The sequence below is a fragment of the candidate division KSB1 bacterium genome (assembly GCA_034506335.1).
Lineage (GTDB): Bacteria > Zhuqueibacterota > Zhuqueibacteria > JANLFK01 > Oleimicrobiaceae > Oleimicrobium.
The window spans coordinates 46,233-130,350 of sequence record JAPDPR010000004.1; the positions used below are offsets into that span (position 1 = coordinate 46,233).

Sequence of the window (84,118 nt, forward strand, 5' to 3'; positions counted from 1 at the left end):
AAGGGGCTGCGGCTGGTGTACGAGGCGCCGCTGCTTCGCCACTTTACCGCCCGCTTGGAGGAGGTGTCGTGATCCGCGCTGTGCTGTTTGACTTTGACGGCGTCATCGGCGACACCATGTCGTGGCATCTGCGGGCCTGGAAAGAAGTTCTCGCCACGGTGGGCATCACGCTCGTGCCGGAAATGGTTTTGAAAAACGAAGGGAGGCCGGCGGGGGAAATTGCAAAGATCATCGCAGACGCCGTGGGCGTCCCTATGACCCGAGAGCAGGCGGAAGAAATTGCCCGCCGCAAGAATGAGCGCTTTAGGGAGCTCCACCGGGCCACCGCAGCGCGTGGCTCTGTTGAGCTGGTGGAGGAGCTCAAGAGCAGGCGCGTGAAGGTAGCCTTGGTCACCGGTACCGAGAGGGCCAATGTGCACGCGGTGCTGCCGGCGGAGCTGGTGGCCATGTTCGACGCTATTGTGGCTGCGGGCGACGCCCACCGCGGGAAGCCACACCCGGACCCTTATCTGCTTGCGGCCCGGCGTGTGGGCGTGGACCCTGTGCACTGTTTGGTGGTGGAGAACGCGCCGTCAGGCATCCGTGCAGCGCGAGAGGCGGGTATGAAGTGCGTGGCCCTGCGGACGACACTGCCCGACCAGTACCTGCAGGGCGCGGACCTCATCGTCGATGACTTGCCTGCTTTGCTTGCGCTCCTTGACGGTCTGCACGTGGGGGTAACCCCTGGGCGAAAAAGGGCTTGATTTTCCAGGGTCGTTTCGCTACATTTCCCGGCGCAGCGAAACTAAATGGGAGGTCGCCTCGAGTCTATCCTTGTGACAGTTTTCCAGTTCAGTGCAGCGGATGATTACCTTGCGGGAGGGGTGTGGGGTCGGACGACGACTCGGAGGGCGACTTTGCGATTGGCAGCAGCGACCGGGTGCCAAGCGTTTGAGTGCCCGGTCTTTTTGTATGAGAAAGAACGATGAGGTGGTACGGAACCCTGGCAGCCGGTGTCCTATGGGTCGGGCTGGCCTGCAGCCCTGAGTCACCGAGCCGTTCGGATGCCCACGCCCCGCGTCTCCTCGAACTGAGGGTCCCCGAGGTATTCAACCGTTCCCAGTGGTACCTTGTGCAGGCGCTGGTGAGCGACCCACAGGGTGTGGAGGATGTGCGTTTCGTGCTGCTCACGCGCTACGCTCAGGCAACTGTGGCAGGCACCGACACCCTGTGGGACGATGGAGGGTTCCTGCGCCCCGGCGATGGGGACGAGATCGCCAGGGATGGCGTCTTTTCCCAGCGCGTACGGTATTCGTCCCCGCAGAGCGGGATAGAGAAGATCTCTTTAGAATTCCGCGCTGTCGACCAGGGCGGCCACTGGTCCGAGCCGGTGGTCAAAACGGCGGTCTTGCGGGCTAACGCCGCGCCGCAGATCGTGGACCTCTTCGTGCCGGACAGCTTGCCCAGCGGCTTCCCAGGGACCCGACTCATTTACGCGGATGTGGTGGATTCGCAGGGGGTGGCGGACGTGAGCAGAGTTGCCTTCCGAGCTCTGCGCGGAGGCGCCTGGGCCTTTGAGGGAGAGCTCCTGGACGATGGCAGTCAAGGGGATGAGCACGCGGGCGACGGGCGCTTCAGCTTGGGTCTGGAGGCATCCTTCGCCGCAGGCAAGATAGGCAACTATGAGCTGGTTTTCGTGGCAAGCGATTTGGGCGGGGCACAAAGTCCGGAGGTGCGCGCCTGGCTGTTCATTGCCAACGAACCGCCGGTGCTGAGCCATGTCAGCGTCCCAGACTCGGTGGAAAAACCCGCACGCGGTGCCCTCCTTGTCCGCATCACCGCCCAAGTTGATGATCCCCAGTCATTGGTCGACATTAAGCGTGTCGGGTTCACCTCTCGCAAGCCGGACTCCACATTTGCCAACGCCGGGCAGCCAATCCCCATGGTTGACAACGGCGTCGCTTTTGATCCCTCTGTGGCCTATGCTTACGGCGACGAGGTGGCAGGCGATGGTACCTACACCTTCACGCTGGTGGTGTATGCCGACCAGGATGCCCGGCAATGGGACCCGCAAGGGAATCCCATTCAGCAGGGGTGGTACACATTCACCTTCATAGCGGAGGATAAAGTTGGCAACGTCAGTGAGGCGGTTAGCCGTTCGTTCAAGGTTCGGTAGAGCAACGAGGGCCATCCTGTGCTTGGCAGGCCTCCTCGCGCTCCTGCTCGGGCTGCACTCGTTGGGTTGGGCACAGGCGGGGCGGATTAGCAGCTACCGCTTCGACCAGCCACCGCCAGAGCCGCGCCTCGCGAGCAACGCCGTCACCGATATCGTGGTGGCGGGAACCCAAGTGTGGGTGGGTACCGGTGGCGGACTCAGCGTTAGTGACGACGGAGGCAAGACCTGGCGCTCGTATGGTGCGGCGCATGGCTTGGGCAAGGGAGGCATCTCGGCCCTTGTGGTGCGCGGTGATACCATCTGGACCGCCACGGCATTCGATACGGTGATTACCAACATCGGCGCGCTTCCTGCAGGTGGAGGGTTGTCGTACAGCACCGATGGCGGCCGCACGTGGCAGTGGGTGCCGCAACCTGGCCCCACACCGGTGCAGAACGTCACCTATGACATCGCCCTTACTGACAGCGCGGTCTGGATCGCCAGCTGGGGTGGCGGGTTGCGCCGCTCCCGGGACATGGGGCAAACCTGGGAGGTGGTGACGCCGGACACGTTCCTTTTCGACCCGTTCGGAAATCTCAATCATCGGGCATTCGCCGTCATCGCCGTCGAGGAAACCCTCTGGGTGGGCACGGCCAAAGGGATTAACAAGTCCATCGATGGGGGGCGCACCTGGGTGAACATGAACCACCACAATCAGGACCACCCGATCTCCGGCAACTTTGTGGTGGCCCTTGCGCACCAGCGCCTTGGTAGCAAATCCCTCCTGTGGGCCGCCACAATCGAGGCGGAGGACCCCGGGGAATTTCGTGCGGTTTCCGTGTCGGAGGATGGAGGGAAATCCTGGCGCCCCGTGCTGCGCGGGGAATTTGTGCACAACTTCGGTTTTGACCCCGTGATCGGCACCGTTTATGCAGTGTCGGACAATGGCCTGTGGAAATCGGTGGCAGTTGACTCGTTTCTCGTCTTTCCCCCTATTCGGGACAGTCAGAGTGGGGAGCGGATCCTCACCAGCCAGTTCTACTGCGTGGCCGTTGACCTGGCGAACTTTCTTTGGGTGGGCACGGCAGACGGCCTTGCGAAGACCGACAATAATGGCTACACGTGGGCGGTCTTCCGCGCTTTTGTGCCAACTGGCACGGGTGGAACACCCCGTACGTATGCCTATCCCAACCCTTTTTCTCCCATGCGGCACAACCAACTTGGAGGCGATGGGTACGTGCGTTTCCAGTACAACACCACTCGGCCGACGCGCGTGACCATTCGCGTGTACGACTTTGCTCTGGAGCTGGTGGCTACCGTGGTTGAGGGGAAAGCACGTCCTGCCGGCGATTTCAGCGAGGCGTGGAATGGACGCAACGACCGCGGCGACGTTGTGGCCAACGGCGTCTATTTCTACCGGCTCGACTTGGAGGGCGAGGGCAGCTTCTGGGGCAAGGTGATGATTCTGAACTGAGCGGAGGCGTGATGAAGGTTCGATTGCTGGCGGCGCTAGTGGCCTTGGGATGGGGTGTGGCCAGTGCGGCAGAGGGCTCGGGTGGCTATGCCGGGGCTTTTCTCCGCATGGGGCTGGCCCCGCGTGCCCAGGCCATGGGTGACGCCTACGTAGCCGTTCCCCAGGGGGCATACGTTGGGCTATACAATCCCGCAGGGGTAGCGCTCCTCCCGGGGCCAGAGTTTGCGGTGGCTGCCGGAGCTCTGACCTTGGATCGGTCGCTCTTTGTGGTTGGCTTCTCGCTGCCGGTTCGACCCAAGGGCCACGGCGCCATGGATGGTGGTGTAGGATTTACGTGGATTCATGCCGGTGTAGACAATATCGACGGTCGTGACAGTGACGGCGTGCCCATTGGCACCTTTTCCAACTCGGAGAATGCGTTCGCCCTGACATTCGCGGTAAGACCACACAGGGTGCTCACGGTGGGCCTTACCGGGGCGATTCTGTACAATCGGCTGCCAGGTGTCACACGGGAAAATGGCGCGCTCACCAGCTCGGGTGTTGGCCTCACCGCGGGTGCCATGCTCACACCGTGGCGGGGGTTGACGGTGGGCGTGGCGTTGCACAATATCAACGCCAAATACACCTGGAACACTGAGAAGGTCTACGAACGCGGGACCGCAGTGACGGACCGGTTTCCCGTCTCCCTGCGGATGGGTGCCTCGTATCGCTTGGGCGAGGACAAAATGCTCGCCAGCGTGGAACTGGAGCAAAATGAAAAGCTCGGCACCCTGTATCGGCTGGGAATAGAGGCGGCAATTGCCAAGCAGTTAGCGCTGCGTGGCGGCCTCAACAACGGTCGCCTGCGGGTGGGTGTTGGATTCATCTTTCCAGTCCTTGGTCATCGCGCCGGGTTGGACTATGCCTATCTCGCGAGCGTGGAAGGCCTGGGCGCCGACCACATGTTCGGATGGGTCTTTTACTTGTGAGACGAGGAGGGCGCTCATGCGACGCGGGCTGTGCGTGCTGCTCCTGGTGAGTGTTGCTCATGGCGGCCAACCGGGCAGTACCGGCTTTGCAGTGCTCAAGCTGACAACCGGTGCGCGGGCGATGGGCATGGCTGGCGCAGGCGGTGTGACTGCCTCGGACGCGAGTGCTGTGTACTCGAACCCCGCAGCCCTCACTACGCTCCGCGGGAGCGAGGTGTATCTGAGCCACAATGAATGGCTGCTGGGTACAGACCACGACGCCGTGGCAGTTGCGGTAGTTGGTGCAAAGCAGGCTTGGGGGGTAAGTGTGGCTCACTTGGCAGTGGGGGACATCGAGTTGCGCACCGGCCCTTCAACCGAGCCGCTGGCGTTGGTCTCCGCCCACGAAGTAGTGGTCGGCCTGAGCTACGCGAGGCGCTGGCATCCCCGGGTGCAGTTGGGCGCCACGGCAAAATACGTGTACAGCAAAATCTATCTCGATACCGCCAGTGGGGGAGCCGTGGACCTGGGTGCGCGGTACGAAACAGGTCTGGCGGGTATGGTCTGCGGTGTGGCGCTGCGAAACCTTGGGGGAACAGGTAGGCTTCGCGATGAGCGGATTGCGTTACCATTTCAGCTCCAGGCTGGGGTGGCGTTACCGATGAGCCTCGACGCTTGGGATACACAGTTCCTCCTCGCCTCTGACCTCGTGGCCGAGCGCGGTCAAACGCTACGCATGCTCGTGGGGCTGGAAGGAGTGGTGCGCGGAATCGCAGCATTGCGTGTAGGCTATGCTGGCGGGTATGCGACGCATGGATTGTCTGCTGGGCTCGGCCTGCGCAGTGGCCGATATCGCATAGATTACGCGTATACGCCATTCAAGGACCAACTGGGCGCCACCCAGCAGCTCTCCTTGTCCATAGGTCTTGGGAAGCGATAAGGACGGAGGTGGCATGGCTAAGTATCGCATCGCGTGGTTGCCAGGAGACGGTATCGGTCGAGATGTCATGGACGCCGCGCGCATCGTGCTGGACAAGCTCCAGTTTGACGCTGAGTACATCCCCGGCGACATTGGCTGGGAGTTTTGGTGCAAGGAAGGTAATCCGCTTCCTGACCGCACCATCAAACTGCTCAAGGAAACCGACTGCTGCCTGTTCGGAGCGATAACGTCCAAGCCGAAAGAGGAGGCAGAAAAGGAGCTGAGCCCTGAGCTGCAGGGCAAGGGGCTCGTCTACTCCAGCCCGATTGTGCGCTTGCGGCAGGAGTTCAATCTCCGCACCAATTTGCGCCCGTGCCGCGCCTATGAGGGCAATCCCTTGAACTACCGGGAAGGGATTGACCTCGTGGTGTTCCGCGAAAACACCGAAGATCTCTACGCCGGGGTGGAATTCCACCCAGTGCCTCGGGCGGTGCGCAGCGTACTGGAGGAATATCATCCCAAGATGCGGCGCTTCGCCGGCGTCCCCGACGAGGATATGGCAATCTCGCTGCGTATCGTGACCCGCCAGGCCAGCCGGAATATCGTCCGCGATGCGTTCGAATACGCGCGCAAGCACGGCTATAAGAGCGTGACCGTGGTGGAAAAACCCAATGTGGTTCGCGAGACCTCCGGGCTGATGATCCGCGAAGCGCGCAACGTGGCCCAAGAGTATCCGGATATTCAGCTGTGGGAAGCCAATATCGACGCGATGTGCATGTGGCTGCTGAAGAACCCGCTTGACTACGGAGTACTGGTCACTTCCAACATGTTCGGCGATATCATTTCCGACCTCTGCGCCCAGCTTGTGGGGGGCATGGGCTTTGCGAGTAGCGGCAACATCGGCGACAACTATGCCATCTTTGAACCGACCCACGGTTCTGCCCCTAAGTACGCCGGGCAGTACAAGGTGAATCCCATGGCGATGCTTTTGGCCGTAAAGCTCATGTTCGACTGGTTAGATGAGACGGAGATGGCGCAGCGCCTGGAAGGGGCTATCGCTCAAGTGATCAAAGAGGGGAAGGTGCGCACGTATGACATGGGCGGCAACGCGAGCACGTTGGATATGGCGCGCGCCGTAGCTAGCAAGTTATGAGCCTAGGGGACCATTTCCAAAAACGGACAGTGTCGAGCATCGACGAGGGACAGAGTGAAGACAATTAACTTGGCATTGGGTGTTCACAGCCATCAGCCTGTGGGCAACTTCGACTTTGTGTTCCAGGAGGGATTCGACAAAGCCTATCGACCTTTCTTGGAAACATTAGCTCGGCACCCGCGCGTCAAAGTTGCGCTCCACTACACCGGCATCCTTTTGGAGTGGATCGCCACACGCTACCCCGACTTTGTGGCCCTCCTTCGCGAGCTGGTGGCGCGGGGACAGGTGGAGATGATGACCGGCGGCTATTACGAGCCGATAATGATTGCTATTCTCGATGAGGATAAAATTGGGCAGGTGCAAAAGCTGACCAAGTACGTGAGCGAGCTCACCGGGTATAAACCCACAGGTATGTGGCTGGCCGAACGCATCTGGGAACCTCATCTGCCCACACCCCTGCGCCGGGCGGGGATCAGGTACACGGTCGTGGACGATGCGCACTTTAAGTACGCAGGACTGCGCGAGGAGGAGTTGCTGGGCTATCACCTTACGGAAAACGAGGGCGACGAGCTTGCCATCTTCCCCATTAGCGAACGCCTGCGGTACACCATTCCCTTCCAGGAGCCGGAGGTGACGATTGAGTACCTCCGATCTTTGGCCACGGAAGATGGCAGTCGGCTTGTGGTCTTCGCCGATGATGGGGAGAAATTTGGCATCTGGCCTGGAACCCACACTCACTGTTACCAAAACGGCTGGCTGGAGCGCTTTTTCGCCGCCCTGGAGGAGAATGCCGAGTGGATTACAATCCTCCATTTCTCCGAGGCGCTTGAGCGACTTCGTCCGGCTGGTCGTGTCTACTTGCCCACTGCCTCGTACCGGGAGATGATGGAATGGGCCTTGCCAGCCCGCGCGATTCATGAATACGAAGAGTTTGAACAGGCCCTGAAGCAGGCCGGGCTTTTGGAGCGGTACAAGATTTTCGTGCGCGGTGGCTTTTGGCGCAATTTTCTGGCAAAGTATCCCGAGGCCAACCACATGCACAAGCGCATGCTCCGGGTCAGTCGTCGGGTGAAGCGGCTGGCGGAGCGCCACCGCGGGCGAGCGGTCACCGAGGCGCGCGACCACCTGTGGGCGGCGCAGTGCAATTGCCCTTACTGGCATGGGGTGTTCGGAGGGCTGTACTTGAACAACCTGCGAGCGGCCATCTACCGGGAGCTCATAACTGCAGAGAGGCTCCTTGACCTGGTGGAACGCGGAAAGGGCGCCACATGGCTTGATGTGCAGGTCACTGACTTTGACGCAGACGGAGCCAACGAGGTCATTATCGAGACCGATCGGCTCAACCTTTATCTCGCCCCGGAGCACGGTGGGGTGCTCACGGAGCTTGACTTTAAGCCAAAGGCGATCAACCTGTTGGACACTTTAGCGCGCCGAGAGGAGGGTTACCATCGGAGGCTGGCCGCACTGGCGGCAAGCTCCCCGCAGCCTGCCGAAAGCGGAGGCGTGGCCAGTATTCATGACCTCGTGTTAGTCAAGGAGCAAGGGCTCGAGAGGCGATTGCACTACGACCGCTACGAGCATAAAGCCCTTGTGGACCACTTTTTGGCTGAGAATACCACGCTGGAAGAGCTGGCCAGCGCTCAGTATGCAGAGTGCGGCGACTTTGTCAGGGCGCCCTATGAATTCGCCCTAGGCCGGAGGCGTGGGGCAGTAGAGGTTCTGCTGCGACGCACGGGCACGGTAGAGGTGCAGGGGCAACCGCGCGCCATTGAACTCAGCAAGAAGATTGTGGTACGCCAGGGGAGTGACAAACTCTTGGCCGTGTACGAGCTGCGCAACAGAGAGTCGCGCGCCCTCCGCCTGCGGTTCGCTCCGGAATTCAACCTGGCCCTCCAAGCGGGACACGCGCCGGACCGCTACTTCCTTTTCGATGGGGTCAAACCGGCCGAGAGCCACCTCGCCAGCGTGGGGGAGGTGGAGCAGGTGCAAGAGGTGGCGGCCGTTGACGAGTGGCAGGGGCTGCGCGTGCGCCTGACGCTTGACAACCCCAGCACGGTTTGGCGTTTTCCGGTGGAAACCATCTCCCAGTCCGAGGGCGGGTTCGAGCGCGTGTATCAGAGCTCGGCGGTGCTCCCTGTGTGGGAGATTGTCCTGGGGGCGGGGAAGAGTTGGCGCACCCAGGTAGAGATAGCCTGCGAGGAACTTCGGCGGTGAACCTGGACTGGCGGCTGAAGAAGAAAGGTGTTGTTGCTCTTTCCGCTCTGCTCCTGGCGATCGGAGCCTGGTATTTTCAAGGCAAAGCCGCAGGTTCCGGAGCCGCGCTTCCTGACCAGGTGCGGCGCTTCGCTGAGGTGCTCAACGCGGTGCGCCGTCATTACGTGGAGGAGGTGGAGCCGGCGCGGCTGGTTGACGCCGCCATCCGTGGGATGCTCCGGGAGCTGGATCCGCACACGAGCTACTTGCCGGCCTCGTTGGCGGCAGACAGCGAGGAGCGCCAAAATGGCTACTATGAGGGCACTGGCATCGAATTCACCGTGCTCAACCAGATACCGGTGGTTGTGGCCGCTCAGGCGGGAAGCCCTGCGGACCGTGCCGGCATTCGCCCAGGGGATCGCATCCTGCGTATTGATGGCGAGTCTTTGCTTGGTCTGGACGCCAGTGAGGTACAAGCCCGGCTCAGAGGCACGCGGGGCAGCACCGTCTCGCTGGTTCTGAGGAGGGCTGGGGTTGCAGAGCCCATTCGCGTGCAGCTGCAACGGGAGCGCATCCCCTTAGTCAGCGTGGTCTGCGCGTTCATGGCAGACAAGCGCACGGGGTACGTGAGGTTGGGGAGGTTTTGGCGCGCGGCTGCGCGCGAGCTGGACCGCGCCCTGGGCGAGCTGCGGCAACAGGGGATGACCCAGCTGGTGCTGGACCTGCGCTCCAATCCAGGAGGCTACCTTGAGCAGGCATGCGAGGTCGCCGACCTTTTTATTGCCGGAGGCAGGACCATCGTCTACACCCGTGGGCGGCTGCGTGCTCCTCGCGATCAGCTTTGCTCCTCCGACCCCACCCCTTATGCTGACGTGCCCCTGGTCGTGCTGGTGGACGGCGGTACCGCCAGCGCTGCCGAAGTGGTCGCGGGCGCGCTGCAGGATTGGGATAGAGCCCTGCTCGTGGGTGAGCGCACGTTTGGCAAGGCATCGGTCCAGGACGAGGTGCGCCTCAGCGACGGGGCGATATTGCAGATCACCGTGGCTCGGTACTACACCCCCAGCGGGAGGTTGATCCAGCGTTCTCCTAAGGATTACGGCCTGGACACAAGCAACTCCGAGGGGCACCACGAGCAGACTCAACTGACGCGCCCCGTGTTCCGTACCATGGGCGGACGCCCAGTGTACGGGGGTGGAGGCATCGTGCCGGACGTGGAGCTTGCCGCCCGCCCCATCTCTGCGTTCACCCTTCGTGCCATGAACCAGAACCTCTTCTTTGAATATGGGGCCGAATATGCGGCGCGCCACCAGGCGCTGGCGCGGAGCTTCCAGGCGTTCAAAGAACGCTTTGTTGTGGACGAACAGATGCTGGCAGAGTTCCGACGGTTGGCGGCGCGCAGGAACATCCTCGTGGACGAAAGTGCAGCAAAGGCCGACCGGGAGCTGTGGCGGCAGACGATTAAGAGTGAGATTGCCCGACATCTGTGGGGCAATGCGCGCTTCTACGAGATTCTCGTCGCGCAGGACGAACAGGTGCGGGCGGCCTTGGAGCGATTCGACCAGGCGCGTCATCTGCTTCTGGTGAGCGGAGGCGGAGCCCGAGCAAGGGATTGAACGCAGGGAGGCCGCATCCCACGCCCAAGGGTGCCTCGAAGGGCGCTATCGCTTTACCCCGCTCTCCGCGACTCGCCCGAATCGCCAATGGTGCGAAAAAACTGTTGACATTTACGCAAAAATTCGTTATACTTAAGGGCGTCTGTAGGGCCGTCCGTTGCAGGCTTCTAACTTGTTGAAGAGGAGAAGGTAGTATGGTCGAACTGTATCTTCGTGGCGGCGTGTTCATGTGGCCAATTCTGGCGCTGCTGATCTTGGGCCTGGCTATCAGCTTGGAGCGACTGTGGACACTCTCACGGGCCTCAGTAAAGACGCGCAAGTTCCTCGCGCAAGTCCGCGAGGCTCTTCGTACCGGCGGCGTGAAGAGCGCACTGGAGCTCTGCGAGAAAACCCGCGGTCCAGTGGCTGCCATTTTCCATGCAGGGCTGTTGCGGGCAGACCGGGGTATCGACCAGGTGGAGAAGGCCATTGTCAACGCTGGTTCTATCGAGATGGCATTCTTGGAACGAGGGTTGGTGTGGCTGGCTACGGTAGTGAGCGTGGCCCCGATGCTCGGATTCCTCGGCACCGTGTGGGGCATGGTGATCGCATTTGACTCCATTGCCAAGGCAAACGACATCTCGCCCACCATCGTTGCTGACGGTATTTCCCAAGCGCTGCTCACCACCGTGTTTGGGCTAATCGTGGCCATTATCATGCAGGCCGCCCATAACTTCTTCGTCTCCCGCATTGACCGCCTTGTCATCGACATGGAGGAAAGCTCGGTCGACTTTATTGACACATTGGTGGAGATGGAGAAGAGCAAGTAGGGCGGAGAGAGGAAACCCCCATGTTTGTGGAACGCAAGAAAGAGCGCAAGCTCGAGATCCCACAGGCCTCTTTGCCCGACATCGTGTTCTTGTTGCTGACGTTTTTCCTGCTGACAACCACGATTGACGTGGACAAGGGCATCGGTCTGGCACTCCCGCCGAAGGGCGAGACCAAGGAAGTGCGAAAGGAGAACATCGCCAATCTCCTGATCAACGCCAGCGGGCAGGTCATGTTGGACAAGCAGCCGATCGAGATCAGAATGATCCGCGAGGCGATCAAGATGCGGTTGGCTGAGCGGCCACAGCTGATTGTATCGGTCAAGACCGATCGTCGTACCCCGTACGAGGTCTTTATTGCCGTCCTGGACCAGGTGAAGCAAGCTAAAGCGCCGCGCATCTCCATCGCCGAACCTGAATCGTAAGGCGAGCGTCAACGGGAACGATCCGCAGGGTGAAGGAGTTAAAGAAGTGAAATTCCAGAAGAAAGAGAAGGCCTCTGCCGCGATACCCACGGCCTCGCTGCCCGATATCATCTTCATGTTGCTGATGTTCTTCCTGGTAGCGACGGTCTTCAAGGAGTATCGTGGATTGCCGGTGGTGCTTCCGAAGGCGAAGCAGATCGAGAAGCTCCCTGGCAAGCGCGACGTGGCCTACGTATGGGTTGATCGGCTTCAGCGCATCTCCATTGACGACAAGCTGGTGGATGTACGTGAGATCTCCGGCATCATGTACAAGAAGCGCACTGACCCTCTCCATCCGCTAAAGGTCGTCTCGTTGCGCGTGGACAAGGATGCGGAGATGGGTGTGGTCATCGACATCCAAGAGGAGCTGCGCAAGGCCGACGCCCTCAATGTTAACTATTCGGCAAAACCTGCCGGAGAGTGAGGTGATGGAGCCATGCTGAGGAGGAAAGATCCGAAGGCGGACCTCAAGCTGCAGTACCGGAAAGTCTTTCAGCTTTCCATGGTGCTGGCGTTGGTCCTCCTGATCGGGATGTTCCAGGCCTCCAAGCGGTACGAGATTCGCACCCAGAGGGTGGAGAGCATCGACTTTAAGATGCAGGTCGATGAGATTCCGCCCACTGAGCAGATGGACCGGCCGCCGGCGCCGAGTCGCCCGGCTGTGCCCATCGAGAGCGAGAGCGAGGACATCCCTGAGGATGAGACCATCTCCACCACGGAAATGGACTTTTCGGAGTTGCCGCCCCCACCTCCGCCCCCAGAGCAAGTGGACGAGTCGGCCCAGATTTTTGTGGCCTGGGACGAACCTCCCGAACCAATTGGTGGGTTTGAGGCCATCCAAAGAGCGCTGAAGTACCCCGAGATCGCACGCAAGGCCGGCGTGGAAGGGAGGGTCTACGTGATCGCCGTGATTAGCGACAAGGGCGAGGTGATTAAGGCGTGGGCCCAGAACTCTTTGGGCAACAATGGGTGCGATGAGGCGGCAATCGCAGCGGTCAAGGCAGTGAAGTGGAAACCGGCCAAGCAGCGCGACAAACCGGTGACGGTCCAGATCGGCATTCCTGTGATCTTCAAGCTGAAGTAGCCTGAACGGAAAACGGCGTAGGGTATGAAGGCGGTGTTGGGGCACCGCCTTCTTCTTTGGCAGGCGAGGCGATACCAAGGAGGGCGGAGCCAAGTGAGTGTGGCGCGGCGGTCGGGGAGACCTGAGCGAGGGGAAACACCAGGGCCTCCTCCCAAACGATTCTCGCGGGCTCGCACGGCGTTTGTCCTTTGCGGGGTAGCGGTCCTCGTCACCACCATCGCCTGCTTGAACCCGTTTGCTCCTGTTCTGCACCAGGACCCGGGGGATGAGTTGATTATCACGGAGCAGAAGACGCCTGAAGAAGTGCTGCAAAACTTCCGTTATGCCTACACCTTCAAGGACTCGCTCCTCTACGCCAACCTCCTTGACAGCTCCTTTGTCTTCGTATTCTTCGACCCCAACCAGGGGACCTCGGGGCTCTTTATGTCGTGGGGCAGGGACGTCGACCTAAAGGCCACCGGACGGATGTTCCGGAGCTTTGACGTGATCGACCTCACCTGGAACAGCACCATCTACGCCTTTGAGGAGGAGAACACTGCCGAGCTCTCCAAGAGCTTTTCCATCAACTTCAGCGGCGCCTTTGCCGAGTATCGGCTTTCCGGGAGCGCCATCTTTTCGTTCCGCCGGTGCCCGCATGACGGCAAGTGGCGCATCACCAGGTGGAAGGACGAGTCAGAGTACTGAACACAGTATGGAGGGAAGAAGCAAGGGCCGATGATGAGCGGAATCAAGCAATGCCTAGTTCTGTTGGCCGCGGTTGCAGGTGTTTCTACGGCCAATGCCCAGCAGCTCGCGGGGCCGGTGGTGACGGTACGCACTGAGGTCGCCAGCGACTCGCTCCGCCCCGGAGAGGAGACTGCGCTCCGCATTCTGCTGGTGGTTGCGCCTGGCTACCACATCAATTCGCATAGTCCCTTGGACCCGAACCTGATCCCGACTAACGTGACTGTTCAGGCGCCTCCGGGTCTAACGGTTGGTTCGCTGCGGTTTCCGCCTGGACAGCAACGGAAGTTTGCTTTTTCCTCTGAGCCTCTTTCCGTGTATGAGGACACGGTGGAGGTGACGGCCACCCTGGCGGTCCGGGAGCAGGTTTCACCCGGGCCCAGGTGGCTGGAGGGGAAGGTGAGCTTCCAGGCGTGTAATGACCAGGCGTGCTTTCCGCCCGACGAGAGGGTGTTTCGCCTGTCACTGACGGTTTTGCCCGGAGGCGAGTCGGTGAGGTCCCCTGCTGACCAGGGGAAAGCGATCGAGCAGTCGGCAGCCCTGGGTCTGACGGCGGACGAAGTGCGGGCGCAGCGCCTGCTATCGCGGGGACTGCCGTATGCTGTCGTCGCATTCTTCGTGCTTGGGCTGGCGCTGAACCTCACGCCCTGCGTCTATCCGGTGTTGCCCATCACCGTCAGCTATTTTGCCAGCAGGAAGGAGGTCAGCCGCAGTGGGGCGTTTGCCGCCGCCCTGGTGTATGTAGTGGGCATTGCCATCGTCTTCTCTGCCCTGGGGCTGGCCTCAGGTTTGGCGGGGCGCCAGTGGGGGTTCATGTTCCAGAGCCCCTGGTTCGTGCTGGTCATTGCCTTGGTGATCCTGTCCATGGCGGCAAGCATGTTCGGTGCGTTCGAGATCACCGTGCCCAGCTGGCTTCTGACCCGGGTGGGACAAGCTCGTGAGGGGTTGTTCGGGGGATTTATCATGGGCCTCACTGTGGGGTTTGTGATTGCACCTTGTGCCGCTGGGATCATCATTGGCCTGGTGGGTTTGGTGGCAAAGCTGGGCATGGTCGGCAGAGGTGCCCTGCTGTTCTTCGCTATGGGGCTTGGGCTGGGCCTCCCGTACCTGGTATTGGCCACGTTCTCCCAACTTCTGGCTCGCCTCCCCAAGTCAGGGATGTGGATGCTCTGGGTGAGAAAGCTCTTTGGGGTGCTGCTCATTGGCGTAGCAATCTACTTCCTCCTGCCCCAGGCGCAGCGCGCAGCGGACATGCTGGCCTTCTTCCTCGGCCTCTTGGCCATATTCGGCGGACTGCTGTTGGGTTTTCTTGACCATCATCCGGGGTACACGCGAGCGTTCAAGGTCGGAAGAGCGATTTTTGGTGCAATCGCTATTCTCCTTGGGGGCCTTTTATTCGCCGGCTCACTGCGGACCACCGGCGAGGAGGGTATCGACTGGGTGGCATACGAAGGGCAACCGCTGGAGGTGCTCACCTCGGCAGGGAAGCCTGTTTTTGTGGAGTTCTATGCCGACTGGTGCGCTCCATGCAAACAGATGGAGCGGACCACTTTCCGCGATGCCCGGCTCATCGCGCGCAGCAAGGACTTTGTCATGCTTCGTGTAGACTGCACGGCGCCTGATGAGCAGGTGCGCCAGTTCATGCGGGAGTACCAGGTAACCGGGCTGCCTACGTTGGTGTTCCTCGGCGCCGACGGGCGGGAGCGCACTGAATTGCGAGAGGTGGGTGCATTAAGCGCCGAAGAGCTCATTGCCAGGCTGGACGCCCTGGTGGCAGGCCCTCCGGGGGCGCCGACGCAGTGACGTTCAGTGCTTCTCTTCGTACTTGAGGTACAGCGGTATCTCCCTGCCTTCCTTGATAAGGCTGTAGTTGGAGCGGTAGAACTTGAAGAGTTGCTCATTTTCCACGCGATAGGCGAACTGCAGGCCCTTGGTGAACTGGCTCGGTGGGACGAGCTGGTAGCCCTGCGCGAGGAGGAGCGGCTCGGGAATGAATTCGTAGCCGCGGGCGAAGTACCGTTCCATCGCGGTCACGTTCACCTCGAGGTCCGGGCGCGGGCCCTTGAGCCCATAGCCTGCGTGCAAAAGGGAGCGGAGCTGCTCCTGACTGGTGATGGGGGTAAGGTCGGGTGTAGCGGTATCTTTGCCTGACATGCAGAGCCTCCTCTGCTGGTCAATGTTTGCTTTGCCTGGTTCGCCGTCTCTCGTATGGCAAATTTAGGCGAGCGCCGCGTGAAAATCAAGGCGAAAGGTTGCCTTAGCCGCAGTGCCAGCAACCGTTGCAGGGATCGTTAACTTTTCTCTTGACAAGCCGCCTTCCTTTTGTTACATTTGTCCTGCAGTAGGAACCCACTAACTGTGCCAGGGGAAAGGGTTTGGGATTCTTTCACGCATACCCGCCGAGACTGCTTGACCAGGTGCGCCTGGCCCTCCGCGCTGCGCACTACAGCCGAGGTACCGGGCAAGTGTATGCATACCGGACTAGCCGCTTCATCGTCTTCCATTACAAGCGCCACCCGGCGGATATGGGGGAGAACGAAATCGCCGCGTCTCTCAACCACCTGGCAATAAAGGGAAATGCATCCCCCCAGGCACCACTAGGGCGAATGGATGCTCCAGAAGGTGGCCCGACAGGCAAGGGACAAGGCAGGAGTTCGCATCCATGGCAGTGGCTACAGTCTCAGGCATTCCTTTGCGACCCATCTTTTGGACGACGGCTACGGCATTCGTACCATCCAGGAGCTGTTAGGGCACGCAGACGTGAGCACAACTATGATCTACACGCACGTTTTGAATAAGGGCAGGTTGGGGATAAGAAGCCCTGCGGGGCCACTGGAGGCCTGCTGTCTACGCGAGAGTTGCGGAAGCTTCGTTTCGGTCGAAAAAGATGGCAGATGACGTTGCGTATACGGCTGGAAAGTCTCTTGTTAGCCAAGCACGCGACGCCGCATTCTGCGACATAGTGCGTCGCATACCTCTGCAACACGGCCGGGCATGATATTATGTTAGATGGGTAAAATCTCAGGATCGTACCAAGTTTATGAGGAGAATATGTGAATGAGCAGTAGAATATCGCAAGTCTTCACACTAGTTCTGATAGCAATTCTTTCTACCTCCTCCCAAGTATATGGCCAAAAAGGCTATGCTAAAACGGGTATCTATCTTGGCGGAGCTGTTAGCTACCATTCAATAGAGGGTAGTTTTGATGGACAAAGTTATCTTCAAGCTCTCGCGGACTTAATATTATTCCCCAGGATGTCGAGTGGCTTGGGTTGGTGCGTAATATTAGGTGGAAGGCTAGTACTAGGGGCAGTTGAAGCAAGGTATATTGAATCAAGACATGACTTCATTTTCCTTGATATGAGCGGAAAAGCGGACCACTCAATCTTTGTATTGAATTTCAAGTTTCATTTTGACAATCACGAGCGAATGTAACCTTATATTTGCCTCGGCTTTCTGTTCGACTCACTAACTGGAAAAAATGCTTCTATAACGATGTGGGGTGCTCCTGGGGATGCCAAATTTTTTGGCGGTGGGTCTAGTATTGGATTTGGCATTTCTCTTTACATAACTCCAAGCATGAGTCTATTTGGCGACGCAGGTTATCGACTTATTGGATACAATGGTCCAAATAGTATAGAAGGTGCAAGTGGTGTAAGATACACATACGAAGGCGAAGACAGGATTACGGGCGACGGTCTATTTTTGAACGTTGGTATAACGATCACTTTAGTTCAACTATGACATAAATAGAATGGCAATTAACATGCTTGTTTATGACGCCTATTCTCTTGCGCGAGATAATATTGAGTTCGTTCCAACTGTTTGATTTGGCTTACTTCATTTTGTGCAATGCGCGGAAGGACTAAGTCGTAGTACACATTCTCTCTATGAGAGAATGGTGACATCCTTATACTAGCTTAATATGGTAACTAACGATGTACGCAGCCGATGCCGCCAATAACTGGATCCTAGATATTTTGGTCGTGGAGAGAGGTCCTCCTTATTCCAAAGGTTTAGCAGTTAGGTAGCCACACGGTTGATGCACGTTTTAGGTAACCATGGCCAGAGGAGGATGCGGGCATGAAATTAACCAAGAGCCTTAACCCAGCCGCCGCCTTCTTCTTAGCGACGATGCTTTGTGTGACCGCTTCCCTGTCGGGACAGACTAAAGGGGAACTGGCAGCCAACCGATATGTCGATCCAAAAGGATACTTTAGAATTGTTCCGCCGCAGGGATGGTCAATACGAGAATACCCACAGGACCCTAGAGGGAAGGTAGCTTTTATTGCCCCTGATGGTGAGGATTATCTTCGTGTACTTATCAATGTTGTTGACTTCACCACAATTGATGAATTGGTAGAGCGTTGCAAAAATATCGAAAGCCGCATTGGTATCTCTATGAATATCAAGAAAGAGGATTTTGGTGGCAGGCTAGTAGTAAAACGCTCTTTTGAAATGAAAGGACTTAAGTGGTTCACTATTGACTTCTTAGTAGGGTCTGTCGCTCATAATCTTCAGTTTGCAGCTCCTCCTAATTTGTATCAAAAGTATCTACGGGTTGCGATGAAAAGCATGGAGACTTACGAGCCCATCCCAAAAAGCACATCTGAAAAAGACTTCATCGCTTCTCAGGTTGCGAAGAAGCTTCGGTTGGCACAACTTATGATTGACGAAGGCAACTACGAGCTAGCTCTCGATTACATCAAGGAAGGACTGGAGTTTTCTCCTCAAGATGCCAAACTACTAGAACTTAAGAAACAAGTTGAAAGGAAGCTCGGCATAAATTAGAAGAATCCGTCAAATGGCTATTGCTGTCCCCTAACAGTGGCATTAACACAGGGAAAAAAGGCAAAAGCCTTTTGGCTCCGGTTAGTTATGGCAAGCGCTACGCAGCCTTTGCCCAGGGCGTCGTCAAGAAACCCTGCGGGTTTCCCTAGCAGGGCAACGCGCAGGGTTACCATGGATATTTTCCCTTGATTCTCATCCGCCATTTTTCTATCTTTACGCCGTGCAAGGGCGATTAGCTCAGCTGGTCAGAGCGCTGGTCTCACATACCAGAGGTCACTGGTTCAAGTCCAGTATCGCCCACTGAGGAGGAGGTTGCGTGAAAACCGCACCTCCTTTTTTTGTCTGAAGGACACTCGGTCGAAGCGGAGGAGTTGCCGTGCGCAGAAGACTACTAGCGGGAAGCCTTGTGGCCGTATTGGCCGCCGCCGCGCTTGCGCAAGAGCCAGACACATTTGTCCGGCAATGGCTGGTGGCGGGCGCCTTTGCGGTGGATCCTGAACATGAGCCCTTGGGCACCGACCACCTGGGCGGGGAGGCGAATGTGCTCCCACGGCAGGGTGGGCGCGCAGGCGACAGGGACTGGTTCGTAGCCGACGTGGATGCGCGGGGACGGCTTAACTTTGTACGCCTCGGTATCGAACCTCCTGAACAGTCGGTGGTCTATGCCCACGTGTACGTGTTTGTGCCGCAGGAGGTGGAGGCGCGGCTGCTGGTGGGAAGCGACGACGGGGTGGCAGTGCGCGTGAACGGGAACCGTATCCACGAGCACCTGGTGTTGCGCGGCTGGCGAGCAGATCAGGACACGGTGCGCGAGCGCCTCGGCGCCGGGTGGAACACCGTGTTGTGCAAGGTCTTCAACAACCTGGGGGGCTACGCGCTGTCGCTCCGCGTGGTGGGACCGGATGGTGAGGCCATTCCGGGCTTACGGTACGCGGCAGACCGGCCTGATGATTTCCGCCTGGCCTCTGTGCCCTCCTGGTACGAGCTCGAGGAGTTGGGCATCCTCCCGCATGCCCGCTTGAGCGCAGACGGGCGCCTCAGCGCTGTCATCCAGGCGCGCGTTCGTCCCCACGGCACAACACCGGTGGCAGCGCTACTGTGCACGCTTCAGGTAGGTGAGCGGCGCTACCCTGTGCGGCGAACTAAGGAACTCCGCGGTGATCCGCTGGTCATCCAATGGCACGTTCCCCTGCTGGAGCTCCTGCGCCTCCGTCAAAGGAACCAAACCCTGCACGCAGTCATTGACTGGCGCACGGGGAGGATCGCGCGCACATTGGCGGTGAGCAGCGAGCAGGCCTTGGGCCCCGTGTTGGAGGGCGTGGAGATCACCGAGCTCTTTCAGCTCGTCAGGTCAAAGGAGGGCATCCGTGCGGCCGGCGTGGTCAATGTGCCGGAAGAGCTCGCGGTACATGACTTGCGCGTGCGCATAACTCCTCCGGACACGGGCCTGGCGGTGCAGTGCAACGGCGTTCCACTGGCGCGTGTCCCAAGTATACACGGGCCATGGCAGGCGAAAGTGGAGCCGGCGCCAGCGCGCTTTAGCGTGCCGCGTCACCGGGGAGAAAAACGCCTGACCCTCCACTTTACGGCTCCCCCTATCGAAAAAGCTCGCCGTGTATTCTTGGAGCTGGCCTCGGTGGACTATGCATCCTTGAAAGAGGATCTCCGCTTTGGGCAGATCTACAGTCCTGAGGGCGACTTCGGCCAGGCGGCCCTTTGGAAAAACATGGAGGCCGCCTTCTTGGCCGCCGACGCTCCAAGGCTGCAGAAGGCCGTGGAAGAGTTCTACCAAAGGTCACAGGCGATCGCCGAGGCAATGAAGGCAGACACTATCCATGCAGTAGGCAACGCGCACATCGACATGGCCTGGCTATGGCGGTGGCCGGAGACGGTGGAGGTGTGCGAGCAGACCTTCCGGCAGGCCCTGGCGTTCATGGGGATGGATTCGGCGTTCACCTACGCCCAAAGCCAAGCTCAGGCATATGAGTGGATGGAGCGTTTCCATCCTGATGTTTTGGCGGGAATCAAAGCCATGGTGGAGCGGGGGCAGTGGTTGGCCGTAGGCGGCATGTGGGTAGAGCCGGACTGCAACCTCCCCTCGGGTGAGGCCCTGGTGCGGCAACTTTTGTACGGCAAACAGTACCTGCGCAAGACGCTGGGCGTGGATGTGCGCGTCGCCTGGACCCCTGACACTTTCGGCTACGCCTGGACGCTTCCCCAAATCTACAAGAAGAGCGGCATCGACTATTTCGTGACCACCAAGCTGTGGTGGAACGACACCACCCCACCAGAGCAGCAGCTCTTCTGGTGGGAGTCACCGGATGGTTCGCGCATCCTGGCCGTGATTCCGCGCAGCTACGTGGAGGACCTGGACGAGGAGCGCACGTTACGGACCCTGTGTGACTTTGCCAAGGACACAGGGGTGCGACACTGTCTAGTGCTCTACGGAGTCGGGGATCACGGCGGGGGCCCCACGCAGCAGATGCTCGCGCGCTTCGACCACATGGCTCACACCCGACTCTACCCTACGGTGCTAAAGTCGTCGGCCGAGGCCTTTTTCCACGCCGCGGAAAAACACCCGGACCTTCCCGTCGTCCGTGACGAGCTCTACCTTCAGACCCACAGGGGCACCTACACCACCCAAGGGCTGGTCAAGAAGCAAAACCGGCAGATGGAGGCGCTGCTGGAAACGGCCGAAAAGTTCGTCGCTTTTGCTCCATTGCCTTACCCGGAGCCCGAGTTGCGCACGGCTTGGAAAGGCGTGCTGTTTAACCAGTTCCACGACATCCTGCCGGGCTCGAGCATCCCTGAGGTATACAAAGACGCCCACGCCCTGTACGATACCTGTCGGGCGCTTGCCGGCGCGGTACTGGACAGCGCCTTAGCAAAGCTGAGTGCCCAGGCAGATACGCGCGGAGAGGGGTTCCCCCTGGTCGTGTTTAACCCCCTGTCGTGGGAGCGAAATGATCTAGCATGGGTGCGAGTGCCGCCGCACATGTTGGAGCGCGCGTGGGTTGTTGTGGACAAAGCCGGCAAGATGCACGCAGTGCAACCGCACCAGGATGGCCTGCTGTTTGAGGTGAGCGGCGTTCCGGGTATGGGGTTCAAGGTCTTCTGGCTGCGTCCTGCGAAATCTGTGCCCTGGCGCGATTCCCCTCACGCTGAACAGTGGAAGCTGACCAACGGGAGGTGGGAACTGGAGTTCGACCAGAACACCGGCAATCTCGCTTCGCTGCGTGAGGTGACGACCGGGCGTCAGTTCCTGGCTGGGCCAAGCAATGAGCTGCAATTCTTTGAAGACCTGCCCGCCGAATACGACGCCTGGAACATCGGCTACACCGGCAGGGAGTGGCGCAGTGATCCGGCGCCCCAGCTGGAAGTAGTGGCCGAAGGGCCAGTGCGGGCCACGATGCGGGTGGTACGCACCTTCGGCAGCTCGCGATTCGTCCAGGACATCAGCGTCTATCGTCGTTTGCCGCGCATCGACATCGCTACCCGGGCGGATTGGCATGAGACGCACGTATTGGCAAAAGCTGCCTTTTCAGCGGCCGTAAGCGGTCGGGCGGCTACGTACGAAATCCCCTACGGTTGGATACAGCGCACAACCTCCCCCACAACACCCGCCGAAAAGGCCATGTATGAGGTGCCGGCACAAAAATGGATTGACCTCACAGATGACCGGGGGGCAGCCGGCGTGAGCCTTCTCAATGACTGCAAGTACGGCCATGACGTGCGGGGAAACGTGATGCGCATTACCCTGCTTCGCTCGCCAAAGAATCCCGATCCCAATGCCGACATGGGAGAGCATGAGTTTGTCTACAGCCTTTACCCCCATACTGGCGGATGGCAGCAGGCGGAAACCCACCGCCGTGCATACGAACTGAACTGCCCCCTTCGGGTGGTCTGGACCAAGCCCCACCGCGGTGAGCTGGGTACGAGTTGCTCCTTTGTGGAGGTGAACGCCGGCGCAGGAGTAATGCTCACCGCCGTCAAACAGGCGGAGGAGGGGAGCGATTTGGTGCTAAGATTGTGCGAGCTGTTTGGAGCCCGGACACCGGTTACCCTGCGGTTCACACGGCAAGTTCGGGAGGCCTGGGAGACGGACCTGCTCGAGAGGCCTACGGGCGGGGTTCAGAAGGAGGGCAGTGCCGTCGCCGCGCTCATGCAGCCCTTTGAGATAAAGACGCTTCGGGTGCGGTTCGCCCAATAGCGGACTCGCACCAGGTGTGACGGCGGGAGCAGATTGAGATGCGTCTGCGTTCGGAAAAGATCAAGTCCCGAGAAGAGGTGGCATCCCTCTGTGCAGAGGCGCGCGCGCGGGGCAAGAGGGTGGGTTTTACCTCCGGCACATTTGACCTTCTGCATGCTGGCCATGTGGATTATCTGGAGAAAGCCCGCCAAGCCTGTGATCTGCTGGTGGTAGGGGTGAACTCGGACGCATCTGTGCGGGCCTACAAGGGGCCATCGCGCCCCCTGGTGCCTGCTGAGCAGAGAGCAGAGGTCGTCGCCGCACTGGAGTGCGTAGATCTAGTTTTCATCTTCCCGGAACGGCGCAACAAGGTAAATATCCAACTCCTGCGTCCCGACCTGTACATCAAGGCAGGAGACTACCAGCAGTCACAATTGACCTCCAAAGAAGAGGTGGAACGTTACGGTGGCAAGGTTCTGCTGATACCCGTAACCACGCCCGTGTCCACGACGGAGATCTTGGCCAGAGCAGTATCGGCGCAGGCGTCCCCTCAGGCTGTAGTGGAGGTTGCCGGAGCAGTGCACCTCCATCGCCCGCGCCTGAAACCGGCGCCGGCGGTGTTTGTAGACCGCGACGGCACTATCCTGGAGGAAGTCCCCTACCTGCACGAGCCAGAGAAGGCCCGTCTTCTTCCGCTCGTAGGCGAAGGACTGCGCCGCTTTCAGGACATGGGGTACCGCATCGTCGTACTCACTAATCAGGCCGGCATCGGCCTTGGTTATTTCCCAGTGGAAGACTTCTATAGGGTGAACAGCGCGATGCTCGGCCTCCTGCATCAGCATGGGGTGCGGGTGGACAAGGTCTATTTCTGTCCTCATGGCCTGGCTGAGCAGTGTGAGTGCCGCAAGCCGGGGACGGCCCTCCTGCGTCTGGCAGTGGAGCAACTGAATGTAGACCTCAGCCACAGCATCGTCATCGGCGACAGGACCTCGGACGTGGAGACCGCCCGGCGAGCCGGGTGTAGAAGCATCTTGGTGAGGACCGGTGCCGCAGGGCAAGACGGCGAATACTCCGCCACGCCGGACGCAGTGGCAGAGAGCCTGGTTGAAGCGGCGGACATTGCGTTGGAATGGGAACGAGGCCCATCAGGGGAGCCAAGTCAAGCGCTGTAACAAGGCAGGGGTGAGAACGAGATGCACTACCCACTGCACAATCTGAGGGCTTCGCCAACGGGCCGTTTAGTTTTGCGGACGAAGCACAGCGAAGACTGGGCGTCGAGGTCGCGCTGTCTCAGTGTGAGGAAGGTCGTTTGAAGTGGGGGTGAGACGGGAGTGGGCCTTTGCAAAGAGGAGGCTTAGCCCGTTCGCCACGGCCGGCGAGGTCGCGAAACTCACTTGCAGATCAAAAACAAGATGAGGGGTCTCGTATCAAGAAGCCTGTTCCAGCATAGCTAACAGTCGAACAAAGTCGTCCGGCAGGGGAGCCTCGAAGTACATGTGCTCCTTCGAAATAGGGTGGACAAAGCCCAGACTGAGCGCGTGCAGAGCCGGCCGATTGAACTGCTTAAGGAGCTTGACGGCAAAGGCCACGTTTTCGCGGCTGAGGCCGCTAAGCTTCTTACTCCTTCCGCCGTAGGTCGCGTCCCCGAAGACAGGGTGCCCGATATAGGCCATGTGGACCCGGATCTGGTGGGTGCGGCCTGTTCCCAGCGTCAACCTCACCAGGCTGAGCAGACGGAATTTCTCCAGCACCTCGTAGTTGGTCACCGCGAGTTTACCCTGCCTTGACACGGTCATGCGCAAGCGGTTCTTGGGGCTCCGGCGCAACAGCGTTTCAATGCGGCCTGTGGGCACGCGGAAATGTCCCCAGACCACCGCGCGATACTCACGCTGAATCTGCCTCGTGGCGAATTGCTGCGAGAGACTCACATGGGCCTCGTCGCTCTTGGCCACCACCATTACCCCCGAAGTCTCCTTGTCCAGACGGTGCACGATCCCGGGTCGTTGTACGCCGCCGATCCCTGACAAATGTTGGCAATGAGCCAGAAGGGCGTTGACCAGAGTGCCGGTGTAGTTGGCAAAGGCCGGGTGCACGACCATCCCTGCTGGCTTGTCCAGCACCAACAGATGCTCGTCCTCGTACAGGATGTGCAAAGGGATGGCTTCAGGCAGGATCTCCAGCTTCTTTGGCTCAGGGACGGTGACTTCTATCAGCTCCTGCGGGCGGACGCGGTGGCCCGGCTTACTGGTAGCGCCGCCAACCTTGACGTTGCCTTCCTGGATGAGGCGTTGGATGCGAGCACGCGTGAGGTGCGGAAGCTCTTGATGAAGAAACCTATCGAGCCGCTGGCGTTCATGCTGAGTGGGGACGACTATGGTGTAGTGGGTAGGCGACATTGTGGAGCAATGTGCAGCTTACACAGCCGGCCCCTCGGCTGTCCGCTTCCGCGGCGAGTGAGAGGAGCTGTCGAAAAGGACCAGCGCGATGAGCACGACGATGCCGATAGTCACGGCGGCGTCTGCCACGTTAAAAACGGGCCAGCGGCTCATGAGAAAATCAGGAAAGTCGACGTCAATGAAATCCACCACTTTGCCGAAAAGGAGACGATCGGTGAGATTGCCCAGTGCGCCGCCAAAGGTAATAGCCAACGCGACCTGCTCGGTGGTGCCTGCTGAGCGGCTGCGGAGCATATAAACGAGCAGCATCATGCTCACGAGCGCGATCAGCGCGGTAAAAAGTGGACCGCCTCCGACCCGAATACCGAAAGCAATGCCCGGGTTCTCGACGTAGGTCAACCGCACCAGGTCACCTATGATCGGAATGGGACGCTCACGGGGCAGCCAGGCCCGGGCGATCGCCTTGGTTGCCTGATCAACGACAAAGACCAGGGCCGCGTAGCTGAGAACCTTCAGTCGTGTTGCAGTCAACGACTCCTCGCCAGGCTACTGACGCTGCTTCTCCTCTTTGGCTTTGCACTCCACGCAGAGGCGAACGTGGGGCACCGCTTCCAAGCGCTCTTTGCCTATGTCCTTGCCACACTGGACACATTTGCCATAGGTGCCGTCAGCAATTCGTTCTAGTGCTTGGTCCAGGTGGTAAAGCAAGTTTCCTTCGCGAGAGGCGAGAAAGAATGCCTTCTCCCGTTCCATGGTGTCGGTGCCCTGGTCGGCCATGTGGAAGGAGTACGAGGAGTGGTCCCCGGTGGCCTCCTTGAGAGTCGAATTTAGCCCCGACTCCTTTAGCCTCTCCAGTTCCTTGAGCAGCTCCTCTCGTTTTCGGAGGATGAGTTTCTTGAAGTACTCGAGCTCTTTTTTGGTCATGGTTTCCTCCGCCCTGAACACATCATGTGTGCGAAGCACCCACCGCCCTTCACTGATCGGTCACTCGGCTCACGCCGATGGTTACGAGGCTGTTGCCAATGGGCCAGGTTTTCACGTATTGGCCCTTCACCTCCGGAAGCACGATCTCTTTGGCCAATGTCTCCGCGCGAATATAGTCGGCCAGGCAGGAGATGGCCTTGGCCAGCTTACCTTGCGCGTCGCAAGAAATGATGATGCGGTCCACCACGTCAAACTTTGCCTCCTTGCGCGTGTTCTGGACCCTGTTGACGAACTCACGGGCGAGTCCCTCCAACTCCAGTTCTTCCGTCAAGGTAGTGTCGATGGCCACAGTCAAATCGCCTTCACTGGCGACCACCATGCCGGGCGCCTGGTGCGCGACAACCTCAACGTCTTCAGGGGTGATGGTCACGACCGCACTATCCACTGGCAGATCAAGGGAGCCCTTGTCGAGGAGAGTGGTGATCTGCTGCTCGCTAAGGGAACGGATTGCCTGCGCCACGTTGTTGACGCGGGCCCCAAACTTTGGCCCCAAGACCCGAAAAACCGGTTCCGCCCGGCGCGTTTGCAAAGCCGTGGCGTCGGACACGAATTGGACGGCCTTGACGTTGAGCTCCTCCAGGAGGAGGTTTTCCATGCCATTGAGCAGGGCTTGTTTTCTGCCTGCAGGGTCGACGACCACCAAGCGCGGCAAAGGCTGGCGCACTTTAACCCCCGCTTGATTGCGGAGTGCGCGCCCGACTAACACGATCTGCCGCACAAGGCCCATGCGCAGTTCCAATTGTTCATCCCACAGCTCGCAAGGCTCTTCGCCCGGCGTGGGGTAACGGTCCAGATGGACGCTTTCCAGCAGCGAAGAGTCACCGCCCTCCCGCAGCCTGAGGTACAATTCTTCTGCGACAAAAGGCACAAACGGCGCAGCCAAGCGCAGGGTAGTCAGCAGCGCCTCGTACAAGGTCTGGTAGGCCGCCTGCTTATCCGGCCCCATTTCGGATTTCCAGAACCGACGGCGCGAGCGGCGAACGTACCAGTTAGAGAGGTCGTCGATGACGAACTCGCCGATGCGACGCGCCGCGCGCGACAGCTCATACTGCTCCAAATCCTCATTTACCTGCCGGACAGTGCTGTGCAGAGTGGAAAGCAGCCATCGGTCCAGCTGCGAGCGCTCGCTGACGGGGAAACGTTCGGGCCCAGGCCGGAATCCGTCCACATTCGCATAGAGGGCAAAGAAGTTGTAGACGTTGACCAGGGTGTCCAAGAACTTGTTCTGCGCCTCGGCTACACCGGCAGGATCAAAGCGCGTGGGCAACCAGGGAGCGCTCGCGGTGAGCATGTACCAGCGCAAGGCGTCGGCCCCCTCTCTATTGAGATGATCGAAGGGGTCCACTGTGTTGCCCAGGTGTTTGGACATCTTCCGCCCTTCTTTGTCCAAAATGAGCCCCAACGAAACACAGCTTTTGTACGCGGGCTTGTCGAAGAGCAGCGTGCTCAACACCAGGAGCGAGTAGAACCATCCGCGGGTCTGGTCAATTCCCTCCGAAATAAAGTCCGCCGGAAAATGCTGCGCAAAGAGCTCTTTGTTTTCGAAGGGATAGTGGAACTGGCCGTAGGGCATGGCGCCGGAGTCAAACCAGCAGTCGAGCACCTCCGGTGTCCGGTGCATCTTCCCGTTGCAGGCCCGACACGCAAAAGTCACCTGGTCAATGTGGGGTCGGTGGAGGTCAATGACCTCGCGCAGGCCGCCGCGCTCCATGAGGGCAGCCACGCTCCCGATGCACTCCTGCTCCCCGCACGAATCGCAGACCCAAATGTTCAGCGGTGTACCCCAAAAACGGTCGCGTGACAAGGCCCAGTCGACGTTGTTTTCCAACCATTCACCAAAGCGCCCTTTGCCCACCTCCGGTGGGTACCATTTGATCTCGTTGTTATGCTTGATAAGGGCATCCTTGAAAGCCGATGTGCGCAGGTACCATGACTTACGCGCGTAGTACAGCAGAGGTGAGGCGCAACGCCAGCAAAACGGATAGCTGTGCCGGATGCGCTCCTCCTTGTAGAGGAGCCCCCGCTGCCGCAAATGCTCAATAATCAGCGGGTCCGCGTCTTTGACGAACATTCCTGCCCAAGGGGTAATCTCGGCCGTGAAGCGTCCGCTCTTGTCCACCGGCTGCAGCATGGGAAGGTCGTACTGCTCCCCCACCTGGTAGTCTTCTTCACCGAACGCCGGCGCAATGTGCACGATCCCGGTGCCTTCCTCCGTGCTCACGAAATCCGCAAGGATGGTGTAATAGGCGCGTTTTTCCGTGCTCAGGTAGCGGAACAATGGCTCATAGCTTAGGCCGGCGAGCTCCTCGCCTCGGACTTTCTCTTCGATCTCATAGTCGCCGTCGAGCGAAGAAAGGCGGTCCAGCGCCAGAATCAAGTGCTCCCCGCGATGGTTTACCTTCACGTAGGAAAGGTCAGGGTGCAAAGCCAGGGCGACGTTGGAGAGCAGCGTCCAAGGGGTGGTCGTCCACACCAAGAAGTAGGTGTTTTCCTGTCCCGCCACAGGCATCTTCACAAAGATAGACGGATCCTCCACCTCCTCATAGCCCTGGGAAACCTCGTGGCTGGAGAGGGGAGTCTCACACCGCGGGCAATACGGGAGGATCTTCTGACCCTGGTAGAGGAGACCTTTGTGCCAAAACTGCTCCAGGATCCACCACACAGTCTCGATGTAGTCGTTGGTGTAGGTGATGTACGGGTTTTCCAGGTCCACCCAGAAGCCGATGCGCCGGGTCATTTCGTCCCAGTCTTCCTTGTAAGCGAAGACTGATTTGCGGCACTCTTGGTTGAACCGCTCGATCCCGTAAGCGATCACCTGGTCCTTGCGTTGGATGCCCAGCTTTTTTTCGACCTCGATTTCCACAGGCAGGCCGTGGGTATCCCACCCCGCCTTCCGCTCCACCCGGTACCCCTGCATGGTGCGCCAGCGGCAGACAAAGTCCTTCACCGTGCGGGAAATCACATGGTGGATGCCCGGTCGCCCGTTGGCAGTTGGGGGCCCCTCGTAGAACACGAACCTATTGGCCGGGTCACGCGACTCCACGCTCTTGTGGAAAATGCGTTCTCGTTCCCAAAAATCAAGAATCCCTTTTTCTAACTCCGGGTAATTGACCCGGCCGGAGAACTCTTTATACATGCTCAGCTACTCCATGCCCGCGGCAGTGCGGGTATTCACATTCGCTCAATAACCTTGCGCATGATGATGGTCAACTTCGGTTCCGCTTGCTTAGCAAAGCGGAGAATCTCGTTGATGTCAGCCGGCTTCAAACAGTCGGCAAAGCACGCGTCTGTAATGACCGACAGCCCCAGCACCCGCATGCCCCCGTGTACGGCCACGATTACCTCAGGGACGGTTGACATCCCCACCACGTCGGCGCCTATGGTGCGCAAGAAGCGGTACTCGGCAGCAGTCTCCAGTGAGGGGCCAATCATGGCCACATACACCCCCTTCTGCACCCAGATTCGCTCTTCCATGGCCACCTGCTCGGCCAAGGCGATGAGGGCACGGCTATAGGGCTCCGACATGTCGGGGAAGCGTGGACCGAACGACTCGTCGTTGACCCCTCTGAGCGGATTGTCTCCCAGCAGGTTGATGTGGTCAGTGATGATGACAATCTGCCCTGGGCGGAAGAGGGGGTTGAGGCAGCCGCTTGCCGACGAGACCACCAGTGTGTGCGCACCCAGATGCTTCATGAGACGCACCGGATAGGTGATCTGCTGCATGCTGTAGCCTTCGTAGTAGTGGAACCGCCCCTGCATTGCCATCACCCGCTTGCCGCCGAGGGTGCCGAACAGCAGCTTACCAGCGTGAAACTCCACCGTGGAGCGGGCAAAGTGGGGAATCTGCTCATAAGGGAGGATGGCATCCGTTTCAATCTCGTTGGCCAACGCCCCCAATCCCGTGCCCAAGATGATCCCCACCTCAGGTTCTATTTGCGTGTGCTGTCTGATGAAAGCCGTGGTTTCTTCTAGCTGCTGCCGTAGTCCCTGCATGGGCACAACCCTTTTGCTCAGCGTGGTGGTCTTGGTTTCCCTTCTTTTTGTGCTTCAAGCTGTTTGCGGAGCGCCTCGATCTCGCGCTCTTGGGTCTCTTGCTCTCGTCGCAGGCGTTCCAGCTCTGCTTCCACCTGCGCCTTCCTCGTCCTTTCAGCTTCCAGCTCCTGTTCGGCCGCAATGGCGCGCTCGCGTCTGATCTGCTGAATGGCCAGCTGTCGGTCCCTGTTGTCGCCCTTATGGGCGAAGAAGAGGGCCCCGATGGCTGTGCCGACGGAGGTCACGGCAATGCGCAGCGTATTGTCCGTCGGGTCCTCCTGCAGGCCGCGCTGTAACATGGAGCCCGTGTAGAAGCTGATGCCGAAGCTCAAAGCCGTGCCGCCCAAGGCGTGGAGAAGGAGCTGGCGATGCCCCTTGACCGCGGCGATCTCGCGCTCAGAAATGGGCAACCCTGCTTCATCATAAGCCCCCGGTTTGCGTTTGAGGGCGATGATGTCTCCCTTGCTCACGCGGAAGGCGCGGCCGTGTTCGTCACGGATTACAAGGTAGGTGTCGTCGTTTGCGACTATCTCGCCCTGCACGGCGCTTCCAGACTTCAAGGTGACCTGCACGGTCTCCTGTGGTCTGACTTGTTCTTGGGTAACTGCGGTCCAGTGCGCACATCCCAGCGTGGCGCTGAGCAGCGCCGCCATCCCGGCCCACCACACACCTTTCATGCTCACTCCTCCCTGATGCTGCCCGCCAGCGCACTGGCACGGGGCTCTTAGTTCTCAGATGATAAACTCGTCACTCAAGCGTCCTGGCGGTGGTCCTGAGGGCTTCGGCTGAGCTGCGGGCTGCTCACCGGCGGCAGGCGTGGCCGGCTGCGACGACTCCTCCAGGCCCACAATGCGGGGCTCCGGTGCCGGCTGTGCCTCGTGCTGTTCGCTTGGCTCTTCCTCCTCGTTGTCCAAGGCGGCCCGTACGCGTTTCAGATCCAGGTCGTCACTGCTCAGTACATCGAGGAGCTCAACCTGGGCCTGCAGGAGCTGCTTCAGTCGTTTCACGAATGACGCCTTCTCCGCGCGTAGCATCACCAGCTCGCTTTTCAGTTGCTGCAGCTGGTTGCGGGCTTCCTCGACGATCTCTTCGGCGCGCAGCTCTGCCTCGCGTACGATCAGCTCCGCCTGACGGCGAGAGGCCTCACGGGACTCGTTGAGGTTCTGCTGCGCGTTCATGAGGGTTTCTTGCAGGGTCTTTTCTACCTGCTGATAGTCGCGCAGCTGGGTGCGAAGCTTGACCACCTCCTCATTAAGGGCGTTCCGTTCCCGGAGCAGCGTCTCGAACTGCTCAGCGACCATGTCCAGGAACATCTCCACCTCGTCGACGTCAAAGCCCCGCATCGACCGGTGGAACTCCTGCTTGCGAATCTCCAGTGGCGTCAGTCTCACCGTCGCGCCCTCCGCTCAACTGCAGATGCGTTGCACGTGATCGGGCTGTTGACCCACCGCCCCGTCCGTGCGCGGGCCGAAGATGGCCCTGCCAATGCGCACCATTGTAGCCCCTTCTTCCACCGCCACCTCGAAGTCATCGGTCATGCCCATGGACAAGTGCCGCAGCTGGACATTGTCGATGCCGCGGCGGTCAATTTCTTCTTTTACTTGGCGCAAAGTGACGAAGCAGGGGCGGACGAGCTCTGGGTCAGGTAGGAGGGCACCGACCGTCATCAGGCCCATGACCCGCACACCAGGAAGGGCAGCAATGCGGGCCACCAACTCCGGTGCCTGTTCGGGGGGTACGCCAAACTTAGACGATTCCCCGGAGGTGTTCACCTCGACAAACACTTCCACCCGGCGCCCACAGGCAGAGGCGCGTCGGCTGATCTCCTCGGCCAGATGCAGGCTGTCCACCGACTGGATCAGGTCGAAGCACTCCAGCGCCCGCTTCACCTTGTTAGTCTGCAGGTGCCCCACCATGTGCCACGCCACCCCTCTGCCAATGGCCTGCACCTTCGGCCAGGCCTCTTGTACCCTGTTTTCCCCAATGACGGTGACCCCGGCGGCAATGGCCTGGCGGATGCGTTCCACCTCCACCGTCTTGCTCACCGCCACGACAGTCACTTCGCGCGGGTCGCGGCCCACTCTGGCGCAGGCGGCGGCAATGCGCTCCCGCACCTTGCGGACATTGTCCTCAATCGCCGTCATGCCTTGCCGATGAGGGCATTAAATATACGCCATTCGCCCAGCAAAAACAACAAGAAATTTGTCCTCGTCCAGACCCGTCACAGCCGCCGTCAGGGGATTGCCACGTGGGCGAGACGTTGTCTAAGCTGCTCCGGGCTTTCCTTTGCGTGTCGGGCCATCTCCGCCAAAAAATCGCTGTCTTCTAAGTCTCGGCCCCGCAGGCGCACCATGTATTCGAGTGCCACTTGATAGGACTCGGTGGTTACATCTACCAAGCGCAACCTAGCCTTGCCGGTGGCCGGATCCAGCACGTCCTCAAACTTTACCGGCAGTAGCTTTCCCCCCTTGACACAAACGAGGGCGCTGTCGCGGTGCGCAGGTCTGCTGCTCAGCAGATAGCGCACCGCGCTGTAGCCCAGGTCACGCGCGTATTCACAATCAAACGGAATGGGGTCGGCGCACCGCAGCACGTAGCCGATGTTGATTTCCACAATCTCGATCTCCTCTTTGCGAGCCGCAAAACGGCTCTCCAACTGGAGCTTGAGGATCTTGCCCAGGTCCACTTCGCTAAGGCAAATGTTGCCGTAAGGGTCATATCTGATCACTATTCCCGGGATTGCCTCAAGCTCGGCTCGTGTAAATCGTTCTGCCAGCCCTTCGGCGACTACTGCCACCCCGTGCTCGTGCCCCATGGCGCGGCGCTTTAGGATCGCTCCTTCCAGTACGTCGCAGACCGTTTGCACGCTAATGGGACCAGGCGGGAACTCCTCTGAGATTATGGCCAAAGTGGCACCGGCGGCCTTGGCCATTCCCAAGGCAAGATGCCCGGCTTTTCGCCCCATGGCCACGATGATATACCACCGGTTGGTGGTGCGGGAATCTTCCATCAGGTTCTTGACCAACTCGGAACCCAGATGGCGGGCCGTCTCAAAGCCGAAGGTCGGCAAGTTGTCCGGCAGCGGCAGATCGTTATCGATGGTTTTGGGAACGTGCGCGAACTTGATGCTGCCTTGGGCGGCGGCTGCCAGCCGACTCGCCGCGTAGATCGTGTCGTCCCCCCCTATGGTGATGACATGGTTCACGTTCAGGTGGGCAAATGCGCGCAAACAGTTGCCGACCGTGCGCTCATCCTTGGTGGGGTTCACCCGCGAAGTGCGCAAAATGGAGCCACCCGTGAAGTGGATGCGCGATACGTCCCGCATGTGCAGCACGCGCACGTGTTCCCTCAGCTTGTCCAGGTCATCGTCCACCAGCCATTTGAAGCCGTCCATGATGCCGACCACTTCCATATCCGCCTTGCGGGCTTCGATGGTGGCCGCACTAATGACCGCGTTGATGCCAGGCGCAGGCCCTCCTCCCACCAGAATCGCCAGTCGCTTCTTGGCATGCTCACTCATACTACGTTCCACCTCCGGCCGCGAGGGTTCTTTCCTCGCTACCACCTGACCACCGCCGATGCCCAGGTGAAACCTGAGCCGAAAGCCACCAGCACCACATAGTCACCCGGCCGTATGCGCCCCTCACACACGGCCTCGTGCAACGCTATGGGGATCGATGCAGCGGTGGTATTGCCATATTTGTGAATGTTCGAGTAAACTTTCTCCATGCCGCCAAACCGCTCCGCCACCGCTTCTGTGATGCGCAGGTTGGCCTGATGCGGTATGATCAGTGAAACCTGCTCGATGTCGAGATGATTAGCGCGCAAAGCCTCCTCAATCGCCTCACAAAAGCGAACGACCGCATGCTTGAAGACCGCTCGACCGTTCATCTTCGGGTCCATGCTGCCGTCGGTCAGCATTTCCGGCGTCAGCCGTGGCCGGCGTAGGCAGCCAGGATGTTCCATCCACAGCTCCTTGGCGTAACGCCCGTCCGCGTGCAAATGCGTGGACAGCACGCCTGACTCCCCGTCGCTCGGGGTGAGCACTACGGCGCCCGCACCGTCGCCGAAGAGGACGGCGGTATCTCTGCCGGCGGTGCTCAGGTTGAGCCCTATGGACTGCACTTCGGCTCCCACCACCAGCACGCAACGATACATGCCCGTGCGAACGTATTGGTCGGCAACGGATAGACCGTATATGAAGCCGCTGCACTGGTTGCGGACATCGAGGGCCCCGATGTCGTTTATGCCTAACTTGGCTTGCAAAAGACACCCGGAGCCGGGAAACGGGTACTCCGGGCTCAAGGTCGCGAAGATGATAAAGTCCACATCCTCTGGCCGCTTGCCGGCGTTCTCCAGCGCCATAAGACTTGCGCCCAGCGCCAGGTCGGAACTGCCTACCCCCGGCTCGACGAAGCGCCTTTCCGCGATGCCTGTGCGCTCACGGATCCACTGGTCGCTGGTGTCCATGAGCTTCTCAAGGTCGAAGTTGGTCACCACCCTCTCCGGCACACAGATTCCTGTCCCTGCGATGCGCGATAGTCTATTCATACCGGTCCCGTCGTTTTCATCCTATTTTGCCATGGCTGCTGCCCTCGCCAGCGCCTTTCCCTCGCTTTTTCGCAACAGAGGCTCAATTACCTTGGGCAGCAAAAGCCGAGAGGCTACCAAGTACGCTCCCACCACATAGCCCGCGCCAATCAGAAGATCGATGATGTAGTGCTGGTTGAGGTATACGGCGGAAAACCATACACCCAGGGGGTAGAGTGCCAGCAGCGGAAGCGGCCAGCGCAGCCCCTTGTGGGCGAAAAAGGCAATCACTATCGGGTAGGCACCATGAAGCGAGGGAATAGCCGCAAAGTGATTCGGGTTGAATCCGCCCCAGAGGGTGGTGAAGAATCTGGTGCCAATCATGCGATCGACATTGATCAGGGCGCCTGCACCCATGCCCCAGAATGAGGTCTTTGCCGGCTGACCGAAGCCGTGTGCGTACACGTACCAAGGGGGCGCAGCAGGGTAGGCCATGAAGGTGGCCAGCGCGGAAAAGTTCAATACCGTAAGGGTGGCCACAAAAAGATAGAAAAGCCGCCGGTCTTCCCTCGTGTGCCAGAAATACCATCCCAATACGATGGGGAGGCCGAAGTGCAGGGTGTAGAAAAGGCCTCCGGAGGCATCCAAGAGCTGACGCACCGGGGAGTTGCCGAGTGCCCCTTGCCACTGCTGGAAAAAGAAGCAAGGGATCTGGCCACCGAAGAGAGGGCCGAAAAGGGCCAGCTCCACCCGGTATGGCAGGGCTACATTGATTACCCCGCGCACTGAGTCCGCCACGCCGCGCATCATGTCGTAGGCCGTCCAGAACACGATAAAGGGGCTCCAATCGATAAGAAAGCGCTTCCCCTTCTCCTTGCCAAGGAGAGTGGCAAGTATCAGGAGAGCCACAAAGGCGTGATCGGGGCGGACGCGGATGACCTGGTTTATGGCAATGAAGTAGAGGACGACCCCCACGAGCACGTACACCCGCCACCGTCGGGATGGCTTGCGAAAATACTGGTGCGCCCGCAAGAAGATTCCGCGCATGAGCCTCCTTCTCCCTTTTCACTGTTCACACGCTCAGAAATCTATAAAGCAAGGCTGAGAAAAACAAGGCGATTTGTCCCTCAGCCGGCGGCTGGGAGAACGGGTGCTCCTTGCGGCGCTTAGGAAGTGGAAACAAGTTACCCGTGTACTCGATGCACGGTCAGGAGATTGGTCGTGCCTCGGCGCGGGATGGGGAATCCCATGACCACGACCAGCACGTCGCCTGGCGCAGCCAGCCGGGCGGCGCACATGCGAGCGTCAATGAGCTCCAGCAGCTCGTGCAAGTCGTCAGTGAAGGGGAGCACGAGGGGGCGGACACCCCAAACTAGTTGCAGGAGGCGTTGGGTTGTCACCTCCGGCGTAAAGGCGATGATAGGAGCGCCAGGGCGGTACTTGGCGATCATGCGTGCCGTGTACCCGGACTGGGTGAGCGTCACAATGGCCCGTGCCTTGAGGTCACTTGCGGCGCGGCAGGCAGAATCCGCTACCGCGTCGGCCACGGAGTGCTTCTGGCGCCGCTGGGGAGAACCCTCTGCGGTACTGAAGGGGGCATGAGCCTCCGAGGTCCGAACAATCCGTGCCAAAGTTGCCGTCACTTCTACGGGCCGAGCACCGGTGGCCGTCTCCGCGGTGAGCATTAACGCATCGACCCCCTCACCGATGGCGTTTGCCACGTCCGTAACCTCGGCTCTCGTAGGGCGCGGATTAGTGCGCATGGACTCTAACATCTGCGTGGCGACGATGCACGGCACTCCGGCCTGCCGGCAGCTTTGCACCACTTGCCGCTGCACCATGGGCACTTGCTCAAGAGGCAACTCAACCCCAAGGTCTCCACGTGCCACGATCACCGCGTCGCTGACGGCAATGATCTCCTCGAGCTCCGCAAGCGCCTGCGGCTTCTCGATCTTCGCCACCACACTCGTGGGAGCGTTGTGCTGAGCGATGATTTCCCGCACTGCCTGCACGTCAGCCGCGCGGCGTACAAAGGAAACAGCTACATAGTCTACCCCGTGAGCCAAGCCAAACAGAAGATCCGCACGGTCCTTCTCGGTCAGGGTGGGCGAGGAGACGTTAACCCCGGGCAAATTGATCCCTTTGTGACTGGTGACCGTACCGCCCTCGAGCACGCGGCAGCGGACATCTGGCCCTTTTGTGCCCAGCACTTTCAACTGAACGAGCCCGTCGTCGATCAGGATTTTGTCACCGGGGCGTACGTCTTTCGGCAGGTCAAGATACGGCGTGGAGAGGGTGCCGGGGGCCGCTTCTTGGCTGGAGGCGCTGAGAATCACCTCCTGTCCGCGTCGCAAAGTCATTGCGCCGCCTGGCACGCGCCCGATGCGTAGCTTTGGCCCCTGCAAGTCCTGCATGATAGCCACAGGCACCCCGGCCTGTTCTGCTGCCCGGCGGATCAGGGTGATGGCCTTGGCGTGCTCTTCCTGTGTACCGTGGGAAAAGTTGAGGCGCGCCACGTCCATCCCTGCGCCGATCAGCTGCGCGATCGTCTTCTCCGAGGTGCTGGCCGGTCCGATGGTACAACAGATCTTCGTCTTCCTCACCATTCTTCTCCTTGCTGGTCGACTCATCGTTAGGTACCTCGTATCTCATTCACACCCGTGGATAGGTCGTGGCTACCACGGAACCGCCACGCGCCGGGCGGTCTTACGCCTTCTTATGTTGCCATGGGTGCCCTTGGCGGCACAGGCCCCCGATGGAATTGATAGTGCTGTGTCTCGAGTGAATTGCCGTCCCCTGAAGCACCCGGCGGCGCTGCTGCCTTTGGAGGCCTTTCGTAAACACCACGTGGCTCCATGCCTCCTATCCCATCACCATGACAACAGCTCGTGCAAGGGAGGAAACTTGGACCTCCATCGCACCAGCTGCCATTGTTGGCCGTTGCTGGTCAGCACAATCGCCCCTTCCTGGTCGGTGCGCATCACTCTGGCCCCGGCCTTCTGGAGGCGTTGGAGAACGCTGCGCGAAGGGAGGCCGTGCGGATTGCCGGCTCCCACCGAGACGACTGCCATCTCGGGTCTCACCGCCTCTAGAAACTGCTCCCCGGAAGACAGATTGCTGCCGTGATGTCCCACCTTGAGCACCTGGCTTCGTAGCAACCCACCATAGCGGAGCAAGGCCTCCTCTGCAGGGATTTCGGCATCCCCCATCATCAAGATGCGCGTCGGACCATAGGCAACAAGGAGCACGGCGGAGGTGTTGTTCACGCCGTAGGGCGGGGGGCTGTGGCCTCCCACGAAACGGGGAGAAGGATGGAGCACAAAGACGAGGGCTGGATCCCAACCGCTCAGTTCGTCGCCCGCCTGGATCTCCTGCTGCGGCACGTGCAGACTGTCCGCGAGGCGGCGCAGCTCCCGGAACAGAGCGGCTGTATCGCTCTGGGCAGGGGCGTAGAGCTGCCGCACCCGTAACGAGCGAAGAAGATGAGTTGCCCCTCCATAATGGTCGCTGTGCGGATGGGTAATCAGCAGCCCGTCCAAGCGGCGCACACCTTGCTTGCGCAGAAACGGTTCCACCACTGTCCGCCCGGCATTCCAAGTTGAATCGGCAGGCCCAGCGTCCACCAGCAGGGTCTTTCCGCTGGGGAAACGGATGCAAGTTGCGTCCCCCTGGCCCACGTCAAGTATGGTGACCTGCAACAACCCTCGCGGGCGGAGCGCGTCGGCCCACACCGCGCAGCAGGCAACTGCCACCAAAAGCTGCACGGCTCGGCTACGCCACCGCGCATCGCGCGCTAGGGCTAAGCCCAATAAGGCATAATAGGCAACCGCGTGCAAAAGGCGAGGCTGGTGATAGCCAACATAGGCCCAGGGCAGATTCCCCATCCACTCCACTCCGCGCAAGAGAGCCGTCAACACCAGCCAGTTGCAGGCGGCATAGAGCTTGGCCAGTGGCCAGCATAGAGGCGCCAGCAGTACGGTCGTGTACCCCAGTGCCACAACAAGCCCCACTGCCGGAACGACCACCAGATTGGCAACGAGCGACAGGAGGGGCACCCGCGCAAAGTAATAGGCGGTCAGGGGCAATGTACCCAGTTGAGCGGCCATGGAGACCAACAGTAGTGGCACCACCGCGGTGGCAAGGAAGCTGTTGCGTTCCACCGCCCGCAAAAGAGGCGCGCCCCACAGCTCCTGCAGCCGAGCGTAGAGTGAAACAATGGAGGCCACTGCCGCAAAGGACAACTGACATCCAGCCTGGAAAAGTTCGAACGGGTTCACCAGGAGCACAATCAGGCCGGCGACGCCCAAGCTGTTGTACACGTTCGTCCCCCTTCGCAGGGAGGTGCTTAGCAAGAGCACCCCGGCCATAATGGTCGCACGGACGACTGGGGGTCGCGCCTCAGTAATGAGCACAAAAAGCACCAGCACCACGCACATAGCCACCGGTCGAATCGCCACGGGCACGCGCAATACGCGGGCCACGGCATTTACAATGAGCACTACAAACCCAACGTGCAATCCGCTGACGGCCAGCACGTGGACTACCCCCGTGTTGGCAAAGGCTTGGCGCAACTCGAGGCGGATTTCTCCTCTCTCCCCGACCAGCAGCGCCTTGAGGAAAGCTGCCTGGTCTCCTGTGAGCGAGCGGTCAACCGTCCGGACGATTCGTTCCCGGAGCGGATAGACGACCTTGCGTAACAACGCGGAGCCGTGCCCGCTGCCCAGGAACCGCACGTCCTCCGGAACGCGGCACTTGAACAAAGCGTGGATACCCTGCGCGCGTAAGTATTCTCGGTAGTCGAAACCGCCTGGGTTCCGACTTTTCGGGGGCAGAGTCAGTACCCCTTGCACCTCGAGGGAATCACCGTACCGAATCGGGCAGTAGTTTGTGGGCACGCGCAAGAGTACCTTTCCCTGCACGCGGACAGCGCCGGTGGCCACAACGACCTCTGAGGCTTGGACTTTGACCAATGCGTAGTCTTGTCGCTGGTCTGGCGCGGAGATAGCAACCCCTCGCAGCAAGGCCACCTGGCCCTCCCCTTTGGCCAGATGCACAATGTGGCTCCGAGAGTGCGTCACTCCTGCTGTCCAGAGGTAGCGCAGTGCGCCAGCAGCCACCAGGGCCACGAGCAGGGCGTAGCCAATCACGCCCTTGGCCCGTGGCACGAAAAGCAACGCCCCAGAGACGACGAGCCAGGAACACAGTCCCCACAACATCACGTGAGCCGGAACTACCTCTTCCAACCCATAACGGGCAATGACCACGCCTGCCGCGAACGCAAGGCAGGCAAAGAGGGCAGGTTTTCCCCTCATCGTGACCTCTACCGCAACGAGGTCCGCTTGGGCCTACTTCAACTATCAGGGCATCGTGAGCCTAAGGTTCTACGCACCCTTTCTTGCAACCATGCATGCAGCACCCGGACCTCTTTGCGCAGAGCCCAAATCGAACCGGTGTTGTACACCACATAATCGGCCAAGCGAAGTTTTTCCTCCAAAGGCATCTGCGCCGCGATGCGCCGCAAGATTTCCTCGTCCGGTAGCCCGTTGCGCTGTCGGATGCGGGCAATGCGCTCTTTGAGGGGCGCGTAGACGACCACCAGCGCGTCCAGGTGACCCACCAAGTCCGCCTCGCCCAGGAGGGCGCCATCCACGACCACAATCCTGTGCCCACTCTCGAGCAGGGACTGGACGTGGGCATCAATGCACCGACGCATGGGTGGGTGGATGATTCTGTTGAGACACTGGCGGGCATCGGCATCGGAAAACACGATGCGCGCCAATTGCTCTCTAAGCAGACGGCCATCCGGGCCGAATACCCTTTCGCCGAAGGTCTGGCGCAGGGCAGCGCGTACCGTTTCATCGTGGGCGGTGAGCTGATGCCCCACGGCATCGGCATCGATCACCGGAAGCCCGTAGCGCCTCAACAGCCTGGCCACCACCGACTTGCCGCTGCCAATGCCGCCGGTGAGCCCCACCACTATTCCACCTGAGGCAGGCGGTTCCATCTCCGCCCTCACCGAACCACGGCCAGCTTCCCCATCACCCGCTCCTTGCCGTTCGTCACCACGTACAGGTAGACACCCGAGCCCACCAGTCGCCCATCAGCATCTTTGCCGTCCCAAAGGAGCCCCCCGTTGCCGTCCTTCTCCTCAAGCGTGCGGAGGAGTCTGCCATCCACGGTGAGGATGAAGATAGTGGCTCTCTCCGTGAGGTTAGCAAAAGTGAGCGAGGCACCTGCACGGAGCACAAAGGGGTTCGGATAGGTGAAGACCCGGGACAGATTGGGCTGGGCAAGAAGCAGGGCGAGGCGGTCTCCACGGCCAGGCAGGACCACAACTCCATCGCTGGATTTGAGTCCCGAGACGTACACGATGTGGTGGGCGTTCTCGGTACCCAGCGGTACCAGGGGGCTTACCTCGAGGAGTACCGAGCGAGGATCGGCGGGGTCAAGCATGCAACCCAGAATGTTTGTCCCTGGCTCGATCCTATAATTGGCTGGATTCTCGGCACTCTGCCGGTCCAGCGGCACACTGAAATTGAGTACGACCCGTGTGTTACCTCTCAAGGAAGCTGAGACCAGGTAGGGCGCCTGGGGTTGGCGCACAAACCAGAAGGGTGCACTGTTGCGCATGGTATCGATGGGGGTGCGTTTGCTATCAGAAACCGCGCACACACGGACCACAAGCGTATCCCCGCTGGGTAGAGCAGAGGGAAGGGTCATGATTACTTCCTGGCCCGACTTGTCGTGGAGCACCGAACTGATTGGATAGGGATAGCCGAGCACTGTGTAGCGCGCGGGGTCTTTGACTGAGTCGTCCATGGGTTCACTGAAGCGCAGGCGCACCGAAGTTTCGTTCAACGCCTGGGCTGATTCCAGGCGTGGGGGTGCATTCGGAGTCACCATCACAAGCCGCGAAGGGAGGCTTTCAGGCGGTTGGCCACTGGAGTCCACTGATGAGACAGCGATCCAATAGGCATGATCCTTCGTGAGGTCCCTCAGCGTACATGGCGGTGCTGCCACCCATCGTTTCAAGCTCAAGGAATCCGGGTGCTCGCCAAAGCGGACCCAATAACCCTGCACCTTTTCCACGGGTTTCCAACTCACTACCGCTCGCGAGGTGTCCAGGGGGAACGCGTCCACGTTCTTGGGAGCAGCGGGACGGCCTTGTGCCTGCACGCAGCGGAAGGCCAGGGTGGAGTGCCCATCGTTGAAAAAGACCTCTCTCACCCCGTCACCATCCGTGTCGGCAACTACCGCCGCATTGCTGCGATTGGGTCGATAGTGCCAGACAGAGCTGTAGGTTCCGGTGACCTCATCCCACTTCAGAATGTAGAAATCTGGAAACACGTTGACAAGAATCTCTGCGCGCCCATCATTGTCCACGTCCCCCGCTGAAACCCCGGCGTCGAAATCCTTGGGGAGCGAAAAGCCGAAGAACCGCCACTCCTTTTGGGGAGCGTACATGTCGTTGCCGGTGGCCTTGTAGACGCGATAGAGCCAGTGACGGGCATCATACTCATGCTCGGCGTCCAGACTTGGGTCAGAATGACACCCGACCACGAACTCCTGCTGTCCGTCCCCATCATAATCGCCACTTCCCAGGAAGTCGATGGTATCCATGAGAGGGAGGCGCTCGGACCAGATCATCCGGAAACGGCCATTCAGAGCCTCGCACTCGTAAAGGTAGACATCACCGTCATAGTCGCCGACAAGGACCTCAAGGCGGCCGTCCCGGTCGAAATCGGCCACCTCCACGTGCGGTACGCCGGTGATGTTGCTGCCGCCAGTCGGGTTCGGAAGCGAATCCCAGAGAGCAAACGCGTGTCCGCCTAAGGACCGCCACACCTGGTAGGTGGCACCCTTGCGCACAATGAGGTCTGATCGAGCGTCCCCGTCGAAATCTACCAGGCGGGCTCCCCAGGTATCGTTATCGCTCCACCATACGACCTGAAATGCCAAAGCGTGGGGTGCGGTCTGCTCAAAAAGGATGGTTCGTCCGCCGTAGCCCGCCAGTATTTCCCTCAGGCCATCGCCATCGGTATCGCCGATGCTCCGGGGAATTGCCGGTTCACGGCTCTCCCATACCGGTACCATCACGCCATCTACGTTGCGCCAGACGGTGAGCTTGCCAAAGATGTTTGTTCCGTTATACCGACAGGTTACCAGCTCATCCCGGCCGTCCCCGTCGAAATCTGCTGGCTGGGGGAAAAGATACACCGGCGGTAGCGAGGTAGGCAAGAGCTCCATTTCCACAGTCGACACTGGTGTGTCCTCTAAAGAGAGAGGGTAGAAGCGCCCCCCATTGTCGTCCACAGCGGCGAGCTGCGAACGGTTGGTGGCCTCGATGCGGAACAGAGTGCCAGGCGGGACCATCTGAGGCGTAAGAAAGACCCGATGTTCGGCCGTTTGGTAGGCGAGCCGGACCAGCTTGGAGGCTCCGGAAGGGAGCACACACTGCAGCTGGGCGTCGCAAAGCTCATCGGTGAGGAACGAGACCAAACAGCCAAGGAAATCTTCTTCGATCATTGGCGTTTGCGTAATAGCGCTAATACGCGGTGGGGTGCGGTCGATGAACACGCGCAGCGCCTGGCTCACGGTGCTGCCATCGGCGTTCTCTGCCGTCACGCGCACCATGTACTGTGTGTCTGGCAATGCGCTGACGTCCCACACGCCGAGGGTGTCGTCAATGACCTGTCGGCCATGAACTTTCAGAAAGGGATGCCATTCTTCTGGGTCAACCCCGGTGCCGTAGGAGAGCTCGTAGCTGCGCATGAAGACCCCAGCGGCGGTGCCGATGATGGGGATACTGCCCCCTGCGGCGCCGCGATCCAAACGGGGCCACGCGATTCGCACTACAGTGAAGTTGGGGCTGCGCAGTGCTGCGCAGGCGTTGATTCTGCCGGCCGCATAGTAACGGTCCCAGCCGATGCTTCCCAGGTCGTCGGCGGTGGCGAGCAAGGTGCCGCGCACGTTGTCGCTGCTATAATCGGGGTGTTGGGAGAAGATGAGTGCTGCCAGGGCCGACACAAAGGGCGCCGCCGCGGAGGTACCGCTGAAACTGGTATAACCATTGTTGAGGGCAGTCGTCCAAATGCCTGTGCCGGGGGCAACCACGTCCAGCGTGGGGCCATAGTTGGAGAAGCCGGCCAGATAGTCGGTGGAGTCAGTGGCGCCCACGGCGACGACCTCATCTAGCGCGGAAGGGTAATGGATTTGGGTGTTGGCACTGTTGCCCGCTGAGGCAACCAGCAGTACCCCACAAGCATGGGCATAGGCCACCGCGTCGCGCAGAAGTGGGGTGCAGACTATGTCGCCGAAGCTCATGTTCACCACCCGGGCGCCATTGTCGGCAGCATAGGCCAGCGCCGAGGCAACATCGTCCTCTTCGAGAAGACCGCTGCTGGTGCCCGCGCGCAGGTTCATTAGTCGGCAGCCATGGGCGAGTCCCGCGACGCCCACGTTGTTATCGGCCACCGCTCCCACAATGCCCGCCACCGCTGTGCCATGCCCGTTTTCGTCGAACGGGTCATTGTCCCGCGTCAGGTAGTCACCGCCGTCGGCGAAGTAGGGTGCGTCGGTAAAGTCCCAGCCCTGAATGTCGTCCACAAAGCCGTTGCCGTCGTCGTCTATTCCGTTGTAGTCGCTGGAGTCGGCAGCGCCATTTGCGTTGAGGTCTTCGCCTGCATTGATCCAAATGTTGGCAGCCAGGTCTTCGTGCCTATAGTCGATGCCCGTGTCGATAATTGCAATAAGGATCGCACGGTCGCCCCGATTGATATCCCAAGCCGCACTGGCCTGGATGCGCTTAAGGGCCCACTGGGCAGAGAAATGCGGGTCATTCGGCACATAGTGGATGCGATAGGAGTGGTTGACGTGGACATACTCTACCTCGGGCTCATTGGCCAAGGCCGCGATGAACTCCTCAACCCGGTCCACAGGAAGGCGCAGCTGATAGATCCGGTCCAGCCCGATTGTCCGCCGAGCCTCACGGTTGCGTGGAGCTGCTGGCGCCCCGAAGGTTGGAGCCAACGTGTTCACTTGAAGAGATGCGCACAGCTGGTCTAGGAGGGGAAAACCCGTACGGATCTGGCCGTCCGTCCCTCGGGCCAAGGCGCGCAGTGGGTGCCTCGTCTTGACAATCACGTCCCTGAAAGGCGATGTCTGTGCGGCCACGAGCAGCGGGCAAAGCAGGCACATTGTCATCAACGCTGCGCACCGTCTCAGTGGATGCTGTTCCTTCATGCCTCACCTTTCCCGTGCCTGGCGCACCGTGAGACCAAAGCCCATGCGACGCGTGGCCATAGCGCGACAAGGAGCACCAGCCTCGTGCCGAGGTCAACCAAAGGCAGTCGGCTGGGGTATTTGCGAAAATAGGCCACGAAATCCCGATGTGATGCCACTAAAGCACTGACCCGATGGGCGTACACACTGGCGCCCTTATGATGGATTGCGTACACCTCGGGCCTGAAGACCACGGGCCACCCTTTCTCCCAGAAACGCCGGCACCAATCGACGTCACTGAAGAATAGCACAAAGCGCTCGTCGAGCGGACCGACAGAGCGCACTGCCTCGCGGCGGGCAAGGAGAAATGCCCCCTGCGGCTGGTCGACCTCTCGCGGCGTGAGGTGATCAAAGTCGCCCATTTTCCAGCGGTTGAAGACCTTGCTGCGCGGAAAGAGTCGCGACAGACCGACGAGCTCGAAGAGCACGTCCAGCCTCCTGGGGAAGCGGCGGCACGAGGGCTGTATGCGCCCCTCTGGAAAGCGAAGCTGAGGCGCCACCATTCCTACGCCAGGGTTTTGTTCCAAATAGTCCACGAGGGAGCGAATGGTATTGCTGCGCACCACCACGTCTGGATTCAGCAAGAGCACATACTGCCCAATGGAAGAGACCAAACCCTGGTTTGCGGCCTTCGTGAACCCGGCGTTTTCGGCGTTGCGCACCAACCGAACTGGCGTAGAAGCGTCGGCCGCGATTTCCTCAACAACGGCACATGTGCCGTCCGAAGATGCGTTGTCGATCACCACGACCTCTGCTTGCAGCCTTTCCAGCGCCGCAAGCAAAGAACTGAGGCAGGCGCGAATATGGCGCTCGCTGTTATAGGTGACCACCACGACGGAGATGCCGCCCGCGGAAATGTCAGGCACTTTCCTCCTCACCATAACGCCTTGCCGTCTTCCTCTGCCCCTTTCGTTACGCTTGATGAAGGTAGCAAAAGCGCAAAAAAATAGCAACAGCTTTCTCTCTCAAGCCGGCGGTGTGGCCCGGTGTGGAAAGCAGATAGCTGCAGGGATTAGAACCCAGGCCAGCGGGACATTCGGCAATCCCTTGCTCATAGTGGCACAACAGCGGCAGGCGCCTTCCTGTCATAGGAGCGGTGAGATGTGCCTAAGGAAACCCGAGGAAAACAGAGCGTCGGAGTGGGCCTCCGGGGCAGATGATGGCTTGGTGCATCCTGGCACTCCCTGCAGTGCCAGAATACGACGTATGTCCGATTGCTCACGCGGAGGGCATCTCGGGAAAGAAGGTGATATGTGCTCTCCGGCGATTCCTTCAACCGCCACCGCGGCGACCCGCCACTGAACTAAGCCTAATGGCGAGATTTAGAAAGCGACTGCGTTCCAACGGAGCTCTTTCTTGAAATCTTCAACGTTGGTCCGCTCGTTGATTTCGAGCAGCTCCACCCCCGCGATTTCAGCGAAATCGCGCAGGGGTTGGGCACTCAGGGCCATAGTAAACGCCGTGTGGTGTGCGCCTCCTGCCAAGATCCAACAGTGTGCGGCGATCGGTAGATCTGGTTTCGGAATCCATACCGCCCTGGCCACAGGCAGTTTAGGTAACTCCTCATCGGGCAGGACGCTTTCCACCTCATTGAGCACCATCCGGAAGCGGTTTCCCAGATCAACGAGAGAGATGTTGAGAGCCGGCCCTGCTGGCACGGTAAAGACCAGGCGTGCCGGATCGGCTTTGCCACCAATCGCCAGCGGATGCACCTCCAGGCGCGGACGGTCAGCGGCCAGCGATTCGCAGACCTCAAGCATATGAGCCCCCAACACCTTCATGCGCGGAGTGGCCATGTGGTAGGTGTAGTCTTCCATGAAAGAGGTGCCGCCGCTCAGCCCGGAGGCCATCACCTTTATCGCCCGCACCAGAGCGGCAGTTTTCCAATCGCCTTCAGCGCCAAAGCCGTAACCGCGGGCCATAAGACGCTGTACCGCCAACCCGGGCAACTGCTGGAGCCCGTGCAAATCTTCGAACGTGGTGGTGAAGGCGGTGAACCCCCCATCCCGCAAGAAGTGCTCCAGCCCCAGCTCGATGCGAGCTGCTTCCCTCACCGCCGCGTGCTTTGCCCCACCAGGCTGAACGTCTTGGGCAAGGGCGTATCGTTCGCCATACTCTTTGACAAGTCTGTCCACCTCCACATCCGAAATGCTCTGCACCACTTTGACCAAATCACCCAGGCCATAGCCGCTTACCGAGTAGCCAAACCTCATCTGGGCTTCCACCTTGTCCCCCTCGGTCACGGCCACATCGCGCATGTTATCCCCGAAGCGCGCAACCTTGCCCGATTGCCAATCCTGCCAGGCGCTGGCCGCGCGCATCCAATGAGCCAGCTCGCGATGGACCTTCTTATCCTGCCAGTGTCCGACCACCACTTTCCTGGTGATGCCCAGTCTGCTGCACACAAAGCCGAACTCCCTATCTCCGTGTGCAGACTGGTTGAGATTCATGAAGTCCATGTCGATTTCCGACCAGGGTAGATCGCGATTGTACTGGGTGTGCAAGTGAACAAAAGGCTTGTGGAGTTTCTTCAGCGCCGCAATCCACATTTTGCCGGGGGAGAAGGTGTGCATCCACATCAGCAAACCCGTGCAGCTCCTTGACGCGTTGGCCTCGAACACCAGCTTCAGGATGTTTTCAGGGTCTGACAGCACCCCTTTGAACACAACGCGCGAGGGAATTTCCGGTGAGGCATCCAAAGAGGCGGCTATTTCTTGCGAATGCTGGGCCACCTTCTCCAGAGCTTCGTCGCCGTACAGATGTTGGCTCCCGGCGACAAACCAGACTTCAAAATTGGGGTAGACCTTCATCGCTGGTCTCTCGTGAACTTGTTCTTTCTTGGCCATAGTAGGCATGCGGTCCGTGCTTGCGCTGAAAGTGCTTTCGCAGTAGGTATTCTGGCAAACTGCCTATCCTCTCGTGCAAGAGGAGCGTTTGGAAAGCCATCTGGGCCACTTTCTCCAACACGACGCTGGTATTCACTGCGTCCATTGGGCTTTGGCCCCAGGCGAACGGGCCGTGGCCGGCGAGCAACACAGCTGGCACTTCCAAGGGATTCAATCCAGAAAGGGTTTCGACGATCAGCAATCCGGTTGCGCGCTCATAGTCTTCTTCTGCTTCCTCTGCAGAGAGGTAGCGGGTGACGGGGATCGGCCCGTTGAAATGATCAGCGTGAGTCGTGCCCAAACAGGGGATGGGCAGACAGGCCTGCGCAAAGGAGGTGGCGTAGTTGCTGTGAGTGTGGGCGATTCCTCCTATTCCATCAAATGCCCGATAGAGAACCAGGTGCGTGGGGGTGTCCGACGAGGGCTTCCACTTGCCCTCGACAACCTTGCCCTCCAGGTCAACGACGACCATGTCCGCAGGAGTCATGTGTCGGTAATCAATGCCGCTGGGTTTGATCACGACAAAGTTTTCCCCTGGGCTACGTCCGCTCACGTTGCCCCAAGTGAGCGTTACGAGGCCATGCTCGATTAGGGCGAGGTTAGCTTCGAGGACCTCCGCCCTTAGCTGTTCGAGCATCCCTTTTCCTTCCGCACCCTGTCCCTGATTTCCAGCAGGTCCTTCATCACGTTGTACATGTGCCCTGACCACTCACGGGTCCCGAAGGCATCATGCAGCTGGCGATAGAGCTTGTAGATCTGCTGGTAGATGCGATGGCTGGCTTGGTCCGGGTGGTAGACCTTGCCGGTGGCAGTCATCTTCTCCTTGGCCTCTCGGACCGTGTCGTATCCCCCGCGAGCCTTTCCGGCTGCCACTGCTGCGAAGATGGCTGCCCCTAACGCCGGCGCCTGATCGCTCCGGGCCACCTTCATCGGCCTTCCGGTGACGTCGGCATAAATTTGCATGAGAAGGGGGTTCTTGGTGGCCAGGCCGCCGCAGTTGACGATTTCGCGCGCAGGCACGCCATAGCTCTGGATTCTGTCAATAATAGTCAGCGCCCCAAATGCAGTGGCTTCTATGAGCGCCCGATAGACCTCATGCGCCTGGGTGTGCAACGTCTGGCCAAGCAGCAAGCCGGTGAGGCGCACGTCCACCAGGATGGTACGATTCCCATTGTTCCAATCCAGGGCAAGCAATCCGCTCTCGCCCGGTCGGAGTCGTGCTGCCGCTTGTCCTAAGCGCTCGAACTTCTCCTCGGCGGTGGAGCCGTATGAGCCGGGCACGAGGCTATTGACAAACCACAAGAAGATGTCCCCTACGGCGGATTGCCCGGCTTCGATGCCATAGTAGCCGGGGAGCACCGAGCCATCGACGATGCCGCACACGCCGGGAATGGCCTCCAAGGGCTCTGAATTCGGCCACACCATGATGTCGCAGGTGCTGGTTCCGAGGATCTTCACCAAAACGCCCACGTCCACGCCCGCACCTACTGCCCCCATGTGAGCGTCGAATGCGCCCACGGTCACCACCACGTCCGTCGAAAGCCCCAACTTCTTCGCCCATTCGGGACTGAGGTTTCCTGCCTTTTGGTCAGCAGTGTAGGCCACCTGGTAAAGGCGGGAGCGCATCGCTGCTATCTCGGGGGACAGCTCCTTAAGGAACTCCTCATCGGGGAGTCCTCCCCATTCAGCGTTGTAGAGGGCCTTGTGGCCTGCGGCACACACGCTGCGCTTGATGCGCGCTGGATGTGTGTCTCCCACCAACAGGGCGGGGATCCAGTCACAGATTTCCACGAAACTATAGGTTGCGGCGAAGACCTCTGGTGCCACTTTCTGCAGGTGCCAGAGCTTGCTCCAGAACCACTCGGAGGAATAGGCTCCCCCTATTTTGGCCAGGTAGTGGGGTCTAAGCTTTTGCGCGATCTCCGTGATCTTCTGTGCCTCGGCGTAGCTAGTATGGTCTTTCCAGAGCCAGACCATCGCCGCAGGGTTGTCTCGAAAGCGTTCGAAGAAGCAGAGGGGCACGCCCTCTTCATCAACGGCAACTGGACTACTCCCGGTGGTGTCAATGCCGATGCCGATAATCTGGTCCGGCGAAAATGTTCGCTCGTTTTCTCTGGCACGCGTAATTACTCCTGGGATGACGGTTTCGAGTCCGGTCACATAGTCCGCCGGGTTCTGACGCGCCAAGTTGGGGTCCGCTGGGTCGAGGATTATCCCGGCGGTGCCAGAGGGGTATTGATAGACCGTGGTGGCCAACTCCCGGCCGTCGGTAATATCCACGAGCACGGCCCGGCAGGAGTTTGTCCCAAAGTCGATGCCTATGGTGTACTTGCCCAAGCTCGTTCTCCCTTTTTCGCGAAGGTTAAGACGGTCGGCTCCTCTACCCGGAGAAATAGATATACGCCATGATGATGAAAAGCACGAGGAGCACCGAGGCAAACACGTCTCGCTTATTCCAGCTTGCCCGCGATTCGCGGCGCTGCTCCTCCGTGGTGGTGCCGAACGTCAAGCCGGTCAGCTTCGCGTAAGGTGGCTCTGGGGTCGCATAGCTCACCACAATCATGACCACAACGGTCACGGCGGTGATGAAAAGACTGTAGTACTGGAAGTAGATGTGGTTTACGATCCATAGGAATGACCCCGGCGCGTAGTGCACATGAAAGAGCTTAACAGGCGTATCCACTGCCAGCCTAAAGAGCCCCAGCGCAAATCCGGTGAGCAATGCTGCCACACATCCTCTTGCGTTCATGCGCCGCCAGAACACGCCCATGAAGAACACGACAAAGATTGGTGGGGCAAGGTAGGACTGCACACCTTGCAGATAGTCGTACAACCCTTTGCCGCCACGGATCACCGGGATCCAGAACAGTCCGATGACGACCATGACGGTCGTGGCCATTCGTCCCACCCACACGAGGTGCCTTTGACTTGCTTCAGGGCGGAAACGTGAGTAGAAATCGATGGTGAAGAGCGTTGCAGAGGCGTTGAATACACCTGCCAAGGAGCTCATCAGCGCGGCCAGCAGACCAGCGACGACGATGCCTCGTACGCCGACCGGCAGCACATGGGCGACCAGCAGCGGAAACGCGCGCTGGGCATTTTCGCGGATTATTTCCCCATTTGGGCCGAGCAGTTGACTCTGCAATACAGGAATCTTTCCACTTACGGCCAGAGCATAGACGATCATGCCAGGGATGATGAAGATGAACACTGGGAGCAGCTTGAAGAACCCCGCGCAGATAGCCCCGCGCCGAGCTTGCTGTTCGTTCGGTGCGCCCAGGGCCCTCTGCACGATGTACTGGTCGGTGGTCCAGTACCAAAGGCCGATGATGGGAGCGCAAAAGAGCATGCCGACCCAGGGGTAGTTGTCATTGAAATACCAAGCCATGCGCCCGGCTTCAAGCACGGGTGCCCAGGTGCCTTCCACGCCCTTTGGCACCAAGGGCTTCCACAAGTTGAACATTTCTGAACCGGCCACCGCGCGTAGTGTCTCCCAACCTCCGAGGGCGTGAAGGCCAAAAAGCGTGACGAGGATGGAACCAACTACGAGCACGATGGTTTGCAGGGCCTCTGTGTAAGCGACGGCTCGAAGCCCCCCGAGGATGGTGTAAATTCCGGTCAGAACAATCACCAGTATGGAACCGACCCAGAAACTGTCCATCCCCAGGAAGCGCACTTCAGGCAGAAGGACGCTGAAGACAATGCCGCCGGCAAAAATGCCCACGGCAATCTTGGTGAGTACGTAGGCGATCAGTGAGATGGCCGAGAGAATCGTGCGCGCCGAGGCGGAGTAGCGGCGCTGCAGGAACTCGGGCATGGTGAAGACCCTGGAGCGCATGTAGAAGGGCACCATTACCCAGGCGAGCACCAAGAGACACCAGGCGTGGAGTTCATAGTGCGCCATAGCCACGCCATCGGTGGCGCCTGAGCCCGCCAATCCGACCAGGTGTTCGGAACCGATATTTGAGGCGAAAATCGAAGCGCCGACGATGAACCACCCCAGGTGCCGCCCGGCCAAAAAGTATTCCGTAGAGGTGTTCTGCCTTTGCCGGATGACCCACCAGGCAATCCCCAGGACGACGGCAAAGTATCCGGCGATGATGATCCAGTCCAAGGTTTGTAGCATGTCCGTTCCCTCCGGGTCCTATGACCGTCAATCTGCGCTGCGACACTGTGCTTGGCACAGAGGCCCTGTCCGTCTCCGGGAACAGATGAGGCAGGACGCGATCGGTGACTCGCACGCATCCCCCTCCGGAGGGACAGACCTCCGCCTATGGCATTGCCCCGACCTGTGTCGGGCACCTATGATCTTCGCACCGGCGGGGAGACACAACGAACGAGGGGCACTTCCGCGCTGCCCCATGTTGCAAGGCGAAAGAAGGACCAGGAGAGGGTTCTCTGCGCCGTCCCTTTCGCGGGAAAATGTAATCTCGATTCGGCAGGGTGTGAACCTGGGAAACCGGTGTGGGGTGATTAGGAGGATACCAGCTGTGGCATTTCGTGGTGTACATCGGCCGCAAGCAACCCAAAGCCTTGTCCGCCTCTGTGGCAGCAAGGAAGCTCCTGTCTTGTGCACTCCCGTGCATGGATAAGTGCGCCGGCACTCGAAGGGTATTTTACCAATTCCGGCGCTCAATGTCAAGTTCTTTTTGGGGGGGTAGAGATCTGGACACATGGCGCAACCCTCATACTTTCTGCGGCGGTTAGGCAGGTTGCCGGAGGGAGGGGCCAATCGCCCTGTTCCTGCGCAGTGAAACGTCTTCCTCCCTGAGAATCGAAGGCCACCGTGCGCATTTGCGTGAGGAGGTTTCTTGAACCTGGTTCAAAAGTGGTCGTGAGCTAGCACCTCCGGGACGCATTGCACGATGTGCGGCGACGCTGGGAGACACAGGTTGAAACGCGTGAAAGTCGCTAGCGGCTGTAAGATCGCTCCAGCCAGCACGACTTACCCGCAGGGCGCACCACCCGGGGTCAAAAGCCGGGTAGTGTGGCTGGCAGAGCTCTTATCCCTTGCGGCACCCTACCCGGTCGCCCCAAGAGGGGGAGCGGAAATCTGGTCTGACCATCGAGCCCCTTGCTCACATTCTCCTTGCATTTTTCCCTCATGCTGCTTACTTTTGGCGCGTCAGTCCGTGGTGCAAAGTCAAACCTTTTCGCACGGAACGCGCGGAGGCCATATGTCGCTGCTGGGATTTTTGGTGCTGCTGCTGGTCGCGGCAGTGTGCGGATCCGTCGGCGCCGCCATCGCCGGCTTCTCGCGGCCCGGATGCCTGGCCAATATCGCCATCGGGTTGATAGGCGCCGTAATCGGCAGCTGGCTAGCCAACCAATTGCACGCCCCGCCATTCCTCGTGGTGGCCCGCATCCCGGTGTTCTGGGCAGTCATTGGCGCCGCCCTGTTCATGGCCATAATCGGCGCGATCAGCAGAAGATAGCGCCCCGCCCCCACCTAGTCAGGGTAAGGAGCTCATATGCGCACCATCCGCATCCTTGCTGCCTTGGTGTTGTGCGTGTTTTCCGCCAGTGGAGTCTTTGCCGGCCTCCCCCAGGGGCGGCCCGAGCAAGTGGGGATGTCCGCAGCTCAGCTTGCGCTTGCAGACAGCCTTGTCCTCCAGGCCATTCGCAACCAGGAGATTCCCGGCGCGGTGCTGTTGGTCATGCGCCATGGCCGCGTGGTTGTGCACAAGGCCTTCGGGAATTGTCAGCTTGTCCCGGTGCCGCGCCCGATGAGTGAGGACATGATCTTTGACCTGGCGTCAATTACCAAACCGGTGGCAACCGCGACCTCGGTGATGATCTTGGTGGAACAAGGCAAGCTTCGGCTTGAGGACAAGGTGAAGCTTTTCGTACCTTCGTTCACCCCGTACATCGACGAACACGGCGCCAGCGGTGAGGACGCGTGCATCTGGCACCTTCTCACCCATACTTCCGGCCTCCCACCCTACACGAACGCCGACAGCGTTGCCAAGCGCTACGGGAGCCCCTGCCGTACTGACTCGCTGGTTGCGTACATTTCCAGGCTGAAGAAGCTGAATCCTCCGGGAAAGGCGTTCCACTACAGCTGTTTGGGCTTTATCACCCTGGCGCACATTGTGCACAAGGTGAGCGGCCACCCCTTGGATGAATTCGCACGGACACACATCTTCGAGCCTTTGGGCATGCGGAGCACAACCTTCTGCCCGGACAGTACCCTGCTTCCGCGGGTGGTCCCCACTGAGGTGGTGCAAGGCGCCCCGTTGTGCGGCGTGGTGCACGATCCCCTTGCCAGGTTGCAGGGCGGCGTCTCGGGCAACGCTGGGCTCTTTTCCAGTGCCGAGGACTTGGCTGTGTTCGCGCAGATGATGCTCAGTGAGGGAGAATACGGGGGAAGGCGCATCCTTAGTCCGCTCGCGGTGCGCCTCATGACTTCCGTCTACCCTAAGGTGGCGGAAATGGGCCGCGGCCTGGGCTGGGATGTACGCAGTGTCTATGCATCAAACGCCGGTGACCTGTTCCCTGGCGGGTACGGGCACACGGGCTACACTGGCACTTCAATTTGGATAGACCCCACCACGGACACGGTCGTAATCCTTCTTACCAACCGCGTCCACCCAAAGGATGTGGGTAGCGTCGTGCGCCTGCGCAGCCTAGTGGCAAATGTGGTGGCCGGTGCGATTGTCTCCCCCTAGCGGGAAACGCCCGGCGTGCCTGGGCTAAGGGCCTTGCCCGCCAAAGGAGGGCTCAGTCTTCCTTGATTGCCCAGAAGTGAAACGGCGGTGTCGGGAACCGGTCGATGGCCTTGAGGTAGTGGCCCGGCCTGAACAGAAACCCGGGACCTTGGCGCTGCACTTTGCCGTTCACCTTCCAGACACCGTATGAGGCGCCGAAGTAACGCTCGCCGTTTTGCACCGGTGTGATCTGAAAGACGATCTCGTACGTGATGGTGGTCTCCGGCGCGCAGAAGGTGTACGTGTAGTGCTCGCCCCGCCGGGCCGTCGTCTTGAAAAGCAGCTCCTCTCGGACCAGTCCCCTTGCGGTGTCCACGTGGGCAAAGAACAGGCCGTCCTCGGCCGGGCGCACCGCGAAGAAGTCTCCTAATGGCAGATAGTCTTTGCCCTGGAGGATCACCGGCTCCCCGATTCGCCACTCCACGGTCTCGGTCATGCGGGCCGGCCCCGGCAGACTGTCGTAAATCGCGTGTCGATAGGTCCAGCAAGTGCCGGGGCTGAGCGGCATAAGCTCAATCCCACCCGGGAGCCGCTCTGGTACGGACGTGGGCCACTTTTCCCCGCACGCAAGCAGCAGCGAGGTCAGCACCACGGCGGTGAGCACCAGAGTGCACGCACGCATCGCTCTTTCCCCTCCTTTTACAGCTAGACCCTCTGTGAAGGAAACACCCGGGCTAAATAATCCGCTACCTGAGTGGGGCCATTTCCCACCTGCAGCAGGACCACAGCCCTTCCCCTATTCCTAACCCGTCACGTCCCCTTTTCGTCTTTCTTTTTGCCGAACTCTGGGTCCAGTGGCAATAGCGCGACGATGATAAAGCCGGGGAGGGTGCACAACAATACCCAAAGGAAAAACTGCTTGTAGCCGATCAACTCCTGTATCCAGCCGCTGATCATCCCCGGCAGCATCATCCCCAACGCCATGAAGCCGGTGGCGATGGCAAAGTGAGCAGTTTTGTATTCGCCCTCAGCGACGTAGATCATGTACAGCATGTACGCGGTAAAGCCAAAGCCGTAGCCGAACTGTTCGATGGCCACGCACAGGTTGATAATCAAGAAGTTGTCCGGCTGGGTGTGGGCCAGGTACAGGTAGACGCTGTCCGGCACGTTGATTGCCAATGCCATGGGCAGGATCCACTTCCTGAGCCCGTCGCGTGCGACCAAGAAGCCGCCGAGGATGCCGCCCAACGACAGGGCAAGCAGTCCAACCGTGCCGTAGACAAAGCCCACCTGGCCGGTGGTCAGCGCCAAGCCCCCTGCCTCTTGGCTATCCAGCAGGAACGGCGAGGCCATCTTGACCAGTTGGGCCTCTGCAAGCCTGTAGAGCAGCAACATGGCCAGCGAGATGCCTATGTGCTTCTTGGTGAAGAACGTGGCGAAGGTCCGGCCAAAGTTGGCGAAAAAGGCCTTTATCCCACCCGATCGTCTCGGCACGTCACTGCTTGGGTAAGGGAGCACGAAGCGGTGATAGATCATGAAAAGGATAAAGAGCACCCCGAGCGCCGTGAAGGTAAGGATCCAGGACAGGCGGATGTTGCCGGCCCGCGCCACAAAGCGCGCCGCCGATGGCGTGCGCAGTTTCGGGTCCAGCTGGACGACTGCCAAAGCGGGCCTTGCCCAGTTGTCGCTGGTAAATTCGAACCTGCCGCCCTCGATCAGGGAAATGCTCTTGTCGCCACCTTCCCGGCCGAAGTGCACGACCACCGTCTTGCCGGGAGCCGGCGGGCCGGAAAGGCGCACGTTGACCACGGCAATGTTCCCGGCGACGGTCTGGCCTTTCGGCACGGCCGAGCGCGACCCGAATACGTTAAGGAAGACGCGCGCCACTGGCTGGGCCACGTGCCGCTGCCACCAAGAAGGGCCACGGGCATCTTCTGCCTGTTTCAGCTCCGCCTTGCTTTCTGCCCTTAGTGCGCGCGCCGCGTTCCATTGCCGAGCACGCGCGAGCACTTCGCTCACCTCCTGAGGAGCCCTCGTCCGAAGCTCTACCACCACGGTGTCGGGTTCGATGATCAAGCGCAAAGGGCCCTGCTCAGCCTCTGCGATGGCGCTATCGGGCCATGCCGGTTGGGACAGTTGTTGAGAGGCCACTACCGGCACCTCCACCGGGCGCAAACCTGTGTGCCCTTCGATATACCCCGCCAGAATAACCAGCAACCCCTGCCCGGTGAGCATGGCGAACCGATAGAACGTGCTCCGAATGCCCACAAACCACGCTTGCTGATGCTGGCTCAGCCCCAACATGTAAAAGCCATCCGCTGCAATGTCATGCGTGGCTGAGCCAAAGGCCAGGAGCCAAAGAATACCCAGGGTCACCTTGAAAAAGTTGGGCAGAGGAATAGCGAGCGCCATAGAGGCAAGTGCCGCCCCGATCAGCAGTTGCATCAGGATGATCCACATGCGTTTCGTCCTGATGATCTCTACCACCGGGCTCCACAGCGGCTTAATGACCCATGGCAGGTAGAGCCAACTGGTGTACAGCGCGATTTCCGCATTGGAGATGCCCATGCGCTTGTAAAAGATGACCGAAACGGTCATCACCACGATGTAGGGGATGCCCTCCGCGAAGTAGAGGGTGGGCACCCACAACCACGGTGAGCGCGGTTTCCGTTGTTCCTTCTGTTGTGATGCCACCTATTCCCTCGCCTGCTTACCTCTATTCTCTTGCCCGATTCCTTACGGCAGCGTCTCCAAGACCTCCTTGATGTGCTCGAACGCCCAGTCCAGGTCGCGCTTGCCGATGATCAGCGGTGGCGCAAAGCGGATAACGTGTTCGTGGGTCTCCTTGCACAGTAACCCTTTTTGCTGCAGCGCCTCGCAAAAGCGCCGCGCTCCACCAGCTTGGGGATGCAGCTCCACCCCGATGAGCAATCCCTTGCCGCGCACCTCCCTCACATGCTTGCTGTTGATGGTGCGAAGTTTTTCCATCAAGTAGGCGCCCATCTTGAAGGCGTTCTCAGGCAGTCGCTCCTCAACAATGATGCGCAGAGCCTCACGCGCAATGGCGCAGGCCAAAGGGTTACCGCCAAAGGTGGAACCGTGCTCGCCCGGTGTGAATACCCCGAGGACCTCCTTGCGGGACAAGACCGCAGAGACAGGATAAAAGCCCCCGCTCAGCGCCTTGCCCACGGTGATAACGTCAGGTTTGATCCCCTCATATTCGAACGCGAACAGCTTACCGGTCCTGCCTAAACCGGTCTGAATCTCATCCAAGATAAGCAGGACATTATGCTCGCGGCAGATTGCGGCTGCCTGACGGAGATAGCCCGGGGGCGGAACGATGATTCCGCCTTCACCTTGGATGGGTTCCACCAAAAAGGCGACCGTGTTCTTGCCGATCGCCTTCTCCAACGCCCGCGCATCACCGTATGGAATGATCTTGAAGCCTGGCGTGAAAGGGCCGAACCACTGGCGGTACAAGGGTTCTGTGGAAAAGCCAACGATAGTGGTGGTCCGCCCGGCAAAATTGTTTTCGCACACGATGATTTCGGCTTTGTCTCTCTTGACCCCCTTCTTGGTGTAGCCCCACTTGCGCGCTGCCTTGATCGCCGTCTCCACCGCCTCGGCCCCGCTGTTCATTGGCAGGGCCAACTCAAACCCGGTCAGTTCGCACAGCTCTTTGCAAAAGAGGCCCAACTGGTCGTTGCGGAACGCGCGCGAGGTGAGGGTCAGCCGGCGGGCTTGCTTGCCGATTGCCTTGACCAACCGCGGGTGACAGTGTCCTTGATTCAGTGCCGAGTAGCCGCTGAGAAAGTCCAAGTAGCGATTGCCCTCGACGTCATACACCCAAATGCCTTTACCTCTGGTGAGAACCACGTCAAGCGGATGGTAGTTGTGCGCGCCATACTGATCCTCGAGCCGAATGAGTTCCTCCGTCTTCATACGGTTCCTTTCGCTTTGTGCGACTACCCTGCGACATCTCGGGCTAAGTTACAACAAAAAGGTGCAAATTGCAACTGCAATCTGGCACAGGCAGTCTCCACACCGGAGGCCGACGTGGCGGTGGGCAACGAATGCACCTCCGATCAGTGAAGCAGCGCGAACCTAAGGTTTGGACCCGAGTGGCGGACCGGGTTCAAAAAACTGTTCCGGCAGCTTCTGCGAGCTGCCGGGCCGGCGACACTACGCTTCAGTAGCGTAGAACGACCTGCCTAAACCAGGTGCATTTTTTCTTGACAAACTCGCCAAATAGTGTTAACTTCGTAATGTTTGCTGGGAAACTGAAAACACTGGCGGCCCAACGAGTTGCGGAGGAAGCATGCAGAAATGGAAGCTTCGCGGTGCGGCAGGGCTGTGCGCCTCGGTCATACTTCTTTGGCATTGGGGCGGAGCCAATGCTGGGGGCCCTATCTATGGCGGAGGGGGCGGACCCTTCGTCACCTTCAAGGCCTTTGAGAGCACCGGGATGGATCAGCTTGCGCGCGTGGTGGGCGTGCCCTGCCTGGCCTCTTGGATGAGAGGGGCTGGTGGCGCAGGCTACGCCTTCATAGGCAGTGCCCGCATCGGCGGGCTCGGCGGAGCAGCTTCTGTGCGCTCCTCTGCGCTCGTAGCTGGCCAGGAACGTTCCCTGAAGGTCGACTTTGGGTACGGCGGCTTCCTGGCGGAGTACGTCAGCCGTTACCGCAGACTCACCACCTCAGCAGGCTGCGTGTTGGGTGGCGGGGCCTATGAGGTCCAAATCGAGGACGAGAACGGCACCCATAAAGCTAGCAGAGGTTTCTTCTGCCTCCAACCCTGCGCGGGACTGCGTGTGCAACTGGTGCACTTTGTAGCCTTGCAGGCGTGGGCAAGCTATCTTTTCCCCGTTGCGGAGGATTTGTCCATACGGTACGGCTCGGCCCTGTATCATTTGACTGCCGGGGAAATGGGCGGGCTCGCGTTCTTGCTCGGTTTAGAGTTCGGCGGCAACGCTCCCTGACAGCAAGACGCAATAACTGCGCGTGTGTGCGTCTCGGGCTCATTGAGAGGACAAGGGAGCCTCTCGTCAGCGGAAAACGTAAGGAAATGCCATGGACCTACTGCTCCAACGCCTGTGGGTGGTGGGGATCTGTGCGCTGATGGTCACGTGTGCTCGTGGGCCCTCTCCGACCATGACCATCCCTAAGGAGGTGACGCGGGAGGCCTTAACCGAGCCACAGCCTTGCGGGGCGCTCCAAGAACTACTCAGGGCTGCCGCAGAGGTTGCTCTGCGCGAGTGCGGCACGCCGCTGAGCGAGCGAACACTGTGGGCCTCCCTCATCGACCTCAGTGATCCTCGTTTGCCGAAGATGGCCTCCTACGGGGGGGCGGAGCAGGTCTATCCAGCGAGCGTTGTCAAAGCCTTCTACATGGTAGCGGCCTATCACCAAGTGCAGGAGGAGATGCTGCGGCTTGATCGCTCTCTGCGCCGCGACCTGAGGCTCATGATTGAGATCAGTGACAATGAAGCGACCAACCGCATCGTCGACCGACTGACTAACACTACGTCAGGCGATTCCCTTGCAGCTCCTGCCTATGAGGAATTTGCCTACAAACGCAACTGGATGAACCGATACTTTCGGAGCTTAGGGTTTACGCACGTCAACGCATGTCAGAAGACGTGGGATGGGGAGCCGTATGGCAGAGACTTGCAACTCTTGGGGCTCCCAGATGGTCCAAACTACGTCAACAGCAACAAGTTGACTACGGATGAGACGGCACTACTGTTGTATCTCATTGATCAGCGGAAGGTGGTGAGCAGGAGCGCCTGTCAGGCGATGCTCAAGCTCATGCGGCGCGCACCGGACCCCGCGGACCTGTTCTTGGCCGGGGTGGTGCCTCCGGACGGCCGCCTGTGGAGCAAGCAGGGGCTTGTGGACAGCAAGCGGCACGATGCAGGTATCATTCACCTCGCCAACGGTAGGCGGTTTATCCTGGTGGTTTTTACCGACAAGTCCGCGGGTGACTGCGACCTATTGCGGCGCTTTGCCCGTCGCGTGGTGGACCACTATGCGTCGCTGCCGCGCGCACATCCGGGCTGAGCATTGGTTCGCACACCTCCCTTTTGCTCAGCGCCGTACAAAACCCCTCACGAAGGTTGGAGAAGACTGATGAGAAAGTTGACGATGGCTCTTCTCGCAGGAAGCATTGCTGTGACGATGAGTTCATGCATCAGGAAGGTGGGAGTGAACGATATGCACTATGTGCAGGAGCGGCACATCGCAGCGGTGGTTTCCGAGTTGGTGAAAAAGCATGGCGAGGCGCAACGGGAACGTATCGAGCGGGGCGTGCGTCAGGTGGCGCACATGTGGCAGCAGCAGGACGGACCACCCGAGGCCTTCATGGCGTTCTGCACGGAGCATTTCATCGCCGACACGGCAATGCTCACCCAGGTGACCCAGAGGTATGAACAGAACTTTGAGAGCATCTTCGGGCACTTCGCGGAGATGGGGCGCGAGTTGCGCCAGCCCTTGGACCTGGACCTGGGGCCAATCTTGCCCATCGACTACCTCTTTGCTGAATTCAGCCCGGCTGCCCACCTGATGGAGGATCTTTTCCAAAAGCGGATTGCCTTTGTGGTTCTGCTTAATTTTCCCCTCTACACCCTCGAAGAGCGCCTTGCCCTGGGTCCAACCTGGACCCGCCAACAGTGGGCGCAGGCGCGTTTGGCTCAGACCTTTTCCGCGCGAGTGCCCGCCACGGTTAACCAGCGGCTAAGCCAAGCGTACGTGGGTGCTGATGACTATATCAACAACTATAACATTTTCATGCACCATGTGCTTACGGAGGAAGGTCAGCGACTCTTCCCGCCGGGGATGAAGCTCATAAGCCATTGGAATCTCCGTGACGAACTGAAGGCTCAATACGCCAATCCTGAGGGTCTGCGGCGACAGAGGATGATCCAGCGGATCATGGAGCGCATTATCCTGCAGGAAATCCCGGCGGTGGTCATCAATAACCCGGCCGTGGACTGGAAGCCGGTGAGCAACACGGTGACCCCCGCAGCGGTGCAGGATGTAGAGGGTGTAGCAGCGCCGGCGCAGGTGGAATCAAAGCCCGAACCGAATCGCCGGTATGAGCATCTCCTCACCATTTTCCGCGCTGAGCGCGAGGCCGACCCCTACTATCCGACGATGCCCACGCTCATGGACCGTCGGTTTCAGCGCGACAGAGAGATGCCGGAGGCTACCGTTGAGGCTCTTTTTAAGCAGGTGTTGAGCTCACCTGAAGTAGCGCGCACTGCACGCCTCATTGAGAAGCGTCTTGGCAGGCCTCTGGAGCCTTTTGATATCTGGTACAACGGCTTCAAGCCGCGCGGCGCCTATGCGGAGGCCGAGCTGGACAAAGTAGTTGCCCGTCGGTACCCCAACCCGCAGGCATTCGAACGGGACCTGCCACGTATTCTCGGTGCCCTCGGTTTCTCGCCGGAGCAGGCGCGTTTCCTCAGCGAGCGGATCGTCGTTGATCCGGCACGCGGAGCTGGTCATGCCTGGGAACCTGGTCGCCGGGCCGACAAGGCCCACTTGCGCACGCGCATCCCTGCTTCGGGGATGAACTACAAGGGCTATAACATTGCCATTCACGAGTTAGGCCATAATTGCGAGCAGGTTTTTTCGCTCAACAAGGTTGATCATACTCTCCTGCGTGGCGTCCCCAATACCGCTTTCACCGAAGCGTTTGCGTTTGTGTTCCAGGCGCGGGACCTTGAGCTTCTTGGCCTGCGGGGCAAGGATCCAGCGGCCGAGCATCTCCGTGCCCTGGATAACCTGTGGGCAACCTACGAAATCGCGGGTGTCGCCCTAGTGGACATGCGCGTGTGGCGCTGGATGTACGACCACCCCCAGGCCTCTCCTGCGGAGCTGAAGGAGGCCACCGTCCACATTGCCCGCGAGGTGTGGAACGAATTCTATGCGCCCGTTTTTGGCCAGAAAGATGTGGTCCTGCTGGCCATCTACTCGCACATGATTGATGCTGGGCTTTACCTGCCGGATTATCCGCTCGGGCACATCATCGCCTTCCAGATCGAGCAGTACCTTGCCGGCAAGAATCTGGGACAGGAGATGGAGCGCATGTGCCGGCTCGGTGCCCTCACACCCGAGGCGTGGATGCGTCAGGCGGTGGGTTCGTCCGTGTCTGCAGAACCATTGTTGCAGGCTGCCGATCGTGCCCTCAAGGTGTTGGCATCGTAGCGCCCGCGGTGCGATGGCAGAGCGTGGCCACCGTGCGGGCAGGGGGGGCATTACCTTGGGGGGGCTCCTCTGCACCGCAACAGTAGCAGGCCTCCTGTGGCTGGCTTGTGGTAAGCGTCCAGTCCAGACAACGGCCATCGTGGCCAGAGCCCCGAAGGTACCAGAGCGCGGAGCGGAGGCTGTGACGGGCCTGGCGCACTTTGGCTTTACTCACGGCACGGTGTGCTCGTCTGATCCAGGCACGCTCAAGTCTCTGTTGGACGTCGCCCACACGTCGGGGACACTTCTCCATGTGGGGGACCCAGCCTTTCTTGACCCCTCTGTCCCCTTGGATTCTGCGCTATCCCGGGCCGACAGATTGGTCAGGTCATGTGCGCGCCATCCTGCCTGTGCGGGCTACTGGTTGGGGCCGGTGGCAGACACAGCCCTGTTCGCGCGCGCCGCGGTCATTAGACAGCACCTGGCCGCGGCGGACCGGCAGCACCGAGCATTGCTGGCCATGAGCGTCAAAGGCGATCTGCATACCCGCATCGCCCATCTCAAGCCCGATGTCCTCGTGTTCGACGAGCAGGGGGTGGAAGGAGGTGTTCCGGCCGCTAACTTTTTTGCCCACCTTGGGGAAATGAGACGTCTCGCGCTGGCGGTGCACCTGCCCTGGTGGGGAACCGTAGTCGAGGCGAGGGAGGGCGACCAAACTGAGCTGCGTGACCACTTCCTCCGCTTTCAGGCCATGAGCCTCCTTGCATATGGGGCACAAGGCATCGAGTGGGGGCTGGATTGGGGCCTGTTGCACTCCTGGGCCACGATGCACGGCCCGGCCGTTTCTGTGGCAAGAACTCTGCGTGAAATCAACGATACCGCGGGCGCCTGGCTGCCAATTCTCGCCGGCACCTCGTGCGTCGCCGTCTTCCATAGCGATCCAGTGCCTGCGGGGCAGGAGCGGGTGAATCTGGAGGGAACCGTCTACCGCATCGACGGAGAATACGTGACCGTGGCATTCTTTCGCGGCGCGCGCAGGAGGGAACAGTACCTCATGGTGCTGAATCGCAACTACATGCGTGGGGCGAAGCCGCGACTTTTCTTCAGCGAGCGGGTGAAGGGGCTTGCAGAGATTGCGCCCGAAGGCGTGGCGCACATGGCGGTGAGCTTCTCGTCGGAGGAGGATGGGCACCAGGCGTCGATCTTGCTCAAAGCGGGCGGTGCCCGCCTTTTCCGCATGGTCTTCTAAGTCAGGGGCCCCTCAAAGCACGGTAATGTGGACCGGTTTGCTCACCAACACCAGTCCACCCGCCTCCGCCTTCGCTTGTACCCGATGAGCGCCTGGGGCAAGGGGCCAGCGGGCGCAGAATGGGTAACCCACCGTGCACACCAGGGAATCGTCCACCCACCACGAGAGGCGTGTCACACCGGGGGGGACGACCGCCTGCAACTCCAGCGTCTGAAACTCGGGACGCAGGACCGGATCAAGCCTGTAGATGTCTCCCTCATCCGGAAAGGTGATGACCGGCAGTTCGGGATTAGACTGGGCCCCCTGCTGTTGGGCAGGCGGTAGGCTCGGCGGTCGAGGTACGCCGGCGCTCACCAGCCACTGCTCGTACTGCGGAGGCCAGACTTCATAGACTACCACCGCGCCTTTGGTTTCAGCCCGCGTTGGCTCGGGAAAGGGGCGATGGACAGAGCAGGTGCGTGTTGGTTCGGTGCCCGCAACAAAAAACTCCCGCACCGTACCCGGACAATATGGGCCTGGCAATTCTCCGGAGCGGGCGCAGATTTCTCTCTCCACCACGCCAAATGGAACCGCGAAGGGTTCTGGCCAGGCCTGGCGATGCAACAGCAACATGATGTCCCGAAAGAGCAGGCCTGCCCCACTTATGCCGGATACTTTTTGCATGGCTTCGCCGCTAAAATTGCCGACCCACACCCCTACGGTGTAGCGAGTCGTGTAGCCCACAGCCCAGTTGTCTCTGTAATCCTTAGAGGTTCCGGTTTTGGCGGCGCACGGAAATGGGAGCTCCAGGGCGTTGCCCTCACCGAATGCCGGCATCCTTGCCTCGCGGTCCGCGAGGATACTGGTGAGGAGATAAGCAACTTGGGGGGAGAACAGCTGCCGGGTTTCGGTCTCCGCCGTATCGGCCTGCAGCACGTTCACCCGGTGGAACGCTCCGCCATTGGCGAGGGCGGAGTAAGCCAAGGTCAACTCCAGAAGTGTGACTTCGCCGTTGCCCAGCGTCAGACCCAGGCCATAGTGGCTGGCCGGCTTGCTGAGGCTTGCAAAACCTGCCCGGCGCAACTTCGCCAGCAAGAGCTCGGGCCCCAGCTCCTCCAGGAGGCGGACCGCAGGGACATTGTAGGAGCAGGCGAGGGCGACACGCAGTCGGACCGGCCCGTGAAAGAGTCGGTCATAGTTGTGCACGCGAAAGTCGCCGCCCGGGCCCGCGGCGTGCGTCTCGATATCCGCAAGGATGTGGGCGGCAGTCCACCCTTGCTCCAGGGCAAGGCCGTAGGTGAATGGCTTGATTGTCGAGCCGGGTTGGCGCAGCGCCAGGCAGGCATTCACCTGCCCGTGGTGGGCCTCGTCAAAGTAATCCGCCGAACCTACCATGGCCAGCACGGAGCCATCCTTGTTGTCCAAGACCAACGCACCGGCATTGGTCACGTTCCGGCTCGCCAGTAGTTGCACATGACTCCTGAGCAGGAGCTCGACCTGCTGTTGCACGGTGAGGTCGAGGGTGGTTTGGACGACTCCTTTGTCCGGCAGACCGAGGCCCCGGCAGTTGCTCACAAGCCAGTCGCAGAAGTGGGGAGCAAAGAAGGAACGTTCCGGAGGACTGAGAGAGAGCTCCGCGTTACATGCCTGGGCGTAGGTGACGCTGTCGATCATCCCGTGGCGCAGCATGGCCCCCAGGACCTGGCCTTGGCGTCTCCTTGCCCGCTCTGGATAACGGTAGGGGTCGTAGCGCGCCGGTGCCTGCGGCAGCCCCGAGAGCAGTGCGGCCTCAGCAAGAGTGAGATGATGAGCCGGCTTGCCGAAGTAAAGGCGTGCCGCAGCCTCGATGCCTACGGCGTTGTTGCCATACGGAACACGGTTCAGGTATTGGGTGAGGATCTCCTCCTTGCGCAGGGCAAGTTCTAATCTCACCGCCAGGATCATTTCCAGTGGTTTTGCCCACCATCTGCGGGGCAAGTGATAGAGGAGCCGCGCCAGCTGCTGCGTGAGGGTGGAGGCGCCGGAGACAATCCGGCCGGCACGCGCCGCCTGCACCGCCGCCCGCACCAGGGCCACCGGGTCAATTCCCCAGTGGCGGTAGAAACGGTGATCCTCCACGGCCACAGTCGCCTCGATCGCGTACGGCGACACCTCATTGAGCTCCACCCACTGCCCGCGACCTTCACCCAGCACCCTCTCCTGGAGCAAGCGGCCGTGGCGATCCGTGAGCCGCAGCACCTCGCCGCTGGTGCGATTCGCAAGCTCACGCGGCAACGGCACCAGGAGCAGCGCCAAGACCCCCGTACTCAGCATGCCGACCAACGCCGCCAGGCGTTTTGCAGTTCGGGCCATAGCCATCGGTTTTCTATGCGCCCTCTGCCTTGGGCCTAACCGCGAAGGGCTTCATTGGCCCCCGCGCACTGTCACCCTTGCCCCCGCCAAGGTGCCAAATACCTCGGGCTCGTACATCTGCCCGGCGTAGGTGGAGGGCATGCCAAAATCACCCACGGTGGTTGCGCGCGCCAAATAGGTGTACGTGTGAACCCCAGCTCGCAAGTAGTTCGCAAACAGCACCACACGATCATCGCGTAGCTCCACGTGGTCAAACTCCCCCCACCAGGAGCTTTCCCCTATCCCTGAACCGGCAAACTGGGCCGCTTCCGCTGAGGCGGTCTCCAGCGTCACATTTACTGCCTCGAGTCCTGCGGGGAGGGGGTCGTCCACCACGACAAAGGGTCGCCCTTGTGGCGTGATCACCTTGAGCTCCACCTTGAGCAATGCCCCGGGCGCGAACGTGAGCCCTGTTATCTTTCCGGAGAGGGGGGTTATGGTCTTCAATACCGTGATTCCCTGGTCGCGGGTACTGGGAGCGGCAGCTGGGAAATAGTTCATGCGCAGTCCGTAGTACAGCTGGCCCGTGCCCGATTTTTCCACGTCCACGGGCACGCGTTTCCCCTTGGGGAATTCATCCAGGCCAAGAGTTGCGCGCCTCAGGGAGAGCTCGCGCCCGGCAAAGGTCTCACTCAGCAAAGTGCGCTCACCCACGCGCAGCTGAGCCTTAAAGTTGGGGACATCCTTCTCGTAGATTGCGAAGTAACGGGCCAAGGCCATGAGGGCAAACACGTTCTCCTGGGTCGTGCGCCAGGGTCCGTTCTTGCGCTGTTCCAGGAGCCAGGCAACCGCCTTGTCGTCCAGCGGGAAACCGCCGCGTGTCTCCAGCAGAGCCTCCAAGATTACCGCCGTTGTGCGCACGTCCGAGTGAAAGATCCACACCAACTCCTCTGGCCTCTCTTCTTCGAAATGGGCAGTTGTGGGGTCCACGCGGATGGCGTTTTGTAGGAAGTCAGCGAGCGCCTGTTGGTGGTCTTTGGCCAAGCCGGCAGCCCACAGTGCCCTGAGGAGCATCGCTTTGCCGAGGAGTGGGAGGCGGGTGCGTTGCTCGTAGAGGTACTCCAAATACCCCTTGTCTGGCTCCCCTGCTTTGGCCAGCACGTAGGCGGCCAAGGCCTTGGTGACCAGCCAGGACCGCTCGGGCAATGCGTGGGGTGCGGTGCCGTATTTCTCGCGCAGAAACTCCCTCAGGTACTTTATGCCCAGGCGGAACATCTTGTCGTCAACAGGATAACCACGCGCGCGGGCTTCAACGAGAGCTTGCATGGCATATGCTGAGACAAAAGGAGAAACGCGGGTCTCACCTGGCCAGTAGGCAAATCCCCCATCGGGGAGCTGGTAGTTTTTGAACTCCCTCAGCGTCTGTGTGGCCACCTGGGCGAAATCGGCTCCTTCGAGCGCAGGCAACCGAAACGCACGCACCAGGTCGCCAGCCACTATCATGGGTAACACGGCTGAGACACGTTGCTCGAGGCAGCCGTAAGGGTACGTCAGGAGGTACTCGGCTGCCGACGCCAGCTCCGTCATGGCAGAGGAGGAGAGCCACACCTCAAGGGTGCCCATCCCCGGCACACAGTCGGCCGGCACTACGATCGCCTCCTTTACTCGAAGGGCGGTACGGCCAGCGGTGGCGACCGTCTCTTTCGGATGCGGCGCCTGGAGAGGGAACGACACCCTCACTGCGTCCCGTAGAGCTCCCATCTCGGCGACAAAGGTCACCGTTGCTTCTCCGATCTGCCGCACCTCCACGGGGAACCGGACTTCCTTGGCTTGCCCCGCGCCTACCACAAGTTCTGCACTGGCCTTTCCTTTGAGCACTAACCCTTGGGCGCTCATGCTCAGTTGCACCCGCCCCTCGTGCGCAGTTTGGTTGTGGACTACCGCGCCGGCCTCAAACACATCGCCAACCCGGGCGAAGCGGGGCAGCGCCGGCTGCACCAAGAGGTCCTTGTTCACCACCAGCTCGCTTTCGCCGGCACCAAACCGGCTATCGCTGGTATGCGCTACCGCCATCACCACAAAACGCGTGAGGTTGTCAGGCAAGCGGAACGTCACGGTGGCTTCTCCGCGCTCGTCGGTGAGGAGGGAAGGATTCCAGTAGGGGGTGAGGACAAAGCGCGAGCGCAGGGCTTGTGCCGCAATACCTGCGCCTGCACCGCCATCGCCACCGCGGTCTTCGCCTTTCTCTCCGTAATTGCGTTGCTCCACTACGTGCAGCCTGGTTTCGGCCGTTTGCACGCTCAGCGGCCTCGGCCCATAGAAGGCTGCGAAGGGATCGGGTAGGCGGTATTTCGTCAGGCTCAGCACTGCGGCGTCGACCACGGCCAGTGCCACCTCGCCCCTGGCCGGAAGCCCGGCTCCATCACGGAGCCGCACGGTCACCGTCACCTCTTCACCAGGCCTGTAGGTCACCCGGTCGGTCCGTACCTGGACGTTCAGGTGCTTTGTACCCGGGTCCACAGTGAGGCCCACATAGCCGACTTTGAAGGCGGGCCTGCCCACGTCGGCCCCTTCAGGGGAAAAGACATGGCTGGCGGTGCGCCCTTTCAACAAGATGACGGACACAAAGACGTTGGGCAGGTCTTGGGAGGTGATCGGCAACTCGATGCGCGGCGCCGTGCCCTTGAGCTGACGCACGAAATGCCGCAACACCGTTTCCCGCTCCACAGTCACCAGCGCCTGGGCTTCTTCAAAGGGGGATTTCACCAGGATTGTTGCGACCTCGCCTGGTCGATAGGAAGGGCGTTCGGGGACGAGCTCCAGTAGATCGTCGTCCCTCCGCTCCCAGGCCGCATAGCTCTTTCCGCTCACGTAGAAGGGGGCCCAAGTGGAGACTATGTTGCCGCGCCGGTCTTGGGCCTCTGCGCGGATAAAGTAGGATCCGGCCTTTTCGGGCACAAAAAAGACCTCTTTGGCTTCGGTGGCGCTGAGGACCACGGCCGAGTCAACGGTGGTGTCCACGGGTTTGCTGATCCATTCGTACCGCCCGCCAATGCCAGCCTTGCGCACTGAGTGGTATTGGCGGTGCACCAGGCTGATGCGCACCCGCCGATTAGGTATTGGCTTCCCGTCTGGGTCTACCGTGATGACGCGAAAGGTAAGCGGCTGCCGTTCTTGCCTCACGGTTGAGGCTAGTTGGATGCCGATGTAGTACTCGCCCGGGTGCAGTGGGGCAGTGGCGATGGTGCTCACGTGCTGTCTGCTGGCGCTCTCCACGTCGGCAGATATGGATACTTGCGAGGCCCCATGCGGCCTGAATCCACCCAGCCAGGTGGCGATACCAAAGGTCCCGTTCTTGTCCAACTTTACCCTGCCCGAATTGAGCAGCCGCATGCGAGGTTCGACCTCCTCTTCCTCGGCCAGCATCCAGTCCTGGACGCCGAAAAAGTAGCCTTCGTACCCAGAGGGTGAAAAATCCCCAGGTCCCACTCGCACCCACCACTCGGCGGTGTGCTCCGACATTGCGCCGCCGAACAAGTAGCTGCCGCTGACCGTGGCGCGCAGCGTATCCCCCAGCACATAGCCGCTTCGGTCTGGCCGCACGTTCACTTCGCATTCGGCCGGCCGAAACGCCTCCACCCGAAAGACCCCTTCAACCAGTGGTTCTCGATACACGCCCTTGGGCGGAGGCGACGTGCCCGTGTCCACAGTCACCCGATAGTAACCCAGCGGTGCGTCCGGTGGGACCGGGTAGTCGAACGCCAGCGACCCGAACGCGTTGGTGCCCAAGACTTGCTCCCATGCTGCCTGCCCACGAGAGTCATAGACCTTTACCTTGGCAGGCAAGCCGGCAGGAGCTTCCCATTCTGCGCGGACCTTTTCGCGCACAAGCACCTTCACATGGGCCGTGTCACCGGCGCGGTAAAGGTTACGGTCCGTGAAGAGTACGCCCGCATACCGTTCGGGTTCAGCCCGCCAGTCATAGTCGATGCCAAATCGGTAGGGATAGATGCCGGTGCCCCAGTCGGAGGCGGTGTAGGCGACGTCGCGGCCATTGTAGGCCAGAACCCAGACGCGGGGTTTTTCCCACGCGCTCACGGGCCGAATGCCCAACCTGCGCCAGCCAGGTGCCACTGCCAAACCCTGGGCATCGGTGACAGTCCTGTAGTAGACGCGGTTATCATCGCCCCGCAGCTCCACTACTGCTCCTGCTACCGGCGAGGCATCCGCGAGGCGCGTCACGTAGATCAACACGTCATGAGGCGCAAATTTGGCAGTGACACCTAACTCCGTGACCTGGAGCAGGGCCTTGCACACCTCGCGGCGCGGGTCAGGCAAGAGGTTGTCCACTTGCACAAAGACCAGTCCGTGCTTGGCCCCTGCCAACACCCAGTCGACGTTGATGGGTACCAGCTTACGCTCGTTGCGCTTCCCGGGTAGTTTCCAGAGACGGTCGACCAGGAAAAAGCTTCCGGGCAGCCTCAAGGTGCTGTTGAACAAATCCGGCTTAAGAAGCAACGGGATGAGGGAATCGGGCAGAATCCTGGCCAGTTGCAGCTGGACGCTAGGAAGATTCACATATTCCATCGGATAGCGACGGTCTCCCAGAGCTTCCATTACACCGGGGCCGCTGGTCATGATCAAGGTGCTGGGGTAGGGCCCGGTGCTGAAGGTGAGCCGCACTGGCTTTGGCAGGCGGTTGCCATGGATGTCGGCCAGTGAATCGTCCAATGCGACCTGATAGGTCGTATCGGGCAAGAGTGGAAGCCAGAGTTCGATGACCTCTGCGGGGTAGCTTCGCTCGAAGTAGCTTTCCGGTATTTCCACAGGTGGTGTAAAATGAATGTGTTTGACCAGCTCGGCGGGAGTCACCGGATTGCTGAACTTGAATGAGAGGGCCTCCTGTGGGTTGTGCTGCACCTGTTGGCGCATCTCGAGCAGGCGAAGGTCCCCGTAGGTTTGGAAGGCGAACCGTTCATTGCGAGTCAAACCTAGCTCTCCTTGCGCCGCCAGCAGCCCCTCGCGCAACACAACCTCATAGCTGGTTTGGCGGCGGAGCCGCGTCTTGGGGCTGAGCACGAGCACGGTGGTGCTGTCCCCTTGGACGCGCCAGTCGCGGTCTATTTCCCGGCTCGTTGGGTGCCGCACGGTCCACTGCACCGCACGCCCGCTTTTGCTCTCGCGCCAGACCAAGAAAGGCGTGGCACGCGCGGGCGACATAGGCATGTTGAAGTAGAGGACGACTTCGGTCTCCAACAACACACCGACGGCACCGTCTTCTGGGGAGGAGTGCCTAAGTTCCGGGCGTGGCGTTTCAAACTCCCACACAACATCCTGCGCCAAGGAGGCGCCACTTACGGAAGTGATACCAGCCGGCACTTTCACGGTGAAGCGGGTGGCATACGGAAGGGTGTCTTTAGGGGCAAAGGCCAAAGTAGTGGTCCCGAGCCAGCGGTATATGCCCGGCGTAGGCGGGGCGATGACCAGCGGCCCCTCGGTGCTTAGCTCTGCCAAGGCTTGCAGAGGCACCATCGGCTGGTTGAATGTGACCAGAATGGCTCGGCAATCAGCACGCGAAGCCACTGGACCCTTAGGTGTGGTAGCCACCACGGCCAAGGGCTCCTCCTGGCCGGCCAGTCCGTAGCCGTTCACCGACAGCAGGAATAACAGCGGCAAGAGACTCACTGTGCGGTTCATTGCCCGTTCTCCTTCATGTGTGGCAGGCATGCGGTGCATGAGTCCACTCGGGGAGTGCCTGCTGGTGGGTCATCGCGGACGGCGCCCGCTTCCTATGTCCGGCTGGACGGCTCCGAGGCTAGCCCTCGGTTCGTGTGACCATCCTTGTAGGCAACGCCACTATGGATGGCCACACTTGGCGGAAAACGCGCCGAAAGCGCTAAAGCCCTTGCCGCGTTTACACCCTAGAGCTCTGTGGGTCCAGCCGGGATGGCTCGCATCAGAAGCGCACTTTTCTCGTGGTCCCCTTTTCACCCCCCTCCTGTGGCTGAAGCGGCTGGCCGCCATGTTTCTTACAAAAGGTCCGCGGAGATTGCTGCACCGGAAACACCTCTTCGACTATCTGCGGGCAGGACTCGGTGGCCAACTCCTTAGTCTCGCTGCAGATTTCCACTCGCACCACGGTAGGGGGCATTACAAAGTCTTCCACAGGCAACTGGAGGGTGTCGTGGGCTGCCTTCATGAACGGTGCCCAGATGGGGAGCGCTGCCACTGCCCCTGACTGGCCTCCCCCCAGAGTGACCGAAGGGTCGTCCACTCCTACCCATACGCCGGCTGCGATTTGCGGGGTAAAGCCCACAAACCAGGCGTCGGAGAAATCGTTGGTGGTGCCGGTCTTGCCGGCGGCAGGCCTGGTAAAGCCATACAGGGTGCGCGCCAAGCGCCCAGTACCACGACCCATGTCCAGTACCCCGCGCATCATGTCGGTAATAATGTACGCACTCCCTTCAGACAGCACCTCCTGCGGCGCCGGGCGATACTCTTGCAGAACGTTTCCGAACTTGTCCTCCACGCGCAAGATGGCCACGGGGCGCATGAGCACTCCGCGGTTAGCGAATGCGGCAAAAGCTGAAACCATTTCTATGGGGATGACCGTCTCTGAGCCCAGCGCCATGGCAGGCACGGGCGAAAGCGGCGTCGTAATGCCTAATCGCCTGGCGTATTCCACCACCACTTCGGGTGGGACTGCTTCTAACACCAACCGCGCGGTGACGAGGTTGAGTGACCTGGCGAGCGCTTCGCGCAGAGTGGTCTTCCCGCCAATTGAGCCGTCATAGTTGGACGGCGTCCAGCGCTGGCTGCCAGGAATATCCAACACCACCGGCTGGTTGAGCAACTCGTAGCACGGCGGATAGCCGTTGTCGATGGCGGCCAGGTACACGAAAGGCTTGAACGCAGATCCAGGCTGTCGCTGCGCCTGCGTGGCTCTATTGAACTCGGACTCGCGAAAATCTCGTCCCCCGACCATGGCGAGAATATGACCCGTGGACGGGTCAATAGCTACCAATGCCACCTGCACCTTGGCCTTTTCGTTGAGCAGGGAGTCCACAAAGGCCCTGTTGCGGATGAGCGTCCGTACATTAGTCTTCTTCAGAAGCGAGGGGGGGACCAGTTTGGCAAACTCGGTCTCCGGGTGGGCAAGGATCCAGGCGCGCTGCCGATTCTCCACCGTGCCAATGTGCCCGGCAATGGCGCGATTGGCGCATGCCTGCACTCTCGTATCCAGAGTCGTGAACACACGCAATCCGCCGGTGTAAATGTCCATCCCGTAGCGGGCGATCAGCTCGCGTCGCACGTGCTCGGCAAAGTACGGGGCCAACTCTTCATGATTCGGCTCGCGGCTCACCACTCCCAAAGGTGCAGCGATGGCCTCCTGGTACTGTTCCTCGTTGATGTATTTCAGATCCCTCATGCGCCGCAGCACCAGATTGCGGCGACTCATCGCCCGCTCGGGGTACTTGAAGGGAGAGTAGTAGCCAGCGTTGGGGAGCAGAGCGGTCAGAAGAGCAGCCTCCGGCAACGTCACCTCCTGAATATGTTTGCCGAAATAGTAGAGTGAAGCAGCCTCAACGCCGTATACCCCTGGGCCCAAATACGACTGGTTAAGATACATCTCCAGAATCTCGCGCTTGCTGTAGGTGCGCTCGATTTGGATGGCGGTGAACACTTCTTTAATCTTCCTGCCGATGGATTTCTCTTTGGTCAAGTACAGATCGCGGGCAAGTTGCTGGGTGAGGGTGCTGACGCCCCGGGGTGTCCTCATGCGCAGCATACCGCCCAAGGTCGCCTTGACCCAGCGCTGCGGTACCACTCCCCAATGGCGGAAAAAGCGATGGTCCTCCGACGCTAGCACGCTCTTCCATACATAGTCCGGCATCTGGGCGAGGGGCACCAACACCCTGTTCTTGACGAAGAACTCCTTGAACACCTGGCCATCGGCCGAATAGAGCTTTGTTGCCAGCTCAGGGCTATACTCCTCAAGTTGCCGCAAAGAGGGCAGTTGCCGTGTGAGGGCAAACAAGTAGCCGATGACTGCGACGCCCAGCAAGCCTACTGCCAGCCGGACGTAGCGCCTCAGCCGGCGTCCTTCATTAGGTCCGCCCTCACCGAAAGTAGCGTGGAGCGAACGTCGTATTTTTCTCTTCATGCAGCCTCACCAGTGAAAGTCTCGATTTCGCGCCGAGCGCTTCTCTTATGTCCAAAGTGCCAGCGCGTGTGGACTCACCTCTGTGTGCTGGGCAGTGGCAGGTGTGCTATCTCCCTGGCACCTTGGTCACCCATCCACTCCTTAAGCCACACCCCGTTTTGGTCGACAAGCCCAAAGGTGAAGTGGGTGATCCAATCGCCCGGGTTGAGGTACACTCCGTTCGCGATTGGCTCACACGTTGGCTCGTGCGTGTGGGCCAGTACCACCACATCGTGGCCACGTGCAATGGTGTGCTCGGCATACGCACGGTAGTGCTGGCGTCCGCGAAACTCGCGCTGCGCTCCATGGTTCCTGCTCAGTGTGGAGAAGAACTCTGCCACTGGCACGCCCAGGTCCGGATGGACCAGGCGATACATTGCCACGCCCACAGGGTGCTGCAACACGCGCTTTAACAAGCGGTAGCCCCGGTCCCCGACATCGATGCCGTCCCCATGGCGCACAAAGACGCGCTGTCCTGCCACGTGGCCCTGGAAGGTATGCCGATGGACCACAAGGCCCACTTCTTGGGCCAGAAAATCGCGCATCCAGAAATCGTGATTGCCCGCAACGTAATGGACCTCCGTGCCGTTGTCCACCAGGTCAGCAAGCAGACGGAGGGTGCGGAAATAGCGATTGACCACTGCGTGGCGATATTCAAACCAAAAGTCGAACAGGTCGCCGCAGATGCAAAGTACGGCCACGTAGGGGGCGGCCTGAGTTAGGAAGCTATGTAAGCGGCGCACTTTTTCCTGCTCGGCCGCCTCTGCGGTGCCGCGCAAGTGCGCATCGGCGATGAATAGCGCGTGTGCCGCTGTCGTCATGGTCAGCGCCTCATCCTCTCCAGTGCGACAGAATGTAACGAACTAATAAGCAACATGCAAGTGTTTCTTCACCGCCCCCCTGGGTGAGGCCCCTCGCTGCGGTGCCCCGCAAAAAAAGCGCCCGCTCCAGAACTCCGATCCCCTTGCGGGCGAGTATCCTGGAACGGGTGCATAGGGTGCAGATGTCCGCGCCGAAGCCGCGGCTCAGTTGTTGACGATTTCCGTACGGCCCTCTTCGCGGGGACCTTCGTGACGCGGCTCTTTGCGCGCTACCTCGGTGAAGGTCAGCTTATCGCCCTTGTGCCCGATGCGAATACGGCTGCCGTCGCCGAAGCGACCGCGCAGTATCTCCTCCGCGATGGGGTCCTCCACCAACTTCTGGATGGTGCGGCGCAGCGGGCGGGCGCCAAACACCGGATCAAACCCTTTCGTGGCGAGGAGCTCACGAGCCCCCTTCGTGATTTCCACCTCAATGTCGCGGTCCTTGAGCTTGGCGGCCATCTCGTCGATGAGAATGTCCACGATCTTGACGATGTCGTTGAGGTTGAGGGCGCGGAACACCACAATCTCGTCGACGCGGTTCAGGAACTCCGGGTTGAAGATGCGCTTCACTTCGTCCATGATGCGCTTCTTCATGCTCTCGTAATCGGAGCGCTCATCGCCCTTGGAGAACCCAAAGCCGCCCGTCTTGCGAATTTCCCGCGCGCCGATGTTGGAGGTCATGATGAGGATGGTGTTCTTAAAGTCCACCTGCCGCCCCAAGCCGTCGGTCAGCCGGCCGTCGTCCAGAATCTGCAACAGGATGTTGAACACATCTGGGTGTGCCTTCTCGATCTCATCGAAGAGCACCACAGAGTAGGGGTGACGGCGGACCTTCTCGGTAAGCTGCCCCCCTTCCTCATAGCCTACGTACCCTGGGGGCGCGCCGGTCAGACGCGAGACGGAGAACTTTTCCATGTACTCGGACATGTCGATGCGGATCAGCGCCTGCTCGCTCTCGAACAGATAACGCGCCAACTCCTTGGCCAGCTGCGTTTTGCCCACTCCGGTTGGACCCAAGAAGATGAACGAGCCGATGGGGCGATTCGGGTCCTTGAGTCCCGCGCGCGTGCGTTGAATGGCCTTGGTCAGCACGCGGATGACCTCGTCCTGGCCGATGATGCGCGCGCGGAGCTCTTCCTCCATATGCAGCAGGCGCTCCGACTCCGACTGCGCCACCTTTTGCACCGGGATGCCGGTCATCATCGACACCACTGCCGCGATCTCCTCCTCGGGCACGGTGGCCACAATCTTCTGGTCCTCCTCCTCCCACTTTTTGCGCGCCTCTTCCAATTCGCGGAGCAGGCGTTTTTCCTGGTCCCGCAATACTGCCGCCCGCTCAAAGTTCTGGCTGGCCACCACCGCCTCTTTCTCACTCTGCAGCCGCTTGATCTTCTCCTCGAGGTCAGTGATGGCCTTGGGCACCACGATGTTGTTCAAGTGCACACGCGCCCCTGCCTCGTCCATCACATCGATGGCCTTGTCGGGCAGGTAGCGGTCGGTGATGTAGCGCTCCGATAGGCGTACCGCTGCCTCGATGGCCTTGTCGGTGTATTTGACGTGGTGGTGTTTCTCATACCGGTCCTGGAGGCCCTTGAGAATCTGCAGCGTCTCCTCTGGTGTGGGCGGGTCGACCATGATCTTCTGGAAGCGCCGATCCAAGGCCCCGTCTTTCTCGATGTACTGCCGATACTCGTCCAAGGTGGTGGCGCCGATACACTGGAGCTCGCCCCGCGAGAGGGCAGGCTTGAACATGTTGGAGGCATCCAGAGAGCCGGAGGCGCTGCCCGCCCCGACGATGGTGTGCAGTTCATCGATGAACAGGATGACGTCCTTGGCCTTGACCAGCTCGTTCATGATCGCCTTCATGCGCTCTTCGAACTGGCCACGGTACTTGGTGCCGGCTACGATGGCCCCCAGGTCCAGGGTCACCACGCGCTTGTTGTGCAAGACGCGGGGCACCTTCTTCTGCACGATGCGCAGGGCCAAGCCCTCGGCGATGGCGGTCTTGCCCACGCCCGGCTCGCCGATGAGCACGGGGTTGTTTTTCTTCCGTCGACTCAGCACCTGCGCCACGCGCTGAATCTCTTCGTCCCGACCGATGATGGGGTCCAGCTCTCCGCGACGCGCCAGCTCGGTCAAGTCGCGACCAAAGTGGTCCAGCGCCGGCGTCTTGGAGCCGCGCTGCGAGGAGAGCTCCTTGTCAGAAGACATTCCGCCTTGCATGATATTCTCCAACTCCTGGGCTACCGCCTCATAGGTCACATCAAACGTGTGTAGCACCTGGCTGGCAATGTCCTCGCGCTCCTTGACCAGAGCCAGCAGCAGGTGCTCGGTGCCGATGATGTCGGAACGATACCGCTCCGCCTCGTTGTAGGCCATCTTCAGCACCTTTTCCGCGCGGCGGGTGAAGGGGATGTTGCCGTAGGTGGTTGTTTCGCCGGTCACCCCCAGGGCGTCCTCCACAGCAGTGCGGATTTCGTCCAGGTCGCACCCCAGACGCTGCAAAATGGTCACGGCCAGCCCTTCCCCTTCCCGAATGAGGCCCAACAGGAGGTGCTCCGCCCCGATGTGATCGTGTCCCAGCCGGCGGGCCTCGTCCCGCGCCAACTGGATGACCCTTTGCACCCGCTGGGAAAAGTTGTTTCTCATGGCAGCCACTCCTCTATTTCCTGGTCGCCCGTCCAATCCACCCACCACCCGGCACGCGGACGACGACTCCTTTCCCTCTTCATCTCAAATGCCCAAATACTCGCGCACGAACTGGGCACGGTAAGCGTCGCGTTCTTCTCCTCCCATCTCCCTGCCGGCCCGCTTTTGCAAATGCGCCGGCAATGCAATCACCAATAGCTCGTTCAGCGCCCTGCGAGGGATGGGCGGCAAAAGCCCCATGTCGCTTCCCACCCGGACCGCTGAGAGCAGGTTGGTCAATTCCAGGGAGGAGAGAAGCTGGGCATTCTTCAACACCGCTATTGCTCGGTAGACCACATCTTTGAGCCGCAGCGGCCTTTGCTGAAGCAGCCGCGCCCGTGCTTCGCGTTCCAAGGCCACCAGGCGCTCTGCAATCCCCTGCACCCGTTTGACGATCGCCTTCTCGGCCCTCCCCAGCGTGAGCTGGTTGGAGATCTGAAATATGTGCCCCTGCACGCGACTGCCTTCGCCGTAGAAACCCCTCACCGTGATTTCGCTTCCGGCGAATTCCTTTAGAGCCTTGTCCACCTCATCCAGAATCGCCAATCCCGGCAGGTGGGCAAAGATCGACACCCGCATCCCGGTCCCGGTGTTGGTGGGACAGGCAGTAAGGTACCCGAACTGTTCCGAAAAATCATAATCCAGCACCGCTGCCAGGTCTTCGTCCAGGGCGCTCAGGACCTCCCATGCCTGGTCGATGCGCAATCCAGAGCAGATGACCTGCAGGCGCAGGTGGTCCTCCTCGTTGACCATGACGGCCACGCTCTGCGTATGGTCAACGAACACCGCCGCCTGTTCGGTCCGTTCGGCCAACTGCGGGCTAATGAGCCTCCGCTCCATGAGGAACCGCCGGTCCAGCGGCGACAGGGCGTCCACCGCGATCTCTAGCCCCTTGGCCAAAGCAGGACTGGTAGCCGTTGCTTCGGCCACCTGGGCGCGCACCTTTTCGCGCTCCTCGGCGGGGGCTGTTCCAGGGAAGCGCACGCCACGCAGGTTGCGGGCCAACCGCACTCTGCTGGTGATGATGATATCAGCCTCGGGACCGCTGCCGTCCAACCAGCTGCACAGGTGCTCTTCTAAGAACCCGATCGCCTGCGCGGCGGCCGTTCGTGCCCCCGTGCCTCTGTGTTCTTCATCGGCTTCCATGATTCGGCCTGGCGCGCTGACGAAGCTGAGCCTCCAGATCCGTAATCAAATCCCTCAGGCGTGCCGCCTCTTCGAATTCCTCCTTGGCTACCGCCTCCTGGAGCCGCTGCCGCAACTGCTCGATGTTGGGGTGCTCTTTTGCCTCACGGAATGCAGGCGGACGCGTGCCAATGTGCTTATTGCTCCCATGAATGCGCCGCAGAATAAACTTGAGGTCCTCAGAGAAAGTTTCATAACACCTCCCGCACCCCAACAGCCCTGTGCGCTCAAAGTCGTCCTTCGTGATGCCACAATGTTCACACTTGAGTGAGCCCACCGTGCGGGTGGTCCCCGCAAGCTGCGCGCCAAGAAAGCCCACAATCATCGCGCCGAAGGCAGAGGGGAGCGCCCCGAACGGGATGCCTAACCCCTTCTCCTCTGCGCACTGCTTGCACAGATGGAGCTCCGTGTGCTCATCGTTTATGACCTGGGTCAACTTGAGCGTAGCCGGGTTGACCCCACACAGGTCACAGAGTATCATGGCCGCTTTGCCACCGTGTTGTTCTTGATCCGCCCGTCATAAAGCTCGACGACGCGGTCTGCCTGGCGCGCCAATTCCAGGTTGTGCGTCACGATGATCAGCGTGCGATTATGCTTTCTGCTCAGCTCCCACATTAACGCGTTCAGCGCCCGGCTGGACTGCAGGTCGAGGTTGCCGGATGGCTCGTCGGCCAGAACGAGCTGCGGCCGGTTGATAAGGGCGCGCGCCACGGCCACGCGTTGCTGCTCGCCGCCCGACAGCTCGGACGGTCGATGCCCGGCGCGGTTTTCCAGCCCTACTTCGGCCAGCAGGGTCATGCCCACATCCTCCAGCTCCCGGCGCGGATAGCCGGCGATCATCCCCGGAAGAATCACGTTCTCCAGAGCCGTCAACTCCGGCAAGAGGTGGTGAAACTGGAACACAAACCCGGCCCGCCGGTTGCGAAACTCGGCCAAGGCGCGGTCATCCAGGGCAAACACGTCCTGCCCATCGATGAATACCCGACCCTCACTGGGACGATCAAGGGCGCCCAAAATGTGCAGCAACGTGCTCTTGCCCACCCCGGAAGGCCCCACCACAGCCACGATCTCGCCTTCCATCACCTCCAGGTCGATCCCCTTGAGCACGTGCAGGCTACCTCGCCCCATGGGGTAACTCTTGTGCAAGTTCGATGCAACCAGTACCGGCTTCTGCTGCGCCATTCTCTACTCGTATCGTATCGCCTGCACCGGATCCAATCGCGAGGCTTTCCACGCCGGATACAGGGTCGCCAAATAGCTGATGAGAATCGCCGCCAGGCTCACCCACACAAAATCCGTCCACTTCATCAGCACAGGGAGGAAGCTGATGATGTACACATCGCCTGGCAGAGAGAACCACTTGTACTCCAACTGCGACCAGCAAAGCACGTACCCAGCGACGCACCCCAACACCGTGCCGACAGCGCCGGTGATGAGCCCTTCCAACACGAAAATCTTCATGATGCTGCGCGCTGTTGCCCCCATGGACTTGAGGATGCCGATCTCCTTGGTCTTTTCCAACACGATCATGATCAGCGTGCTGGCGATGTTAAAGGCCGCCACCATGATGATCAGGCTGAGGATAATGAACGCGGCCCACTTTTCGATCTGCATCCAAGAGAAGAGATTGCGATTCATGTCGAACCAGGTGGTGGTACGATAGGGGTACCCGAGGCGATTGTCGATCTGCTGCGCCACCCAGCGGGCATGAGAAAGTTGGTCCAACCGCAACTCCAGGCCAGTCACCGCCTGCCCCATCTTGAAAAGCTTCTGGGCGGATTCCAGGGAGATGTAGGCAAAGGTGTCGTCGTACTGGTAGAGCCCCGTCTGGAAGTAACCGGTCACCCGGAACTGCATCACCGGGGGCATGGGGCCAAGCAGCCCGGTGACGCCCACAGGACTGATCACGGTGACCTTGTCACCAATACCCACCACAAGCTTGTCCGCCAGGTTGAAGCCGAGGACAATTCCTGGCAATGGGCGCTCCCCTTCACCCCCTTCAATCATCCCCAGGTCAAGTGAGCCATAGACGATATTCCGTTCCAGGTCGGAGACCTTGACGACCGTAGCCGGGTCCACCCCTTTCAAGATCACGCCTTCGCCGGTGCTTTCCGACGAGCGTATGAGGCCTTTGTCCACGATGTACGGTGAGATCCCCAGGACGTGTGGCACGTCCTGGATCTGGGCCACCACTCGCTGATAGTCCTCGATGCCGCGGTCATGGTAGGTGCCTACGCGCACGTGCGCGTCAAAGCCGACGATGCGCGATCGCACCTCGCTTTCAAAGCCGTTCATCACCGAGAGCACAATAATCAACGCTGCTACCCCGATCATCACGCCCAGCACGGAGATGTAGGTGATCAGGGACACAAACCCGGTGCGACGCTTGGAGCGCAGGTGGCGACTGGCAATGAAAAGTTCGAAGCTCATGGTTTTCTCAGTGCTCTGGCCGCATGTGCGGGAAAAGGATCACATCCCGCAGGGAGTGGGAATCGGTGAGCAGCATTACCAAGCGATCCACGCCGATACCCAGACCTGCGGTCGGCGGCATCCCATACTCCAAGGCCCGGATGTAGTCTTGGTCCAACACCTGTGCCTCTTCGAACCCGGCCTCGCGCAGGCGCATCTGCGCCTGGAAGCGTGCCAGCTGGTCAACGGGGTCGTTAAGTTCCGAAAATGCGTTGCCGATCTCCTGTCCGGCGATGTAGGGCTCAAAGCGCTCCACCAGGCGCGGGTCGTCACGATGTTTCTTGGCCAATGGAGATAGCTCTATCGGGTAGTCCATGACGAAGGTCGGTTGCACCAGGTGGGGCTGCACACAGCGGCTGAATAGCTCGTCGATGATCTTCCCCCTGTCCCAGAAACCCTCGACTTCCACCCCCTGTTGGCTGGCCACAGCTCGTAGTTCCTCAACGTCGGCTCCAAGGAGGTCCTTGCCGGTGTACTCCCGCAAGGCGTCGAACATCTTCAGGCGCCTCCAGGGCGGTTTTAGGTCGATGCGCTGCCCCTGGTACACGATCGTGGTGCTACCTGTGACCTCTTCGGCGATGGTGCTGATCATCTGCTCCACCAGCTCCATCATGAAGTAATAGTCCTCGTAGGCCACATAGAGTTCCATCATGGTGAACTCGGGGTTATGGGACCTGTCCATCCCCTCGTTGCGAAAGTCCTTGCCGATCTCGTACACCCCTTCGAAGCCGCCGACGATCAGGCGCTTGAGGTATAACTCGTCGGCGATGCGCAGGTAGAGCTTCATGTCCAGCGCGTTGTGGTGGGTGATGAACGGCCTGGCCGTGGCCCCTCCGTAGATGGGCTGCAGCACAGGGGTCTCCACCTCTACGTAGCCACGCTCGTCCAAGAACCGGCGCATGGCGCGCACAATCTGGGTCCTTTTGAGAAAGACCTCCCGGACCCACGGGTTGACCACCAGGTCAACGTAGCGTTGTCGATAGCGCAGCTCCACATCGGCAAACTGGTCAAAGACCTGACGCTGGCCATCTATCTCGCGCTCCTTCACTATCGGGAGAGGACGCAGGCTCTTGGCGAGCAGGCTAAACTCCTTGACCAGCACCGTAATCTCGCCGGTCTTGGTGCGAAAGACCTCGCCCCTTACTCCCACAAAGTCGCCGATGTCGACAAGGTCGAATACCTCGTACGCCTTCTCGCCCACGTGGTCGAGGCGGACGTAGACCTGAATCTTTGCGGAGGCGTCGGCAATATGGGCAAAGGTGGCCTTGCCCATGCGCCGCAAGGACATGACCCGTCCGGCCAGGGCCACTTCCTTGCCCTGGTAGCCGGCAAAGTCATCCAGCACCTGCCGCGCCACTACCGTGCGCCGGAAATGATACGGGTACGGGTTGACCGCCAGCTCTGTCAGGCGCGCTAACTTCTGGCGGCGCACCCGCATCACTTCATTCAGTTCCTCGGCTGCAACCGTGACAGCGTTTTCCTCGGGATTATCCATCGCTTTTGTTGCCTGTCGGCTGCCCTACGTACACCCTCGGCACGCGGGCCGAAACCCAGCAGGTGACCTCGTAGGGGATGGTGCGGAGCATTTCACAAATGGAGTACATGCTAATTTCCTCTTCCCCCTGCCGGCCAAGAAGCACCACTTCCTCGCCGGGCTGGACCTCACTGTGTGGGCCCAGGTCGACCATGATCTGATCCATGCACACCCTACCCACGACGGGGTAGCGCTTGCCTCTGATCAGCACCTCCGCCTGATTGGAGAGCAAGCGGTTGTAGCCATCAGCATAGCCCACCGGGAGCGTTGCGATGGTGGTGGACTCGGTGGCGATAAACTGCCGGCCATAGCTGATGCTGGTGCCGCGCTCGATCTTCTTTACGAAAAGCACCCTCGTCTTCAACGTCATCGCCGGACGCAAGGGGACGCTCCGGCTCACTTCCGGCGACGGATAGTAGCCGTACATCATCACCCCAGGCCGAACCATGTCAAAATAGCTGGCGGGGAGATCCAAGATCGCCCCGCTGTTGGCCGCGTGCCGCAGTAGCTTAAACCCCAGCTGTTGAGCACCGACGAGCACCTGATTGAAGCGGGCAAGCTGCAGCTCGGCAAATGCCTTGTCCTTCTCATCAGAGGTGGCAAAATGGGTGTAGATGCCTTCGGCGCGCACTCCCTCCACTGATGCCAGCCAGCGCAAGAAGTCGACGGCCTCCTTCCAGTCCACCCCCACGCGACCCATGCCCGTGTCCACCTTGACGTGCACCGGCATCGGTCGGTTCGCGCGCCTGGCCTCTTTCGCCAGGGCCTCTACTGCCTCGCGCGTGTAGACAGTAGCGATGAGGTGGTGTTCCGCAAAGAGCGGCGCCTGCTCTGGGACTGTGCCACCGAACACCAGAATTGGCGCTTTCACTCCCTGCGCGCGCAACTCCGCCCCCTCCTCCACCAACGCCACCGCCAGGTAGTCGGCACCGCTGGCCAAAGCCGCCGTCGCCACCTGCGCCGCGCCGTGCCCGTAGGCATTGGCCTTCACCACCGCCATGACGCGGGCGGGGGATACCTTCTTTCTGATCTGCGCGATATTGTGCGCGATGGCACCCAGGTCGATCTCCGCCCACGTGGGCCGCACCTTCTCCTCCGTTCCTCAGCGCTCCGTTCTGTTCTTTAGCCGATGTGCGCCAGCCATAGTACGCCCAACGCCACCGTCAGCACAGTGATGGGGACGCCC

The 84,118-nt window shown here is 60.2% G+C and carries 58 protein-coding genes, 1 tRNA gene and 2 pseudogenes; 26 read left to right on the forward strand and 35 right to left on the reverse strand.

From position 1 onward, the window contains the following. The 14 genes from ONB25_02625 to ONB25_02690 form a co-directional block, all read left to right on the forward strand. On the forward strand, nucleotides 1-743 hold a 743-nt coding region (locus ONB25_02625; protein ID MDZ7391781.1), incomplete at its 5' end, for an HAD family phosphatase. A gap of 221 nt (nucleotides 744-964) precedes the next feature. Next, nucleotides 965-2,155 carry a hypothetical protein gene (locus ONB25_02630; protein ID MDZ7391782.1) on the forward strand — a complete coding sequence of 397 codons (1,191 nt, stop codon included), beginning with the start codon at nucleotides 965-967 and terminating at the stop codon, nucleotides 2,153-2,155. A gap of 22 nt (nucleotides 2,156-2,177) precedes the next feature. After that, nucleotides 2,178-3,608: a hypothetical protein gene (locus ONB25_02635; protein MDZ7391783.1), complete on the forward strand. Its 1,431-nt coding sequence runs from the start codon at nucleotides 2,178-2,180 to the stop codon at nucleotides 3,606-3,608. An 11-nt stretch (nucleotides 3,609-3,619) separates the two neighbouring features. Beyond that, nucleotides 3,620-4,576 carry a hypothetical protein gene (locus ONB25_02640; protein ID MDZ7391784.1) on the forward strand — a complete coding sequence of 319 codons (957 nt, stop codon included), beginning with the start codon at nucleotides 3,620-3,622 and terminating at the stop codon, nucleotides 4,574-4,576. A gap of 16 nt (nucleotides 4,577-4,592) precedes the next feature. Then, nucleotides 4,593-5,495: a PorV/PorQ family protein gene (locus ONB25_02645; protein ID MDZ7391785.1), complete on the forward strand. Its 903-nt coding sequence runs from the start codon at nucleotides 4,593-4,595 to the stop codon at nucleotides 5,493-5,495. Between the two features lie 13 nt (nucleotides 5,496-5,508). Further along, on the forward strand, nucleotides 5,509-6,627 hold the full coding sequence (locus tag ONB25_02650; protein MDZ7391786.1) for an isocitrate/isopropylmalate dehydrogenase family protein: 1,119 nt from the start codon (nucleotides 5,509-5,511) through the stop codon (nucleotides 6,625-6,627). A gap of 54 nt (nucleotides 6,628-6,681) precedes the next feature. Beyond that, complete coding sequence (locus tag ONB25_02655; GenBank protein MDZ7391787.1) at nucleotides 6,682-8,841, forward strand: DUF1926 domain-containing protein; 2,160 nt, start codon at nucleotides 6,682-6,684, stop codon at nucleotides 8,839-8,841. Then, nucleotides 8,838-10,433, forward strand: a complete 1,596-nt coding sequence (locus ONB25_02660; protein MDZ7391788.1) for a S41 family peptidase — start codon at nucleotides 8,838-8,840, stop codon at nucleotides 10,431-10,433. The genes ONB25_02655 and ONB25_02660 overlap by 4 nt, the downstream gene beginning before the upstream one ends. A gap of 194 nt (nucleotides 10,434-10,627) precedes the next feature. Beyond that, a complete protein-coding gene (locus ONB25_02665; GenBank protein ID MDZ7391789.1) occupies nucleotides 10,628-11,242 on the forward strand; it encodes a MotA/TolQ/ExbB proton channel family protein in 615 nt (204 codons plus the stop codon). A gap of 20 nt (nucleotides 11,243-11,262) precedes the next feature. After that, entirely contained in the window at nucleotides 11,263-11,664 is a 402-nt protein-coding gene (locus ONB25_02670) for a biopolymer transporter ExbD (protein ID MDZ7391790.1), read from the forward strand. 46 nt (nucleotides 11,665-11,710) lie between these two features. Then, a complete protein-coding gene (locus ONB25_02675) occupies nucleotides 11,711-12,127 on the forward strand; it encodes a biopolymer transporter ExbD (GenBank protein ID MDZ7391791.1) in 417 nt (138 codons plus the stop codon). A 12-nt stretch (nucleotides 12,128-12,139) separates the two neighbouring features. Continuing rightward, nucleotides 12,140-12,787: an energy transducer TonB gene (locus tag ONB25_02680; protein MDZ7391792.1), complete on the forward strand. Its 648-nt coding sequence runs from the start codon at nucleotides 12,140-12,142 to the stop codon at nucleotides 12,785-12,787. Between the two features lie 93 nt (nucleotides 12,788-12,880). Further along, on the forward strand, nucleotides 12,881-13,471 hold the full coding sequence (locus ONB25_02685; protein ID MDZ7391793.1) for a hypothetical protein: 591 nt from the start codon (nucleotides 12,881-12,883) through the stop codon (nucleotides 13,469-13,471). A gap of 30 nt (nucleotides 13,472-13,501) precedes the next feature. Further along, the gene (locus tag ONB25_02690) at nucleotides 13,502-15,313 is read left to right on the forward strand and encodes a thioredoxin family protein (protein MDZ7391794.1); all 1,812 of its coding nucleotides are present in this window, start codon (nucleotides 13,502-13,504) and stop codon (nucleotides 15,311-15,313) included. Between the two features lie 3 nt (nucleotides 15,314-15,316). Here the strand turns inward: ONB25_02690 and ONB25_02695 are convergent, their stop codons facing one another. Then, a complete protein-coding gene (locus tag ONB25_02695; GenBank protein MDZ7391795.1) occupies nucleotides 15,317-15,664 on the reverse strand; it encodes a hypothetical protein in 348 nt (115 codons plus the stop codon). A gap of 311 nt (nucleotides 15,665-15,975) precedes the next feature. Between ONB25_02695 and ONB25_02700 the strand changes: the two are divergent. The 6 genes and pseudogenes from ONB25_02700 to ONB25_02725 all read left to right on the forward strand — a co-directional run bounded on the left by ONB25_02700 (nucleotide 15,976) and on the right by ONB25_02725 (nucleotide 23,662). Beyond that, nucleotides 15,976-16,041 (forward strand): annotated as a pseudogene (locus ONB25_02700) (hypothetical protein). A 142-nt stretch (nucleotides 16,042-16,183) separates the two neighbouring features. Beyond that, nucleotides 16,184-16,408 (forward strand): annotated as a pseudogene (locus tag ONB25_02705) (tyrosine-type recombinase/integrase). Between the two features lie 1,185 nt (nucleotides 16,409-17,593). After that, the gene (locus tag ONB25_02710) at nucleotides 17,594-18,301 is read left to right on the forward strand and encodes a hypothetical protein (GenBank protein ID MDZ7391796.1); all 708 of its coding nucleotides are present in this window, start codon (nucleotides 17,594-17,596) and stop codon (nucleotides 18,299-18,301) included. A 226-nt stretch (nucleotides 18,302-18,527) separates the two neighbouring features. Continuing rightward, nucleotides 18,528-18,601, forward strand: a tRNA-Val gene (locus ONB25_02715). 76 nt (nucleotides 18,602-18,677) lie between these two features. Beyond that, a complete protein-coding gene (locus tag ONB25_02720) occupies nucleotides 18,678-22,511 on the forward strand; it encodes a glycosyl hydrolase-related protein (GenBank protein MDZ7391797.1) in 3,834 nt (1,277 codons plus the stop codon). Between the two features lie 38 nt (nucleotides 22,512-22,549). Next, the gene (locus ONB25_02725) at nucleotides 22,550-23,662 is read left to right on the forward strand and encodes an HAD-IIIA family hydrolase (GenBank protein ID MDZ7391798.1); all 1,113 of its coding nucleotides are present in this window, start codon (nucleotides 22,550-22,552) and stop codon (nucleotides 23,660-23,662) included. 255 nt (nucleotides 23,663-23,917) lie between these two features. On the opposite strand, the gene ONB25_02730 is transcribed toward ONB25_02725, so the two are convergent. From ONB25_02730 to ONB25_02825, 20 genes are all read right to left on the reverse strand, one after another. Beyond that, the gene (locus ONB25_02730) at nucleotides 23,918-24,886 is read right to left on the reverse strand and encodes an RluA family pseudouridine synthase (GenBank protein ID MDZ7391799.1); all 969 of its coding nucleotides are present in this window, start codon (nucleotides 24,884-24,886) and stop codon (nucleotides 23,918-23,920) included. 18 nt (nucleotides 24,887-24,904) lie between these two features. After that, nucleotides 24,905-25,417 (reverse strand): signal peptidase II, encoded by a 513-nt coding sequence (lspA, locus tag ONB25_02735; protein MDZ7391800.1) that lies wholly within the window; start codon nucleotides 25,415-25,417, stop codon nucleotides 24,905-24,907. Nucleotides 25,418-25,432: 15 nt separating this feature from the next. Beyond that, nucleotides 25,433-25,810, reverse strand: a complete 378-nt coding sequence (locus ONB25_02740) for a TraR/DksA C4-type zinc finger protein (GenBank protein ID MDZ7391801.1) — start codon at nucleotides 25,808-25,810, stop codon at nucleotides 25,433-25,435. Between the two features lie 49 nt (nucleotides 25,811-25,859). Beyond that, nucleotides 25,860-29,006, reverse strand: coding sequence for an isoleucine--tRNA ligase (gene ileS / locus ONB25_02745; protein ID MDZ7391802.1), 3,147 nt, complete (start codon nucleotides 29,004-29,006; stop codon nucleotides 25,860-25,862). 35 nt (nucleotides 29,007-29,041) lie between these two features. Further along, entirely contained in the window at nucleotides 29,042-29,863 is an 822-nt protein-coding gene (locus ONB25_02750) for a purine-nucleoside phosphorylase (protein ID MDZ7391803.1), read from the reverse strand. 17 nt (nucleotides 29,864-29,880) lie between these two features. Continuing rightward, nucleotides 29,881-30,579: a hypothetical protein gene (locus tag ONB25_02755; protein ID MDZ7391804.1), complete on the reverse strand. Its 699-nt coding sequence runs from the start codon at nucleotides 30,577-30,579 to the stop codon at nucleotides 29,881-29,883. Between the two features lie 54 nt (nucleotides 30,580-30,633). After that, on the reverse strand, nucleotides 30,634-31,293 hold the full coding sequence (locus tag ONB25_02760; GenBank protein MDZ7391805.1) for a DivIVA domain-containing protein: 660 nt from the start codon (nucleotides 31,291-31,293) through the stop codon (nucleotides 30,634-30,636). A 15-nt stretch (nucleotides 31,294-31,308) separates the two neighbouring features. After that, nucleotides 31,309-32,046, reverse strand: coding sequence for a YggS family pyridoxal phosphate-dependent enzyme (locus ONB25_02765; protein ID MDZ7391806.1), 738 nt, complete (start codon nucleotides 32,044-32,046; stop codon nucleotides 31,309-31,311). An 89-nt stretch (nucleotides 32,047-32,135) separates the two neighbouring features. Then, nucleotides 32,136-33,422: a diphosphate--fructose-6-phosphate 1-phosphotransferase gene (gene pfp / locus ONB25_02770; protein ID MDZ7391807.1), complete on the reverse strand. Its 1,287-nt coding sequence runs from the start codon at nucleotides 33,420-33,422 to the stop codon at nucleotides 32,136-32,138. A gap of 38 nt (nucleotides 33,423-33,460) precedes the next feature. Further along, nucleotides 33,461-34,453 carry a ketoacyl-ACP synthase III gene (locus ONB25_02775; GenBank protein ID MDZ7391808.1) on the reverse strand — a complete coding sequence of 331 codons (993 nt, stop codon included), beginning with the start codon at nucleotides 34,451-34,453 and terminating at the stop codon, nucleotides 33,461-33,463. A gap of 21 nt (nucleotides 34,454-34,474) precedes the next feature. Then, nucleotides 34,475-35,479, reverse strand: a complete 1,005-nt coding sequence (locus tag ONB25_02780) for a phosphatase PAP2 family protein (protein ID MDZ7391809.1) — start codon at nucleotides 35,477-35,479, stop codon at nucleotides 34,475-34,477. 137 nt (nucleotides 35,480-35,616) lie between these two features. Continuing rightward, nucleotides 35,617-37,038, reverse strand: coding sequence for a pyruvate kinase (gene pyk, locus ONB25_02785; protein ID MDZ7391810.1), 1,422 nt, complete (start codon nucleotides 37,036-37,038; stop codon nucleotides 35,617-35,619). A gap of 264 nt (nucleotides 37,039-37,302) precedes the next feature. Then, on the reverse strand, nucleotides 37,303-39,744 hold the full coding sequence (locus ONB25_02790; GenBank protein MDZ7391811.1) for a DNA internalization-related competence protein ComEC/Rec2: 2,442 nt from the start codon (nucleotides 39,742-39,744) through the stop codon (nucleotides 37,303-37,305). A 38-nt stretch (nucleotides 39,745-39,782) separates the two neighbouring features. After that, the gene (coaE, locus tag ONB25_02795) at nucleotides 39,783-40,436 is read right to left on the reverse strand and encodes a dephospho-CoA kinase (protein ID MDZ7391812.1); all 654 of its coding nucleotides are present in this window, start codon (nucleotides 40,434-40,436) and stop codon (nucleotides 39,783-39,785) included. Between the two features lie 8 nt (nucleotides 40,437-40,444). Further along, nucleotides 40,445-44,674, reverse strand: a complete 4,230-nt coding sequence (locus ONB25_02800; protein MDZ7391813.1) for a S8 family serine peptidase — start codon at nucleotides 44,672-44,674, stop codon at nucleotides 40,445-40,447. Continuing rightward, the gene (locus ONB25_02805) at nucleotides 44,671-45,594 is read right to left on the reverse strand and encodes a glycosyltransferase family 2 protein (GenBank protein ID MDZ7391814.1); all 924 of its coding nucleotides are present in this window, start codon (nucleotides 45,592-45,594) and stop codon (nucleotides 44,671-44,673) included. Before ONB25_02805 ends, ONB25_02800 begins: the two co-directional genes overlap by 4 nt. A 441-nt stretch (nucleotides 45,595-46,035) precedes the next feature. Next, entirely contained in the window at nucleotides 46,036-47,523 is a 1,488-nt protein-coding gene (gene araA / locus ONB25_02810) for an L-arabinose isomerase (protein MDZ7391815.1), read from the reverse strand. Continuing rightward, a complete protein-coding gene (araD, locus tag ONB25_02815) occupies nucleotides 47,501-48,235 on the reverse strand; it encodes an L-ribulose-5-phosphate 4-epimerase AraD (GenBank protein ID MDZ7391816.1) in 735 nt (244 codons plus the stop codon). The genes araA and araD overlap by 23 nt, the downstream gene beginning before the upstream one ends. Continuing rightward, nucleotides 48,220-49,935 (reverse strand): ribulokinase, encoded by a 1,716-nt coding sequence (locus tag ONB25_02820; GenBank protein ID MDZ7391817.1) that lies wholly within the window; start codon nucleotides 49,933-49,935, stop codon nucleotides 48,220-48,222. The genes araD and ONB25_02820 overlap by 16 nt, the downstream gene beginning before the upstream one ends. A 43-nt stretch (nucleotides 49,936-49,978) precedes the next feature. Continuing rightward, the gene (locus ONB25_02825) at nucleotides 49,979-51,724 is read right to left on the reverse strand and encodes a sodium:solute symporter (GenBank protein ID MDZ7391818.1); all 1,746 of its coding nucleotides are present in this window, start codon (nucleotides 51,722-51,724) and stop codon (nucleotides 49,979-49,981) included. 1,051 nt (nucleotides 51,725-52,775) lie between these two features. Between ONB25_02825 and ONB25_02830 the strand changes: the two genes are divergently transcribed. Together ONB25_02830 and ONB25_02835 are read left to right on the forward strand one after the other, a co-directional pair. Beyond that, entirely contained in the window at nucleotides 52,776-53,033 is a 258-nt protein-coding gene (locus ONB25_02830) for a GlsB/YeaQ/YmgE family stress response membrane protein (GenBank protein ID MDZ7391819.1), read from the forward strand. Nucleotides 53,034-53,069: 36 nt separating this feature from the next. Further along, the gene (locus tag ONB25_02835) at nucleotides 53,070-54,266 is read left to right on the forward strand and encodes a beta-lactamase family protein (GenBank protein MDZ7391820.1); all 1,197 of its coding nucleotides are present in this window, start codon (nucleotides 53,070-53,072) and stop codon (nucleotides 54,264-54,266) included. A 52-nt stretch (nucleotides 54,267-54,318) separates the two neighbouring features. Here ONB25_02835 and ONB25_02840 read toward each other — a convergent pair whose 3' ends face one another. The 3 genes from ONB25_02840 to rocD all read right to left on the reverse strand — a co-directional run bounded on the left by ONB25_02840 (nucleotide 54,319) and on the right by rocD (nucleotide 58,187). After that, entirely contained in the window at nucleotides 54,319-54,927 is a 609-nt protein-coding gene (locus tag ONB25_02840; protein MDZ7391821.1) for a hypothetical protein, read from the reverse strand. 128 nt (nucleotides 54,928-55,055) lie between these two features. Further along, nucleotides 55,056-56,939, reverse strand: coding sequence for an MFS transporter (locus tag ONB25_02845; protein ID MDZ7391822.1), 1,884 nt, complete (start codon nucleotides 56,937-56,939; stop codon nucleotides 55,056-55,058). A gap of 42 nt (nucleotides 56,940-56,981) precedes the next feature. Beyond that, the gene (rocD, locus tag ONB25_02850; GenBank protein ID MDZ7391823.1) at nucleotides 56,982-58,187 is read right to left on the reverse strand and encodes an ornithine--oxo-acid transaminase; all 1,206 of its coding nucleotides are present in this window, start codon (nucleotides 58,185-58,187) and stop codon (nucleotides 56,982-56,984) included. A 376-nt stretch (nucleotides 58,188-58,563) separates the two neighbouring features. Here rocD and ONB25_02855 point away from each other — a divergent pair, with 376 nt between their 5' ends. From ONB25_02855 to ONB25_02870, 4 genes are all read left to right on the forward strand, one after another. After that, the gene (locus ONB25_02855; GenBank protein ID MDZ7391824.1) at nucleotides 58,564-59,223 is read left to right on the forward strand and encodes a hypothetical protein; all 660 of its coding nucleotides are present in this window, start codon (nucleotides 58,564-58,566) and stop codon (nucleotides 59,221-59,223) included. A 91-nt stretch (nucleotides 59,224-59,314) separates the two neighbouring features. After that, on the forward strand, nucleotides 59,315-60,304 hold the full coding sequence (locus tag ONB25_02860; GenBank protein ID MDZ7391825.1) for a class A beta-lactamase-related serine hydrolase: 990 nt from the start codon (nucleotides 59,315-59,317) through the stop codon (nucleotides 60,302-60,304). A 69-nt stretch (nucleotides 60,305-60,373) separates the two neighbouring features. Continuing rightward, nucleotides 60,374-62,452, forward strand: coding sequence for a hypothetical protein (locus ONB25_02865; GenBank protein MDZ7391826.1), 2,079 nt, complete (start codon nucleotides 60,374-60,376; stop codon nucleotides 62,450-62,452). Between the two features lie 13 nt (nucleotides 62,453-62,465). Beyond that, nucleotides 62,466-63,680: a hypothetical protein gene (locus tag ONB25_02870; GenBank protein MDZ7391827.1), complete on the forward strand. Its 1,215-nt coding sequence runs from the start codon at nucleotides 62,466-62,468 to the stop codon at nucleotides 63,678-63,680. A 12-nt stretch (nucleotides 63,681-63,692) separates the two neighbouring features. Here ONB25_02870 and pbpC read toward each other — a convergent pair whose 3' ends face one another. The 11 genes from pbpC to alr form a co-directional block, all read right to left on the reverse strand. Then, nucleotides 63,693-66,011, reverse strand: a complete 2,319-nt coding sequence (gene pbpC, locus ONB25_02875; GenBank protein MDZ7391828.1) for a penicillin-binding protein 1C — start codon at nucleotides 66,009-66,011, stop codon at nucleotides 63,693-63,695. 51 nt (nucleotides 66,012-66,062) lie between these two features. Continuing rightward, nucleotides 66,063-71,687, reverse strand: a complete 5,625-nt coding sequence (locus ONB25_02880) for an MG2 domain-containing protein (protein ID MDZ7391829.1) — start codon at nucleotides 71,685-71,687, stop codon at nucleotides 66,063-66,065. 259 nt (nucleotides 71,688-71,946) lie between these two features. Then, nucleotides 71,947-74,154 carry a PBP1A family penicillin-binding protein gene (locus ONB25_02885; protein MDZ7391830.1) on the reverse strand — a complete coding sequence of 736 codons (2,208 nt, stop codon included), beginning with the start codon at nucleotides 74,152-74,154 and terminating at the stop codon, nucleotides 71,947-71,949. A 74-nt stretch (nucleotides 74,155-74,228) separates the two neighbouring features. Continuing rightward, nucleotides 74,229-75,014 carry a UDP-2,3-diacylglucosamine diphosphatase gene (locus ONB25_02890; protein ID MDZ7391831.1) on the reverse strand — a complete coding sequence of 262 codons (786 nt, stop codon included), beginning with the start codon at nucleotides 75,012-75,014 and terminating at the stop codon, nucleotides 74,229-74,231. A gap of 204 nt (nucleotides 75,015-75,218) precedes the next feature. Beyond that, the gene (locus tag ONB25_02895) at nucleotides 75,219-77,705 is read right to left on the reverse strand and encodes an ATP-dependent Clp protease ATP-binding subunit (protein ID MDZ7391832.1); all 2,487 of its coding nucleotides are present in this window, start codon (nucleotides 77,703-77,705) and stop codon (nucleotides 75,219-75,221) included. Between the two features lie 84 nt (nucleotides 77,706-77,789). Then, on the reverse strand, nucleotides 77,790-78,890 hold the full coding sequence (locus ONB25_02900; GenBank protein MDZ7391833.1) for a protein arginine kinase: 1,101 nt from the start codon (nucleotides 78,888-78,890) through the stop codon (nucleotides 77,790-77,792). Then, nucleotides 78,877-79,410 (reverse strand): UvrB/UvrC motif-containing protein, encoded by a 534-nt coding sequence (locus tag ONB25_02905; GenBank protein MDZ7391834.1) that lies wholly within the window; start codon nucleotides 79,408-79,410, stop codon nucleotides 78,877-78,879. The genes ONB25_02900 and ONB25_02905 overlap by 14 nt, the downstream gene beginning before the upstream one ends. Then, on the reverse strand, nucleotides 79,407-80,111 hold the full coding sequence (locus ONB25_02910) for an ABC transporter ATP-binding protein (protein ID MDZ7391835.1): 705 nt from the start codon (nucleotides 80,109-80,111) through the stop codon (nucleotides 79,407-79,409). The genes ONB25_02905 and ONB25_02910 overlap by 4 nt, the downstream gene beginning before the upstream one ends. A gap of 3 nt (nucleotides 80,112-80,114) precedes the next feature. Further along, a complete protein-coding gene (locus tag ONB25_02915; protein MDZ7391836.1) occupies nucleotides 80,115-81,359 on the reverse strand; it encodes a lipoprotein-releasing ABC transporter permease subunit in 1,245 nt (414 codons plus the stop codon). Between the two features lie 7 nt (nucleotides 81,360-81,366). After that, nucleotides 81,367-82,893, reverse strand: coding sequence for a lysine--tRNA ligase (lysS, locus tag ONB25_02920; GenBank protein MDZ7391837.1), 1,527 nt, complete (start codon nucleotides 82,891-82,893; stop codon nucleotides 81,367-81,369). Continuing rightward, the gene (alr, locus tag ONB25_02925; protein ID MDZ7391838.1) at nucleotides 82,886-84,019 is read right to left on the reverse strand and encodes an alanine racemase; all 1,134 of its coding nucleotides are present in this window, start codon (nucleotides 84,017-84,019) and stop codon (nucleotides 82,886-82,888) included. Before alr ends, lysS begins: the two co-directional genes overlap by 8 nt. Nucleotides 84,020-84,118: the final 99 nt, after the last annotated feature.

Coding starts and splice junctions, on each gene's coding strand:
- ONB25_02645 (MDZ7391785.1), top strand. CDS start 4,593: ATGCGACGCGGGCTGTGCGTGCTGCTCCTGGTGAGTGTTGCTCATGGC.
- ONB25_02880 (MDZ7391829.1), bottom strand. CDS start 71,687: ATGAACCGCACAGTGAGTCTCTTGCCGCTGTTATTCCTGCTGTCGGTG.
- ONB25_02860 (MDZ7391825.1), top strand. CDS start 59,315: ATGGACCTACTGCTCCAACGCCTGTGGGTGGTGGGGATCTGTGCGCTG.
- ONB25_02840 (MDZ7391821.1), bottom strand. CDS start 54,927: ATGCGTGCGTGCACTCTGGTGCTCACCGCCGTGGTGCTGACCTCGCTG.
- ONB25_02765 (MDZ7391806.1), bottom strand. CDS start 32,046: ATGACGGCGATTGAGGACAATGTCCGCAAGGTGCGGGAGCGCATTGCC.
- rocD (MDZ7391823.1), bottom strand. CDS start 58,187: ATGAAGACGGAGGAACTCATTCGGCTCGAGGATCAGTATGGCGCGCAC.
- ONB25_02865 (MDZ7391826.1), top strand. CDS start 60,374: ATGAGAAAGTTGACGATGGCTCTTCTCGCAGGAAGCATTGCTGTGACG.
- ONB25_02830 (MDZ7391819.1), top strand. CDS start 52,776: ATGTCGCTGCTGGGATTTTTGGTGCTGCTGCTGGTCGCGGCAGTGTGC.
- ONB25_02890 (MDZ7391831.1), bottom strand. CDS start 75,014: ATGACGACAGCGGCACACGCGCTATTCATCGCCGATGCGCACTTGCGC.
- ONB25_02800 (MDZ7391813.1), bottom strand. CDS start 44,674: ATGAAGGAACAGCATCCACTGAGACGGTGCGCAGCGTTGATGACAATG.
- ONB25_02710 (MDZ7391796.1), top strand. CDS start 17,594: ATGAAATTAACCAAGAGCCTTAACCCAGCCGCCGCCTTCTTCTTAGCG.
- ONB25_02885 (MDZ7391830.1), bottom strand. CDS start 74,154: ATGAAGAGAAAAATACGACGTTCGCTCCACGCTACTTTCGGTGAGGGC.
- araD (MDZ7391816.1), bottom strand. CDS start 48,235: ATGCTCGAACAGCTAAGGGCGGAGGTCCTCGAAGCTAACCTCGCCCTA.
- coaE (MDZ7391812.1), bottom strand. CDS start 40,436: ATGGAACCGCCTGCCTCAGGTGGAATAGTGGTGGGGCTCACCGGCGGC.
- ONB25_02650 (MDZ7391786.1), top strand. CDS start 5,509: ATGGCTAAGTATCGCATCGCGTGGTTGCCAGGAGACGGTATCGGTCGA.
- ONB25_02750 (MDZ7391803.1), bottom strand. CDS start 29,863: ATGCAGGGACTACGGCAGCAGCTAGAAGAAACCACGGCTTTCATCAGA.
- ONB25_02900 (MDZ7391833.1), bottom strand. CDS start 78,890: ATGGAAGCCGATGAAGAACACAGAGGCACGGGGGCACGAACGGCCGCC.
- ONB25_02725 (MDZ7391798.1), top strand. CDS start 22,550: ATGCGTCTGCGTTCGGAAAAGATCAAGTCCCGAGAAGAGGTGGCATCC.
- ONB25_02895 (MDZ7391832.1), bottom strand. CDS start 77,705: ATGAGAAACAACTTTTCCCAGCGGGTGCAAAGGGTCATCCAGTTGGCG.
- ONB25_02870 (MDZ7391827.1), top strand. CDS start 62,466: ATGGCAGAGCGTGGCCACCGTGCGGGCAGGGGGGGCATTACCTTGGGG.
- ONB25_02780 (MDZ7391809.1), bottom strand. CDS start 35,479: ATGCGCGGAATCTTCTTGCGGGCGCACCAGTATTTTCGCAAGCCATCC.
- ONB25_02905 (MDZ7391834.1), bottom strand. CDS start 79,410: ATGATACTCTGTGACCTGTGTGGGGTCAACCCGGCTACGCTCAAGTTG.
- ONB25_02915 (MDZ7391836.1), bottom strand. CDS start 81,359: ATGAGCTTCGAACTTTTCATTGCCAGTCGCCACCTGCGCTCCAAGCGT.
- ONB25_02910 (MDZ7391835.1), bottom strand. CDS start 80,111: ATGGCGCAGCAGAAGCCGGTACTGGTTGCATCGAACTTGCACAAGAGT.
- ONB25_02755 (MDZ7391804.1), bottom strand. CDS start 30,579: ATGAAAGGTGTGTGGTGGGCCGGGATGGCGGCGCTGCTCAGCGCCACG.
- pfp (MDZ7391807.1), bottom strand. CDS start 33,422: ATGAGTGAGCATGCCAAGAAGCGACTGGCGATTCTGGTGGGAGGAGGG.
- ONB25_02740 (MDZ7391801.1), bottom strand. CDS start 25,810: ATGACCAAAAAAGAGCTCGAGTACTTCAAGAAACTCATCCTCCGAAAA.
- ONB25_02665 (MDZ7391789.1), top strand. CDS start 10,628: ATGGTCGAACTGTATCTTCGTGGCGGCGTGTTCATGTGGCCAATTCTG.
- ONB25_02680 (MDZ7391792.1), top strand. CDS start 12,140: ATGCTGAGGAGGAAAGATCCGAAGGCGGACCTCAAGCTGCAGTACCGG.
- lysS (MDZ7391837.1), bottom strand. CDS start 82,893: ATGGATAATCCCGAGGAAAACGCTGTCACGGTTGCAGCCGAGGAACTG.
- ONB25_02630 (MDZ7391782.1), top strand. CDS start 965: ATGAGGTGGTACGGAACCCTGGCAGCCGGTGTCCTATGGGTCGGGCTG.
- pbpC (MDZ7391828.1), bottom strand. CDS start 66,011: ATGGCCCGAACTGCAAAACGCCTGGCGGCGTTGGTCGGCATGCTGAGT.
- ONB25_02835 (MDZ7391820.1), top strand. CDS start 53,070: ATGCGCACCATCCGCATCCTTGCTGCCTTGGTGTTGTGCGTGTTTTCC.
- ONB25_02640 (MDZ7391784.1), top strand. CDS start 3,620: ATGAAGGTTCGATTGCTGGCGGCGCTAGTGGCCTTGGGATGGGGTGTG.
- ONB25_02690 (MDZ7391794.1), top strand. CDS start 13,502: ATGATGAGCGGAATCAAGCAATGCCTAGTTCTGTTGGCCGCGGTTGCA.
- ONB25_02670 (MDZ7391790.1), top strand. CDS start 11,263: ATGTTTGTGGAACGCAAGAAAGAGCGCAAGCTCGAGATCCCACAGGCC.
- ileS (MDZ7391802.1), bottom strand. CDS start 29,006: ATGTATAAAGAGTTCTCCGGCCGGGTCAATTACCCGGAGTTAGAAAAA.
- ONB25_02825 (MDZ7391818.1), bottom strand. CDS start 51,724: ATGCTACAAACCTTGGACTGGATCATCATCGCCGGATACTTTGCCGTC.
- ONB25_02805 (MDZ7391814.1), bottom strand. CDS start 45,594: ATGGTGAGGAGGAAAGTGCCTGACATTTCCGCGGGCGGCATCTCCGTC.
- ONB25_02730 (MDZ7391799.1), bottom strand. CDS start 24,886: ATGTCGCCTACCCACTACACCATAGTCGTCCCCACTCAGCATGAACGC.
- pyk (MDZ7391810.1), bottom strand. CDS start 37,038: ATGGTGAGGAAGACGAAGATCTGTTGTACCATCGGACCGGCCAGCACC.
- ONB25_02775 (MDZ7391808.1), bottom strand. CDS start 34,453: ATGAATAGACTATCGCGCATCGCAGGGACAGGAATCTGTGTGCCGGAG.
- ONB25_02790 (MDZ7391811.1), bottom strand. CDS start 39,744: ATGAGGGGAAAACCTGCCCTCTTTGCCTGCCTTGCGTTCGCGGCAGGC.
- ONB25_02695 (MDZ7391795.1), bottom strand. CDS start 15,664: ATGTCAGGCAAAGATACCGCTACACCCGACCTTACCCCCATCACCAGT.
- ONB25_02855 (MDZ7391824.1), top strand. CDS start 58,564: ATGCAGAAATGGAAGCTTCGCGGTGCGGCAGGGCTGTGCGCCTCGGTC.
- araA (MDZ7391815.1), bottom strand. CDS start 47,523: ATGAAGGTCTACCCCAATTTTGAAGTCTGGTTTGTCGCCGGGAGCCAA.